Origin of the sequence: Pseudoalteromonas holothuriae (assembly GCF_945859825.1) — a bacterium.
Taxonomy (GTDB): domain Bacteria; phylum Pseudomonadota; class Gammaproteobacteria; order Enterobacterales; family Alteromonadaceae; genus Pseudoalteromonas; species Pseudoalteromonas holothuriae.
This window is the reverse complement of record NZ_CAMAPC010000012.1, coordinates 1-115,343: the sequence shown is the minus strand read 5'-3', so window position 1 is coordinate 115,343 and position 115,343 is coordinate 1. Positions and strand designations below refer to the sequence as shown.

General features: G+C 40.2%; 78 protein-coding genes, 2 tRNA genes and 3 pseudogenes (1 of these 83 running past the window's edge). 31 read left to right on the top strand and 52 right to left on the bottom strand.

Going from position 1 to position 115,343, the window contains the following annotated elements; all coding sequences use genetic code 11:
• The 6 genes from OCI93_RS14730 to OCI93_RS14705 all read right to left on the bottom strand — a co-directional run.
• On the bottom strand, window positions 1–990 hold the 5' portion of the coding sequence (locus tag OCI93_RS14730) for a GumC family protein (protein ID WP_261626722.1). 510 nt of this gene lie to the left of the window's left edge; 990 of the gene's 1,500 nt are visible here — the first part of the coding sequence; its start codon is at window positions 988–990; its stop codon lies beyond the left edge, outside the window.
• Window positions 991–1,127: 137 nt separating this feature from the next.
• Complete coding sequence (locus OCI93_RS14725) at window positions 1,128–2,267, bottom strand: glycosyltransferase (protein ID WP_261593836.1); 1,140 nt, start codon at window positions 2,265–2,267, stop codon at window positions 1,128–1,130.
• Between the two features lie 3 nt (window positions 2,268–2,270).
• Complete coding sequence (locus OCI93_RS14720) at window positions 2,271–2,978, bottom strand: acyltransferase (RefSeq protein ID WP_261593835.1); 708 nt, start codon at window positions 2,976–2,978, stop codon at window positions 2,271–2,273.
• Window positions 2,941–4,332 carry an O-antigen ligase family protein gene (locus OCI93_RS14715; RefSeq protein ID WP_261626721.1) on the bottom strand — a complete coding sequence of 464 codons (1,392 nt, stop codon included), beginning with the start codon at window positions 4,330–4,332 and terminating at the stop codon, window positions 2,941–2,943. Before OCI93_RS14715 ends, OCI93_RS14720 begins: the two co-directional genes overlap by 38 nt.
• Window positions 4,325–5,743, bottom strand: a complete 1,419-nt coding sequence (locus OCI93_RS14710) for a lipopolysaccharide biosynthesis protein (RefSeq protein WP_261626720.1) — start codon at window positions 5,741–5,743, stop codon at window positions 4,325–4,327. Before OCI93_RS14710 ends, OCI93_RS14715 begins: the two co-directional genes overlap by 8 nt.
• A 7-nt stretch (window positions 5,744–5,750) precedes the next feature.
• Complete coding sequence (locus OCI93_RS14705; RefSeq protein WP_261593829.1) at window positions 5,751–6,902, bottom strand: glycosyltransferase; 1,152 nt, start codon at window positions 6,900–6,902, stop codon at window positions 5,751–5,753.
• A gap of 215 nt (window positions 6,903–7,117) precedes the next feature.
• On the opposite strand from OCI93_RS14705, the gene OCI93_RS14700 reads away from it, so the two are divergent.
• The gene (locus OCI93_RS14700) at window positions 7,118–8,041 is read left to right on the top strand and encodes a glycosyltransferase family 2 protein (RefSeq protein WP_261626719.1); all 924 of its coding nucleotides are present in this window, start codon (window positions 7,118–7,120) and stop codon (window positions 8,039–8,041) included.
• Window positions 8,042–8,049: 8 nt separating this feature from the next.
• Complete coding sequence (locus OCI93_RS14695) at window positions 8,050–8,460, top strand: response regulator (RefSeq protein WP_261593827.1); 411 nt, start codon at window positions 8,050–8,052, stop codon at window positions 8,458–8,460.
• Here the strand turns inward: OCI93_RS14695 and OCI93_RS14690 are convergent.
• From OCI93_RS14690 to OCI93_RS14675, 4 genes are all read right to left on the bottom strand, one after another.
• A complete protein-coding gene (locus tag OCI93_RS14690) occupies window positions 8,434–9,345 on the bottom strand; it encodes an endonuclease/exonuclease/phosphatase family protein (RefSeq protein WP_261593825.1) in 912 nt (303 codons plus the stop codon). The genes OCI93_RS14695 and OCI93_RS14690 overlap by 27 nt on opposite strands.
• 228 nt (window positions 9,346–9,573) lie before the next feature.
• Entirely contained in the window at window positions 9,574–10,005 is a 432-nt protein-coding gene (locus OCI93_RS14685; protein ID WP_261593822.1) for an acyl-CoA thioesterase, read from the bottom strand.
• Window positions 10,002–10,826, bottom strand: a complete 825-nt coding sequence (locus tag OCI93_RS14680) for a M23 family metallopeptidase (protein WP_261626718.1) — start codon at window positions 10,824–10,826, stop codon at window positions 10,002–10,004. Before OCI93_RS14680 ends, OCI93_RS14685 begins: the two co-directional genes overlap by 4 nt.
• Window positions 10,819–11,676 carry a 6-carboxytetrahydropterin synthase gene (locus tag OCI93_RS14675; protein WP_261626717.1) on the bottom strand — a complete coding sequence of 286 codons (858 nt, stop codon included), beginning with the start codon at window positions 11,674–11,676 and terminating at the stop codon, window positions 10,819–10,821. Before OCI93_RS14675 ends, OCI93_RS14680 begins: the two co-directional genes overlap by 8 nt.
• 195 nt (window positions 11,677–11,871) lie before the next feature.
• Between OCI93_RS14675 and fabA the strand changes: the two genes are divergently transcribed.
• The gene (fabA, locus tag OCI93_RS14670) at window positions 11,872–12,387 is read left to right on the top strand and encodes a 3-hydroxyacyl-[acyl-carrier-protein] dehydratase FabA (RefSeq protein ID WP_261593816.1); all 516 of its coding nucleotides are present in this window, start codon (window positions 11,872–11,874) and stop codon (window positions 12,385–12,387) included.
• A 64-nt stretch (window positions 12,388–12,451) separates the two neighbouring features.
• On the opposite strand, the gene rmf is transcribed toward fabA, so the two are convergent.
• The 3 genes from rmf to OCI93_RS14655 form a co-directional block, all read right to left on the bottom strand.
• Entirely contained in the window at window positions 12,452–12,622 is a 171-nt protein-coding gene (gene rmf / locus OCI93_RS14665) for a ribosome modulation factor (protein ID WP_152086001.1), read from the bottom strand.
• A 659-nt stretch (window positions 12,623–13,281) separates the two neighbouring features.
• On the bottom strand, window positions 13,282–14,571 hold the full coding sequence (locus tag OCI93_RS14660) for a metallophosphoesterase (RefSeq protein WP_261593814.1): 1,290 nt from the start codon (window positions 14,569–14,571) through the stop codon (window positions 13,282–13,284).
• A 38-nt stretch (window positions 14,572–14,609) separates the two neighbouring features.
• Window positions 14,610–17,390 carry a TonB-dependent receptor gene (locus OCI93_RS14655; protein WP_261626716.1) on the bottom strand — a complete coding sequence of 927 codons (2,781 nt, stop codon included), beginning with the start codon at window positions 17,388–17,390 and terminating at the stop codon, window positions 14,610–14,612.
• Window positions 17,391–17,713: 323 nt separating this feature from the next.
• Between OCI93_RS14655 and OCI93_RS14650 the strand changes: the two genes are divergently transcribed.
• Both OCI93_RS14650 and OCI93_RS14645 read left to right on the top strand, forming a co-directional pair.
• Entirely contained in the window at window positions 17,714–18,622 is a 909-nt protein-coding gene (locus tag OCI93_RS14650; protein WP_261593812.1) for a GGDEF domain-containing protein, read from the top strand.
• Window positions 18,622–19,671 carry a helix-turn-helix domain-containing protein gene (locus OCI93_RS14645; RefSeq protein WP_261626715.1) on the top strand — a complete coding sequence of 350 codons (1,050 nt, stop codon included), beginning with the start codon at window positions 18,622–18,624 and terminating at the stop codon, window positions 19,669–19,671. The genes OCI93_RS14650 and OCI93_RS14645 overlap by 1 nt, the downstream gene beginning before the upstream one ends.
• A gap of 48 nt (window positions 19,672–19,719) precedes the next feature.
• Here OCI93_RS14645 and OCI93_RS14640 read toward each other — a convergent pair whose 3' ends face one another.
• The 10 genes from OCI93_RS14640 to OCI93_RS14595 all read right to left on the bottom strand — a co-directional run bounded on the left by OCI93_RS14640 (window position 19,720) and on the right by OCI93_RS14595 (window position 28,168).
• Window positions 19,720–20,799, bottom strand: a complete 1,080-nt coding sequence (locus OCI93_RS14640; RefSeq protein WP_261593810.1) for an MBL fold metallo-hydrolase — start codon at window positions 20,797–20,799, stop codon at window positions 19,720–19,722.
• Between the two features lie 128 nt (window positions 20,800–20,927).
• Window positions 20,928–21,479: a YbhB/YbcL family Raf kinase inhibitor-like protein gene (locus tag OCI93_RS14635; RefSeq protein ID WP_261626714.1), complete on the bottom strand. Its 552-nt coding sequence runs from the start codon at window positions 21,477–21,479 to the stop codon at window positions 20,928–20,930.
• 96 nt (window positions 21,480–21,575) lie between these two features.
• Window positions 21,576–22,403, bottom strand: a complete 828-nt coding sequence (locus tag OCI93_RS14630; protein WP_261626734.1) for a helix-turn-helix transcriptional regulator — start codon at window positions 22,401–22,403, stop codon at window positions 21,576–21,578.
• A gap of 23 nt (window positions 22,404–22,426) precedes the next feature.
• Window positions 22,427–23,041, bottom strand: coding sequence for a LysE family translocator (locus tag OCI93_RS14625; RefSeq protein WP_261593808.1), 615 nt, complete (start codon window positions 23,039–23,041; stop codon window positions 22,427–22,429).
• A gap of 53 nt (window positions 23,042–23,094) precedes the next feature.
• Window positions 23,095–23,910: a hypothetical protein gene (locus OCI93_RS14620; protein WP_261626713.1), complete on the bottom strand. Its 816-nt coding sequence runs from the start codon at window positions 23,908–23,910 to the stop codon at window positions 23,095–23,097.
• Window positions 23,911–24,108: 198 nt separating this feature from the next.
• Window positions 24,109–24,345, bottom strand: coding sequence for a hypothetical protein (locus OCI93_RS14615; protein ID WP_261593805.1), 237 nt, complete (start codon window positions 24,343–24,345; stop codon window positions 24,109–24,111).
• Window positions 24,346–24,734: 389 nt separating this feature from the next.
• The gene (locus OCI93_RS14610) at window positions 24,735–25,223 is read right to left on the bottom strand and encodes a hypothetical protein (RefSeq protein ID WP_261626712.1); all 489 of its coding nucleotides are present in this window, start codon (window positions 25,221–25,223) and stop codon (window positions 24,735–24,737) included.
• 223 nt (window positions 25,224–25,446) lie between these two features.
• The gene (locus OCI93_RS14605; protein ID WP_261626711.1) at window positions 25,447–25,974 is read right to left on the bottom strand and encodes a hypothetical protein; all 528 of its coding nucleotides are present in this window, start codon (window positions 25,972–25,974) and stop codon (window positions 25,447–25,449) included.
• A gap of 518 nt (window positions 25,975–26,492) precedes the next feature.
• Window positions 26,493–27,419 (bottom strand): electron transfer flavoprotein subunit alpha/FixB family protein, encoded by a 927-nt coding sequence (locus OCI93_RS14600; RefSeq protein ID WP_261593800.1) that lies wholly within the window; start codon window positions 27,417–27,419, stop codon window positions 26,493–26,495.
• On the bottom strand, window positions 27,416–28,168 hold the full coding sequence (locus OCI93_RS14595; protein WP_261626710.1) for an electron transfer flavoprotein subunit beta/FixA family protein: 753 nt from the start codon (window positions 28,166–28,168) through the stop codon (window positions 27,416–27,418). Before OCI93_RS14595 ends, OCI93_RS14600 begins: the two co-directional genes overlap by 4 nt.
• Window positions 28,169–28,343: 175 nt before the next feature.
• Between OCI93_RS14595 and OCI93_RS14590 the strand changes: the two genes are divergently transcribed.
• The 6 genes from OCI93_RS14590 (at window position 28,344) to OCI93_RS14565 (ending at window position 36,639) form a co-directional block, all read left to right on the top strand.
• A complete protein-coding gene (locus OCI93_RS14590) occupies window positions 28,344–29,993 on the top strand; it encodes an electron transfer flavoprotein-ubiquinone oxidoreductase (RefSeq protein ID WP_261626709.1) in 1,650 nt (549 codons plus the stop codon).
• Between the two features lie 136 nt (window positions 29,994–30,129).
• Window positions 30,130–30,606: an acyl-CoA thioesterase gene (locus OCI93_RS14585; protein WP_261593796.1), complete on the top strand. Its 477-nt coding sequence runs from the start codon at window positions 30,130–30,132 to the stop codon at window positions 30,604–30,606.
• 116 nt (window positions 30,607–30,722) lie between these two features.
• Window positions 30,723–31,427, top strand: a complete 705-nt coding sequence (tsaA, locus tag OCI93_RS14580) for a tRNA (N6-threonylcarbamoyladenosine(37)-N6)-methyltransferase TrmO (protein WP_261593794.1) — start codon at window positions 30,723–30,725, stop codon at window positions 31,425–31,427.
• Window positions 31,428–31,506: 79 nt separating this feature from the next.
• A complete protein-coding gene (locus OCI93_RS14575) occupies window positions 31,507–33,231 on the top strand; it encodes a proline--tRNA ligase (RefSeq protein WP_261626708.1) in 1,725 nt (574 codons plus the stop codon).
• A 271-nt stretch (window positions 33,232–33,502) separates the two neighbouring features.
• Window positions 33,503–35,536, top strand: coding sequence for a S9 family peptidase (locus OCI93_RS14570; RefSeq protein ID WP_261626707.1), 2,034 nt, complete (start codon window positions 33,503–33,505; stop codon window positions 35,534–35,536).
• Between the two features lie 302 nt (window positions 35,537–35,838).
• Window positions 35,839–36,639, top strand: coding sequence for a UDP-2,3-diacylglucosamine diphosphatase (locus tag OCI93_RS14565; RefSeq protein WP_261593791.1), 801 nt, complete (start codon window positions 35,839–35,841; stop codon window positions 36,637–36,639).
• A gap of 133 nt (window positions 36,640–36,772) precedes the next feature.
• On the opposite strand, the gene OCI93_RS14560 is transcribed toward OCI93_RS14565, so the two are convergent.
• Genes OCI93_RS14560 through OCI93_RS14550 form a run of 3 tightly spaced genes read right to left on the bottom strand, consistent with a single transcriptional unit; the run spans window position 36,773 to window position 39,567 of the window.
• Window positions 36,773–37,981 carry an ABC transporter permease gene (locus tag OCI93_RS14560; RefSeq protein WP_261593790.1) on the bottom strand — a complete coding sequence of 403 codons (1,209 nt, stop codon included), beginning with the start codon at window positions 37,979–37,981 and terminating at the stop codon, window positions 36,773–36,775.
• The gene (locus OCI93_RS14555; protein ID WP_261593788.1) at window positions 37,974–38,759 is read right to left on the bottom strand and encodes an ABC transporter ATP-binding protein; all 786 of its coding nucleotides are present in this window, start codon (window positions 38,757–38,759) and stop codon (window positions 37,974–37,976) included. The genes OCI93_RS14560 and OCI93_RS14555 overlap by 8 nt, the downstream gene beginning before the upstream one ends.
• Window positions 38,725–39,567, bottom strand: coding sequence for a DUF3025 domain-containing protein (locus OCI93_RS14550; protein WP_261593787.1), 843 nt, complete (start codon window positions 39,565–39,567; stop codon window positions 38,725–38,727). The genes OCI93_RS14555 and OCI93_RS14550 overlap by 35 nt, the downstream gene beginning before the upstream one ends.
• Window positions 39,568–39,714: 147 nt before the next feature.
• Between OCI93_RS14550 and OCI93_RS14545 the strand changes: the two genes are divergently transcribed.
• A complete protein-coding gene (locus OCI93_RS14545; RefSeq protein WP_261626706.1) occupies window positions 39,715–41,343 on the top strand; it encodes a M28 family metallopeptidase in 1,629 nt (542 codons plus the stop codon).
• A gap of 72 nt (window positions 41,344–41,415) precedes the next feature.
• The gene (locus tag OCI93_RS14540) at window positions 41,416–42,588 is read left to right on the top strand and encodes a putative manganese transporter (RefSeq protein ID WP_261626705.1); all 1,173 of its coding nucleotides are present in this window, start codon (window positions 41,416–41,418) and stop codon (window positions 42,586–42,588) included.
• Window positions 42,589–42,609: 21 nt separating this feature from the next.
• Here the strand turns inward: OCI93_RS14540 and OCI93_RS14535 are convergent, their stop codons facing one another.
• Window positions 42,610–43,044 (bottom strand): ATP-binding protein, encoded by a 435-nt coding sequence (locus OCI93_RS14535; RefSeq protein WP_261626704.1) that lies wholly within the window; start codon window positions 43,042–43,044, stop codon window positions 42,610–42,612.
• A 319-nt stretch (window positions 43,045–43,363) separates the two neighbouring features.
• Here OCI93_RS14535 and asnS point away from each other — a divergent pair, with 319 nt between their 5' ends.
• Window positions 43,364–44,761 (top strand): asparagine--tRNA ligase, encoded by a 1,398-nt coding sequence (gene asnS, locus OCI93_RS14530; protein WP_261626703.1) that lies wholly within the window; start codon window positions 43,364–43,366, stop codon window positions 44,759–44,761.
• 79 nt (window positions 44,762–44,840) lie between these two features.
• Here the strand turns inward: asnS and OCI93_RS14525 are convergent, their stop codons facing one another.
• The 5 genes and pseudogenes from OCI93_RS14525 to OCI93_RS14510 all read right to left on the bottom strand — a co-directional run bounded on the left by OCI93_RS14525 (window position 44,841) and on the right by OCI93_RS14510 (window position 50,561).
• Entirely contained in the window at window positions 44,841–47,699 is a 2,859-nt protein-coding gene (locus tag OCI93_RS14525) for a TonB-dependent receptor plug domain-containing protein (protein WP_261626702.1), read from the bottom strand.
• Window positions 47,700–48,062: 363 nt separating this feature from the next.
• The gene (locus OCI93_RS21115; protein ID WP_410007638.1) at window positions 48,063–48,329 is read right to left on the bottom strand and encodes a 2-thiouracil desulfurase family protein; all 267 of its coding nucleotides are present in this window, start codon (window positions 48,327–48,329) and stop codon (window positions 48,063–48,065) included.
• A gap of 521 nt (window positions 48,330–48,850) precedes the next feature.
• A complete protein-coding gene (locus OCI93_RS14520) occupies window positions 48,851–49,360 on the bottom strand; it encodes a GrpB family protein (RefSeq protein WP_261593779.1) in 510 nt (169 codons plus the stop codon).
• 199 nt (window positions 49,361–49,559) lie between these two features.
• Window positions 49,560–50,003, bottom strand: a pseudogene (locus tag OCI93_RS14515) (GrpB family protein).
• Window positions 50,004–50,183: 180 nt separating this feature from the next.
• Window positions 50,184–50,561, bottom strand: coding sequence for a hypothetical protein (locus tag OCI93_RS14510; protein ID WP_261593778.1), 378 nt, complete (start codon window positions 50,559–50,561; stop codon window positions 50,184–50,186).
• A 258-nt stretch (window positions 50,562–50,819) separates the two neighbouring features.
• On the opposite strand from OCI93_RS14510, the gene OCI93_RS14505 reads away from it, so the two are divergent.
• Entirely contained in the window at window positions 50,820–50,996 is a 177-nt protein-coding gene (locus tag OCI93_RS14505) for a DUF6435 family protein (protein ID WP_261593777.1), read from the top strand.
• A gap of 428 nt (window positions 50,997–51,424) precedes the next feature.
• On the opposite strand, the gene OCI93_RS14500 is transcribed toward OCI93_RS14505, so the two are convergent.
• The 3 genes from OCI93_RS14500 to OCI93_RS14490 all read right to left on the bottom strand — a co-directional run bounded on the left by OCI93_RS14500 (window position 51,425) and on the right by OCI93_RS14490 (window position 54,976).
• The gene (locus tag OCI93_RS14500) at window positions 51,425–52,666 is read right to left on the bottom strand and encodes an amidohydrolase family protein (RefSeq protein ID WP_261593776.1); all 1,242 of its coding nucleotides are present in this window, start codon (window positions 52,664–52,666) and stop codon (window positions 51,425–51,427) included.
• Between the two features lie 12 nt (window positions 52,667–52,678).
• Window positions 52,679–54,061 (bottom strand): amidohydrolase, encoded by a 1,383-nt coding sequence (locus tag OCI93_RS14495; RefSeq protein ID WP_261626701.1) that lies wholly within the window; start codon window positions 54,059–54,061, stop codon window positions 52,679–52,681.
• Window positions 54,062–54,187: 126 nt separating this feature from the next.
• Window positions 54,188–54,976, bottom strand: a complete 789-nt coding sequence (locus OCI93_RS14490) for a hypothetical protein (protein ID WP_261626700.1) — start codon at window positions 54,974–54,976, stop codon at window positions 54,188–54,190.
• Between the two features lie 277 nt (window positions 54,977–55,253).
• Here OCI93_RS14490 and OCI93_RS14485 point away from each other — a divergent pair, with 277 nt between their 5' ends.
• Complete coding sequence (locus OCI93_RS14485; protein ID WP_261593773.1) at window positions 55,254–55,610, top strand: DUF3718 domain-containing protein; 357 nt, start codon at window positions 55,254–55,256, stop codon at window positions 55,608–55,610.
• 59 nt (window positions 55,611–55,669) lie between these two features.
• On the opposite strand, the gene OCI93_RS14480 is transcribed toward OCI93_RS14485, so the two are convergent.
• The gene (locus tag OCI93_RS14480) at window positions 55,670–56,365 is read right to left on the bottom strand and encodes a DUF445 domain-containing protein (RefSeq protein ID WP_261593772.1); all 696 of its coding nucleotides are present in this window, start codon (window positions 56,363–56,365) and stop codon (window positions 55,670–55,672) included.
• A gap of 175 nt (window positions 56,366–56,540) precedes the next feature.
• Here OCI93_RS14480 and OCI93_RS14475 point away from each other — a divergent pair, with 175 nt between their 5' ends.
• Window positions 56,541–57,395: a fructosamine kinase family protein gene (locus OCI93_RS14475; protein ID WP_261593771.1), complete on the top strand. Its 855-nt coding sequence runs from the start codon at window positions 56,541–56,543 to the stop codon at window positions 57,393–57,395.
• Between the two features lie 85 nt (window positions 57,396–57,480).
• Window positions 57,481–57,684 carry a CPXCG motif-containing cysteine-rich protein gene (locus OCI93_RS14470; RefSeq protein WP_261593770.1) on the top strand — a complete coding sequence of 68 codons (204 nt, stop codon included), beginning with the start codon at window positions 57,481–57,483 and terminating at the stop codon, window positions 57,682–57,684.
• Between the two features lie 43 nt (window positions 57,685–57,727).
• On the opposite strand, the gene OCI93_RS14465 is transcribed toward OCI93_RS14470, so the two are convergent.
• Complete coding sequence (locus tag OCI93_RS14465) at window positions 57,728–58,363, bottom strand: riboflavin synthase subunit alpha (RefSeq protein WP_261626699.1); 636 nt, start codon at window positions 58,361–58,363, stop codon at window positions 57,728–57,730.
• Window positions 58,364–58,525: 162 nt separating this feature from the next.
• On the opposite strand from OCI93_RS14465, the gene OCI93_RS14460 reads away from it, so the two are divergent.
• From OCI93_RS14460 to OCI93_RS14445, 4 genes are all read left to right on the top strand, one after another.
• A complete protein-coding gene (locus tag OCI93_RS14460) occupies window positions 58,526–59,878 on the top strand; it encodes an MATE family efflux transporter (RefSeq protein ID WP_261626698.1) in 1,353 nt (450 codons plus the stop codon).
• Entirely contained in the window at window positions 59,853–60,866 is a 1,014-nt protein-coding gene (locus OCI93_RS14455; protein ID WP_261626697.1) for a DUF3080 domain-containing protein, read from the top strand. The genes OCI93_RS14460 and OCI93_RS14455 overlap by 26 nt, the downstream gene beginning before the upstream one ends.
• A gap of 97 nt (window positions 60,867–60,963) precedes the next feature.
• Window positions 60,964–61,040 (top strand) — tRNA-Val (locus OCI93_RS14450).
• 26 nt (window positions 61,041–61,066) lie between these two features.
• Window positions 61,067–61,143: transfer RNA gene (locus OCI93_RS14445), tRNA-Val, on the top strand.
• Between the two features lie 624 nt (window positions 61,144–61,767).
• Here the strand turns inward: OCI93_RS14445 and OCI93_RS14440 are convergent.
• Together OCI93_RS14440 and OCI93_RS14435 are read right to left on the bottom strand one after the other, a co-directional pair.
• On the bottom strand, window positions 61,768–62,970 hold the full coding sequence (locus tag OCI93_RS14440) for a PepSY-associated TM helix domain-containing protein (protein WP_261595243.1): 1,203 nt from the start codon (window positions 62,968–62,970) through the stop codon (window positions 61,768–61,770).
• Between the two features lie 71 nt (window positions 62,971–63,041).
• Entirely contained in the window at window positions 63,042–65,261 is a 2,220-nt protein-coding gene (locus tag OCI93_RS14435) for a TonB-dependent siderophore receptor (RefSeq protein ID WP_261626696.1), read from the bottom strand.
• 540 nt (window positions 65,262–65,801) lie between these two features.
• Here OCI93_RS14435 and OCI93_RS14430 point away from each other — a divergent pair.
• From OCI93_RS14430 to OCI93_RS14400, 7 genes are read left to right on the top strand one after another with little or no spacing between them, the layout of a single operon-like run.
• Window positions 65,802–66,788, top strand: a complete 987-nt coding sequence (locus tag OCI93_RS14430) for a TauD/TfdA family dioxygenase (protein WP_261595245.1) — start codon at window positions 65,802–65,804, stop codon at window positions 66,786–66,788.
• A gap of 59 nt (window positions 66,789–66,847) precedes the next feature.
• Entirely contained in the window at window positions 66,848–68,875 is a 2,028-nt protein-coding gene (locus tag OCI93_RS14425; RefSeq protein WP_261626695.1) for an AMP-binding protein, read from the top strand.
• A complete protein-coding gene (locus OCI93_RS14420) occupies window positions 68,876–73,801 on the top strand; it encodes a non-ribosomal peptide synthetase (RefSeq protein ID WP_261626694.1) in 4,926 nt (1,641 codons plus the stop codon).
• Between the two features lie 12 nt (window positions 73,802–73,813).
• Window positions 73,814–82,198, top strand: coding sequence for a non-ribosomal peptide synthetase (locus tag OCI93_RS14415; protein WP_261626693.1), 8,385 nt, complete (start codon window positions 73,814–73,816; stop codon window positions 82,196–82,198).
• Window positions 82,199–82,202: 4 nt separating this feature from the next.
• The gene (locus OCI93_RS14410) at window positions 82,203–91,421 is read left to right on the top strand and encodes a non-ribosomal peptide synthetase (protein ID WP_261626692.1); all 9,219 of its coding nucleotides are present in this window, start codon (window positions 82,203–82,205) and stop codon (window positions 91,419–91,421) included.
• On the top strand, window positions 91,421–95,326 hold the full coding sequence (locus tag OCI93_RS14405) for an AMP-binding protein (protein WP_261626691.1): 3,906 nt from the start codon (window positions 91,421–91,423) through the stop codon (window positions 95,324–95,326). The genes OCI93_RS14410 and OCI93_RS14405 overlap by 1 nt, the downstream gene beginning before the upstream one ends.
• Window positions 95,326–96,966, top strand: a complete 1,641-nt coding sequence (locus OCI93_RS14400) for a cyclic peptide export ABC transporter (RefSeq protein WP_261626690.1) — start codon at window positions 95,326–95,328, stop codon at window positions 96,964–96,966. Before OCI93_RS14405 ends, OCI93_RS14400 begins: the two co-directional genes overlap by 1 nt.
• 220 nt (window positions 96,967–97,186) lie before the next feature.
• On the opposite strand, the gene OCI93_RS14395 is transcribed toward OCI93_RS14400, so the two are convergent.
• The 7 genes and pseudogenes from OCI93_RS14395 to OCI93_RS14370 form a co-directional block, all read right to left on the bottom strand.
• Entirely contained in the window at window positions 97,187–99,058 is a 1,872-nt protein-coding gene (locus OCI93_RS14395; protein ID WP_261595252.1) for a M6 family metalloprotease domain-containing protein, read from the bottom strand.
• A gap of 252 nt (window positions 99,059–99,310) precedes the next feature.
• Window positions 99,311–101,587, bottom strand: coding sequence for a S8 family serine peptidase (locus OCI93_RS14390; protein WP_261626689.1), 2,277 nt, complete (start codon window positions 101,585–101,587; stop codon window positions 99,311–99,313).
• Between the two features lie 533 nt (window positions 101,588–102,120).
• On the bottom strand, window positions 102,121–102,873 hold the full coding sequence (locus OCI93_RS14385) for a substrate-binding periplasmic protein (protein WP_261626688.1): 753 nt from the start codon (window positions 102,871–102,873) through the stop codon (window positions 102,121–102,123).
• Between the two features lie 436 nt (window positions 102,874–103,309).
• The gene (locus OCI93_RS14380) at window positions 103,310–105,493 is read right to left on the bottom strand and encodes an OsmC domain/YcaO domain-containing protein (protein ID WP_261595255.1); all 2,184 of its coding nucleotides are present in this window, start codon (window positions 105,491–105,493) and stop codon (window positions 103,310–103,312) included.
• Window positions 105,494–105,675: 182 nt separating this feature from the next.
• Window positions 105,676–105,756: pseudogene (locus tag OCI93_RS21165) on the bottom strand (transposase); the annotation flags it as partial.
• A 257-nt stretch (window positions 105,757–106,013) separates the two neighbouring features.
• Window positions 106,014–106,367 carry a GFA family protein gene (locus OCI93_RS14375; RefSeq protein WP_261626687.1) on the bottom strand — a complete coding sequence of 118 codons (354 nt, stop codon included), beginning with the start codon at window positions 106,365–106,367 and terminating at the stop codon, window positions 106,014–106,016.
• Window positions 106,368–106,417: 50 nt separating this feature from the next.
• On the bottom strand, window positions 106,418–107,023 hold the full coding sequence (locus OCI93_RS14370; RefSeq protein WP_261626686.1) for a DUF998 domain-containing protein: 606 nt from the start codon (window positions 107,021–107,023) through the stop codon (window positions 106,418–106,420).
• A 566-nt stretch (window positions 107,024–107,589) separates the two neighbouring features.
• On the opposite strand from OCI93_RS14370, the gene OCI93_RS14365 reads away from it, so the two are divergent.
• Entirely contained in the window at window positions 107,590–108,546 is a 957-nt protein-coding gene (locus tag OCI93_RS14365; RefSeq protein ID WP_261626685.1) for an IS110 family RNA-guided transposase, read from the top strand.
• A gap of 34 nt (window positions 108,547–108,580) precedes the next feature.
• On the opposite strand, the gene OCI93_RS14360 is transcribed toward OCI93_RS14365, so the two are convergent.
• Entirely contained in the window at window positions 108,581–109,630 is a 1,050-nt protein-coding gene (locus tag OCI93_RS14360; protein WP_261626684.1) for an alpha/beta hydrolase, read from the bottom strand.
• 140 nt (window positions 109,631–109,770) lie between these two features.
• On the opposite strand from OCI93_RS14360, the pseudogene OCI93_RS14355 reads away from it, so the two are divergent.
• Window positions 109,771–110,926, top strand: a pseudogene (locus tag OCI93_RS14355) (IS110 family RNA-guided transposase).
• A 381-nt stretch (window positions 110,927–111,307) separates the two neighbouring features.
• On the opposite strand, the gene OCI93_RS14350 reads toward OCI93_RS14355, so the two are convergent.
• From OCI93_RS14350 to OCI93_RS14330, 5 genes are all read right to left on the bottom strand, one after another.
• The gene (locus OCI93_RS14350) at window positions 111,308–111,808 is read right to left on the bottom strand and encodes a hypothetical protein (RefSeq protein ID WP_261626683.1); all 501 of its coding nucleotides are present in this window, start codon (window positions 111,806–111,808) and stop codon (window positions 111,308–111,310) included.
• A 126-nt stretch (window positions 111,809–111,934) separates the two neighbouring features.
• Window positions 111,935–112,285 carry a hypothetical protein gene (locus OCI93_RS14345; protein ID WP_261626682.1) on the bottom strand — a complete coding sequence of 117 codons (351 nt, stop codon included), beginning with the start codon at window positions 112,283–112,285 and terminating at the stop codon, window positions 111,935–111,937.
• 249 nt (window positions 112,286–112,534) lie between these two features.
• Window positions 112,535–113,509 (bottom strand): transposase, encoded by a 975-nt coding sequence (locus tag OCI93_RS14340; RefSeq protein WP_261626681.1) that lies wholly within the window; start codon window positions 113,507–113,509, stop codon window positions 112,535–112,537.
• Between the two features lie 154 nt (window positions 113,510–113,663).
• A complete protein-coding gene (locus tag OCI93_RS14335; RefSeq protein ID WP_261626680.1) occupies window positions 113,664–114,167 on the bottom strand; it encodes a hypothetical protein in 504 nt (167 codons plus the stop codon).
• A 339-nt stretch (window positions 114,168–114,506) separates the two neighbouring features.
• Window positions 114,507–115,343, bottom strand: an 837-nt coding sequence (locus tag OCI93_RS14330) for a transposase (RefSeq protein ID WP_261626679.1), incomplete at its 5' end; no start/stop codon positions are given.

Genomic DNA, 115,343 nt, shown 5'->3' with positions numbered 1-115,343 from the left:
TATTTGAGATACTAATACACTGCTATCACCATTTTTAGACGTTGGCATGGTGTTCGCCATTTGCCAAAGCTGCTGCATATCAACCTGTTGTAGCTCCTCGCCTTTACTTAATAACACTTTCTGGCGGTTCAGCAGACTCTCTAATTTGCGTGATTTAGCTATTACCTTACTGTGCTTGTCTGTATAACGCGTTTTTAGCAAGCTCAATTCAGAGCTTACAGCGATTATCCGCTGCTCCAAATTGCCTAGCACAGGGTTGGCTTGGGCCATTTTATTGGTGAGATTCTTTAATTTTGCCTTCGCACCAGATAGCTCAATGAATTTATTTTGCTTGTCGCTTAAAATTCTATCTAAGGTTTGACGATTACTATTAAGTACCTCAGGTAATGTGTCGCTGTATTTAACTTTAAATTTTGCCAGTTCATTTTCTGAAAATTCAAGCTCTTGTCTAAGCGTATCAAGTTGCTTAAAAAAGAACTGCTCAGAAGTATCTAACGAGGCTTTAGTTGGAGCAAGCAACCTTTCAATGAACTTTTCGACTACCTTTTCTAAAATTACTTTCATTTTTCCAGGTTCATGCCATTTTAGGTGGATGCGCACTAATTCATCTCCTACTAGAGATAAAGATAATGCTCCAGCCAGCTGCTGGTGGATTGCTTCAATGTCTTCATGACTTGCACTGTCACTGATTAATTTTGTCTCTTTTGCGACCGAAATGAGTACCTTACGGCTAATAACAAGTGTTCTTAGTGCATCGATACGATTCGATAACTCAAATGAAAACGACAAGTCATCAAGAAATGGATTTAGCAATGATGACTCTTCAATTAAAATGGTTGCATGAGTCATGTATTGTTTTTGTGCGGTTGCGGATAATAGAAACACGACAACGGGTACAATACACACAGGCACAATAAACAGTTTGAAGCGACTGTATAACGCATACAGCGACAAATAAGCTAATCGTCTAATTTGTTCTTTAACTAGCATGTTTCAACCTTAGCTTTGCATTTTGCAATTGAAACTCTCGTCTTCATTTGCATTTTGAGAAAAGCGCTCATATTTAAGCGTTATAGGGAAGAAGTTGCAGATTGTGGGCCAATAGCTTGGCCCACAATTAAAAAAGCTTAAGAATTGAAAAGAAGTGATTTAATAACTTGCTGTGCTTTAGCTTGCCAACTATGAGCAAACACTAATTGTGCCTGATATTGCTCCCAACTTAGTAAGGGTTGTTCACCAATTGCTATCGCCATATCCACTCGATAGATAAAACCAGCTATGTCATCCGCTACCAATATTACTTGGTTAAACTGCTGAGCTGCTGGAAAGTTAGTTGCAACAACAGGCGTACCCGCCGCAAGATATTCCTTTAACTTTAAAGGGTTACATGCTCTAATTTGAGCATTATCTAAAAATGGCATCAATGATACCTGCCAGTGCTGTGAAAATTCAGGTAAGGTACTGTGCGCAACAGCATTTATATGTGTTACATTTTTTAATGCTAAAAGCGCTTCGACTTCTTTTGAGTAGTGCGTAACCGAGCCAATTAAAACTAACTCATACTGAGGTCGTTGTATTGCAAGTTCACTCAGTAATTGAATATCTAACCATTCATTAATAGAACCATAAAACCCGATGGTTGCTTTGTGTGACTTCAAATAATTACTTGCTACTTTACGTTCGCTAAAAAGCCTATGATCAACGCCATGCGTAAGCAGATATGTTTTATGCACTGGCATTTTATGCATTAAATTTTCACTCACAACGTAAATAAAATCAGCTCGGTCAATCAACTGGCGCTCTAAAGGTTCGACCATTTTATGATCTACCCCTGCCAGCGCATTAAAATCATCACCGCAATAATAGACAACTCTATCTTGTGCTCTGGGCTGAATAAGAGAAATTGCCGTAGGAACACTTATCCAATAAGTAATGGGCTGTTCATTATCAAAACAGCGAACTTGCAACGCAAACAAAATACGATTAATAGCTTGCGCAAATGAATTATCATGCCATGGCAGTAAAAATAAATTACTTACCTTATCTAAGTGATGCTTTTCGTTAACTTTAGAAGTACTGAGTGACTTGCCAAACAATGCAAGCGCTTTACGCAAAAGTCTAATAAAGTCATTCTTATTGGCGCTTGGCTTGCGCATTCCAACTGAATTTATCCAATGTACTTTGCAGTGTTTAGAAATACATTTGAATAAATGCTGCGTGCTACTTGGGTGTGCACCCCAGTCTTCACCAAATACAATAAATCGCATGTTCTACTCCTTATTGATTTGTTTAACAACTTTGGCTGGGTTACCCGCAGCAATACAGTAATCGGGTACGTCTTTGCACACCACACTACCAGCGCCTATGATTGCTCCTTCACCAATTGTTACTCCTGCCAAAACTGTCACGCCAGTACCAAGCCACGCCCCTTGTTTAATCACAATATCTGCAGCCTGATGGTCTTCATCAGGTAAACCTAGAGCACGTGCTTTATTGTCTATCGGGTGCCCTGCAAATCCGGCAAGAAAAATTCGTCCAGCTAACCTCACATCATCTTCAAGTACAATTTTAGTTCCTACAGAAAAAGCATTTTGCCAACCCACATCAACATTATTACCAATGATCAATTGCGCTGTGTTATGTGTACAGCTGCGTCCACAAAATGTACTAATACCGGACAAGCGAACATTATCCCCTAAGGTTACCTTTAAGCTCCCCAATATTTGTGGCATACCACTATACAAACACAAGTTATTTTTACTGCCTTGGACTTGGCTTTTAAACACCGGGGTGTAATAAAATATTCTGAGCAATTGTGACACTACTGTAGCAACTGTTCGGTGCAACACATAAATACTTTGATGAACAAGGGGTATTACAATGCATTGCGGATTGCGAATTCGCTTTGCAAATTTAAACAAACTTGCGGCTAGAGTACTATCACTGGCTTTTAGCCACTTCTTCATTGCTATGTACATAATTTTCCCCTGCATTGTCTTGAGCAAGCTTTTCTAAAGCTATGGTCAAAGACAAAATAATATATAAAGGCCAAGTAAATGCTTGCGTTAAAAAGGTGCCAGACACCATAAACCCTATCATTCCTGCTTTGAGCGCATAGGTATTAACATTAAGATTTGTATTGCTACTCACTGCATTTAGCAGTGCTGTTCGTTCAAGGCTTTTAAAAATTCCAACGATCAACATGGCAAAGACCAACAAGCCAACAAACCCTGTTTCTCCTAAAATCTGAAACCACGTACTATGTACTGCATGATTCTTGCCATCCCAATGAGGACTATAAAAATAATAATTAACAAAAAAATTGTTAATTCCCACCCCTGTTAAAGGATTCGCTACAGCCATATTAATAGCAGCTTGCCACGCATATATCCGACCCATAGCAGACGCATCGACGCCTTCTTCAGCTGCGCCGCCACTTTGCCTATCTGAAATACCCGCAAACAACACCATTAGGAGCGTGCCAACAAACCCTATAGCGCCAACAAGCACTGGGTTCTTAACTTTTTGATAAATGAAAAAGCTCAAAACAGCTGCAATACCTAATAACCCTCCACGGCTTTGCGTAGCAATAACTCCACTTATCAGAAGAGTTAAACCTACTCCTGAGGCTATTCTTCGCCATTTGTCATTATTTTTGTCAAAAATTTCAGCTGCTAAAAACGACACGGGGAACATTAAAACAAGAGATAGGTCATTGGGGTCGCCTAATTGTGAGCGCAAATCGCGAGATATGGTCACTCTGGTCCCCTCGACGAGACCAATTCCATTCATTTTATTACTAATGGCAACGAGTGCAATTGACACACCTGATAGCATGATCCCAATACGTACCCAATTAAAGTGTTTTGCGCTTTTAACCCACCAACTAATTGCAAACACCATGATGAAGACTTTACTGAGTACGCCACTGAAATATTCTATTGCTACAGCGCGGTTACTTGCCATAAACACACAAACAGTTAGCCACACAAATAACACAATAAATAACACGTGGCAGGAGTTCCAATGCGGTTGTAATTGCTTAGAAATAAATAAATGCCAGACAATACCCAATAATGATGCAAGGGCCAAAAGTTTTGGAATTTTAAATGGCATTAGCACAGGAAAAGCTTCGTGTAGACGAAAATAACTAAACAAAATAAACAGAATAATAAAAGCAATACTGACTCGAATGGCTGTAAATGCAGCAAAAGGAAGTATCACTAGCGCAAATGCGCCAACGGGTCCAACACCTTGGTATGCACCAAGCACAGCCAGTGTGATTAATAAACTTGCGATGATAAACCTATTTTGATAAACAAGTTCACGCATATCGATGCTCCAAAGCATAACGAGCGCGCTCTACAATGTTTATACACTCTTTGAAATAACATCGAGTTAAAAAGCCAACATACAATGCCAAAACACCAAGCCTCTTGACGATTATAAACTCGCTGTTTAAAAAGCCGAGCCCAACAAGCACGATGATAAATAGCCAAGCAACAAGCATATTACTGAGTTTGTATGGAACATATTCAAGCGCTTGGCTAGTTTGGTAAAAAGCCACAGCACGTATGCCTTGTACAAGCAGTAAACAGAAAACAGCCCCCTTTACTGAATAAATAGGGACAAGCCAATACATCATCCCTAACATTACTATCGCTGACACCGCATTAATAATTAGAACTGATTGCGCGCAGCGCTTCATATAACAACCTATATTGAGTAAGTCAGCATGATGACGTAACACCACAACCAATATCAAAAATGTGACCCACTGTGCACTTTGCGCATAAACACTTGGTAACAACAAAACAATTAATTGCTGGCAAAAAATAAGCATTATCATGCTGATCAATATGCCTATGTGCAGGCATCTTAGTGTTTCATAAGCGTACAATGCTTTATTGTTAGCAAGTTTTTGAAAGCGCTTAGCAAACCACCACATTCTCACCGGTTCAAATGCAAACGAGGTCATTAGAGCAAACTGTGCGGCTACAAAATAAATCGCTAAAGTTTGTGTATTAGTGTTTGCAACAATGAACCAATTCTCAGCGCCGTTACAGGCATATAAGCAAACAGCAGAGAATATAATAGAGACTAAGAAGTAAATGTCTGACCTTGATATTTGTCGTGGATAGGATGAAAAACTCACAAAAAGCGCAGCGCGTGTTTTGAGCAATGCAACAACTAAAACAAGTGCCGATGCTAGCGCGCCAGATAACATAACTCCGGTCACAGAGAGACCTTGATATAAAAACGCCAACGTTAAAGCGCATTGAATAAGGCCATGAGAGGTTGTTACAGTACAGTACTGCTTTGCTTTACCTTGAATCCGCCAATAACTGTATGGTACAGCTAACATAGCCGAGCACATTAGATTTATGACCAGTAAATATAAATCGATTGCTTTCACCTGAGCGGGCAGCAATAACATGATGTCATCCATCAAACATAAAGCAACTACAGCCAGTGCAAGCGAGCTTAATAGCGAGATAAGTAAACAATCTCTTAGCAATGACTGTTGTTTTATACTGCTGGCGCTTTTACTTCTGAATAACAGTTCAGGTAAACCAAGGCTAAGTATCAGTGAACAAGCCGCACATGCAGTGACTAAAAAGTTTAAATATCCGTACTGCGATTGTGTCAACAATCGTGTCATGACCGGCATCATTAAAAAACCGAGCCCTTTGAGTACTAACACCGACATACCGTAATACGCGATTTGCTTTAATCCGCTCATACTGCACCTATAGCATTTGTACCCAGTTAGATAACTTTTTCGCCTGTAACTTGGCATTAAAATATCGCGAAACTAACTTATAAGCATTGAGCCCCATAGCATAACGTACATAAGGGTTTAGTTCACAAAACGCGCGTAGCATCGTAACTAGCTCGTCTTCATCGCCCGGCTCACATAACATGCCTACTTTGTTCACTACAATTTCTTTTACGCCCATCAATCTAGTTGATAAAACGGGAATGCCGCATGCCATCGCCTCTTTTAGTACCAGTGGGCCTGTATCTTTATCACCATTACTAGCCACACAAAACGGTGCTACGAGAGCGGTATAATGCTTACAATTTTGTGCTATCCATTGTGGTGACTTTCTACCTATGAACTTAATCTGTCGATTTATTCCTAGCTCGTAGCTTAGGTCCTCTAACGCTTTATACATCGGACCGTCTCCTACTATATCGAGCGAAATGTAATAGTGTTTTTGCAAGCGCTTGATAGCGGGGAACAGAAATTGTAAACCCTTCTTTTCTACTAAGCGGCCAATAAATATCAGTTTTACGTCTGAGTTGATAGCATGAACTCTGTGGCAAAATAAGTTTAAATTCACCCCACAGTGCAAAAGTTTAGTTTGAGTATGAGACATACCCTCAAATTGCGATTTCATATCTTTGCATACCGCAACAACGAAGTTGCATTCATTAAGTTTGTGCTCAATGTCTGCACCATTAACGTAAACGTCATGTCCATGTCCAATAGAAGATACCGTAATACCAGCAAGCTGTGCGGCTATGATCCCGTATGCTAAAGGCCCATGCATAAAATGACAATGTAAGTGTTCAATATTGAGTTTGTTCAATAACTTAGCTAGTGATGAACCATATCCCAACAGGGAAATAGTAGAAATCGATTTGAATTTAAATGATGTTTTTACAGCTTTAAAAAATTGCGAACTCATTAGCGACGCAACACTAAAGTCGCTTATTGTCGGTTTAGGTATATTGAAAACTTCTACATTAGCAGACAAGTTAGAAGTAAATCGATGCGTAGTAAATGCAAGCACAGTCACTTTGTGGCCTGCTGATACCAGTGCATTAATCTCTGTGATGACAAAGGTTTCTGATGCAATGGGAAAGCTAGGCACTAAAATAGCAATATGTTTCATAAATAGCACTCCAATGTGTAGTGCTGTTATGGTGGCAAGTATCGTACCGCCCCTAAACACCCTATTTTTCGTCATAAGTTGGCAATTTGGCATTCGTTATTTGCATTTTGCAATGCGTTTTATTAATCCATACTCCCAATGCCTTTAATTCTGGCATTTTAATATTGGCGTTGTTATTGCGTTGCTCTTTATTAGATTAATTAGGAGAGCACATAATGAAATATGATGTAAGCGTTATTATTCCAAACTATAACTGTAAACAATATTTACCAATTGCGTTTTCAAGTATTTTGAAGCAAACAGGCTTACGTATTGAAATAATTGTCGTCGATGATGGTTCAACGGATGGGAGTGTAGAGTGGCTGACATTAGCTCAAAAAAACTTACCAAATTTAGTGATAATAAAGCAGCATCGCTCTGGTGTGGTTGCAGCCAGAAATTATGCAATAGAAGTAGCATCTGCACACTATATTGCTTTTTTGGATGCTGATGACTATTGGAGTGAAGATAAACTAAATATGCAACTGCAATATATGAAATCAAATACAGCATGTGTGCTCACATTCACAAACTATATTCATGTAAATGAACAATACCAACCTATTATTGATTGCTTTTCATATTGGCCAGAATTTTATCAACCTAAGCTTAATAGTACTAACGAGTACATCGCACTTAGCGAACCGCTAGATTTGTTACTCTATGCCAATGTAATTGGTACATCTTCAGTTATGGTTAAACGCTCAGCAATTATAAGTGTAAATAAATTTAATCCTATGTTAAAGAGCGCAAGTGATTGGGATTGCTGGCTAAATCTCGCTTCAATAGGAGACATCGCCTACACTTACCAAAATGCCATGGGTTATTTAATGCGCCCAAACTCTATCACTGCTAATAGGTTAAGTAGGCTTGAGGCAATAGAAAACATCGTTTCACGAATATATAACAACAATAATGTACGATTTAGTACTAAGGTTAAAACTCAGGCTAGAATTCATGAGTGCTATGGTGAGTATCAACGTGAGCAAGGTAAAAAAATTTATGCTCTGTTAAACACAATGTGTGCTTTTGGCATGAATCCACACATAAGAAATGCCAAGCATTTATTGCATGATGTAAAGCAACTCATTCGGTTTTAGGATTATATATGCAAAAAGTTTTAATAGTTGATGATGAAAGCCCTGTTCTTAGAGCGTTCAACCGTTTATTTGCTAAAGAATATGCATTAACGCTGGTAAATGATCCGCTCAAAGCTGTGGAAAGTTTCGCTGATAACCACTATGACTTGATTTTATCTGATATTAAAATGCCCAATATGGATGGCTTTGAATTACTACAAGCATTTGCAGCCCACTACCCTGATTCTGGTCGCATGCTTGTCAGCGGCTATACAGATTTAGATGAATGTCAGGGCGCAGTAGAAAAAGGAATAGCTGATATTATTGTTTCCAAACCATGGGATAACTTTGAGCTTACCTCTATCGTCAAATTATTGCTAGAAAACGGCAAACTCAAAAGCGAGATTGCTCATCTAAAAGCGCAGTTGGAAACTAAGTAATTTATGGTCGCTCCCTTTAAATAACTCAACGCTGACATTGGTAATATTTTGATGTTCACTCACAACGCAATTATCAATTGGTAAACCCGCAACAATGCTTGGTAACCAGTTTAAGTATTGCCAACTGCGATTATTAACCAAAGAGTGTGAGCATAAGGGCATATTAGTAAAAGGAAAGTGTTTGGACCAAGGAACGATATTGAAGTCACCACTAATCAGCCAATGTCCCTCCAATTTTTTCACAGCCTCATACACGACTAAAAGCAATTCGTTTCGATTGAGCCAATCTTTCTTGCTCCTTGGAGACGGGGGATGCACGGCAAACACAGTGATAATGCTATTACCAACCAATATATCAACTTCTAAATAGCCAACTTTTTGCATCTGTGTGTAAACGACTTTTTTACTTATCAACGGGTAGCGCGAAATAATCCCTAGCCCCATTGGAAAACCAATATGTTCATCAGAGCCAAATTTGTAATATTCAGGTTTAAGCTTGTCGAAGAGCGCAGTGTTATTATCGTTAAACTCTTGCAGGATAAGTAGATCCCATGTTTGTTCATTAAGTTTAGCAAGCTCGTTAATAACAGACTGGTTATAGTACCGCAGATTTATTTGCTTAATGGTTAGTTGATTATGATAATTTTTCTCTGACTGCTCCTGCACAACAACACGAAGGTGAAATACGAGTAAGCAACATGAAATAGCAAACAGTGACAAAAATAAAAGTCGACTATAAAGCAGACCTAAAATGCAAGTAAATACACCCAGCATTAACCATTGAGCGCGCAAACTATCGACTATGTCACCAATGTATCCAAAACTAGATACAAAAAAAGCCGATATCATAAGAATTGTATAAATCCCAATTAGTAAATATCGCATTTAAATTACCAAAACTCTTAGTATTGTGTCGTACTATCAATATTAGAGCCAAAGTATAGTTTTTATTTATGTATGCACTTTAAAATATGCATACTCGCCACGTTATTTTTGTAAGACGATACCTTAGTTTTATCGAAGTTGCTGATTTGTACTTCTAGCATAAATTGTATGATGTGTTCTTATGTTGATTATTAATAAGCCACTCTGCGTGGCTTATTAATAATTGCGTTATTTAAATCCGTTAAGCATCTTGTCGCATATTACAGGGGTTGGCCTGTGATTGTCATCAACGGCTACAAAAGTAAAGCTGCCTGATATTGCCAGGTGCTTATCATCTTTATGCATACGCTCTAGATATATGTCGACTTCAACCTTTAAACTTGTGTTGCCAACATGCACAATTTTAGAAACAAGCTCTGCAAATGTGCCCGCTGGAATCGCTTCTTTGAAATCAACGCGATCAGATGAAATCGTTACTAATGGTTTTCTACAAAAACGCGTGGCAGCAATAAAAGCAACCTCATCCATCCAAGCCAAAGCATCGCCACCAAACAATGTATTATGGTGGTTAGTACGACCAGGGAATACCGTTTTCGTAACTGAAGTGATTGAGTCTTCAATACGTTTTGCAATAATTGTTTCTTTATCTATCTCTGTCATTTGTTACTACTTTTACTCGCCAATGTGTCTTGCATTAATAATTGTGGATCTAGTCGTTCATTGAACCAATTAAAACGCCAATCCAAATGAGGGCCAGTTACCCTGCCCGTTGCACCAATGTCAGCAAAGTGGTCACCTGTTTCTAGTTTATCACCCACTTTGACATGAAGTTTGTTCAAATGAATATAGGTGGAGCTAATTCCATAACCATGGTCAACAATCACTGTACCGCCACTATAATATAAATCTGGATTAGCAAACGTAACAACGCCTGGCAAAGGAGCCAAAACGGGTGTGCCTGTCTTATTGGCAATGTCTAAACCGTAATGTGGATTGCGCGCCTTTCCGTTAAAAAACCGTTGACTGCCATAGACCCCAGAAATACGCCCAGGTGCTGGTCGAAGCACAGGCTCTTTAAAATATTCAAAGTTCGAGTCTGTAGTGCGTGCTTGTCGTACCGCTTTTGCTTCAGAACGAATTCTTTCAAGCACTGATTTAGGAGGTGATACATACTTTTTTTCAACTCCCGTAATACGATCTATTTTAAATTCTCGTACAGTGATTAGCATATCATGCTCATGCTTAACTTCGTCTGCATCTACCCAAGTTAAGGTATGTGTTGAATCTGCATCTCTTCCAAAACCAAATACAAACTCGCCTGCAGGAGTAAGCTTCAAAGGTTTACCGTTAAAGCTGACGGTTTTTGCGTTATCAATCTTACCTATAACCATACCACCTTGGGTTAGATTGCCTTTTAACTGTAAAGCCTGAGTTTGTAACGCTGATAATAACGCTATCAACAACAGTCCTTTTCTAAGCATAAGCAATCGCTCCTTTACCAACACCTTCGTATGCTTTTACGGTTATCGTGTTATCAGGCATAGTATCTTTAATTTGTTTTGCTAAGTACTCTGCGATGCACTCTACTGTTGTGTCACATGGCAATATGTCACAACGCGCTTTGCTCATTGCAAGCTCAAAGTAGCCCTGAGTGGCTTCGTAAGCAAAGCACACATCGTTTGTACTAGCAGTTACATATTTAAGGTTGCTGGCATCAATAACATCTTCTTCAGTACCAAGATATATATCTTGCCACTTAGTCGCCCATTCTTTTTGTAGCCTTGGGTGTTTCATACCATCGACAAACACACCTAACTGCGAGCGATGGCCATGAATGATACGCTGGCAATTACCATCATGCTTTTTTAATCCATGGCTATAGTGATAATAAAAGCTCTCACTTTGCTCAGCGCGAAGTTCTATACCAATATCTTTTACGTTACTTGGCATCTTAGGCATGATCACCGATTTTAAAAATGAGATAACGCTTTGCTCGTTAACTTCTTCGCCTTCAAGCAAACACACAGCTTGCTCAGGCGCATTCATCGCTAAGTGGTGGCCATCACCAAATTGACAGTCTAAATCGACCCTGTTGTCAGCAACCGTTACTTTTCCATCAAGCCCTTTTGCCACAGCAAGTTTATGGTCAATGGTATCGTCTATGATGCGCTTAATTTGTTTTTTTACTAATGCAAAGTCTAAAACCATAGACTCATCATTAAGTTGGCCATGTAGGGTTAAATCGACTATCCAGCTCTCACCTATTGCGCCACGCTTATTACATAGGTAAGAAAAATCAATGACTGTCAGTGCATCTACAAAAAGGATCATAAACTTCCGATAAATTAGTTTAATACTGGGGCTATTATAAAGTTTTTTAAGACAAAGATCGCCCCATAAGCGTAGGAGAATTCAATTTTAATGAGAATTATTCTTACATAACTAGATTTTTTAACTGTTCAGAGTTGTTTAGCGTACATCTGTACGCTAAAGTAGCTCGGAAATTTTCAGCAAAGATTGTGGACTATGGAACCAAAAAATAGCTATACAAAAGAAGAATTAATCATATGTGGTCGTGGTGAAATGTTTGGCGAAGGCAACTGTCGCCTTCCAAGCGACAACATGTTAATGATGGACCGCATCGTTGAAATAAATGATGACGGCGGTCAACATGGTAAAGGACTGATCGTTGCTGAGCTTGATATTGATCCAAGCCTTTGGTTCTTTGATTGCCACTTTAAAGGTGATCCAGTTATGCCAGGCTGCCTTGGTTTAGACGCAATGTGGCAACTTGTTGGTTTTTTCTTAGGCTGGTCTGGTGGCCCCGGCCTTGGACGAGCTTTAGGTGTGGGTGAAGTTAAATTTACAGGCCAAATTCTACCTACCGCCAAAAAAGTTACTTATCGTATCGAAATGAAGCGCGTCATTAAGCGTAGACTTTTTATGGGTATGGCTGATGGCACCGTTGAAGTTGATGGACGTGTAATTTATGAAGCTAAAGACCTTAAAGTGGGTTTATTTCAAGATACCAGTGCATTTTAATTAAACACGCCCAAACAATAAAGCCCCTTGGTGGGGCTTTATTGTATTTAATCAGTTTAAATTATTACGTTTTGAAGGTATTTCGATTTTCGATAGCTTCTCGCCATCCACCTAACCATTCTGACCTTGGTTCAACTTGTTGGTATGGACACAACTCTTTTGATCTACCTGCTAACCCTGCTTTAAATCCTTGTGAATGTGCTCTTTCTAAGCGATCTCTTTTCTGTCTCTTCATAGGTAAAATCCTCACCTTCTCTTTCAACGATGTTGTGACTGCACTCGGTGTGACTGCAACCGTCATCAACATTTAATAATTAGTTAATAAAATCGTCGTTATCAAGCTGTACCACATTTTATTTGTGACCCATTTGACGAGTTAAAGTTCACCTCTTTGATAACGTAGAAATTGTTTTTTAACTGGTGTGTATCCAGCGCACACCACGCATAATTGAATTATTGAGAATAACTGATAAAAACAATGGGCGTCACTTCAATAAATAAAATGACTCACTCACGTTAAGATCAGTACAGAATAGGGTTGGCCAAACCTTCAGCTTCAATAAATCACATTCGTCTAACGCATGCAATAATATTTACACGGCAATTTGTAAACAAGCTTGACCTTTGAATTTAAATTCCAACCAAAACAAAATAAATGGATAATAAAAACAACAAAATTAAAAAAAATAGATAAAATACACCTTTTTATAATTAAAAAAACATTCATAATTTTGACATAAAAACTTTTCTTTTCAATTCAACATCAAACAAATTTGCAGGTATAAAGGGGACTTTAAATTCTAACATTTGTCCCCATATCATCGCTGACTCTGATTGGTTATTTGTATTTCAGATTGATTTTTATTTTGCTTTAAACAACAAAAACTGAAATCGTTAATTACTGCGGTGAGAAAAAGTAAAACTGCGCTCTTGAACAAGCTTTCCTTTACCATCGTTAGGTGTACTATAAAAATTGACTGTCATTGCATCGTTTAAATTATTTAACTGAATATGTGCAAAGCCCCAAGTAAAGCTTTTAGACCAAACCAGATCATACTCTGGATATTGCATCTGTTGGTATTTTGCAAAAGGCGTATGTGTTCCTCGCATCTTTGAAGCTGCACCGCTAATAATAAGAGGTAGCTTAGGCATTGAATGATTTGACGGCATTACTCTTGAACAATCATCGGTCAATAATTCTAAGTCATGTTCATGACCTGCAATATACGCATCTGCATACTGGCACAATTCAGGTAATATGAGCCGACGTAACACATGAGCTTCATCATACTTTGTACCGCCAATAGACCATAAAACGTGATGCCCATATACTATTTTCCACTTTGCAGAAGAGTGCTTTAATCCATTGGCAAGCCATGCAAGTTGCTTATGATCTTCACCATTGATAGGGGTTTCATGGCGTTCGATATCTTCCACCTCTGCTTGTCCGCTGGCCAAAGCACTGGCAAGCCCCTGCTCAGAACCATCTTCTCGCAATGGAATTTCATAATAATGCTGACCAGCAAGTAACATATTGGTGTCAATGACAAAAAACTCCACATCATTGCCGGGCTCCCCTTGTTTAAAGCTATAATACCCTTTTTTATCCATGTGAAAATTAGCTTGCTTTGACATCCATGCCGTTTGTAGTGCCACCCCTTTTCTTGATGTTTTCCAATCGTGATTGCCAAGCGCCGAGTAAACCACCAGCGAGTTTTTTTCTTCAAACAGCGGTTTAAGTGGCGTTAAAATGAGGTCGCCCATGCGTTGTTCATCGTCTTTGCCATCATTTGCATCAGCACCATCTGGGTATATGTTATCACCGAGCTGAATAGCAAATTCACAATTAGCGGTTTTGCATAAAGTAGCCATCGCCTGTCCGACTGCTTTAGCACCGCTTTGCTCAGTCGCAATATTTGTATTTGGGTAAACAAAAATTGGCGCATGGTTAAACTCAGCTAATGGTCGATTGTCATCTAGCCAATCTTGCTTCTCAGCTGCAATAAATTCGCGCTTGTTTTTTGGATTTTCAATATGTTTTTGTTTTGGGTATTCCGGGCTGTAGCCGCCATCACCAAATGCCAAAAAGCTGATTGTTGAAGTATCGTTGCTTTGCTCTTGTGAATAGCTGGCAGCTGAGTATAAAACAAAAGTAAGCGTTGCTATTATTATACATTTTTTCATAAAAATGCAGCCAGCTTGCACTGGCTGTCTCCATCATTCTACAGCGAATTAAAACTCACACCAAACTCAAAAGAGCGGCCATAAGTTTCATATTGATAGTTGTAATCACGTGTACCATGAAACAAGTAGTACGCTTCATCGGTTAGATTTATTGCATTAAAATACAATTGATACTGCTCTGTCATATGGTACTTAGCACTAATATCTAGCTGCATGTGGGCATCTTGATAAACACGACGATCATTGTCTACAAACTGAAAGTTTTTGCTTTTATAACTTACGCTCAAACGGGTGCTGAATACGTTATTTTCATAGCCCAACATCACATTACCAACCGTATCTGACTGATTTTGAAGCTTATCATCGGCATCAATGAATGTACTATTGGCACTAAACATAATCCCATTGGTAAAGTTTTTACTATACGCAAGCTCTACCCCGCTTAAGCTTGCCGAACCACCATTGCGTGCTTGCATCACTTCCTTATACCCAGCCCACTGATTTTGAGCCTGCACTTGCTCTATCGCGATAAAATTAGCAATATCTTTGTAAAATAAGCCTGCTGAGATAATACCAATACCTGATGGGTAGTACTCAATTGAAAAGTCAAGGTTATCTGATTCATACGGGTTTAACTGTGGATTACCAACTTCCGCTTTACGTTCAATCTCTACCACACCGTCATCTAATGTAGTTTCAGTCTCAATCAGTGCAAAAGCAGCTGAATCAGAGAATTTTGGCCGCGCAATAGTATTTGTATAAGCAAAGCGAGTAACTAAATTGTCGCGGTGGTCATATCGCAAAGTAAGGTTAGGTAACAAATGATTGTAATCTTTGTTGGCTTGCCAAGTGTTTATTTCTGTGTGCAGTGAATCAGTCACTTCATTTTTTATTAACTCAACTTTATTACCTTGAGTATTAAATTCAGTTGCTTCGAAGCGCACACCAGTAATTACCTGCCATTGTCCAATATCAAGTGTTAGCATGGCATAAGCTGAGCTGATTTGTTCCTCAGAGCGATAACTCCGCCCTTGGCTTTCAATATCACTTTCTAGCTGGTTTAAATCAAATCCACTGCGATTTTGTAATACATAGCTTTTCAACGCGTTTTGACTAAGTCCTGGACCAAACTTACCCAAACTATAATCAGGCTCTACTGCTGCAAATTGCACAGCGGTTATATCGTCAAATCCCCCATCGAAAACCAATGCATTAACATCGTTATACTTTTCGCGCTTATTATATTTTGCGCCAAACTTAAGTTGACCATTGTAATTAGCAAGCACTAAGTCTTTGCTGATGTCTAGTCTAAAGCTTTTCGATTCATCATCGCTAAAGTTATTTTCGTAAACCACTTCATCTAGCGAAAAGTTATTCAATTCATATGCATTATTACTAGCACTGAGTATGGGTTCTTCACCTAAGCTTGCATAACCAAGCCATAAATCATCCGCCTCAAAACTCGTATCGAGACGATTAGGTTCTTTTTCTTCAGACTTCGAGTAGCCAAGACTATATTCAATTAGCCAGTCTTTAAATTGCTGCTCAGATCCTGCAACAATAGACAAAACCTGCTGCTCCTCAAACCTATCTTTGGTATCCCTATCCATTGCTGCAGAGGAAAATGCCGCAGAGTTTGACGAATACATACCTGCAGCTAAGTCTCCTTTATCAAACTTATATTCATTTCTGAGGCGAAATTCATCATCAGAAAACTCGCTATAAAGTGCACGCAGGTAATAACTGTTAGCGTTATCGTCGCGTAAATCAAAATTGATGGCACCACCGAGTCGTTCACGAGTGATTGTATAGTGACGCTGCTCAACTTCCTCAGCAGAGAGCATAGTTACTTCTTCGCCACTGGTGTCTTCTAAGGTCATACTCTGCCAACCACCATCGGTTTCCATGTTATGAGAACCAAACTTTCGCTCAGACCAAGAAATCGCTGAGGCAATCCCTAAGTCGTAATCTTGAGTTAGTTCAAAAATATCACTAAAACTTGCCGACAATTTGGGACTATTTTTTTCTACTTGTTCGTTATAGGTTGCCTGTATATTTGCACTATAACTGCGTCCATCTCGGTCAAACGCACTGAGGCTTTTCACTTCAATACTGCCACCGATTGCAGAAGCATCCATGTCTGGTGTAACTGTTTTGCTTACCTCTAAGCTTTGGATCAGTTCGCTAGGTATCACATCCATTGCAACACTTCGAACGCCTTCTTCTGGTGAAGGAACATTAGCACCGTTAATGGTGACATTATTGAGGTTTGGGTCAATACCTCGAATACCAACAAAACGCCCTTCGCCTTGGTCACGCTGAATAAACATGCCAGGTAAACGTTGTAGTGCTTCCGCAGCATTTTGATCCGGTAACTGACCAATAGAGTCGCTGCTTACAATCGACTTTATTCCTAAGGCATTTTTTTGACGATTAAGTGCGCCAGCTTGGCCGGCTCGATGGCCAATAACAATCACATCTTCAAGCATTAAATCATCTTGCGATTGCAACACGATATCTGCCTTGACGATGCCAGTATTAGTGACAACCACTTTTTGCTCTGTTGCTTGTGCACCAATATAGTCAACCACTAATGTATAAGTGCCTGATGGCAAATTAGATAATTTAAACGACCCATCTCTTGCACTTACGGTACTTCTACGTAATTCTTTAACGGTAATTTTTGCACCTTGAAAATAAACATCATGCGCTTGGCTTGCTACTGTGCCTTCAATAGTATTAGCTAAACTTGATGAGGCGAATAATGCACAGGCAAGGCTCAGTGCTATTTTGGATTTTGAAAAATTTGACGGGTTCATTGTTACTCTCTAATTACAAGGTGATAAGCGCGAACTATCATTCGCTTTGTTGGCACCGCACAGTAGAGAATAGATATGTATAAAATATGTCACTACATTAGCAATTAACCTAAATTACACCAATAAAAACTAAAAGAGCGCTGTTTTGAGCCATTTTAACCCCCTTTATTAAGCGGTTATTTTATTTATTTGGTGCATTAGTGCATAAAGTCGACATGATTGTCATATTTTTACACTGTTGCATGAGCTATTCTAACCCTGTCGTCTAAAACAGCTTTTAAGTAATACTGTTGCCTCTATCTAGCTATGAAGCCATTAATTATATGCAATCAAACTTTTTAAAATTACATACCCAGCTATGGGGTATTTTATTGCTGTGTATCTTATTAACCACTTTTGCTGTTGCAGCATTGGCCCCCCTTAAGCCTATCGATCAAATCAAATGGCTCGATTGTTTAGGCGAAGGAGGCATCGCATTTATGACATTACTATGGTTAGTGGCAACGCTGCTTTCTAGGCCTAAAGGTAAGGTCACACAGCTTTTATTTAGTGGTTTAACAGCAATGCATATATCGATGTTGCTCGATTTTCTTGATGAATTTTATAACTTTGATCACGCCCCTTCGTGGCTCGGTGGATTAGAAGCTTTTCCTGCATTAATTGGTATGGTTTTAATGAGTATTGCGATGTATTTTTGGTATCAAGAACAGCAAATAATTAACTTTATGCTAAATAAAAAAGAGCGTTTTTATCGAGAGCATGGGTTAACAGACTTTATTAGCGGGCTGTATCGCGCGGACTATATGAAACAGCAAATAGACAAAGAGCTACTCACCCTAAAACACCACAACATCCAATTTTCTCTAGCATTAATTGATATTAAAAATTTTTCAAAATTTAATACCAAGTATGGCACGACCAAAGCAAACAGTTTACTGGCAGATATTGGACAGATTATTTTATTGAACTTACGTGATGGTGACTTGGCGTGTCGATACGCAAGTGATCGATTTATTATATTAATGCCTAACACCAATTTGCCCTCGGCCAACCAAGTTATCGCGCAGGTATCAAGTATGGTCTCACAACACACACCTTATTCTAAAGGCCATACAATTACAGGTTGTAGTAATGTGCATTGGTTATGTGTTCAAGCGCAAATAAATGAACAACAAGATAGTTTATTATCGCGCCTAAACAGCCAACTAAATGAACAAAAGTCGACACTCTGATGAGTCGTTTTTTTGAAATAAATGACTCGGTTTTTACTGCTCATTCACTTATTTTACCTATTGTTGAAATGGCATCGCAACGCGGTATCGCACCTGATAAAATATTAAAAGGCTCAAAACTATTTTACACAGACTTAAACAGTCATTATAAAAAAATAAGTTTTGCACAACTTCACACGGTTATATTCAATACGACCAAACTACTAAGCGCAGAAGGGATCAGTTTCTTGTTAAGTGAAAGATTATTTCACAGCATGCCAAGCAACGCTCTGCAAGCGCTATTGCATGCAGCTCATTTGCAGCAAATGTTTAGAGTGAGCCAACTACGTCAGTTTGAGCTATTTCCTTACATGTTTGCTACCAGCTATCGCAGCCCAAATCAGGTGCATTTTGTGATCAACTTTGCTATTTCGGAGCCAGTTTTAGAAGTACGATGCTTTTTTTATGAATTGCTTGCTGGGTTAATCGAATGCTTACTCAAGTGGCGTTTTAATACTCAACCAAAAACCGCTGTAAAACAGCACAAACTCCATATAAGATTTCCTATGGAACAACCTGCCTACATAGAACAGTTTCACAGCCATTTGAACAGCGACTATTGCTTTTCACAACCCGCATTTATGATATCGCTGGAATCTATAATGTTACGGCAAAAGCATGCGGATTCATTACCTGCAATGACCCGGTTTTATCTTAAACAGCCGATACTTTCGCAGCCAATGATAGGGTTTAAACAACACATAAGCCAACTCATTACGCAAATGCCCAAAGCCACCAGCGAGCAAATCGCTCAGCAGTTAAACATCAGTAGCGCAACTTTAAAACGTAAGCTTAAACAACACAATACGACATTGAAAACACTCAAAGATGAATTACAAAAACAGCAATCATTGATATATATTACTGAACGGGGTTATTCAAACGAACAAGTGGCCACCGCACTGGCATTTAACGATATCACTAATTTTCGTCGTGCATTTAAGCGTTGGACAGGTAAAACCCCCAGTGAGCTTAGAGCCTGTATCAGCAAATCAATCACTCATTATTAAAGCTCTGCTTGTATTCTTCATAGCAATGAAACTCATGCCATAATCTGTTTATAACTCAATACGCTCGCCTTCATTTAAGATAATCAACGGGGTCTTACTGTGAATTTGCGGGTACTGACCTAGTAATCTAAACAACGGAGCATGGCTACTTTTATCCCCCATTTTCCAAGACGCATTACCATATCCCCATGGGATCATCACTTTACAATTTAGTTCTTGCGCAGCATAAAGAGCGTCTTCAGGTGTCATATGTACTTTTCGATACCACCGTCCCGCTGTTTTATGAAAGTACGAAGCTATTGGCATTAAACAGACATCAAAACCGTCAAATCGTTTTGCTATTTCAGCAATATGCTCTGAGTACCCCGTATCTCCGGCATAAAACAAGCGTTTGTTATTTGATTCAATCACCCACCCACCCCACAAGCTGGCGTCATTATCTTCTGTTATATATGGCACAATGATCCGGCTACTAAAATGATGCGCTGGCACAAAGTGCAGTGTTGATCCATTTATCTTCGCTGATGAGAACCAAGGCATTTGTGTAATTTGATAGCCATCATCAGGGAAGTATTCAGCAAAGCCAAGCGGAGTGAAAAAATGCACTTTATTACCAAGCGACTTTATTGTTTGCGTACTAAAATGATCGTAATGAATATGAGAGTAAACCACGCCATCAACCCCCGACTCTAGGTCACTTGGCCACGGCACTTCATTTCGATAAAAGCCGCCGGTTAATTTGAACCCCAAGTCTATTGGCCAATCAAATTGATGCTTTACTGGGTCTATCAAAATTGTTTCACCACTTGGTGTTTGAATTGAAAATGTCGCATGTCCTAACCATTGCAACCGATATCCAGATTTACGCTCTAAAATAGGATTATTACCAATGTATTGGCACTGCTCCATACCCTGTTCACACTCAATAAGTGGTGTTTTTGGATAGCAATCTTTTATACAACTTACGGGATACTGCTTAGGCATTTTATAAAAGTTATCAAACCGATGCTGATAACCTGGATTACTATTATATACCGTTACCTGATCTGCAGATGTTACTGTTTTAACATGATTGGGAGTTGTACAAGCACTTAAAAAGATACTTGCCAAAAGAATCTGATATTTCATTTTTTCTAAACCTGATAAAATTTAACTTTCTCACATATGTCCGCATAGCGTTGCTTTGTTAAATTGGCTTAGCCAGTGCTTTTAAAACAAGCTGGGCAGTCAAACTGCCCATATGTAACCCGCTGGCATTAATCCTTTTTATACAGTGCTTCAATTGTTTTTGACGCCAAGCTGTTCGCATTAATCATATACCCTACGAGCGCTGAAGACGGTGCATCAGGTAAAGGCAGTTTAGCGACACCTAATGCATGAATTGTAAACTGATAGCGATGTACACCATGACCTTTTGGTGGACAGGCTCCCCCAAAACTGGTATTCCCATAGTCATTTTTAATTTGTTTCGCCCCCTCTGGCAAGCCTGTATTTTTTGCAGTGCCGACACCTGAACCTAATGACTCTACTGTACTTGGAATATCAACAACCTGCCAGTGCCACCAACCACTGCCTGTTGGAGCATCAGGGTCATAAGCTGTAATGGCAAAGCTCTTTGTTTGTTTAGGTGCATCCTGCCATCGTAAATGTGGTGAAAGGTTATCACCATCGCAGCCGAACCCCTTAAACTCCTGCTGCTTGCTCATAAACTGGCCATCTTTAATGTCATGGCTAGATAACTCAAATGCATGAACACTCATTGTAAGTGCAAGGGTTAATAATAGAGCGGCATTAATTCTGTTTTTCATGGAATTTCCTTTTTATTTATTGGCTAATTATTTGTTGATTTAAAGCATAACGACCATTCATTACTAACGTTACCCATAATCAACCAACTATTAGCCCTAATCTTTCATTTTGGTTCGCAATAGCGCTGATGGTGTCAATCCAAAGTGCTTTTTAAATTTTTCGGTAAATTTAGACTGCGAATCAAAGCCACAAAGTGATGCAACATGCCCTATCGTATATTGTTTAGTCTGTAGAAGATGAAGACCTTGTGCCATTCTGGTTCGGTCTTTTATTATTTGAATACTCGTGCCTTCAAACTTAAGTTTTCTGCGCAATGAGGATTCACTCATCGCCAAAGTACGACACAGCTGTGAGACACTCATATGTAGCTGTGGACTTTGCTGAAATAGCTCATGCACTTTATGGCCCAAAGAAGTATGTGGCTTTATTGATAACACATCATTAAAACCCAGCTCCTTTAAAAACCATAAAACCTCACGCTTTCTCATTGTAAATATGTCATTTGATGCCCATAACGAGCTTTGTATAAACTGAGTCAAGCAAGACTCGAAACGAGCACACACCTGACCACTAAAGTGTGAAACCTCTTTGGTTACGCTCTGATACCCTGTAAAAACATCAAAATCAGATGGTTCGAACTCTATTAATAACGCATGATACGCGTCATTATCAGGTATATTTCGCATATCTATATTTAAGCTGTTAGCAAGAAAAATAAATTGTTGTTGGCAATACATCTGTTGAGTGTGACCCAAGGCCTTGCTACCTTGTAAAATAATGATCAGTAATGGCTTGGTAATTGGAACGTCTAACAACTTTTGTTCAAAATATGAATGATAAACACTAAACGGTTGAGGCCTGTCCGCGCTCTTTATTTGCTCAAGCAACGCTTGCAATGTTTGCAATGTTTGCAATGTTTGCATCACGATAACCTCCTACCTCAGTATTAATATAACAGTTGTTGCTTAATCTCTAATATGACCGGGATAACTGACAACACCAACAACAATGCCATAGTATTGTTAAACACGCTTCGGTATTTATTGTTAGACAAAGCGCGTTTAAGCAATGAACCAAAAAACAGCCATAGTCCAACACAAGGAAAAGATACCAATAAAAATATCGCTGCAATCACTATATTTTGCTCTATATTACTTGCGCCTACCGTTGTAAATGCAGCCACCGCACCCGAAGCAACTACCCATGCTTTTGCATTTACCCATTGATACAGTGCGCCATTGAAAAACGACAAAGGCAATGGTTTTATGTCAGCTGAAATGGGAAGTGATGAACGACTGATCACCCAAGCCAAATATAACAAATAACTAACGCCGATTATTTTTATGATTAGATGAAGGTTTGGGTAAAGTATAAAGACTTGCATAAAGCCAAAGCTCACTACCAGCAACATGATGGCAAAACCGATGCAGATACCACAAAGAAGGGGAATACTCTTTTTAACACCAAAATTAACACCTGAGGTCATAATAAGTACGTTATTGGGCCCTGGCGTAACTGATGCAGATACAGCAAAAAGAAAAACAGCAAGTATATATTCCATGTAATACGCCTTCCCTTATTAACTTGTTATAGATGGGTAATTTAAACAACAAATTAGCCTTTACATAGTTTTTGATGATTGATACTTGCTGATCTTTCATCAACAGGCAAGATGCGAGGAATATGAACAATAATACTTTGCGAAGCAATGTAAACAATCCAATTTATCTCACGTGCTAATGGGAATATTCCCTTGCCGTTATTTCCAAATAGCCAAAACTGGCCAATGATTGCATCTGCAATACTCGCCAAAACTAAACCTAAAGAAATAACCCATATACATATTGGCGCTTTATTAAAGCCATAAGCTAATAGTAATAAAACCCCACACAGTGCCGGCAACGAGATGACTAAGCTGTAAAAAAAAGCCATACTAATAATGTATACACCACTGCCTAAAATAACCATATTAGTGTAACTTAACGTTGCTAACAGCAGTGAACCGATTACACATACTAATAATACTTTTGGTTGGTAAAATTGCAATAAGATTTGCATTAAAGCCACAACAATAAGTAAGTACCCTGGGCCAAAAAACCATATAGAGTCAATTAAGTAATCATGCTTTATAACATCTCCTTTGCCGTAATACTCGCCACCTAAATTAAAGTTAACGATATCGCCTAGCACACAAAAAACCAAAGCAATGAAACACAAAACTGCTAATCTAAATTGTGTTTTACTGGTCCGTAAATAGTGCGCAATGAGAAAGCTGTTGACTACCAACAAGCATAAAGTTAACAGCTCAAAACCAAAAATATAATAGCGAGACTGACTATTCGATACTGACCAATAACCCAGCATACCACCTATTGCGTCTATTACTGCACACATAAACGCAATCAACGAAATAATAATATGCTTGCTCAAAATCAACTTTCCTTAGACTTTTAGTTATAACTGATAGCGAAATAAATTACCGATAATTACTTTATATCTGCATAAAGTGATTATATAGAAACATTACTAAAACTGCTTAAACCCTATATCATTGTACCCGAAGAGTACATAGATAGAGTTTAGGTTCATCTTTGTTAGATCTTATGTGCTGGCACACTATTTAGTCGTTTATTTATTATTTGGGGAGGCACAATACAGCCAACCAAAAAACTTATTAAATGGATAAAACAATATACTAAAGACAATAAAGCTGATTGATATAGAAACAACATCAAGCGAGCCAATAAAGAAACTATAATTTACTTCAAAGCCATCCAAAGAAGATGTAGCAAAGCCACTCGCAAATGCTGCGGACATTAAACCAGCAAAGTTTGACCCACCTTCTTTAACTTTAGATTCAGACATAAATACCTCCGTGTAAATTTAAAAGTGCTAACGAGCCTGTATAATTTCCCATTTTTAAAAATTGTTCTAAATTAAACCTCAAAACACAATTCTATGGGTTATAAAATAAAACTGAAAACTTTTTTAGAAGCACTCAAGCAATTATATAAGGATTACCGTGAATGCTTGTAGCTCATTAGCAATTGTGGGGATCCCTCAGAACTTGACCCCTTTATATCTTTCATATATGACCTGTTTAGCTATACCATAGCCTTAAACTAAAGCTTAAGAAAACGACTCAAATATTAGATTGTGAAAAGTACCAGTGATTTTGGTCTGATAAGTTTTAAATGAATGACGGCATCTACTTTCATAAGATGCCGATTATCGAACATATCAATTAACTTTGATTATGGCTCCATTCCACATCGCCAAACTCGAACAACCTTATTCTCATATCGACAATTTGTCTCTACAACACGTTCGTGTGTTTCGGTAATTAACTGATCGCGAGTATTTGCAATGGTGCCAGTATAATCATACCAGCCGATGGTTCTAAATCCATCTGGTTTGGTATACCAATAAGTGCCACTCTCATGCATATATTTTGAACTTGGACATGCGCTACTTTCACTCACCTGAGTATAAAAGCTTGTGTATCTAATAGGAGATAATGGAATATCTGGAGTGTTCCATAAATGCCCAAGATAAATATGACCATAATAATCGCAGTCACGGTGTGTAGTAGTGTATGTTTCCGTTTCTCTATCACACACTTTGACTCGTTGTGTTTCATACGACCAGTGGCCACCGCCTCCTGGGCAATGTGGCAGCGCGTTTACACTTACACTACCTAGTACAATCATAGAAGCGAGAGAGGTTAGTATTATTGTTTTCATATATTTCCTTCATATTTTATAGTTGTTTGCAACTTCATAGGTTCAACCCTTTTAGCTGCTCGTTAGTAAAAATATTCTTTATTTAAGTTAGCTTATCCGTATTACGATAACGTTTGGAAATGCATATGGGCTTACTGAAATACTCAAACTTGTATCTGTAGCATATTTTTTTATCTGTTTATCATCGAGCTGCTCTAACATACTTGTTTTATAGTTCGGTGTATTAATAAATAAAAACGTCATTGTATTCCTGTATTAAAGTCGATGAATTATTAAGAGGCTGCAGGTTAAATTTCTGTAGTTGTTGCCAATAATCGAAGTCTTTTTGAGCTTTATCAAAGAGCAAAGCGTCACTTTTAGTATGCTTATCTTTACTTAGAACGAAGCGGTTAGCCAACTGAATAACCGCTGGTTTGACAGAGTAATTTGCGAACTGTATTTCAACATCTTCTCTCGTGTATTGCAAAGCTAGCTCTTTATGCAGGTCTAAAGTGGACGGTATTAAGTCGTTGTTATTATTTAGTAATGCTTTAGATGGCGTCGTGAGTGAAACTTGTTTATGCTGTTCAAGTTGCAGATTCATATTATTATTTTGTTTCTTAAGTTCAAATAGTGCTTGTGTAAGCACCTGCACCTTTGCGCTATTATCGGAAGTAGTGGCATTAGGTTTGTTATTTTTCAGTAACAGCAAACTTAAAATACTACCTACGACTGCTCCTACAGCAAACGTAAGGGTATATTTTTGGAACACCCTTATCTCAACTCTAATAAATTATGCATTGAATTTATCTAAACTTACAAACTATTGACATTTAATTGTTTAGTAAGTAAACAGTGTTGAGATATATAATCATTTTAATAAGCAAAATGCTAGCACTTTGTGGTTTTTTTGATGTATTTTTGTTAGTAATTTACCGTACTTCATTATCGCTATCCATGACTTGTTGTTAAGGACGCAAAATTGCGAAAAGACAGTAATAAATTAACTATAAATTAACTAGACAGCCATTATTAAATTATCAAACAATGGACACGCAAATCCAGTACCTTTGATATTTCTATGCCAAAAGTACATCTTTACTACTATTTTTAGTTTTATCCGAGGGCTTAGGAGGTAATTGCAAAAAGTTAGGTGCGGTTTTACCTACTTTGTCAGCATAGTTTTAGCTGCCTACCTTTTGGCCAGATAGATAAAAGATAGACAACGAACACAAAAAAAGCCGCGGCCTTACGGCACTGCGGCTTTACAACCAGAATTATTATTGTTTTTTATAAAGCGGCTTCAAGCTCTGGTAACACCTCAAATAAATCAGCGACTAAACCATAATCTGCCACTTGAAAGATAGGTGCATCAGGGTCTTTGTTAATGGCTACAATCACTTTAGAGTCTTTCATACCCGCTAGGTGCTGAATAGCACCACTAATACCCACAGCTATATATAAATCAGGTGCAACGATTTTACCCGTTTGCCCTACCTGCATATCGTTTGGCACAAAGCCCGCATCTACAGCGGCACGAGATGCACCAATTGCAGCGCCCAACTTATCTGCTATGCCATTAAGTAACGCAAAATTTTCACCATTTTGCATACCACGACCACCTGATATAACCACTGGTGCGGCATTTAACTCAGGCCGTTCTGACTCTGTTTGCTCAATGCCAACAAATTCACTTAAGGTATTACTTATGTTCATTGATAGAGGTTCTATGTTACATGCCCCCTGCTCGCCTTGTGTATCAAAAGCACTGGCACGCACAGTAATAATTTTTTGTGCCTCGTTCGATTTTACCGTCGCAATGGCGTTACCTGCATAAATTGGCCGCTTAAACGTATCTGCATCAACAACACTGATAATCTCTGAAATTTGCGACTTATCAAGTAATGCACTTACTCGTGGTAAGGTGTTTTTACCCGTCGTTGAAGCACTGGCTAAAATATGTGTATAACTGGGTGCAAGTTCAACAATAAGACCTGCTGTGTTTTCAGCCAATTGATGCTCAAAAGCGGTGTTATCTGCAACGCGTACATTATTTACACCTGCAATTTGTGCTGCACTGTTTGCAACATCAGCAACGTTAGTACCTGCAACTAAAACATCAATATCACCACCAATAGCAACAGCCGCATTAACTACTTTTGCTGTTTCAGGCTTTAGTTGACCATTTTCATGTTCTGCAATAACTAATACACTCATGAGATCACCTTCGCTTCAGTCTTTAGTTTTGTTACTAGTTGTTCAACACTCTCTACAATCATACCTGCTTCTCGTTTAGCGGGTTCTTCAACTTGTAGTAGCTCAACCCGTGGGGCAAGGTCAACACCTAGGCTATCTGCCGCCATAACATCAAGTGGCTTACGTTTGGCCTTCATAATGTTAGGGAGTGAAGCGTAACGTGGTTCATTTAAACGTAAATCTGTGGTTACAATGGCTGGCAACGATAAAGAAACCGTTTGCAACCCGCCATCAACCTCACGAGTTACTTGCGCCTTATTGCCTTCAAGCACGACTTTAGAAGCAAACGTGCCTTGGCTGCGACCCGTTAATGCAGCAAGCATTTGACCTGTTTGATTATTATCAGAATCAATTGATTGTTTACCAAGAATAACCAGCTCTGGTTGCTCTTGTTCAACCAGTTTGGCAAGTAGCTTTGCTACATGTAATGACTCAAGCTTAATGTCAGTTTCGATGTGAATCGCCTTGTCAGCACCTAATGCCAAAGCGGTACGAAGCTGCTCTTGACATGCTTTATCACCGATTGAGACGGCAATAACTTCATTAGCCGTACCTGCTTCTTTTAAGCGAATAGCCTCTTCTACTGCAATTTCACAAAATGGGTTCATCGCCATTTTAACATTGGTTAAATCAACATCGCTGTTGTCTGGCTTAACTCTTGCCTTGACGTTGTAGTCAATCACTCGTTTGATTGGCACAAGTACTTTCATGGTTGCTCCATCATCTGGTTATTCTTACAGCTGACGCATACGTCAACATAATTATTTTATGGAATCAGACTACTTCCTGTTGACGTAAACGTCAACCTAAAATAACCTTACTTTAACGTAATAAAAACTAAAGCCTCTTTTTAGTTAATACACCGTCAAATATAGTGAGGTTAAAATGGTTGAACGTGAAACCATGGAATTCGATGTTGTGGTTGTCGGCGCAGGCCCTGCAGGTTTGTCATGCGCAATTCGATTGGCACAACAGGCACAGCAACAAGAAAAAGAACTGATGATCTGTGTCGTAGAAAAAGGCTCAGAAGTGGGCGCGCATATTTTGTCAGGTGCGGTTTTTGAGACCAAAGCACTAGATGAGCTGCTACCTAACTGGAAAGAAAAAGGGGCACCAATCAGTACACAAGTTACGCAAGATGATACTTATTTGTTTAAAGATAAAGATAGCGCCATAAATATTCCCCATCTCGCAGTACCAAAAACGTTTAAAAATCGCGGTAACTATATTGTCTCTATGGGTAATGTTTGTCGCTGGCTTGCTGAGCAAGCAGAACAGTTGGGCGTTGAAATATTTCCTGGATTTAGCGCGCATTCCTTAATTGTTGAAGACGATGAAGTTAAAGGTATTATCACAGGTGATATGGGTGTTGATAAAGACGGGCAACCAAAAGACAGTTATATGCCGGGTATGGAGCTGCGTGCTAAATACACGGTATTTGCTGAGGGGTGTCGTGGTCACTTAGGAAAGCAATTAATCAGCCAATTTGCACTTGATAAAAATGCAACACCGCAACACTACGGGATTGGCTTTAAAGAGATTTGGCAAATTGACCCAGCCAAACATAAAGAAGGTACTGTAGTACATGGTACAGGTTGGCCACTTGATAACAACACCCATGGCGGTGCATTTATGTATCATGCTGAAAATAATCAGGTTGTAGTAGGTCTAATTATTGACCTCAATTACAGCAATACCTATTTAAGCCCTTTCGATGAATTTCAACGCATGAAACACCATCCTGTATTCGCCAAAGTATTAGAAGGTGGAGAACGTATTTCTTATGGGGCCCGCGCGATTGCCAAAGGGGGATTAAATTCTCTGCCAAAAATGCATTTTGCAGGTGGTTTGTTAGTCGGCTGTGACGCTGGCACCTTAAACTTTGCCAAAATTAAAGGCAATCATACTGCTATGAAATCTGGCATGTTAGCGGCTGATTGCATTTTAGAAGCATTAAATACTGAGCAACCACAGGCTGATTTAGAAAACTTTGCTGATAAGTTTAAATCTAGCTGGTTATATGATGAACTTTATCAATCTCGTAATTTTGGCCCTGTTTTACATAAATTTGGTAGAATTTTAGGCGGCGCTTATAACACGCTCGATCAAAATATTTTCTCTGGTGCTTTGCCGTTTACCTTTAAAGACGAGCAACCTGATCATAGTGTGTTAAAGCCAGCGTCTGAATGCGAGCAAATAAGCTACCCTAAACCTGATGGCAAATTAAGCTTTGATAAACTGTCTTCAGTATTTTTATCAAATACAAATCACGAAGAATCTCAACCGTGCCATTTACAACTAGCTGATACCAGTATTCCAATCACCGTTAATTTTGCAAAATTTGCTGAGCCTGCACAGCGTTATTGTCCAGCGGGTGTTTACGAAATAAACGAGAACGAACAAGGTGAAAAGCTATTTGTGATCAACGCGCAAAACTGTGTGCATTGTAAAACCTGCGACATCAAAGATCCTAGCCAAAACATCACTTGGGTCACGCCTGAAGGCGCTGGGGGTCCAAATTACCCAAATATGTAGTTAAATTAATTCAATTGTATCAAACCCAAATTGCGAAGGGCTTTACAGCCCTTTTTTGTACTTTGCCAACCCTACCAGCAAAAATCTAAATATTGCATATACTTAATCAAAATGATGCAACCTTGAGTAATACACTATGAGCGGAAATTCCGAAGTCGTTTTTAGATTTTTAGCAGAGCCTACTGATGTGAACTTTGGTGGTAAAGTACACGGCGGTATTGTTATGAAGTGGATAGATCAAGCAGGATATGCCTGTGCAGCAGGTTGGAGCGGCAGTTATTGTGTTACCGTATCCGTTGCTGGTGTGCGCTTTAAACGCCCTATTCTCGTTGGTCAAATTGTTGAGGTAACAGCACAAATTGCCCATACGGGTAAAACTAGCATGCAAATATTTATTCGCGTACGCTGTGGTGATCCACAAAAACAATCATTAGTTGAAAGTAACCATTGTATCATTAGCTTTATCGCAATGGATAAAGCTGGTTATTCTGTGCCTGTTCCGCACTTTGAAGCAACAACGCCAGAACAAAAAAAACTTGAAGTATATGCAATTAAAATGAAAGAAATAGCCATTGAAACTGAGTCACTGTTACATCGCACCATTGATGAATAAAAGCATTAGCTTTTAGCATGACCACAGGGTTCAATGGTATGAGAGCATAGATAAACCAGTACATACGCGCTACAATCTCGGCCGCCTATATTTTCAAACATAACGAAAGAGACACAGTGCAAAGCTATCAAATTCAGCCTATTGGACATATTCAATCACCTTATAAACAAAAATTTGCTATTCCGCGCCAACCTAGATTGGTGCCACAAGCGCAAGCAAAGTTGATATTTTGTGACGACTTTAACCGTGAAGAGTTTGTGCGTGGTATTGATGAGTTTAGTCATTTATGGCTCTTGTTCCGTTTTCACGAAACGGCAGACAAAGGCTACTCAGCACTGGTACGTCCACCACGTTTAGGTGGTAATGAGCGCAAAGGTGTATTTGCAACTCGAGCAACCTTTCGCCCAAATGGCATAGGCATGAGTGCAGTTAAGCTCGAAGGTGTAGAATACAAAAATGGTCAATTGGCACTCCTGCTCTCGGGTATTGATTTGCTAGATGGTACGCCTATCGTTGATATCAAGCCCTATTTGCCCTACTCGGATGCAATGACAGACGCCAGCGCAGGATTTGCCGACACACGCCCAGAAACACATATGACTGTCAGCTTTAGTGAACAGGCAGAGCAATTTATAGCCAAGCAAACCCAGTATCCTCAGCTACGAGCGTTTATCGCCAATGTGCTTAAACAAGACCCTCGCCCAGCCTATAAAAAACAAAAACAACAAACCCAGTTTTATGGCATGAGCCTATACAATTTCAACATTCGCTGGCAAGTAGACGGTGAGCACAATCAAGTGATTGAGATAACCCAAGAATAAACACTTTGTGTAGCGACGTGGCGCTGATAAACTACGCGCTATTATTACCAAAAACAATTACATTACGAGCGGAACCATCATGCGTACCAGTCAATATATTTTGGCAACTTTAAAAGAAACGCCATCAGATGCTGAAATTATCAGCCACCAGTTAATGCTACGTGCGGGTATGATCCGCAAACTTGCTTCGGGTTTATACACTTGGCTGCCATCAGGCTTAAAAGTACTACGCAAAGTAGAGCAAGTTGTACGTGAAGAAATGGATAAAGCTGGCGCCATTGAAATGTTAATGCCAGTGATCCAGCCTGCTGATCTGTGGCAAGAGTCTGGTCGCTGGGAGCAGTTTGGTCCAGAACTGTTACGTATCAACGACAGACATAACCGTCCATTTGCACTAGGTCCTACACACGAAGAGGTGATCACTGACTTTGTGCGTAAAGAGATCAACAGCTACAAGCAACTACCTATTACTTTATATCAAGTGCAAACTAAAGTTCGTGACGAAGTGCGTCCTCGTTTTGGTGTTATGCGTGCTCGCGAATTTACCATGAAAGATGCTTACTCTTTTCACTTAACAGAGGAATGTTTGGCGCAAACATATCAGCGTATGCATCAAGCATACTGTAATATATTTGAACGCTTAGGTCTTGACTACCGTCCTGTTATCGCTGATACCGGGTCAATTGGTGGAAGCGTTTCGCATGAATTTCATGTTTTGGCTGAATCTGGCGAAGATGCTATCGCGTTTAGCTCAGAAAGTGACTATGCGGCAAATATCGAAAAAGCCGAAGCACTAGCCCCTACTGAAGCCCGCCCAGAGGCAAGTAAAGAACTAAACACGTTTGCCACACCTGAAGCAAAAACAATTGCTGATTTAAAAGCAAAGCATGGTGTAAAGCCACACCGTGGCGTTAAAACTTTAATTGTTTATGGTACACCTGATGAAAATGAACAACGCGGATTAGTTGCACTGGTTGTGCGTGGCGATCATGAACTAAATGAGCTAAAAGCAGAAAAACATACATTAGTTGATTCACCGCTTGAAATGGCCAAAGAAGAAGATATTTTTGCTGCTATTGGCGCACACCCGGGCTCACTTGGCCCTGTTGGGCTTAACATGCCAATTATTGTTGACCGAAGCGCTGCTGTGATGGCTGACTTTGTGGCAGGTGCGAACAACAATGGCGAGCACCATAGTGGTATCAACTGGGATAGAGACGTCACTGACTACCAAGTATTCGATTTACGTAATGTTGTTGAAGGCGACCCAAGCCCATGTGGTAACGGTATACTGCAAATTAAACGCGGTGTTGAAGTGGGCCATATATTCCAACTTGGTACGAAGTACTCAGAAGCTATGAACGCGGGTGTGTTAGGCGAAAATGGTAAAAACCAAGTCATGACTATGGGCTGTTATGGTATTGGTGTATCACGTATCGTTGCCGCAGCTATTGAACAAAATAATGATGACTACGGTATTAAATGGACCAAAGCATTAGCACCATTTGAGCTTGCAATTGTACCTATGAACATGCATAAATCACATCGTATTCCTGATATCGCAGAACGCTTATACAGTGAGTTTAAACAAGCAGGTCTAGAAGTGTTATTCGACGACCGTAAAGAGCGCCCGGGCGTTATGTTCAACGATATGGAACTACTCGGTGTACCTTACACATTAGTAATTGGTGAGCGCAACTTGGATAACAATCAAGTTGAGCTTAAAAACCGTCGTACAGGCGAAAAACTCATGCTAGATATCAACGAAGCTGTTGCCGCAATTACAGCACAAATTCGTAGTTAGCGAGTATATTTAGTTTAAAATGCATTTTTAAAAGCAGCAGCTCCATGCTGCTTTTTTGTTATACTACCAACGCGCTCAATAAAGGGCATTTAGAATTAACTCACATATGCTCATCAATAGTAATACGATATAGCTCATTCAAGATCATCAATACTGCCAAATACATCTGATTTTTATCTCATTCTATCGTGTATAGAGTGACTTCGGTATTCAAGTAACTAATTATAAGCGTTAATAAAAACTCAGGTTAAATACATATCGGAGAACAAATATGTCTTTTTGGCTTAAACGCACATTGCATTGCTCTTTACTGGCTTTTTCGGCACTACCTTTATTCACTCAAGCAAGCACGGGGTTGCAAGCAAGTGACATTTTTGAATTGGAATACGCAAGTGATCCGCAAATATCGCCAAATGGTAAAAAAATCATCTATGTGCGAAATAGCAATGATGTTATGAATGATTCAAAAAGGCAAAACTTGTGGCTCGTTGATACACAGTCGGGTGAACAAACTCCGCTTTTTTCAGACCAAAATAGTTATTATCAACCGCGTTGGTCTGCTGATGGCCGTAAAATTGCTTTTGTAAGTAATGTATCAGGCTCGACTCAAGTTCACGTGCATTACTTAGACCAAAACCGAACAGCCTTACTAACTCAGCTCAATACGGGGATCAGTAACCTGACTTGGTCACCAGACAGCAAATGGCTCGCTTTTAGTCAAAAAGTATCACAAAAACCAGCTGTCATTGCTAATATGCCTAGTAAGCCAAACGGGGCTAAATGGTCTGAACCTGCGATTGTAATTGATAGCGCTTACTACCAAGCTGATGGACAAGGTTTAGTTAAGCCCGGTTACCGACACATTTTTGTACTACCGAGTGAAGGCGGAACCCCGCGCCAACTCACTTCAGGTAATTACCATCACAGCGGCAAGTTGGCTTGGCGCCCAGATTCAAGAGGAATCGTATTTTCGGCAAATCGAATTGCTGATTGGGAGTATAAAGCGCTTGAAGGTGATCTCTTTGAAGTAGATTTTGCACGTAACATAAAACAGCTTACCTCATTTGCAGGTAAAGAGCACTCGCCAAGTTTTTCTGAAAATGGCAAACAATTGGCCTATTTAAGCGCATCAGGAGAGCTTAACCCTTATCGTAATCACAAACTAAATATTATGAACTGGCAAAGTAAAACCACGAATATGATCGCAAAAGACTTTGACCGCTCAATTCAAAACCCAGTTTGGGTAAGTAGCTCAAAGCTGGCTATCTCCTATGATGATCATGGTAAACGAAAGCTAGCAACGATCACGACAAAGGGTAAAATCAATGATTTATCTGACAGTTTATCAGGCACCACGTTAGGGCGTCCTTATTTGAGTGGTCACTTCAGCGCCAATTATGATGGTGAAATCACATTTACCAAAGGAAATAGCCAACGTCCTGCGGATGTCGCCTTAACTAGTATAAAAGGTAAAGTCTCACAGCTTACCAGCTTAAATGAAGATCTACTGGCGCATAAATCACTGGGTAAAGTTCATGAACTAACCTATAACTCCTCTTTTGATGGTGAGCAAATTCAAGGTTGGTATATCACCCCTCCCAATTTTGATCCTAAAAAGAAATATCCTTTGTTGCTCGAAATACATGGTGGTCCACACTTAGCCTATGGCCCACATTTCTCCGCTGAATTACAACGTTATGCTGCTCAGGGCTATGTGGTGTTTTATGATAATCATCGTGGCAGTAGCTCTTATGGTGAACGTTTTGCTATGTTATTGAAATATAAATACAGCTCAAAAGAAGATTTCGCGGATCATAATTCAGGGGTGGATGCGATGTTAAAAACTGGGTTCATTGATGAAAAAAACCTATTTATTGCCGGTGGTTCGGCAGGCGGCATTGCTACTGCCTATGCAATTGGCTTAACTGATCGCTTTAATGCGGCAGTGGTTGTAAAGCCAGTAATCAACTGGTTAAGCAAGGTACTTACTGCTGATAGCGGTTTAATACAGATCCCCACTCAATTTCCTGGGATGCCTTGGGATCATGTTGATCATTACTGGCAGCGCTCACCATTGTCTTTGGTTGGCAACGTTACGACACCTACCATGCTCATGACTGGTGAAGAAGATTTGCGAACCCCTATGGCCGAAACGGAGCAATTTTATCAAGCACTGAAACACCGTAAAATAGACTCAGTATTGGTCAAGATCCCCGGTGCACCGCATGGCATTGCAGGGCGACCTTCTCGAATGATCAGTAAAATAGAACACACGCTAGCATGGTTTGAAAAATATAAAAAATAACAACATACTGTTTAAGTTTCGTATTAAGTCGTATCATGCGGCTTAATACGCATTTATTTAATACAATTGATATTATATCCGCAGTGCACAATATCTAATTTACTTCTTTATCAGCAAACATTAATAAATGTATTTGTTGCTCAGATCAAACCACACTCTAGAAGTTCTATGACTTTGAAAACAATACCTACTTGTCAAGTTCTCCTGCAAATAACAACTTTCGTTAACTTGTCGCATTACTGTCATTGCTTGTTCACGTTAGCGCATTAATTTAAATATTATTACGCTTGAGGCCACGGACAATGACTACAACGTACTACCCCAGCATCTGGATTTCAGATGTACATTTAGGCTATAAGGATTGTAAAGCCGATTACTTGTTAGACTTTTTAAATAGCACTCGTTGTGATGTGCTCTATTTAGTGGGTGACATTGTTGACTTGTGGTCAATGAAACGACAATTTTATTGGCAAGCGTCACATTACAAAGTACTTGAATGCATTCAAGCAAAAGCAGAGTCTGGTACTCGGGTTGTTTACATTCCTGGGAATCATGATGAAACTTTCCGAAGCTATGTTGGCAAAAGCTTATTTAACATTGAAGTACATAGAACTTTTATTCATACCACCTCATTGGGTAAAAAGTTTTTGCTCTTACATGGTGATGATTTTGACTCTGCAACTCGCTATAACAAACTTATTAGTATTGCCGGTGACACCGCTTATGACTTTTTATTATTTTTAAACCGCTGGACTAATCGAGTACGCCGACTGTATGGCGGTCACTACTGGTCGTTAGCCTCGTGGCTTAAAAACCGTGTTCACAAGGCACGTGAAGCGATCAGCGCGTTTGAATCTGCTGCAATTCATGAAGCGAAAAAACAAGGTGTAGATGGCATTATTTGTGGCCATATTCATCAACCAGCAATTAAAGTCCAAGATGGCATTGTTTATTGTAATGACGGTGATTGGATTGAAAACTGTACTGCATTGGTTGAAGGGCAAAATGGCCGCATTGAGTTACTGCATTGGTCTGATATTCAGCATGTTGTGAATGTGGTTGAGCTAGATAAAGTCAAAGCCCATGATGCAAAAGCTGCATAATACCAATTTTATTAAGCCATTTACCTGTCGCAATACTGGGTCATTTATTTAATGTAATTAGTATAAATCCAACACGACAAAACCTATAAAAGCGCGGTTTATAACCGCGCTTTTATGCTCTTTTACTTATTTGCTACCTAAACAATACCGTTTCTTTTGAAAACCATCTAACACAACATGCTAACAATAGCGCAGCTAAACCGGCGGAGGTGATCACTATCATGCTCAATAATCCGTAATCGACGGTTCCTTTAACTATTTCTTTTATTGCCAGTGCCACATTAGTAACGGGGATCAAAGCCGTTTTTGCATTAAGCACCATATTAGGCATCAACGACACAACGATAGGTAAAAATACGCCCATGCTCAGCGGTGCCATATAATTTTGCGCTTCTTTAAAAGTTCTGGCATAAATAGAGATGGCTAAAACCAGTGACGAAAAAATAGCTGCAATAGGTACCAACAAGGCAAAGATTAATACAAAGTCCATACCTGTTATACTGGAAAAGGCATTTTTTATGGTATCTAACTCTACAAAACTGACTGCAACCGACACCCAAATAGCCATACTTAGTACAGTAACAGTTGCACATGCTAACGAGCTCAATAACACAGTTAAAAACTTACCTAGTACTAATTGCGTACGAGTGACAGGTGTGAGCAGTAAGGTCTCTAATGTACCTCGCTCTTTTTCACCGGCCCCTAAATCAATGGCTGGATAACTGGCTCCCATTAAAACTAATGGGATCAATAAATAAGGAATGAATGCCCCTATTTTTTCACCTATATTTTCACGTTTATCTGCGGTGTCTACTTTACTTACAACAATCGGCTGTAAAATAGCCTGCTGTTTGTCTTTACTTACACCCAAAGACACTAATGCCTGTTCTCGTAATAACTCGGAAAATTCATTAGCAAGTGATTGCAGTCGATTATAAATAAAGTTGATACTTTGCGCGTCGTTAAATACCATTTGCCATTTGGCTTGTTTGCCTTGTTTAAGGGCATCAGCGGGGTCAGCCTCCAGATAAATACCCACATCGATACTGCCACTGCGCACAGCCTCTTTTAGTGCATCTATGGTATCAAACTGCTCAGCGCCACTGTATTGTTTAAAGCTTTTGTGATAAAAAACCCGCTCGGCAAACTGCTTACTATGCTGCGCGTTTATGATGTAATAGGTATGTACTTTTTGCTCTGCCTTTAAAGCTGCTTGAGAACCTAAAAAGCCGACTAAGCCCATAATGACTGGGAATATAAGCATAGGTAACGCCAAAACAAAAAATAGCGTTTTTCTATCTCTTAGCAGCTCTAACAGTTCCTTTTTAAATACTTCAAACATGCCCAGCTCCTTGCAATAAGTTCATAAACGCTTGATTTAGCTCTTCACTGTTACCTTGGGCTTTAAACTGCGCAATACTGTCGTCAAAAAAGCTAACCCCTTTGTCTATAACACATATCCGGTCACACAGTAGCGCCACTTCATCAAGGTGATGAGTCGAAAAAATAACTGGTGTACCATTATTTTTAAGGCCGCGAATAAAGTTTATGACTGTTTGTGTGGTCATGATATCAAGCCCAGTTGTTGGCTCATCCAATACAACTACATCTGGTTGATGAACCACCGCACGAGCAATACTTGCTTTTTGCTTCATACCCGTTGATAAGTGCTCAGCACGTTTATCTAAAAACGATGTCATATCAAGCATGTCAAATAATGCTTCGCAGCGTAATTTAAGTGTTTTGCCTTTTAATCCATGCAATTTAGCAAAATACTCAACATTTTCTCTTGCGCTTAAACGACCATACAAACCTGTTGACCCAGACAAAAAGCCAATTGATTTTCGACCAATGAGCGGTTTTTTAACGATATTTTGACCATTTATATGAATATGACCGCTATCTGGCGTAAGCGCCGTTGACAACATACGCAGTGTGGTTGTTTTACCGGCACCATTGGGCCCTAGTAAACCAAGTACCTCACCTTGAGAGCATGAAAAACTGACATTTTGCACAGAGTGAAAATAGCCGTCATGCTCACGAACATCTTTAGACTTTCCCTTTTGTTGATGTTCTTTGGTCAATTTAAAGCGTTTTTTTAACGCCTTGACTTCTATCATGTGTATTCCTTCGTTTCGGTCTGAAATAATCGGTATTATTGTAAAATTCAGGATCAGTATTTTTATCGCACCAATTTGGCACACCCAACAATGGTAACGGAGAGAGTGCAGAGTTATCGTTCAATACACCTTGGTGTTCTATCATATCAACGAGTTGCTCATCTAACTTTTGATATTGCGCTGTCAAGCTCAACTCAAAAAAAGCATTATCAACAATCACGCATAGCACTTTACCCGTTAAACCTATAAATGGCTGCGTTAGCATTTCATAATTAGCATGGCCAAATATAAAAGGCTTAATATCTTTCCCCCAACGCTGACGTTGCTCTACAAAAACATCATGCCATTGATGGGCTTTTAGCTTTGTTGCAAAATGTTCATCTGTCATCGCAAGAAGTACACCACACTCATCAAATAGTGTTAACGCATTCCTATGACGGCTACGTTGTTTTAAACCATGTAGATTAATTTCATGTATATGACGCTTGTTTAATAACGTCTTACTGTTTGGAAATAAGCTCCAAATCATTGCGCCGAACAAGTCATGCCAATTTTTCTCTCTTGTCGGAACACAGGCTGTCTCAAAGATGATTTGCTCATAGTACCGTGCTTCTTCTTTAAATTGCGCATCTGGCACGAATACAATCGGCTTTGCAAGGTGATTTTGTGCGGTTACAAAGCTGTTAAGCCATTCAAATGAAGGCCAGTCGGTTTGATTATGCAATTGAAAGGCTTGAGTTAAATGCTCAAACGCACCGCCATTGAGTAATTGCGGATTAAATGCCTCTGGTGGCGTAAACTTTTTCATGGCTTACTATACAAAAATTATTTGCGCCAGTTTACCCCAAGTTGCGCCAAGCGCCAATGCCACAGACTGTTAACCAACGCAGTTGCTCGAATATTTTGAGTTTTTATGTTTATACTAACGCATCCAATTAATAACAAAAGAACAGCTATGAAACTAAAAATGACTCTTAGCGCGTTGACGATTGCAGTACTGAGCGGATGTGTAAGTACTACACCAAACACAAACGCTGATGTACAAACGGCTTATAACAGTATTAACGCAGCACAGCTGGCGCAACATATTAAAACTTTAGCGTCAGACGAATTCGGTGGCCGAGCACCCTCATCCAAAGGTGAAGAATTAACTTTGGCTTACTTAAGTGATCAGTTTAAAGCACTTGGCTATCAACCTGGCAACGGTGATAGCTTCTTTCAAGAAGTGCCATTGGTATCTATTGAAGCTGATGCCAATATGACGCTCGATATTGGTGGCAAAGCCTACCAATACAAAAAAGAGATGGTAATGGGCACCAGCCGTATTAGCGCACTTGAGTCGATTAACGAGTCAGAATTAGTATTTGTAGGGTATGGTGTAAATGCCCCTGAATATAACTGGAATGACTACGAAGGTATTGATGTTACTGGTAAAACAGTGGTTATGCTAGTCAATGATCCTGGCTTTGCAACCAAAGACGAAAGTATGTTCACTGGTGAAGCAATGACCTACTATGGCCGCTGGACATACAAATTTGAAGAAGCCAGCCGTCAAGGCGCTGCAGGCGCAATCATTGTTCACGAAACAGCACCTGCTTCTTACCCTTGGAGTGTGGTTGAAAACTCATGGAGCGGTGAACAATTCGGTTTTCAAAAAGCCAATAACAACATGGACCGCGTTGCTGTTGAAGGCTGGGTGACCGTTAATGTGGCCAAAGAGCTTTTTGAAAAAGCGGGACTTAACTTTGATAATGCTAAAACAAATGCAGCCAAAGGTGCATACAACGTTGATATGGGTGACTTAACTGCTTCTGTAACGGTTAAGAGCAAAATCAAAACATCTATCTCTTATAATTTTATCGCTACATTACCTGGCAGTACACAACCTGATGAGCATGTAATCTACTCTGCACACTGGGATCATCTCGGTACGGATAAAAATCGCAAAGGCGACCAAATTTATAATGGTGCCCATGATAATGCAACCGGCACAGGCGGCATGATTGAAGTCGCTGAAGCCTTTGTTAAATTACCAACGCGCCCTAATCGCTCAATGACATTTTTAGCAGTAACCGCTGAAGAGCAAGGTTTATTAGGCTCTAAATTTTACGCCGCTAACCCTGTTATACCAGCCAATAAAACGGTTGCGAACATTAATATGGACAGCTTAAATTTATTAGGCAAAGTCAAAGATATTAGTGTAGTCGGCATTGGTAAATCATCTCTTGATAATATGCTACAAAGCGCAGCAAAACAGCAAGGTCGTGTTGTGTCTGGCGATCCAAAACCGGCATCTGGAGGTTATTACCGCTCTGATCACTTTGCCTTTGCCAACATGGGCGTTCCAGCCATGTATGCAGGCGGCGGTACACAAGCACTGGATGAAGCAACCGCAAACTACCGCAAGCGTATGAGTTTAGTGCTACGTGGTTGCTATCACCAACCTTGCGATCGTTACCGTGATGAGTGGGACTTAAGCGGCGCGGTACAAGACCTGCAACTATTCTATCAAGTCGGTTATGATATTTCTCAACAGCAAGATTGGCCAACTTGGAATAAAACAGCCGAATTTCAACGCAAATAAAATACAAATGATATTGATTATCATTTGCAAATAGAATAAGGTGTGATCAGTCACAGATTCTGGTCACGCCCTATGTTTTTTTATTCTCTCAAAGATGCTGTAAATTTCGCCGTTCTTCAAGGTAAGTTTACAAGCAATAAACGCCTGTTATTGCCTATTTTACTGGCTTTGGCTATCGCTTATCCGCCACTTAGGTCGGTGACAATAACAACTTTGGCCGATGCGTTTTTTCAAGTGACCGTATTTGTTGCTTCTACGCTTTACCTCTACCGCCACCTTGTTGATAAACTTCCTCACTTGCAATTGAACGCGCTATATACTCGTTCACCAATTTTGGAAGTTGCATTTGCTGCTTTTCTTGGCGCCTTGCCAGGCTGTGGCGGCGCTATCGTGGTCGTAACACAATTTACTCAACGCCAAGCCAGTTTTGGCGCCCTAGTTGCGGTGTTAACGGCAACAATGGGCGATGCCGCCTTTTTATTGTTAGCGCAAAAGCCATTAGAAGGATTGCTAATATTGCTACTTGGCATATCGGTAGGCTTTTTAAGTGGTATAGCTGTTAATCGGTTTTGTAACCCTTTGCCTGCCAGTGCTATTACAAAGCCAAAAATGCAAATATCTGCAAAACCAATCAGTTATGTTGATCAAATTAGTATCATCTATTGGCAAATAATTATGCTGCCGTGTCTTATTATTGCCCTACTAATGGCATTTAACATTGATTTTGGCCTATTTACTCATGCTATCGAACTGTTTGGCTGCACGATGGCAGTTTTGATTGCAGTCGCTTGGTCACTAAGCCCAATAACTTCTACATATAATATGGAGAGTTCCTCTACCAAGAAGCCAAACATGAAAGAAAAACAAGCTGCTCGTTATTTGCAAATTATTGAAGATACACATTTTGTCAGTGCTTGGGTAATTGTTAGTTTTATGCTCTACGAAATACTGGTGAATGTAGGCGGGTTAGACGTAGCTTCTTGGTTTAGCGAATTTGCAATGTTTACGCCGTTAATGGCTGTTTTGGTTGGCTTGCTACCCGGGTGTGGTCCGCAAATTGTTGTAACGACACTATACATTCAAGGTGTTATACCTTTTAGCGCACTTGCAGGTAATGCTATTTCAAACGATGGCGATGCCTTGTTTCCGGCCATCGCGCTGGCGCCAAAAGCAGCGCTACTCGCTACTTTATACTCAACCGTTCCTGCGCTTATCGTTGCATACACATTATATGGGTGGTCTTAAAAGTAATACACAAGCGGTGTATTACCATTCAAACAAATAGGCCATTTTGCTTATCGTTTTCAGTGCTACACCATGTGTATTACGTTTGGCATAAAGGTGCTGTAATGATTTGTCTTTAACTTCCCCAACAATCACTTCTTTCACTTGATAACCCAGTGCCGTTGCCGCTGCACTGTACGCCACAAACTCCCACTTTTTGATATTGGTGTTATCAACGATAACCAGAGGAATACCCTCTTTTAGGCCATTAATAAAACGAGCTAAGTTTAGGTTATGGTATTCGGGAAGTTTAAACTTTTCAAAATAATACTCTCGATCATCATTATAAAAATAATCATCCGTTGCACAGATTAAATATTGACCTTCATCACCTGCAACTAAATCATCTGCAAGTGTTTGCGCGTAATAGCTCTTACCGCATCCGGGTAAGCCCCTTAAAATAAAAACTTGTTTCATCGCCAATAGCAACACCTAAAATTTGAACAATTCGATTCTGGAAGTAGGCGCATATCATGCCACAACTTTTCAATTTAATCATGAATTACCTGTACCCCTATTTTATTAGAGTACCACAATTTATTCGCCTGCTTTAACGCAGTTTAAAAAGCGTACAAAACAACGCTAAAATTGTTTGTATACCTCATTAACTTGTAAAAGAGTTGCGATTGAGTGTTTTTTTATTGCCTTATCAAAGGTAAGATACGGGTTACGTGCCTGAAATGTATATCAGGTACAATCGAATAATTATTAGGTAACTTATATCATTGGAGTGAAGATGAGCCACATAGCGATAACGGAGCTACTCAAGGGCACCGTTGCGGTCGACAACCAAGTAATAATAAAAGGTTGGATCCGTACACGCCGCGATTCAAAAGCAGGTATTTCTTTCTTAGCCGTTCATGACGGTTCTTGTTTTGACCCTATCCAAGCAGTTGTTCCTAATTCGCTCAATAATTATGATGAAGTTACCCGCTTAACAGCAGGTTGCTCAGTTAAAGTAACTGGCGTGTTAGTAAAATCTGAAGGCCAAGGTCAAGCATTTGAAATTCAAGCTAACTCAGTTGAAGTATTAGGCTGGGTAGAAAATCCAGACTCATATCCTATGGCTGCAAAGCGCCATAGTATTGAATATTTACGTGAACACGCACACCTTCGTCCACGCACCAACGTAATTGGTGCAGTAACTCGCGTGCGAAACTGTTTATCACAAGCACTACATCGTTTTTTCCACGAGCAAGGTTACATGTGGATCAGCACCCCAATCGTCACAGCCAGTGACTGTGAAGGTGCAGGCGAAATGTTCCGTGTCTCAACGCTTGATATGAACAATCTGCCACGCACAGACAAAGGCGATGTTGATTACAGTGAAGATTTTTTTGGTAAAGAAGCATTTCTAACTGTATCTGGTCAGCTAAATGGTGAGACTTATGCCAGTGCCATGTCAAAGGTTTATACTTTTGGCCCAACTTTCCGTGCTGAAAACTCAAATACTTCAAGACACCTTGCTGAGTTTTGGATGGTTGAACCAGAAGTTGCATTTGCTGATTTAGACGACATTGCAAAATTAGCCGAAAACATGCTCAAGTATGTGTTTAATGCAGTGTTAACAGAACGTCGTGATGATATGGAGTTTTTCGCGCAGCGTATTGAAAAAAATGCTATTTCGCGTTTAGAGGAATTTGTAGATAAAGACTTTGCCCAAGTAGATTACACTGATGCAGTAGAAATTCTAAAAGACTGTGGTAAAAAGTTTGAATTCCCTGTTGAATGGGGTGTTGATTTACAGTCTGAGCATGAACGTTACTTAGCAGAAGAGCACTTTAAAGCACCAGTAGTTATCAAAAACTACCCACGCGATATCAAAGCTTTTTATATGCGCCAAAACGAAGATGGAAAAACCGTAGCAGCAATGGACGTTGTAGCCCCAGGTATTGGTGAAATAATCGGTGGCTCTCAACGTGAAGAACGTTTAGATGTACTCGATGCACGTTTAGAAGAAATGGGCTTAAACAAAGAAGATTACAGCTGGTACCGTGACTTGCGTAAATACGGCACTGTACCTCACTCTGGATTTGGCCTTGGCTTTGAACGTTTGGTAGCCTATGTTACAGGCATGGGTAACGTGCGTGATGTGATTGCCTTCCCTCGCACCAAAGGCAGTGCAACGTACTAAAATAGATTACAAAATATAAAATACCCAGCAAATGCTGGGTATTTTTATATCTCTAAAGCTCGCTATCCCAAACAACCAGTTAAAACTTCCCAACCCATTCAAGCGAGAAAGTACGACCCATTACGGCCGTTGTTACAGGGTATCTGCCACGGTTAAACCAAGGGTCATCTCCCGTGTAACTTTTATCATTTCGAGCGCGAGAATCACGCAGGTTATTAACCCCTAACTTAATATTATGGTTATCGTTTAGTATATAAGTCACGCCTAAATTATAGATTAACCAAGGCTTCATGCGTGCCGCCAAGGCTCGCTTTTCGTCTGAAGGGTTGCGTATTTTATCAGGGTCTTCATAGTTCCAACTAGATCCAAAGCGGGTTTGTTGTAATTGCACAAGCCAATCATTTATGCGCCAGCCAAATTTATTATCCCATCGTGAGCGAAAGTCGTTATTCAAGTAATTATCTCTATACTCTTTATCAATTGCATCACCCGGGAACTGTTGATTTACTACTTCAAGCACATGTGTAAATTTAAGGTCCATATCAAACTCACCATACGTGCCAAAGTCAAAGCCAGCCTTAAGGTTAATATCAAAACCGGTTTGCTCTTTTAATGACTGATTTATATAAGTTGTATGGGCCGTATTCACTTTAAGACCAACATCGGGTTGTGCAGCATCAAAACGCTTTATACGGTTGAGTACATCGTCACATAGCGCTTGATTTGGTTCTTGCCCATTACGGCATTTTGCTTCTGTGGTGAAGAAATGATCGGTATCCCAGCTTTCCACCTGATCTTTAATACGGATGCGATATAAATCAGCAATTAGGTCAATCTCTTCTGTAACACTCCACACAAACCCTAAGGTGGCTGAGTAGCCTGTTTCTTCTTTAAGGTCTTTGTTACCAGTACGTGTTCCTTGATAGCGCTGCCCTTCACGTAATTTACCTGCACTATCCATATCACAATGATAGCTCACTGCATCATTCTCAACAGCAGATAATCCCGTGCTTTGTTGGTTAACAATTTGTACGCATTTACTCTCTAACCAATAGTCGGTAAAAGACTCATAGAAGCCTGAAGGGCCAGCAAATACTTGGTGAATGTCTGGTGCTCTAAAGGTAGTCCCGTAGTTTGCACGCATTAATAATGTGTCTATCGGGCGATACTCTAAGCCCAGTTGATAGGTAAATGCACCATCTACTGCGGTTTCATCGTCGTAATAGTCATAACGACCTGCAATACTGGCTAGCAGTTGCTCTGTTACAGGCAGTCTAAATTCCAGTGCGGCACCGTAACGATCACGTTCACCTTTACCTTCAGTACCGGTGAGCCCATTACCCCAGCCAGTTGTTTTATCCAATGTTCTTGGGTCTACTCTAATAGCATAGTCTTCTGTTGACCATTCTAACGCTAAAGCAAAATCAACTGCGCCCGCTGGCAATTCAAACAAAGCACCGGTAATTGAACCATTTACGGTAGTAACAGACGCATCAGCGGATGAATCATTGACTTCGACGATTGCATCTCTACCAGCTTGGTCTAATGGTCGCCAAAAACGCGCAAAGTTTGGGTTAAATTCATTAACTGTGCCCGCAATTGGTTGACCAAGGAAGTAATCTAGTGCCTTATCTGAGGCGATTAGATTTTCATACTCAAAACTATCTGAAGCACTATGAGAAAGCGACACTTCATAGTTCCAATCATCAAAAATAAGCCCTTTGAAGCCCGCAGCACTGTAGAGCATTTCATCTTCAAAGTGCGCCCTAACATCACCGACTTCTGCGGGGCTAAATGTACGTGTTAGGTATAAATAGCGCTCATTCGTTGCATCCCAAAGCCATTGGTCGCCAATAGCAATGCCTTCAGGCAGTCTATCTGTTCCCCAGCCAATACCATAGCCCCCTCTGTTTTTTGCTTCACTGTCCCAATAAAGTGCTTCAGCAAAAAACTCATGATTATTGCTCAACTGGTATGTTAGGTTGGTATATAGCGATAGCTGCTCTCTGTCGTTGATATAAGAACTATCACCTGTGGTGTCTTTACCACAATAAAAACCTCGCGAGGGGCGCTCTGACAATGCGTATTCATCCCATTGGTCGCAAACATTATTACCAAACTCATTCGGGTGCAAATATTTAAAGCCACCGTCAAAGGTAGCTGCCATGATATTGCGCTGGTTAACCCTCTGATATTCAGGTTCTTTCTCAGTATTAGGGCCATCGTAATTATCATCGAGCCAATCGCGCTCACTACCTAGCAGCATGTCTTGTTTGGAGTACTCAAGTGCATAAGAGACATTTAAATCGCCTTGGCTAAGGCCACCTGCGATTGAGAACTTACTATTATCACCGCCGCCTTGATCTGATGTGCTGTGCCTTAATCTGACAGTGACATCATCCATCTCTGTTTTGGTAATAATATTAACCACACCCGCAATAGCATCGGAGCCATATACCGCAGAGCTTCCGCCTGTGAGTATCTCTATTCGAGAGATAGATGCCGCACTGATACTTGATAAATTAAATACATTATTTTGGCCGTTAAATGCGCGTGGGTAGTTGGCAACTCGGCGACCATTAAGCAAAACTAGGGTTCTATTTGCGCCCATTCCTCGCAAATTTACTGTCTCAGCATTGGGAGTAAAACTATTCGTATAACCCTGCCCTTGGGTTGATCCCGTCGCAGACGACAGCGATTGAATAGCTTCAAAAACATTATTGAAACCTTTGGCATCAATATCTTCAGCAGTCATTACAACCACTGGCGACGGGCCCTCAATATCAGCACGGCTGATCCGTGAGCCTGTTGTGACAATCCGCTCAATTTCTTTGTCGGCACCTTTTTGGTCATTATTTGCAATGGCACTTTGACTTGAAAACACCATGCTCCCGAATAGAGCCGTTTTAATAGCAAGACTTAACTTAGAATTTAACATTTTTCCCCCGATACTCATGTAGTGCAATCAACAATGAGTAATTTAGTTAGTTTTATTGTTTTCGGAGCGCATATAGAAACACAAGGTAAATACTATGTAAATTAAAATTAATTAAATAATTCATTTTTTACATTGCGTTCATAAGTGGCATGTAGATTCTGCGTTCATAAAAAGGGACTAATAGCAATCGAGAAGTAAAAATATCGGATATTTTTAAACCCCATGATTAATTACCAACTGCTTAGTATTGAAAAATTGCTTCACTTTGTGCCGAACTAGCCAGTTTAAGAATAAAAAAGACGGTACTTTTATTAGATGACACATATTAGAACAATACTGTGAAATAACCCCTAACAAGCCAAATCAAACATCGAAGTGTGTTAGCAACGCCTTAAGATCAACTATATTATGTTGACCAACCACTTGAATACCATGCTGGTTGAGAAGCTGCGTGGTTACACCATTACAAGCTACTTTTTGACCTGTGAAATGACCATCGTAAGCTGTGCTACTGCAACAACTAGGGCTCGATTGTGCTAAAACAGCATATTTGATGCTATATTTTTGACATAATGAAAGCGCTAGCCGTGCACCATTGACTGTATCAGCAAAAGTGCCAGTAAGTCCTATCGCTGTTTGTGCATTTACTTCGCTACTAACTATATGATATCAAAGTATTACGCTGAGCTTATCCGTATCTTGCAACAACGTATCTACCGTATCTTGGCCTATTACAGCGAAAGCCTAATCAGTAGGTTCAAAAACAGTAAACTTATTACTTGTATCACAAAGTGTACTATCAAGGCCTGTGGCCTCAAGCGCAGTAATCAAAGTAGAACCCCCCTCTTGCAGCATCAGCAATCGTTGTGGTTGAAACTTGTGGGCTTGGCGTAGTATTAACATGGTTATCATTGTCATTGCAGGCAGATAAAAATATGCTAGACACTATCAATAACGATGTTGTATGAGTGCTTTCAATGTTGTATTCCTTCTGTCATTTAATAAGAACTAAAGGCACTTTACGCTGCACGCTTTGTGATCGATCTAAAAATTTGTTACGCGAGAGTTTTACAATTAAGTGAGAATATTAACCTATGATGGTTTGAGGTGTTAATAAAGAGCGAGACGGTACTTTCTGACTGGTACATCAATTAGCTTTGAAAGCGACTCAGCATAGACTTGATAAATGGCCATTTTTTCTGAGTATATGCTTCACGGTCATCAATATGACGGTTAGCTAAATCTACTTTTAGGTCAGCATATTGTAATGCCACATCTGGGTTGTTGCGCAAAATGTTTCTAAATGCGATTCGCTCGTACCATAGAGTGCTCAAATATGGTACTAAATGTAAATGGTGCGTTCTTACCTCTGGTGATGGTTTACAGAACCAATGCATTACATCAGCTTTATATGGGTAGTAACAATATGAATTATTCGAGAGAATATTTATCGCTCCTTGAGCATCATGCAAAGACTTAACCCCGACCATAATATCGATTATTGGTTTGGCAATCATGCCTTTAACAGCGGTACTACCTACATGCTCGATAGAACCAACCACATACTGCGATATATGCAAATGCAAAAAATTACGCTCCACATTAAACATGTCTACCCATTTTGCATTGTAATTAACAAGTTTAATCACATCATCTGACACTTAATTTTCACCTCTAAGATTTAAGTTTATGGCTCATAAAACTCACATGGCAAGAGCAAAGCTCATTTTCACAGCTCGATTTGATACTAAGCGAGCAACAAAACTAAAAGCAGTACTAAAGCACTAGACTTCATCATGGTTACCTTTTATTTAACCTGATAAAAAACATAATTTTCAAAAACTTATTTTACTCAGGCGGTTATTTACTTAACGTTTTACAGTGTAATGCTTCAGCTTCATGTTCTTTTATAAAACTATCTTTGTGATCGCAATACACATTAATATTGTTTGCACACACCCTAGCCCCTTCTTGCTTTAATAAACCATATTGTTGAGCAATTTCAGGAAAAGCAATTAAATAATCTCTAAATGCAAGGTGCCTTATTACATCAAACGAACCAAACTCAAAAGCATGTACTTGGTGACTTCTCTCATGCTTTCCTTTTTGAAAATAACGCCTACCTGCAATACCGTACTCTCCTTTTGCTAGGTATCCAATTAATGCCATCTGTTGATTGTGACTATCTAGCATTGTCGGTTTTTAACTTCAAACAAGCATATCAATTACGGGCTTTGCACAAAGCCCTTTAACAGATGTACTACCTATATGATGTATACCAACTAAATTGTCACTTGCTAACACAGACTCAAGTAAAGCTTTTTCATCTGTGAACGCTTGGTGCCAATATGTTCTGAATAATTGGCAACTTTTATGACTCGTTTACTCATTTATTCTCACTCAACTGCCATAAACGCGGCCAATATTAAAACATTTTGTGGTAGCACACTTTAGTACATAGCTTACTGAAATTTATGACTTAATTTATATAGCACCAATCAAACCCAGTACACCAATTGGCAATAATAACACCCACTGAGGTAACTTAAAAAACGTTTTATAACCAAAGAAAAACCAACCGACGGCCAAAAAAACCAATGAAAAAGCAACAAAGGTTATTGATAAACCTAAAACTACATTTTGTAGTTCAATGCGGTTAAACCAACCAATATACGTTAGTGTTACACCCGAAATAACTAATACTAAAGATACTATATGCCAGCACCCTAAAAGGGTTGCCTTTGGTATATCGGGAAGCTCTGAGTTAAGGAAGGGTTTAATAGGATCTATCTGCCCTGCAAATATATGTATTAAAGAAGTAATTAAAGCAGTTATTCCCGAAAGTAATATCCAAACATTCATCGTACTTTCCTTGTTTTTATGTAATATTTAAAATATAGATTAATCGCTCTATACTAGACTTAAGTAAACTTGGTTAACAATAAAGCAAAATACCTGCTTTTAAGCTACATTTTTTACCGAGCAAACACCAAATTTAATACAAAAAATGTGTTTCCATCCTACAACATTACAGATATTCATTTGCCTTAGCCATATGAGTTGAACTATTTTTACCTGCCTTTCGTATAAAAGAGACACAAGATATTATTGGAGTAATTAATGTTTTCATTTTTTAAGCGCAACCCAACTAAAAAGCTTGAGAAACAGCTCGCAATGCTGCAAGAGCAAGCCATGCATGCACAAAGACGTGGTGATATTAGAACATACTCTACCCTGACAGCTGAAGCAGATGATGTATATAAAAAAATACAGGATATTGAAACATCAACAAAGTAACTTTTTAAACTACATGAGGGCTAAATAGTTCACATGTAGTGAAAACGTTGAAAACGGTCAATTATAAGCTCACCAAATTAAGTATTTAATTATACTTATCAAGCACATGCTGAAAATATTCAATTCACTGTATAAACCCATTTAATACCAATATAGCAGGTAGATATCGTAAGGTATAGCAACAGGAAAAATTCATTATTGGTCAGGTGCATAAAGTAGATATGATTTAAAAATAAAAACCTGCGTTTCAACCCCTCAAAATATCACTACACATATTAGTTTAAACATGATGAAATTGTTTTACCCAGTGAAATTTTCAACAAACCATTTACTTACATTAATATCTGACCATTTATTTAATGTAATGAGTAAAAATAAAAAAGCCTAGTTGAGAACTAGGCATTATAGACTATTTAAAATTAATAATTTTATTTAGTATAAGCATGAGGCAATGCAGAATCTGTTGTGTAACGATCACGCAATTTATCATGACGTGACTGCGTAGAAACTTCCTCACCGTTGATCCACACTTTTTCAACGTGCGTACTTAACTCAAATGGGTCTGCACTCCAAAGTACTAAATCTGCACGTTGTCCAACGGCAATTTTACCACCATCAATAGCGAATGCATCAGCTACATTGCTAGTTACAGCTTTAATTGCATTGTCAAAACTCATTCCGTTCGATACCGCGATACCAGCATCATATCGCAATTGATACAAGTTATGACTGCCATCACCAAACACTGACAACAATACTTTTACGCCTGCTTTTTCTAATTTACCTGCATTTTCTAAACTTGCATGCATTGCATCAAAGTCTGACGGCAAGTTTGAAACACCGCTGACAATAACCGGTATTTTTGCTTGCGCAATTTTATCCGCGATTAATACAGCATCTGAGCCGCCACGAATAATCACATCTAAAGAGAACTGTGTTTTAAGCTTAATAACCTGCAAAATATCTGCGGCACGGTTAACATCAATTACTAATGGCAGTTTTGCCTCTAATAGTTGCGTCAAAACACGCTCTTCGCCACTTGGTTTATCCGCTTTTTTGTCTTCTTTTTTATCTTCGCTTTTTTTAAGCTTAGCTGTCTGACCTTCTAACTTGTCTACAAGTTGCTGAAAAGACAGTGCACGTGAACCTTTACTTCTAGCACCAAGATCAATCACTAATGCAGTATGTTTATCAGTAATGCTCTCAAAATCACCACTTAAATCCGCAGTAAATGCAAGGCCAGAGTAAACACCGTCCCAATTTATCGGCGCAACAACATTTTGTGTTATGCCACCTTTTCGCGCATATGGAATAAGTGAAGAGCGTGGGTTGAACGCATAACTTGGGTCAAAGTCCAACCCTGCTTTTTCGTCAGATGCATCACGCGAGCGAGCAACTGCACCTACTTCGACAAGGCCCAATTGGTTCATTGAACCAATAAATCCTGGGGTTAACACAAGCCCTTGTGCAGGTACTGTGATGTCAGCAGCCATGTTTTGAGGATTAATTGCTTTAATTTTTCCATCTTCGATAACGACAGTCGCATTAGTGATAGTACCCTGCTCAGTTGCAGTATGCACCGTTGCTCCAGTAATTGCTGTAACTTGAGCAAATGCCGCTGAACTTGCCAGTAAAGCGCCGGTGATCATAGATAACTTAAATTTAGTCATAGTGTGCGCTCCTTATTTTTGGCCTAACATAAAATCACTAACGGCATGATATTTTTCATCATTTCGATCGTATACTTTAGCACCGTCGATATATACATGCTCAGCTTTTGCATAAACACTAAATGGGCTTTTATCCCAAATGACAACGTCAGCTTGCTTGCCCTTTTCAATAGAACCTGTTTTATCAGCAATACCTAAAGATTTGGCCGCATTGTAGGTGATCCATTGGATGGCATGCTCTTCTGAAATATCAAAACCGTTCTTATTCGCACTATACATTACCTTACCCGCTTCTTGGTTTAAGCGCTGAATAGTGGTGTCAGAGTCAGAGTGAACAACAGCACATGAATTTTTAACCGCATCAACAATCGCTACGTTTTCTTGTACCATGTCATAGGCTTCCATTTTAAAGCCCCACCAATCTGGCCAAAGTGCCGCACAGTTACCATTTTCAGCAAGAAGATCTGCCACTTTGTACGCTTCTATACCATGATGGAATGTACCAGAGTGATAATTAAACTCTTTTCCTAAATCTACCATCATCGCCATTTCTTCAGCTTTGTAGCAATGGTTATGAATTAAGATTTCACCATCTAATACGCCACGTAATGTATCAAGTTTAATATCACGCTTTGGTGCATCTGGATTCATGCCGGCAGCGTATTCTTGCTCATAACGCTCCCAAGCACGTTTATACTCTGACGCTTCAACCCATGCTTCACGGTAACCTGCCATATTACCCATACGTGTTGAAGGCGCGACCCCTTTTCCGCCATAAACACGCTTAGGGTTTTCACCACATGCCATTTTTAAACCATATGGTGCTGCTGGAAATTTCATTGCTTGCATAGTATGTGCAGGTACATTTTTTAGCGTGACGCTACGTCCACCAAACAAGTTTGCAGAGCCAGGTAGTATTTGTAGCGTTGTAATACCCCCTTCACGCGCACGGTTAAAGCCAGGATCTTGCGGCCATACTGAGTGCTCTACCCACACTTGTGCTGTGTTAGGGTTAATCATTTCATTACCGTCTTGGTGAGACTCCACCGCAGGACTAGGGTAAGCCCCTAGATGCGAATGCACATCAATAATCCCAGGCGTGACCCATTTACCTTGCGCATCAATGGTGTTGTCAGCATTGACAGCTAAATCAATGCCAACTTGACTAATTTTACCATCAACAAGGTAAACATCGGCGTTATCTAAGCGCTCACCTGTGCCTGTTAGTACCGTTGCATTAGTAATTAACGTTGTACTGGCAGGAAGCGCTTTATAAGTACTTGGGTAAGGGTTTTTTTCAATGGTTACTTTTTCTTTTTGCGGGCCTGTATCTTGGCAACCCGCTAGTGCTGCAGTCAATGCTAGCACCAAAACGGAGGGAGCAAATTTTTGCATTGTTTTATCTCTATTGTTTTTATTTCTCAATAACTGTAACGAAACTCAAGCAAAAATGCGAAATAAATACCTCAAATTACATTTAAATGCGATGAATTTCACGTACTCTTTAGCTATTACGCGCGTTTAACGCGCAATATAGTCTTGATAGAGCTTAGCAAGTGCTCCGTCTATGTCTAACTTTGTGTCTTTTTTCATAAATTGCTCTGTTGCTCTAGCAACAAAGTCTGAGTTTTGCTTATGTTGTTTAGCAAATTGCTTAATTTTATTTTTTGCTAAATCGACCGTTTGCGGTTTGCTATAGCGGTGTAAGTATTGACTTAGAGCCCTATCAAAATCTCCTGCATACTCTTTTACAAGTAAATCATAAAACTTACTTTTATTTACATCATATTGTTCACAGCAAAACGTCATTGCCTCATTAAAACTTGAAAATGTGTTCTGCGCCACAGCAAAACTTTGCCTTGGCATTGGCTTTATAGAGCCTGCATCGTCAGTCTCAAGTGAAAATGGTCTAAACTCAATACGCTGTGAAGCTTCATGTCCCAAAGCCATCCCAGCAGTAATGCTGTGACTAAATTCTGGGCTCATATCTTCAAGCTCTGATTCATGCCACATATTATATACCTTAAGCGCTTTGCTATATTTATTTGCTAGTTTCGCTTTTAACTTTTTAACTCGTTCATCTAAATACAGTACACGCTCATTGTGCAACAACGCAAAGCACTCATAGCAGGCCGGTACGCAAATAAAGTCGGCACTTTCTGAAAATTGAATCACAAGCTCTGCATGTTGCAATGGAGGACAATAATCTCGCTCAGTTGCTTCGCAGCCGCAATAATAGCAAAACCTTGCATTTTCAACTTGCTTGGCAGCACCTTGTTTATAATATTTTTTAAGTAATTTTATTTGCATCTTCTATCTGCATCTTATGATGACGTTATTTTTAATAATGTAATTGAAAACCAACTTTTATGATGGTGAAAACAAAATGTAAAACGTATAAATACCAGAAAAAAAATTTAGAAAAGTGTGTCAATACCAAACTTATTTTATCAATTATTTCATCAGGTTAATAATTTAGAGTTACATTATAATACTTGCTTACATTCTCACATCGTTACTTTACAACATCTTTTTTTAACTAGGTCATAATTAGTTTGAACCCAGACAAAACCCGTGGAGAAACATTATGAAAAAGCTAACTACTTTTTGTGCATCAGCAACACTATTAGCAAGCCTATTAACAGCAACCGCACATGCAGAACAGTTTGTCGCAGCAGACAATACCATTGAAACAAATCTATGCATGGCAATCACTGAAAATGACTCTTATAACCTACGCAGAACAATGAGAGAGTATCGTATCGGCCTTAGGGTTGTTCAAAATGAACTAAGTTGTAATAATATGTCAACTGACCAATTTATTAGCAAGCATGGCCTTGATAATTCTGCGCATTCATTGAGATTTGATATGAATACTGAAACGCACATTAAAGATTTGAGTGCCAGTGCAAACAATCTAACTATTTTAGTATCAGGCTCTTAAGCTATGAATCAAAGGATCAAGCCAAAAGAAGTGTGCTATAAATTAACGTAGCGCACTTTTCATCCAACTATAGCAGCAAGCAGGCCAAATAAGCCCCCAAACACGCCACCCCAAACAACTAACCAGCCCAAATGAGTTTTAATCATATTCTGAACAATATCTTTTACCATATCAGGCGTTAGCTCCTCCAGACGCTGCTCAACAGCATTTTCTATTGTTGTAAAAACCATCTCTGCACTATGGCCCCGACTTAATTCATCACTCATTAACTTTTTAAATTTTTCTTCTTCTGTAATTTCTATTAAAGCGTCTTGCATTTTATCAACAAACGACCCTTTCATCGGTTGTAATGCTTCATTACCACCAAACATATTTAGCATAGCGCCAAACTGCGATGCTTCTATTACCTGTACCAATTTATCGAATGCGGGTGACAGATCGACTTTTTTTATAACCGGTGTTAGGTCTATCGCGTTTTGTTGTTTTTCAAGTAGCATAGAGACTTTTTCCTGACTAAAAAACTCCTCCAAGACAAGCTCACGAATCGACGCTTTAAACTCCTTAAACTTGAGCTTAATAACACCTGAACCATATAAAAATGGCACTTTTTCAAACAGCATATGAATTGCAAGTAAGTTTGTCATAGCACCTGATAGCGCAAATATACCTATTGAAAACAACAATGGCTGTGCTGAGAAATAACCAACGAGAACAGCAGATACTGCCAATGTATTAGTAACATAGCTTTTATTCACTCAAACCTCCAGATTTACAAACCGAGGCATTTTATACCCTATTTTCATCAAAATATAGCATCCAAAAAGTTATTGTTTTTATCCATTGAGCGCATATATTTTATAGAATGCTTCCCGAACGCCTGAGATCCGCTATATTTAAACCACTAGGTAGTCTATACCCAAGGTGACTGTAATGTGGAATGCCGTTAATCAGCACATATCTGATGCTTTGCATAAGCCCTTCGTGTTAACCCATAAAACACAACTTGCTAGCTTCGCAAATGAAAAACAATTTCATATTTCAAACGGCGAACAGCACTATATCGTCAAAGTCGATTTGCTCAGTGCACTTGAGCGTTTTGAGGCACAAAGCAAAGCGCGTGATTTACTAATAAGAGACAGTGATTTTTTAGTTGCAGATACCATTACCATAGGAACAACCTTAGAGTTCAGTTTTATGGTTATTGAGATGCTGCCACGCAATCACACTCAAGAAAACTGGCAAGAATGCGGTATTTTACTGGCTAAAATGCACACTCGCTCTGAGCAAGAAATGTATGGTTTAGAAGAAGACTCTTTTATACAACAATTGGTTCAACCAAACCAATGGCATCGAAAGTGGGAAACATTTTATGCTGAAGAGCGGATCGCCTGGCAACTACAGCTATTGAAAGAAAAAGGTATCACTCTGGTCGATATTGATGAGTTTGTGATCACTGTAAAATCTTTACTTGCGCACAACACCAAGCCGTCACTACTTCATGGAAATTTAAGTACAAGTAACATTTTTTTTGTTGATGGTAAGCCATGTCTCGATAGCCCTGCTTGCTATTATGGTGACCGAGAAGTTGATTTGGCAATGAGTGAGTTATTTACGCCTCTGCCAAGTTCATTTTATAGCGCATATCGTGATGTATTAGAATTACCTTCTGGATACGAACTACGCAAATCCGTTTACCAATTATATCCTCTATTAATACATGCAAATTTGTATACAGGAAATTACCTTGAGCAGGCTAGAAATAGAATTAACGAGATTTTAAAATAAGTGTAATAAAGCTTTCATAGTTGCATTTACTGCTATAATTATATAAGTGCAATGGCTATAGGCATCTGCCTTTTTGGAGAGCTAAATGAAAGCGCTGTATGATCAAAGAATAACGTGTCCACATTGTGGTCACCATGTGTACGTCAGCCTTGATGCAAGTGATGGAGATCAAGAGTTTTATGAAGACTGTGCTGCATGTTGCAATCCTATTCATTGCAATATGCACATAGACCAATCAAACAATAAACTTGAATTACATATTGACAGTGATGACGAGCAAATATTTTAATCTAGAAGCTTTGCCTAAAATTGGCAAAGCTTCTTTTTTATAGTCATTCACTCAAACTTTGCTTACGTAAATAATTCTCTACCGTGTTCACTATCGTGTAAGTTTGTTGGTCTACCTCAATATTAACCCAGCCACCTTCAGTCAACCGACCTATATTAGTGATACTGAGTGTTTCTGGAATAAGATGTAACCAAAAGCCGTTTTCATCTACTTCACCAACGGTCAAGCTTGCTCCATTGACACAAATAAACCCTTTATACTGAATAAATTTCAACCACTTCGTTGGCAGTGCTAAATATATTTTGCAATTGTCTCCTTCATGAGAAATATGCTGTGCTTGCGCTGAACAATGAATATGACCAGATACAATATGCCCACCTATTTCAGTACCAAAACTAACCGAGCGTTCATAATTTACTTGTGTACCTTTAGATAAGGCTCCTAGATTGGTCAAACCTAATGTTTCGTCAATGACATCAAAATATACTTGCCCTACAACATCATGCCGATTTAGTTCATATTCGACCACTGTTAAGCAACAGCCATTTATTGCAATGCTGGCACCAATATCTAAATGACCTAAGTACTCGACCCCGACTGATATACCGAGTTTAAGTACACCATCCTTTTGGCTAGTACTTATTACTGTGGCTTGCGTTTGTACAATACCTGTAAACATACATACCCTTGCAAAACTAAATTTTGCTCATCATACAACATTAAAGTGAGCGTCTAAAGCTTGCTTGATCTGTGGTTTAAGCAAAAGTTATTTCATTCAACGCCTTTTCTCGCTATACGCAATAACAAAAGGTTATAATGAATTTTTTATACGGCAATTATAATGAAGTTTAGTCTCTGGGAAAGTAAGCGGCTGTTACAACTTGCAACCCCTGTCTTTTTTGCTCAAATTACACTCGTGTTAATGTCAGTAGTCGATACGATGATGGCAGGTCAGGTCAGCGCTAACGACTTAGCTGCGCTATCGATTGCAACGGGGTTTTGGAACCCATTAATCTTTTCTTTACAAGGTATCTTATTAGCATTGACAGGTATTGTCGCTCACTGCCACGGCTCAAAAGATTTAACGAGTATTAAATTTCACTTTCAACAAAGTATTTACCTCGCTTTAATATTAGCTGTTGCAAGTTTAATATTCGCTCAATTTACCCCCTCAGTATTCTCTAAGCTGGGCACCAGTAATGATATAACGGAGCTATCTCAGCAATATATCGATTTTGTTAAGTGGGGCGTACTAGGCTTTTTACTGTTTTCAATTTATCGCAATGTCACTGAAGGTGTTGGCCTAACTAAACCCGCGTTTTATATTAGTTTAATAGGTCTTGGTGTTAACGTGGTAGCTAACTACATTTTCATCTATGGCAAACTAGGGGTGCCGGCGTACGGCAGCGCTGGGTGTGGATTAGCAACCGCGTTAGTTTTTTGGGCGATGGCCATTGCGCAATGGCTATATTGTAAACGCAGTAAAACTATGCACGCTTTACAGTTGTTATCTTCATTTTCCAAGCCTAATCTATCTGGTATTGCTTATATTGCTAAACTTGGGTTGCCAATTTGTTTAGCAACACTTTTTGAAGTCACTTTGTTTGCCTGTATTCCCTTATTTATAGCCGACTTAGGGGCCATTGCAGTATCTGGTCATCAGATAGCAGCCAGTATTACTGCGGTCTTATTCATGATGCCACTAAGCCTTTCAATGGCTATTGCTATTAGAATCGGTAACCTATCAGGTCAAAAGGCTTATGGTCAATTAAAGACCGCAATTTTTACTAGCTTTTGCTTAGCCACCTTTACAGCCATATTTGTGGCATTGTTAACCTTTCTTGTTAGGAACAGTATTGTTTGGCTTTATACTAGCAATGAGCAAGTTGCTCTACTCGCATCAAGTATTATCGTACTTGCCTGTATCTATCAACTCCCTGATGCGCTACAAGTTGCTGCTAATGGTGTGTTACGTGGTTTAAAATACACCAAGCCCATTTCGTATATTACTTTTGTGTCATACTGGTTAATAGGCTTTACTTTAGGTTACGTATTAGCCAAAACCAATTTACTAATGCCTGCTATGGGTCCAACGGGTTTTTGGATAGGTATTATTGTAGGTTTAACGGTAGCAGCTATTTTCTTACTATTGAGTGTGAGGTCTCGACTTGCGTTTATTTTGTCTAATAATTAGCTTGGTAACATTTATTGCGGGCTGTTCGCCCGCACCAAGTGACACATATATTGAATATCAACAACGTCTTGCCAACGTAATGGAAAAAAGAGCGGCAACTTCCACTGCTCTAACCCCCTTTAACGCAAAACATATAGCACGACCAAGTTCAAAAATTACATTATCCATGTTAGAGCTTGCAAGTTTGGATCATTGCACATTAATGAACACAATTGCCTCAAACAATAATCAACTTGGAAAGGTACGTGTGCCTAGTGAGCAGCTTAAATATGCTCTGCGCTTTATTAAACATGTTGAAATTTGCTTAAACAACAGCGCAACCAAAGACGCAGAAATCAAAAATAAGCTCACAACCGCCCTTAACGAAAAAAAGCGCCAGCTACCAAGCTATTTTGAACAAATGGTTTATAACGAACGAGAACTTGCAAAAATGTCTTTACTCACCAGTCAGGAGATTGACTTTGAAGATCATAAGGTGCCGCTCAGCAAGGCCCTAGAAGCACTCTCAACACTATCTAAACTACAACAACTGATAAGCCAACCAAATTTAAATTATTGGCAACACACTGATCCTAACTTAATAACCGATGCGCTCGCTAAGCTTAATAATAACCATGCAATTTCACGCCTAATTACATCAGCTCGAACACAAATAATGCTCAATAGAGTAACAACCGAGTGGTTAAACACCATTAATCCATCAGAACAAATATGCCAATCGAACAAAAATAAACAAAAAGCACAAATACTGAGCAATGTATTCAATCGCTTTTATTTATCGCAACTACAAGGCTATCAATCTAAGCTCACTAATATGTTGCAAAATGCTTCTCCTGCTCTTGTAATTTTATGGCAATCAGATGATGCCTTCAGTAAATTATTTGATATCGAACATTCAGGCTCTTATTATCAACAACTTAAAATAAGTGCAGTAGAGCATGTAACTTGGTGGCAAAAGTTCTATAAAGCGTGCAAAATTCAGCCTTGATGTGCAAAAAACCTGCAAACAAACAAAAATTTACCAATCTGGCTTGATCCAACAGACAAGTCGCTATATATTAGCCGCCGTTGCCTTGCAATACAGTACGACCGTAGCTCAGTTGGTTAGAGCACTACCTTGACATGGTAGGGGTCGGTGGTTCGAATCCACTCGGTCGTACCAAATCAATACCAGTTTAAACCTAAAATACAACCGTAGCTCAGTTGGTTAGAGCACTACCTTGACATGGTAGGGGTCGGTGGTTCGAATCCACTCGGTTGTACCAATATTTCGTTTTATTCCATAAATTACTAACAAACACTGCTGATTATATAATCTGTAACCAATATATTGCCTTGTGTGCCAATTCTGTGGCAAAACAATCGGCACAAATATAATATCCTCAAAATCGATGAGCACGACCTGAGTTTGTTGTGCAATATTTGGTAACGACAAGTGAGAAAATAAAATCAGTATTCAAAATACTGAATAACATCTTCAACCTTACAATCAAAATAACTGTATCAGGGCACGAGCACATTTAGTAAAACTATGCTCTAAAATGATCGTCAAAACTAGCAGTAACAAGCGTGCTGCAGATTGAGTCTTTGCTTCTAGTGTGTTGCTAACATAGAGTTTTATCACTTAAAACTAATAGATATATTAGAGAACACTTGTCTAACAGACCGACCCAGATCAGCATTGCAAAGCGAAGGAGAATAATACCTAAAGAATATTGCACTGAAAATATTGTGTAATTTTTAATAACACCAAGGCCACTACTTATTGCTTAAAAGTGTCTAGATTTTGCTTATTTATTCTTTTAAACACATTCACTACTACAACAGAAGAACGATGTTAATACCGCGCCGAAACACCTTTGAACTCTAAATATTCCCAAAGCATATCTTTACAAGATTACAATATTGGTAAAAACAATCACGGTCAAAATAAAGCAAAGGGTTATTAAAAAGATGCTTAACCAACGCCCATAATGCATGCCCTGCCAAGATAGATACCAAACTTTCGCACGCTGTATGGGAACGTCGCGGTGCTGCCTAACAAGCTTTAAACCATACATATAAGTACCCGAAACGGCCAACGCACTTAAAATACAGCCGAAAATAAAGTAAACAATCTTACTCGAAATACCGTAAAAAGTACCAAAATGCAATGGATCAGCAGCCTCTGAAATACGCACATGCAAAGACTGTTCTTGCGCGAAGCGTCGTGATAAATAATCCCCATTTAATGGATTAAAGATCACATTATTAGCCCTGTCTCTCACTAACAATGTATCGTTCTGCCCTTGGAAAATAAGTGTACTCCACCTATTTGATGGCATTAAAATGGCCTTAATTTGCATATCATGGTAATCCCTAACACGCTCTAATGCTTTATTAAATACGGCCTGACTGGGTATAATCGGTTTTTTCTGGGTCGTTATTATTTGATCTTGTTGCTCTGAGAAGTCTGCATCTAAGCCCCAAAGTTCCGCCAGATACCAAACACCTGTTACGCACACCATGAGCAACAACCAACTGGACCATAAGCCGAACAATCTATGGCAGTCATTCCAAAAAACTTTGCGATTTTGTGTACGAGGTTTTCTAAAAAAGTTCTTCCACCACTTAGGGAACATAAAAAAACCAGACACAAGCGAAAAGAACATTATTACACCCATGATACCGACAATCGATGTACCGTATATAGTCGGCATCATTAAATGCCGATGCGACATTCTAAAAAACCGTTGCCAATTATACCAGCGCCCATCCCCTTGATACTGGCCAGTAATAGGATGGTAATACTCTCTGTGCCGCATGCCCTGCTCGTTTTGAGTGATCACTTCGACTGCGAACCAATTATCTATGGGTGAATGAATACTTTGAATAGTATATTTGCTTTGTCTTTGTCTGGCTTCTTTATAAACCGCAGACCAATTCACTTGGGATGAGTCAACAGCAGGCAAGACACGTTTACTCGGGTTAGCCAGCCAATCTATTTCATGGGAAATTACAGCTAACGTACCTGTGATCAAGATAAAACAAATTAAAATCGAGAGCTTAATGCCCGCAAAGCTATGCCATTTGTACCAGGTTTTCTTATTCATCGTATAATTTCATCTGCATGTTAAACGCAAAGACCCCAATTAATGGGGTCTCGAAATTTTGCAAGGACTGATTACAGCGCGTAGCTGACCTGCAGCACAACACTTCTTGGTTCACCAGGGAAGTGCCCGTTGCGCTTGTTAAAGCCGCTTGTTGCGTATTCTTTGTCAAAGATATTCTTTAAGTTAAGCTGAATTTCAAAGTTATCAATTTGAGTCTGCCAGCTTGCATCCCAAGTGACATATGAGCGCACCGTTTGGCCACTTAAACTCACACGTTCATCAACATAATCAAAACCTAGCGAGATTGATGAGTTAAGAGTTGGTAGGGCATAACGCGCCCACATGCCCAATGTGTGATCCGGCGCATTGGCAAATTCTTTACCTACCGTATTAGATATATCTTTGGGGTTACCACCGGTAATAGTCGCATCGTTATAGGCATAACTAATAGTACCAGTTAGATCATCTGCAATATCACCAATTATATCAAGCTCAACACCTTTACTCGTTACTTCACCAATTTGTAATTGCTCGGGTAAGCCATTGCCTTCGACGTAATTAGGGTTACTTACTGCCACATCATTTTTAACAATATGATAGGTAGTAAACGTTGTTGTTAAGTTACCGTCTAACCAAATATTTCTTAATCCAAATTCATGTTGTGTGCTTGTTTCTGGACCAAATATTTCGCCTGATTCAGGTTGTTGACTTAATGATTGTGGACTAAAGCCTTCAGAGCGATTGACAAACAGCGACATATTTTCGTTAGGTTGATAAATCGCGCCAATACGAGGACTCAGTTTGTTATCGTTAACTACTTTTATTCCCTCTTGGTCTTCAAAGCGGTCATAGCGAAGGCCTGCAATTGCAAGCCACTGTTCAGTTAAACGAATTTGGTCTTGCAAATATAAACCTTGGCGTTGACTTTTTGATTTACGAACCGCCGCATTGATGCGCTTGTACTTGCTGGTATCTGCATTGTACAAAGGATTGATTATATCAAGTGTCGGTACATGGTTCTCAGGGTTAAATATTTCTCGCGGATCTGCATAGTTTGCTGGGTTAAGTGTTCTGGTTAAGTCACTCACTTTATTTTCAAATTCTTGTTCAACCTCAGCGTAGTCAGCACCAAATAAAATCATATGCTCAGTGCCTGCAAATGTTCCTTCGTAGACAAAATCAGTTGTAACACTCCATTCCTCATTCTCACGATTCTGATCGCGGAATTGACGCATCATCGCCGTATCCTGTGTTGCCATTCCCAACATATCTAATACGGGTAAATACTGTTCTTTTTGCCCTTCAGATAAATCAGCGATCAATCCCAGATTTTCGTGGTATTGCTGTGCCCGTTCATTACTAAAACCACGAATAACAGTGGTGTTGCTAAGGTTGTTGGCTATGTCAAAATTTGCAGTCAGCTGAAACACATCCGCTTTTAAGTTTTGAAAGTCAGACTTTTCATTTGCGTTATAACTTATGTTTGTCAAAAAGTGGCCGTTATCATCAACTGGCACGCCACGTAAACGGTGACCGTCTAGGGCTTGATCAATATGATCATATTGAAAAATCAGCTCAGTTTTATCATTGGCATACCAAGTTATGCCTGCAGATAACAGCGTGTTCGCTTCTTCTACATTATTACGATAGCTGTTTTTATTTTGATGGAAACCAGCTACGCGATAAGCAAGTACATCCTCGCTTAAAGTACCCGTTGTTTCGAGATGACCACCTAGTAAATCGTCATTGCCTGCAAAAAGTGCCATTTGTGTCGTTTGCTCAAACTTCGGCTTTTTAGAAACATAATTTAGTAGTCCACCAGGTTGGCCTGCACCATAAAGCATACCCGTTGGGCCTTTTAGCACTTCAACGCGTTCAACATTGAATAGCTGTGGGATCGAAAAGCCTGAATACGGGTCACCCTGTACACCGTCATATCTTACTTGATCTTGTCTAAAACCGCGGGCCGTTATACCTGAATAACTAAACTGCGTAACACCAGAAATAGAGCGATATAGATCGGTCGTTTGACGTGCAGCTTGGTCTTGGATTAATTGCTTGCTCAACACCTGCACCGATTGTGGTAGATCCATATAATCTGTTGGTGTCTTGGTTGCCATCGTTGCTTGTTCAACGAAGTAAAACTGTGCAGCACGACCCTTTACTGTAATTACTTCGATATCACTATCTTGTGACGTTTGAGCAACAGATAAAGTAGGTGACAACGCCGAAGCGACAGCCATAACGATAAACGACTTTTTAAACAAAGCAGTTGTATAAGGTTGTTTCACAAAGCACTCCTAATGCGGCTAAAGAGACAATAAAAATTTATAAACGATACATTGTTACCAATAGGCCCAGATTTGGTCTCATTTTATAAGAGCACATAACCAAGAAAGGAACGCATTTAGTAATGATATATATTCGTATTTATTATTTAGTTTTTGCGCATGTTAATGAAAACAGTTTTCATTTGCAAATGATTTTGACGCACTTCGCGGATATTAATTTATTTATAACCGTACCGAGAGATTAGTCCTACCAATCAGCATAGTAACTTGAGTTTACTCTCCTGCTTATTATTTACTTTTTTCAATCAAAATCGGCGCAAAATACCATCAAATAAAAAACAAACTATTTTCTTCAGAGATTTAACTGCTCTTTAGAGTGAAGTATAAAGGGTACTGACACACAAAGATTAATAAAAACTATTATCATTAAGATTGTTGATATGTTGTTTCTTTGCCTTTATCATACGCACTTTTATCTCGCTGGTATTGTTTTAAATAGCCAACAGCGCTTTGCCATAGTTTCTTTTGAGGGAATACGCCATGCCAATTAACCCATTGACTTATATGTCAATTTCTATAGACCATCATTTTCATTCAGCAGGTTTACCAGTGCTAGTTCAACCTATAAACAGTCCTGTGTGGCGAGATTGTATAGACGACATAAAGCAACTTGTTGAACAGCAATTGCATATCCACGGTGGATTATTGTTCAGAGGTTTTGCTATTGATGGAGCTGAAGACTTCAATGCATTTGCACGTATATTTGGCCACGATTTGCTAACTTATGATTATGCTTCAACCCCACGTAATGAAGTGTCTAGTGGGGTTTATACCTCTACAGAGTACCCTGCTCATCAAGTTATTCCATTACATAATGAGCAAGCTTACACCTTAAATTGGCCACTAAAAATCTGGTTTCACTGCGAAATTGCTCCCGAGCAAAATGGCGAAACGCCTATTGCAGATAGCCGACTTATATATAAAAAAATTGACCCAGCTATTCGCGACCGTTTTGTAAACCATGGGCTGTTATATATTCGTAACTACGGTAATGGCTTAGACCTGTCTTGGCAGCAAGCGTTTGGTACATCTGACAAGGCACAAGTTGAGAGTTTTTGCGCTCAGCACCATATTGAGTGCATTTGGAAAGAAGATGGCGAGCTGCAAACAAAGCAAATATGCCAAGCAATATCAACACATCCGCATACACATGAAAAAGTGTGGTTTAACCAAGCTCACTTGTTTCATATTTCTAACCTAGATGAACATATTAAAGACACGCTTATCTCGATTGTAGGCGAAGAAAACCTGCCAAGAAATGTGTATTACGGCGATGGCAGCCCAATTAAAGATGACGATCTTCAACATATTCGAGATGTACTTGAGCAATGCCAAGTTAGCTTTCCGTGGCAGCAAGGCGACATCATGATGCTCGATAACATGCTTGCTGCACATGGTCGCAGTACTTTCAGCGGTGATAGAAAAGTCATTGTCGCAATGGCACAAGGCTATAGCGAACAACCCTAAAGCAGTGTTCGTACATTAAAAACACCTTTTTACAACCAGACTAAAAAAGAGTAAATAACATGAAAGGTCAATTTAGTAACTGGCAACAAGTACTCGAACACCAAGCGCACACAAATTCCAACCATATTGCACTGTCAGTATACCACGGTAGTGATAGCCAAGCCCTTACCTATTCGCAACTTGCACAACGTGCCAAAGCGCTTGCTAATACACTCTCACAACACAACAAATTTGGCGACAGAGTAATGCTCCTTATGCCAAACGGCATTGACTATGTGGTCGCATTTTTTGCCTGTATTTACGCCGGCGTAGTTGCCGTTCCTATTTACCCTGCACGTCGTAAAGCACGTGATTGGCGTAGGCTCAATAGCATAGTACAAGACTGCCAACCAAACACGCTTGTGTGCTTAAGCCAAGACAGCAACGCTACTGAAGATTGGTGTAAAGCGCACAATTTAAAAATCAATACCGTGTTTGCTGACAAGCTCAATATCAACGATGCAACACTTTGGCAAACTGCCAATATCGATACTCATGATATTGCATATTTACAGTACAGCTCAGGCTCAACAGGACAACCAAAAGGCGTGATGCTGTCTCACTACAATTTACTTTCAAATACTGGGCTGATCATTGATACATATGACATGTGTCAGTCGGATATCATGATTAATTGGCTGCCGCTGTATCACGATATGGGATGTGTTGGCGGGATCCTTTCACCAATTAGAGCGGGTGCGACTATACACATTTTGGCATCAGCTAAAGTAGCACAAAACCCCTATGTACTTTTGCAAGCAATCACTGCTCTAAAAGCCACCGTAACCGCAGCGCCTAACTTCATATTCGATTTAGCGGTAGAAAAAGTGACTGCAACACAAAGGTCAACGCTTGATCTTTCCTCTCTACGCATTTTAATCAATGGTGCTGAGCCTGTTAATGCGCATACGCTTGATAATTTTTATGATTATTTTCATTACAATGGTCTTGCAAAAAACGCTGTAAAGCCTAGTTATGGCATGGCTGAAGCGTGTTTACTTGTGACAGCAACACCTATAAATAAGCCTTATAAGCTGCTTAGTGTCGATAGCCAAGCTTTTAGCATCGACAAAGTCAAAGTAGACCCTGCTTCTGCAAAACACATCGCAAGTTCTGGACAACTTATAGAGCAAATACCTCTGCGCATCGTCGATGTAAATACCCGCATGCCACTTCCTGACGGGCAAATCGGCGAAATTATGTATAAGGGAGACAGTGTAACTCGCGGATATTGGCAAAAACCAGAGCTCAATGAACAGACATTTAACTTAAACATTGAGGGTGATCCCGGCTTTATGGCAACAGGAGATCTAGGCTTTGTTGAGCAACAACAACTATATGTTACTGGCCGTAAAAAAGAGATGCTCATTTTGCATGGCTGTAATTATTATCCTCAAGATATTGAGCATTCATTAACGTCATTAAGCAAACAACTTACTCCTCATGGCGCTGCCATCTTTGAAGTAGCGCATGACAACAATACTAAAGAGTTAGTATTAGTGCAGGAGCTTACTAGAGAATCGATGAGGTATGACGATTATGTGCCCTTATTTAAACAAATTAGAGCCATCATAGCTCAAGAACACGAGCTAAGAGTGACGGCAATCGTGCTCATCAAGCCAGCCACTTTAAGCAAAACTAGCTCGGGTAAAATTCAACGGTTAGCCTGTAAGCAAGCTTATATAAATAATGAACTTGAAGCTGTCGCCAAATGGCAACAAGCGCCGATTAGCAATGCAGCTATTGCACCGATAAAGGCATTTGACCCCCCCCATATTGCCAGCTGGATAATGCAATGGATAAGTAATCGATTAGGTCAAGCTGTTAACACTTTGTCCTCGTCACAACAGCTCATGCAAATTGGTCTTGACTCCATTGACGCGATGTCTTTGGTACATGAGTTATCTAGACAATTAGACCTAAGCATTAGAGTAGAAATTGTATTGAATCACCCAAGTATCGAACAACTGTCAATTTACTTAGCTCAGCAATATGCACAAAAAAGTCAAGCCCCTGCTAACGAAATGCCAACAGAAGGAATGCTTTAAATGGCGATGACATTACTTCAAGAGTGTTGGAAAAAAGGCATCAAGCTGAGCGAAGTCAATGGCAACTTGAGCTTTAAAGCACAAGAAGGTGTTATGACACCACAACTTATTGAACAATTAAAAGCGAACAAGCCACAATTGCTCGCACTATTAAAAGCTCAGCCAGATTATTATGATGCGCGTGCGCTAAGTGCAAATGAGCGAGCCTTATGGTTTTTATATCGTTTGCGCCCCCAGAGCACTGCCTACAACATGGTTTATGCCATTGAAACAAAGGAGCTTTATACTCAAGAGCAAGTCAATACTGCGTTTGCGAAATTATGTGATATTCACTCTGTTTTAGCATTAAACTATGGTGAACGAGATGGCGAGCCGGTGCAATGGCTCAATGATTTTAAGCCCGTAAAAACGCAATTTCATGAGTTCAAAAACATGAGCAAAGCACAATTAGACACTTGGCTTGCGCAACAAGCCGATATTCTACTTGCGCCAGATCAGCACAAAACTTGTCATATTGCACTGGCGCACAATCATATTTTAGCAACCGCCAATAAAATACAAAGTTTTCTTAGCATAACAATCCACCATATTGCAGCTGATTTTATATCTTTTGATTTTATTCGTAGGGATTTCATTCGCTTGTTAGGTGGTGAAACGGCGACTAAAAAAATCTATCCGGATCATTCTTACCAAAAGTGGAGTGAACGCCAAGCCAATGCACTCGATAAAGCGAATAAGCAATTTTGGTTAGACTCATTAGCATCGATCACACCTTTAAATTTGCCTACAGATTTTGCCTACCAAGCAAATATGAACTCTGCTGGTAAAGAGCTACACAACACTCTGTCAAAGGAGTTTACCAGTCAACTCAGAACATTTTGCCGCATGCAAAACATTACACCATACATCTGGTGGTTAGCTGCCTTTGAGTGGTTTATGGCGCGTTTGTCGGGGCAAACTCAGTTTGTTATCGGCACGCCTAGTGCTGGACGCTTAGCGCCAGAAGATGCGGAAATTGTTGGCTATACCGTAAACCCTTTGGCACTCAACTGTCAGATAGACCCTGCTGAAAGTTTTTCACAATTTCTTATCCGAGTTAAAGAGCAAAGTACAAATGCACTAAAGCATCAAGAATATCCATTTGCAAAGCTGGTTGATCAATTAGATATCGACAGAGACTCGCAACGTAGTCCCGTTTTTCAACACATGTTCACCCTTAACAGCGTCCCTGAAGACAATTGGGTGAATGAGCAAATAAGCCAAGAATTGTTGGCTGAGCAACGCGGTGCAGCCCATGAACTTAACCTCGTTGTTGTTGATCACAACGAGACATTCACATGTAAATGGCGTTTCAACAACAGCTTATATAAACAGCAAACAGTTGCAACCTTTCAAGTTATGTTCACGCATTGGACTGAGCAACTGCTAAATGATGCAACCATCCCCTACTTTGAACTACACAGCTGTCCGCTCTCACTTGAGGCAAAATTAACCGCAACAAAAAGTAATGTAAATAACAGCAGCGCATGGCATGCTTTTGCAACCCAAGTAGAGAAGCATCCGCAACATATAGCACTGCGTGAACAAGAAAAATACTATACCTACGCACAACTAAACGAATTAGTAGAGCGCGCCGCTATCCAACTTGCTGAGCAAGGTTTCAGCCAAGGCGACAGACTTGGTATTACGCTCCAAAGGAGCGGCACTCAAGTTATTGCCATGTTGGCCTGCTGGCAGCTGGGCGGCTCCTTTTTGGTGTTAGACCCTGACTGGCCCAAAGCACGCATTGAATATATTGTGCAAGATGCCAACCTTTCACTACTCATTGGTGATGGCGATGGCGAGTGCAGTAAATACGATGCACAGGTTGCCTATCTAACTGGTGAGCAATTAACAAGTACTGCGACAACTGCGAGTAAGCCACTTTGTCCGTCTCAGCTGAGCCCACAAGATGAAGCCTATTTGATTTACACCTCTGGCTCAACCGGACAGCCCAAAGCAGTTCAGCTCACACACAGTAATCTAGTTCATTATGTGGATGCGCTTGTTCAAACAATACCCTTAAGTCAAACAGCCAGCATGACCAGCTTATCAAAGCACAGTGCCGATTTAGGTTATACCGCTCTTTTTGGTGCATTGCTAACTGGCCGCGAATATCGCGTCCTAAATGAGCAATTGGCACTCGATAGCCAAGCACTGTTAGCTGAGCTAAAGCACGCTCCAGTAGATTGTTTGAAAATTGTACCTTCACACTTTTACGGTTTGCTACAAGCTGAAGCCAATGTCGCTCTGCTGCCTTTACAAGCACTGATATTCGGCGGTGAAGCACTGACTAGCCAAGTTATCGAAGCGGTTAAAAGTTATGCACCCAAAGTCAAAATATTCAATCACTATGGTCCGACTGAAGCAACCATTGGCGCGCTCGTACACAAAGTCTGCGAGCATAATGCTACCATTACTCAACCTATCGGCACGCCCCTGCCAAACTACGAAATTAAGATCGTCGACGCTTGTGGTCAAGTGCAGGCGCAAGGACTTGCAGGCGAATTGCATATTGCAAGTTCAGCGCTTGCAAAAGGTTATTTAAATCAACATAAACTAACCGATGAAAAATTTTATGTGCAACAAGGTCAGCGATGGTATCGCAGTGGTGATAACGTTGTAATGAATAACGGCCTAGTTTACTTCCTCGGCCGCAACGATGAGCAAATTAAAATACGCGGTTATCGGGTTGAACTAGGTGAAGTAGAAGCCGCGCTTAAACAATATATTTCACAAGCAGCGGTTGTTGTTTACAACAACGCTGAAAGTCAAACTCAACTGCTGGCATATGTGGTCGCTGACAAACTACAAATCAACGAATTAAAATCCGCAATATCTGAACGACTGCCTCCTTATATGGTGCCAACCCAGTGGTATAGCATTGAGCAATTACCACGACTTGCAAATGGTAAAATTGATCGTAAATCATTGGCTCAAGACGCAGCGCAGCGCAGCACCCAAACAACACTTACAGCCAATGAACCAGCAGTAACATGGCCTGATGAGCACCTACAGCTTGAACAGCAGCTACTTGAAATATGGCAGTCATTACTGAACCGCCCTCATATTAGCGTTGAAGACGATTTTTTCAGTGTTGGCGGTGACTCAATATTGGGCCTACAGGTCATTGCTCAAGCGCGTAAAAAAGACATTAACCTCAAACCACAACAGTTGTTTGAATATAAAACTGTACGCAAACTAGCCCAACAACTTGTGCAAGCCAGCGTACCAAAAGAGCAGCAAAAACTGTTAGCGATTGTACGAGAGCTGCTAAATAACCCAAATATTCAAGCGCATGATGATTTTTTTGCGGTAGGTGGAGATTCTATTTTGAGTCTGCAACTGGTTGCCAAAGCTAGAAAAGAAGGCATTCAATTGCTGCCTAAAGATATTTTCAGCCATAAATCCATCGCCAAGATCAGCGCTAATTTACCGCTTGCTAGTCAACCGTCAACAGGTCAGACAAAAGGCAAAGTACAACTCGACCAAAAGCCTTTCCCTTTGACCCCAATTCAGCATTGGTTTTTTGAGCAGCCGCTTACAAATCCGAACTATTGGAACCAGTCATTGCTATTAAACGTGCCAAGCCAACTTGACTTTGCCGCGTTGCAACAGGCATGTGCAGACGTGTTGCAAACACATGCGGCACTGCGTTTATCTTTTAACAACCAAGATGGAACATGGCAGCAACAGTACAATTCATATCAAAAAGCTTGGCTCTGTGATGTTGTACAGCAAACCGAACAAGCAGCATGTGAGAATACATTCAAAACTTATCAAAGCCAATTTAACTTATCCAATGCGCCTTTAGTTCGCTTCGTGCACTTTAAAGCTGATAACCTGTTGCTCTGTACTGCACACCACCTCGTTGTAGATGCCGTATCATGGCAAGTGATCATTAACGATTTACTCACGAGCTATGGCGCTATCAGGCAAGGGAAGCCGAGCTCATTAGCAGATGTTAATTATGAGTTTCAGCAGTGGCAAGGCTACTTAGCTGAGCTTGCAAACACTCCATCTATCCACGCGCAACAGGCATATTGGCAATCTCAATTAGCCCTGTCCCCAGTATTTGATGAACCAGTAGACAACTTATATCAAGACGCGCAAACCATCGTTACGTCTTTAGATAACGTCATGACAGAGCAACTGCTAAACCGTGCAAACTTGGCTTACCACACCAATACACAAGAGTTACTGCTATGCGCGCTAACACAGACACTCACAGCTCACTGGCAATTACCAGAACTCACCATTGAGCTTGAAGGTCATGGCCGAGAAGCTAATTTACTGGCACCGGGCGAAGAGCAAGATGTGTCTAGAACCGTTGCTTGGTTTACCACGCGCTTTGCACAAAAGTTTGTCGTAACCGACTGCCTTGAAAAAAATATAATTACCACTAAAGAGCAACTGCGCTTTATACCAAACAAAGGCATTGGCTATGGTTTATTGCGCTATATGCAGACACAAAATAGTGCTCTAAATACAGGCTACTCAAACCTTGTATCGTTTAACTTTTTAGGTAGTCGTAACAACAATATCAACGAGCAATTTAGCCTCAAAACGGGGCTTGTACCGACAACAAGAGACCCTAGAAACCGCCGCGCTCATTTACTTGATATCAATATTCTAGTAGAAAACAACCAGCTTCATATTCATTGGAGTTTCCCAAAACCCCATAGCGCATTTAGCAATATGAACAACTTGACCCAAGCGTTTCAAACTAATTTAGCGGTGATTATTGCGCACTGCCTCGATAGCAACAATGGGCGAGTTACAGGTGCAGACTTTACGCTTGCCAACATAGACGATAAGGCATTTATTCGTTTACTCAATGAGCTGGCGCTCCCTAGCGACCACAGCACGCAACCAACACAGCATTAAATGAGCAATATCATGACGACGATTACAACCAAGTCACTTAAGGCTTTAGCCGATAATATAGAGACAATTTACCCGCTTACCCCTGTACAACACGGCATGCTATTTCATACTTTAATGCAACCTAACAGTGGTATCTATTTACAGCAATACCGCTACATCATGACCATGGATAATTTAAATGTCGCTGCATTTGAAAAAGCATGGCAAGCCGTCGTTGGTCGCCACCAAGTGTTGCGCAGTGCATTCGTACATGAAACCCAAGATGAGCCTTTGCAAGTAGTATTTAAAAATGTGCATATGCCTTTTGAGTTTCTTGATTGGCGTCATTTAAGCGCTGAACAGCAAGAAGCACAAACTGAACTGTTACTTGCGCAACAGCGCAAACAGGGATTGAATTTCAATCAGGCTCCGCTGATGAATGTCACTTTGGCGCAACTTGATGAAAACCGCTATCAGTTTATCCGCAGTTACCACCATATTTTGATGGATGCATGGTGCTTTTCGCTGATTATGGTGGAGTTTTTACAGCTTTACCGCCACTTTAACGACAACACATCGATAAACTTGCAAAAAGCGCCTAAGTATCAAGACTACATCTCTTGGTTACATAGCAACAAAGATGAGCAGGCCGAGCAAGCATTTTGGCAACAGCAACTGGCTGGTTTTAGTACGCCAACAGACTTAGGGATTATGCAAAAAAACCGCTTTGCCAGTGAAGCGCACACGGCTCTGAGTAAAGATGTAATTTGCCATTTAGATAAGCACACCTCAGAGCAACTGCGCGCAATTGCCAGCGAATATAAAGTCACCCTCAATACTTTATTACAAGGCGCCTGGGCACAAACTTTGGCACGTTATGCGCAAAATAGCGACGTGGTTTTTGGCATAACCGTTGCTGGACGCTCTATCGACTTACCCAATATTGAAAGTATGGTGGGATTGTTCATCAACACACTCCCCCTGAGAGTCAATATTGATGAGCGACAAAACCTTAAGCAGTGGCTGCAACAATTACAACACAATAACCTAGCATTGCGAGAGTATGAGCAAACAGCTCTGACTGATATTCAAAAATACAGCGAGTTAGGCGATCAACCTTTGTTTAATAGTATTTTTGTCTATGAAAATGCGCCAATTGATAAAGCGCTGAACTTTGACAATCTAGAATTTGAAATCTGTGAAATACAAAACCGTTCAGATTTAAATTATCCCCTCACGGTTACTGTACTTCCACAAGATTCACTGCATTTTGAACTCACCTATCGCTGTGCAGACTTTGAACCTCTGGCCGTGCAAGCCATGCTTGAGCATTTCAAGCAGTTATTGGTGAACTTAGTTGAGTTATCAGAGCCGCAAAACGCACAACTACAAGATATTGAACCGGCTCAAATTCCAAAACAAACCAGCGTACCTGAGCACACATCCCCTATACAATATGACGCTCTGACGCTCTTTGCTGAGCAGGTAAACACGCAACCCAATGCGCCAGCGGTTCAATGCACGGATAAAGTACTCAGCTACCGTGAACTTGACCTGCAAAGTACTCAGCTGGCTCAGTATTTAATGGCAAATGTGCAAATAAAGTCGAATACTTTAATTGGCGTAAGCTTTTCGCCAAGTGCAGACATGGTTGTCGCAATTATGGCCATTTTAAAAGCTGGTGCCGCCTATGTGCCGCTCGATCCTAATTACCCAAAAGACAGAATCGAGTACATGATAGAAGATGCAGGGCTTGAGGTTATCTTGACACAACAAGCGCTGCTCTCAAATGATGCTTTTACCAATATAAATAGCAAACTGTTAGCAATAGATGATGCTGAGTTTATTCAACAATTAAAGCTAAGCACCCAGCTTTGCCCTTTACCTGCAATTACATTGCAAAATCTTGCGTATGTCATGTACACCTCCGGTACGACGGGTAAGCCAAAAGGTGTCATGATTGAACACCTGCAACTGGCTAACTTCTTGCTTAATATTGAACATAGATATCAAATTACCCCGCAAGATACGTTTTTACAATTTTCAACGATCAACTTCGATATCTCAATCGAAGAAATATTTGGCTCACTATGCTTCGGTGCACAATTGGTAATCAGAGATCAAGACTGCGTCAGTGATCCTGTGCAGTTTTTCAACTTTTGCTCAAAACACAATATTTCTGTTGTGAGCCTACCCACGGCATTTTGGCATCAACTTGTCAGTTACCCACATGAGACAATTGCCCAAACACTACGTTTGGTCATAGTTGGGGGAGAAGCGTTACAAGTTGCAAAAGTAAACCGTTGGTTTAAAGAGTTCTGTGGCCCAACGCTTATCAACACTTACGGCCCAACTGAAACCACTGTAACTGCGACTGGTTTTAACCTAACTGAGCAGTACCTTAGCGGTGGTGAGATCCCAATTGGGCAGCCAAACATTAATACCACTGTTTATATTCTTGATGCGCAGCATCGCCCCGTTCCACAAGGTGTGATTGGTGAGCTGTATATTGGTGGCCCTTCACTTGCTAGAGGATATCTCAATAAGCCAGAGCAAACGGAACAAGCATTTGTTACACCTATGTGCGTACAATCCGAGCGTCTGTATCGCACCGGCGACCTAGTAAGCTTGAACCAAAACCTACACATTGAGTTTCATGGTCGTAAAGATGATCAAGTTAAGATCCGCGGCTATCGCATCGAAGTGGCCGAAATTGAAACCGTTATGCAACAGCAACATAATATCACCCAATGTATTGTAATACCTTGGCAAAAGCCGCAAGGTGATAAAGCGTTAGCGGCGTACATAACCGCATCGCAAAAGCAAAACATTAACCAACTACGTTCAAAGTTAGCAGAACAGTTAGCCGAATATATGATCCCTGCGGTTATTATTGAGCTAGACGCACTGCCACTGACCAGTAACGGTAAAATAGATAAAAAAGCGCTACCGAACCCTGCTGATATGCCTGAAGTTGTTGAGTTAGCTAATGAGCATCAAGCACCAGCTAATCAAACCGAGCAGCTGATCATCAACTGCTGGAAAGCGGTATTGGACGTGCAAAAAATTGCCTTAGATGACAACTTCTTTGCCCTCGGTGGACATTCATTGCTTGTTATTCAAGTACTCTCCGCCTTAAAACAGCAAGGTTTAACCATCACTGCTGCGCAACTATTTCAAACGCCAACACCTCGCTTACTTGCCCAAGCGATTACACCTGATGAGCAAACTGTATTAACCACAGAACAGTCTATTGGTGGGCTAATTCCAGAAGGTTGCCAACAGATCACCCCCGACATGCTGCCATTGATTAATTTATCGCAACAGCAAATTGATGCCATTGTAGAAAAAGTACCTGCTGGTGCTGTTGGTATTCAAGAGATATACCCACTGGCTCCCCTACAAGAAGGTATTTTATTCCACCATATGTTATCGCCTCAAAACGACCCATATATTGTTAGGGCGCTACTTGAGGTGGAAAACCTTGCTGTATTCAACAAACTCGTTGCAAGCTTAAACTTTATGATCCAACGGCATGAAGTATTGCGCACCAGCATCATGTGGCGGCAACTAGAAAAGCCGGTGCAATTGGTACACCGAGAGGCTAGGCTGAGTGTTGAATGGGTGAAGCTTGATGCACAAGGCAAAGATAACTCGGCGTCTATTTGTCAGGCATTATTATCTAACGAACACAACAACTCACGTCATAATGAAGTTGAAATTGATTTAGAAGCATGCCCATTAATCAAGCTACGAGTCGCCAAAGACAGTGTAACTGACAAGCTTGCGGTGATGTTTATCGAGCACCACATCGTCTCCGATCACATCAGCGTCGAAATCATTCTTAACGAGATAAGCGCGTACCTCATGGGGCAATCTGAGACCTTACCAGCCGCTGTGCAATACAAAGAATTTGTTGCACGTGCTATCGAGCATGATCACAGTGCTGCGCAACAGTACTTTACACAATTGCTAGGGGACGTTGATTTTGCAACTTTGCCGTATCAACTTAACAATACTCAAGGCCACGCTGGTGACATCACTCAGCACAAATATGAGCTTGATCAGTCTAGCAGCATAACAATCAGACAATTAGCACGCCAGTTCAATGTATCCCCCGCTAGCTTCTTTCATAGCGCTTGGGCGCTCGTGGTTGCCAGAGCAAGCGCACACAGTGATATTGTGTTTGGTACAGTATTATCGGGTCGCATGCACAGCGCTGAACAAACAAATGCGATGCTGGGTATGTTTATCAACACATTACCTGTGAGGCTAAACCTTACAAACTTAACAGCTGAACAATTAATAACTCGCACACGCGAACAACTTGAAGCGCTTATTCCTCATGAGCAAAGTGCCTTGGCATTGGCACAGCGAGCCAGTCAACTCTCTGGTGAGCAGCCGCTATTTAGTGCCATGTTGAATTACCGCCATTCGCATAAAAATGATGACCATACCGACGAGCAACAGACACTAAATGGTGTTCGACTTGTAAATGTAGACGAGCCAAGCAACTACCCTTTTACGCTATCTGTAGATGACTTCTCTAATTCAGAGCTATTCTCACTTACCTTAGAACTTAATAAAGGTTTGCATGTACAGCAGATTGAACAAGAGCTCAATACCGCCATCACAGGGCTGTGTCAGCAACTGACAACGAATAGCGCAGAGTCAATTCTTGAGCATTATCTTCAACGGTGCCACCAGCTGCACCAACCAATTTGGCAACAACCACAAGCGCTAGTCTTTATAGAACAGCAAAAATACCAGCCTAAAGCCACCGCTGTACAGTCAAATAAACAGCATATTAGCGATACAGACGTGACGTTTCAAAGCACGCAAGAACAATTACTAGCCAAAATATGGCAGCCTATCCTTGGTGTTGGCCCTATCACCCGACAGAGCCACTTTTTTGAATTAGGCGGACACTCTCTGTTGGTCATGCAGGTGATCACCGCATTACAAAAAGCAGGTTATCAACTCAATGCCAGTGAAGTATTTAAATCACCGGTGTTAAAAGAGCTGGCGACTAAACTCAAACTGAGCAGCTTACAGCATGGCGAAGATAACGCTTTTGCAAGCAAATCACTGCCACAAGGACTATCTCAATTAACGCCAGATATGTTGCCACTAATCGCGCTTTCTCAACAAGAGATTGAGCACATTATTGCGCGCGTACCCGGTGGTTTAGCAAATCTCAAAGATATCTATCCTCTTGCGCCATTACAAGAAGGCATCTTGTTTCACCATAGGCTCAGTCAAGACAATGACCCTTATGTCATGCCAGCTTATTTAAAGATAAAGGGAACAGCACGATTTGAGCAGTTTATTGCTGGTATTAATCATATTATTGAGCGCCACGATACACTCAGAACCGCCATTTTATGGGATCACTTATCACAACCTGTACAAGTCGTTTATCATCATGCGCAGCTGCCAGTTGAATGGCTAGAGCTTGACCAAACAAAAGACTATCTGGAGCAGATGCAACATAGAGATGCTCAGCAAACTCTGAGCTTGGATCTACGAACAGCACCTTTGCTGAAAGTCAGTGCGTCGCATGATAAGAATAAAGATGAATTTGTAATTCGACTGCTAGATCACCATATTATTTCTGATCATGTCAGCATGGCTATTGTGCAACAAGAATTAGAAATACTTTTTAATGAGCAACCAAAAGACTTGCCAAAACCTGTTCAGTACCGAGGATTTATCTCGCAGCTACAACAACACCAAGCAACAAGCTCTGACGATACAAAAACCTTTTTTAGCAAGCAACTAAAAGGATTTACAGAACCGAGTACACCATTTGCCCTCGCGCTAAAACAAAGCCAAGACAACCCAGTTAATGAACTAGACTCTTTGCTCGATGAGTCGCTCAGTCAGCAGATTCGAAATACGGCAAAGCATTTAAAGCTAAACCCAGCAACTTTGTTCCATAGTGCTTTTGCCATGGTCATTGCAGCATGCAGCAATAAAGAAGACGTGGTGTTTGGCACGGTGATGTCGGGACGTTTACAAGGCACTAAAGGTAGCGAAAGCATGCTGGGTATGTTCATTAATACACTGCCTCTGCGCTTAATATTAACGGATTTAACGCCACTACAATTAGTCATGCAAACTCAGCAAAATTTAATGGCGTTACTCCCCTATGAGCAATCCCCGTTGGCGCAAATCCAGCAACATAGTGAACTAACTGGTGAAACTGCGTTATTCACTAGCCTACTTAACTACCGACATACACAAAAAAAGGCTCGTGATGAGCAAAATAGTCTTATTGGCTTGGAGTTTATTGACCCCAAAGAGCGGACCAATTATCCATTTGCCATTGCAGTAGACGATTATGGTGATGACTTCTTATTGAACATCCAAGTACAGCCCCCCTTAAGTGCACACCGGGTCGCGCAGTACATGGTAAGTGCTTTAGCTCAACTGACACAAGCACTTACTGATGAGCAAAACCAACCGATTATGCATTACTCGGTGGTGCCGCAGAGCGAACAAGTCGCACTATTGACAAACCATGTCGAAACCGTTGCTTACGCTGATAATATCTGTGTTTACGAATTGTTAGAACAACAACTTGCTAATATGGCAGACCGAACTCATAACGCATTAATTTTTCAAGACCAGTCAATGAGTTATCAAGAGTTTGACGAAAAAACTAATCAGTTAGCTCGCTTTTTGATAGAGCAAGGTGTGCAGCACAATGACTATGTTGCAATTGCCATAGAGCGATCTTTTGACATGGTGATAGCGATTTGGGCAATTTTAAAGTCAGGCGCAGCATATTTACCCCTTGATGTTAACTTACCAACTGCACGCATAGACACTATTTTAACCGATAGCAATGTACAAATGTTGTTAACACAGCAAAGCTTTGAAGCGCAGTTTAGCCGCAGTTACTGCCAAGCATTTGCACTCGATGGTGCACCATTTGACAAAAAGATCACCTCATACAGCAAATCAGCACTAGTACGCGAGCAGAGACAACCAGCACAGTCCAATGCATACCTCTTTTACACATCGGGCTCTACAGGCAAACCAAAAGGCGTGGTATGTAACCATCAAGGGTTAGTCAATCTTGTCCAGTGGCTCGAAAAGCAATATCCACTACAACCATCCGACAGAGTGTTACAAAAAACACCTTATAACTTTGATGTATCAGTATGGGAATTCATTTGGCCAATGATCTGCGGGGCAACATTAGTTATTGCTAAGCCTGAAGGCCATAAAGATGCCCGCTATCTCACACAAATAATTGAACAACAGCAAATTAGTCACTTGCACTTTGTTCCTTCCATGTTGAGCTTAATGCTTAGTGATGGCGATTGGCGTCGCTGTCAGTCTGTAAAGCAAGTGTTTTGTATTGGCGAAGCTTTAAACTACGAGCTACAGCAAAACTTCTTTGCGCAACCGGGCCAAAAAGCTCAGTTGCACAACTTGTACGGACCTACTGAAGCATCTGTTGTGGTCAGTCATTGGCAGTGTCAACCTGAGCCAGAACGTAAGTTAGTGCCTATTGGTAAACCATTACAAAATACCCAACTGCTCGTGCTTGATAGGAACCATAAACTAGCGCCTATGGGCGCTGAAGGTGAGTTATATATTGGCGGTGTGTGCCTTGCTCTAGGCTATCTGAATCGTCCAGATCTCAATGCAACACAGTTTATTAAGCACCCGTTTGCAACACAGCAAAACGAGCGTTTATACCGTACGGGCGACCTGGTTCGTATCTTAGAAGATGGCAACTTTGATTACATCAGTCGCTTAGATGATCAAGTAAAAATACGTGGCTTACGTATTGAGCTTGGCGAAATAGAGTCTGTTTTGAACCAACATCAGGCTATTAACACAGCCCAAGTTGCGGTGAAAATGAATACGCGTAGTGAGCCTAACCTCGTAGCCTATGTGATGCTACAACAACAAAGCAAAGCCAATACTGATATAAGACTTCTGCGGGCGAAGCTTAAAGAGCACTTAAACGCACTACTACCAAGCTATATGGTGCCAGAACACTATGTGGTGATTGAGCAATGGCCACTGACGAGTAATGGCAAAATAAATAAATCTCTGCTCCCTGAACCGAATTTTATTGATCACAAAAAGCATACGCTAATGGCGACAACCGACACTGAACATAAGCTCGTTGAAATTTGGTCGCAATTACTGAACTTGCCCTCTAAGCAGGTAGGTATTGATAGCAACTTTTTTGAACTCGGCGGACATTCGATTTTAGCGATGAAGCTCATCAGTGTGATAGAAGCACAATTCAATTTATCGCTGTCTTTAAACAGTCTATTTAACTCCCCGACTATCCAAAGCATTGCACAACAAATTGAAGATATTCAAGGACTCCAAAGCAATGAGCTGGACTTTATGGAACAACTATTAAACGAATTTGAGGATCAAGAGTAATACCATGCAGCAATCTCAATTTTTATCAATCGCGCAGCGACTAAATAAACTCGACCCGAAACAGCAGCAGCTGTTTCGCCAAAAGCTTGCACAGCAAGGGATTAATAGTTGGAAACTACCCATAGTAGAGACAAAGCTCTCAACCTACGCACTTTCAGTTGCTCAACAGCGATTTTTAGTGGCAGAAAAGATGGCGGACCGCGCTCTTTACAACCTCTGTACAGTGGTTAAATTCGATTTACAGCTAAACCCGCATGCACTCGCACAAGCGTTAACGCAATTAGTTAAACGTCACCAAGTGATGAGGACGTGCTTTAAACAAAATGAGCAAGGAAATTGGTACAGCTATCAGCAAGACAATATCCAACTAAACTTAACGCCGGTGCCATTAAGCGAAGAGCAAAACCGCAATCAGGACGCATGGCTAAGCTCATGTTTTGCACAGCAACAAAACTATCAGTTTGATTTAAGTGCTGAAGTTCCTTTTCGAGTGTCATTATATCAAGGCCAAACGGCATATTGGTTATTTGTAAATATTCATCATGTGGCTTTTGATGCTTGGTCGTTTGATATCTTTAATCAAGAATTAGTGCAGCTTTACAATGCTATTGTAAATGACCAAAACGTCACACTGCCACCATTGAGTATTCAGTATCAAGACTATGCTACGTGGCAAAATCAATGGTTAAAAAGTGAAGACTATCAAACTCAGCAAGACTATTGGCAGCAACAACTTGAAAATTTACCGCCTACACTTAACTTGCCGTTTGACTTTTCTCCTGTAAATCAGCTGCGTACTTTTGAAGGACAAATTGAGCAGTTAATCTTAGATGCAGATACCAGTGTCGTGCTGCGACGCGCAATTACACAGCAAAACTCTACATTATACGTCTATCTGCAAACTATCTTTGCGTGGGTTTTAGCTCACTATAGCGATCAACACGATTTTTGCTTTGGTAGTTCTATCGCAAATAGAACCCGAGCTGAGCTTAGCCATTTAGTGGGACCTTTACTGAATACTCTGGTGCTTCGTCATTCTATTGACCCTTGTGAAAGCTTTAAAGATGCACTGAAGCATTGTTTAAAAACATCAACAGAAGCCTTTGACAATCAAGACTTTCCTTTTGAGCACTTAGCAAGTTTACTTAATCACGATAGTAGCTCTGGCGCTCTGGCGCTATTCAACGTCATGTTTATTCATGTTGGCTTAGCAAATCAAGCAGCAGTTAAACTAGGTAATAGTCATGGCTCTGTGCTCAGTATGGAGCAAAATAGTGCACGCTTTGATCTGACTTTAAGAGTGGTTGAACAAAACGATCAAACAATTTGTTTAGATTTAGAGTACAGCACAGAGCGATTCTTGCCATCGACTGTGAAGCAATTATTGACTGACTTTCAAGCAATACTCTACGGTTGTTTGAGCAACCCAAATTGCAGCTTTGCTGACATAGCTTCACAAATCAGTAAGAGCAAAATAGATGGCCCTGCATTAGTCGAAACGCCAGAGCTGTTAACAGAGCGCATACGTCAATTTGCCACATGCAATGACCACGGCGAAACTAAGGTTGCGTTATTTGACGCGCAGCAATGCATTCATTACCCGCAATTAGTTCAAGATATCGAATACGCGGCATTGTGGTTACAACAACAAGGTATTAAAGCGCATAACCATGTGGCGATGGTCATGCCACGCACCTCACTACAAGTAACCTTAATGCTTGCTAGTTGGCAATTAGGAGCTGTCTGCGTGATGCTCGATCCTAAACAACCTGTTGCCCGCCTTGCACAAATTTGTCACGATGCTGACGTTAAGCTTATTCTCAGTGACAAGCATTATGACATCCCATCGATTGCTCAAGTTGCACAGGTTTCACGTGAGCAATTTATCTGTGTGCAACACAACGAACAACGCCCACATTGTGCATATCAAGTTGCGCCACAAGACCCCGCTTATATTCTTTACACCTCAGGCTCGACAGGCAAGCCAAAAGGTGTTGTGGTATCACACCAAGCGATAAGTCACTACAGCGCAGCTATCGCACAGCAATTCCCACAACCAGCAGGTAGCCGCTGGCTCACTCTGGCAACCGTTGCAGCAGATCTCGGTTTAACTTCGGTGTTTGGCGCACTTTATCAAGGTCAGTGTTTAGTATTACCTTGCGCAGACACCATTGCCGACCCCAATGCCCTATCTAGATTTTTAGTCAACCACCCAGTGGATTGTTTAAAAATCACCCCATCTCATTTAAACGCGCTGTTGAGTGTTAAAAATCCAGCGCACATTTTACCCAAGCGAACGCTATTTTTAGGCGGTGAAGGGCTAAACCAAGGTGTGCTCGCTCGGATTAAGGCGTTATCACCTAAACTCAACGTCGTAAATCACTATGGCCCAAGTGAGAGTACTGTAGGTATTTGTGCCACCTTATTAGACAACACATTACATTCTACCTTGAGTTCAGTCGCGGCGCTTGGCAACCCCTTACCTGGTAATTCAATAACAGTGAGAAATGCCCAAGGAAAGCTTTTGCCGCGCGGTACAGTGGGTGAGTTATGTGTCAGTGGCAATCAACTGGCACTGGGATATTGGCAAAATCCAACGCAAACGGCACAGTTATTTGTGCAACCACAAAAATACCCGCGTTATTACAAAACAGGCGATCTAGTGCGCATTAATCATCAAGGTTTGCTTGAGTTTATGGGTCGCAGTGACGATCAAGTAAAACGTCGTGGATACCGAATCGAATTAAACGAAATTAGCCAATGGATATGTCAACAACCACACGTCAGTGAAGCCATCGTTTTACTGCAAAAAGCGCCTGAGTCTGGCAAAGCGCTACTGCTGTCGTGGTTAACACTTGAGCAATCAGCTTCCAATGAGCAACAAGTGATTGATACATTAAAACAAGCGATTAGCAGCGCTTTACCTGATTATATGCACCCCGATCATTGGCTTGTTCTAGAGTCACTGCCGTTAAATAACAACGGCAAGGTTGACCGTAAATCGCTACCATTACCTAACTTAAAATCAGCGCCAAATTTACAACCTAACCGCGCACTATCGGATGTGGAGCAAGTCCTTGCTAAAATTTGGCAAACATTGTTAAAAATAGAGCAAATTAAACCAACTGATGATTTTTTTGCCCTAGGCGGCGACTCAATAATGAGCCTGCAGATGATAGGCTTAGCTGCCAATCAAGGGGTGAAATTAATGCCAAAAGACATCGTAACGCATCGTCAATTGGCTAACATCGCCGCTGTCGCGAATACAACATTAAGCAAAGAGATTACAACGCATCAAAATGATGCCGTGCAATTAAGCGAGCAAGCAATAGCCTATCAAGAAAAAGTGCTCGATTTATTTAAGCATATCTTGCGCGATAACTCACTCAGTGCTGCTGATAACTTTTACACTCGAGGGGGCGACTCGATATTAAGCCTGCAATTCATCGCACTGGCCAAGCAAGAAGGCATATCGGTGATGCCAAAGCAACTGCAGCAAAATCCAACCGCACAGTCATTGGCTCTGTCGGCTTGCCCAATAAGTGATAATGGTATAACCAATGAGTCGCTTGATAACCCAGCGCAGCAAGAGCAGTTCTGCGTAGATTTAACAAAAGCTCAACCTTTATCGGCTGCACAAAAACGTATTTGGTTCTTGCAACAACTTGAACCTGAGAATACTGCCTACAACCTCCCTGCGGCTTTTAAAGTAACAGGCAACATTGACCTTGATAGGTTAACTTCTGCTTGTCAACTTTTGGTCGATAAGCACTGGATGCTACGCACCAAATATATAACAGATAAAGAGCGTGACGATGTATTACAAAAATTAGTCGACACATATCAGCCACTCACCGTGCATGCTGCTATGGATGAAATCGCTGCAAAGCATTATGCATCACAACTTGTGCATCAGCCACTTGATCTAGGCACAGGTAAGGTGCTTAGTATCGGTCTATTACCAATCGCCAATAATGCCAACAGCCATATTCTGGTGTTTAATATTCACCATATCGCAACCGATGGCTGGTCAATGGGTATACTCATTCAAGACTTATTAAAGCTATATCAATCCGATAATGTGCCAGCACCACAGTTGCAAGAGCAAACCAGTTATTTTGATTGGTGTATTCGCCAACAATCTCAAAGCGTAGATGACTCGGTATCTGATTATTGGCTATCACGCTTAGCGAATATGCCTCACCAACTTGCACTGACGTACGATAAACCAATGCCTAGCCAACAAAATTATGCCGGTGCAACGCAAGAGTGGACCATCCCCCCAGCAATTGTCAGGCAATTAGATGAGTACGCCAACACACTTAATGGCACACCATTTAGTTTATTGCTCGCAGGTTTTCAGCTGCTGATGTGGCGCTATACACAACAAAATGATTTTGCTGTAGGTATCCCAGTCAGCGGCAGAGAAAATGTGCAAAGTCAGCATATTGTGGGTGTATTTATTAATACTCTGATTAATCGCGCGCAAATTAAGCCCAACCTTGCAACAGTTGATTGGTTGACGCAACATATCGAGGCACTACAAGCTGACTTAGCACACCAAAGCATGCCACTAGAGACATTGATTAATGAGCTCAAACCAGCTAGAAACCTAGCCAGACCGCCAGTTTTTCAGGTGTTATTTAACTATCAGAATGACCAATTAAAACAGCGCAGTTTGTCATTGCCTGAACTTGATTTTGAAGCGCTTGAGCATAATGAGGTTAGCACCAAATTTGAACTGAGCTTTAACCTGCTACGCCGTGATAATTTAGTGGTACAAATTGAATATAATCAAGACTTGTTTGCTGCACAAACCATTGCACAGCTGTTTGAAGATTACCTCAGTATCCTAAGTTGGTTACCAACAGCAAAACAAACGCCATTATCCGCTTTGACACTAAGCTCAGTAGATAAAGCGTTAAACGCTGCCAGCAAAACTCATTGCGATGCTAGTCTCAATCGAGAAGCGGATGCAAAAGACGACTTTATCGCGCGTTTTGAGCGCCAAGTGATACAACAAGCGCAAAAAACGGCTGTGATTGCCGATAACAAACATTACAGCTATGTACAATTAAATACTGATGCCAACCGACTCGCATACTTTTTGCAAAGTAACGGCATTGGTGCAGAAAAGCTTGTTGCCCTTTGCTTACCTCGTGGCTATCAGATGCTGGTAGCGCTTTTGGCGATTCAAAAAGCTGGCGGCGCGTATTTACCATTAGATAGTACCCAACCCAAAGCGCGTTTATCATATATTATCGAACACGCACAACCGCAAATGCTATTGTCGCAAACATCTATAAGCCGGATATTTGAATTAAACATACAGATTATCAACCTTGATGTTTTGAGCACTCAGCTAAGCACCCTTGCTGGCGATAATTTACAATTATCCTACGACTCAACACAGCTCGCTTATACCTTGTATACATCCGGCTCGACAGGAAGGCCTAAGGGCGTTGAAATTGAGCGAGGCAATTTTGCTTGCTTCTTAACAGCAATTGAACAAACTCTACCACGCTTTGAGCGCACGCTTGCTCTAACAACAATCACCTTTGATATTGCGGGCTTAGAGCTATACTTGCCGTTAACGACAGGTGCCAGCGTTGTGATTGCAAATGAAGATCAGCAAAAAGATACGCAACAACTGTTCTGGCTTATCAATACATACCGCATTGACTTAGTACAAGCGACACCCGCCACTTGGACTATGTTGACTCAAGATGAGCAGAGCCTCACAGCACAACAATCACTGGCACATGTCCATGCGGTATGTGGCGGCGAGGCACTATCAAGTCAGTTGGCCGTACTATTGAAACAACACAGTAAAAGTGTCACTAACGTGTATGGCCCAACAGAAACCACCATATGGTCGTCAGCCTATCAAATACAACAAGTGAGCAAAAACCAGCCTCCAATCGGCAACCCGATTGCCTACAATCATTTTTATATCCTTGACTCGCAAAGGAACCTAACGCCTTTTGGGGTACCTGGGGAGCTTTATATTGGTGGCCCAACCGTTGCTAGAGGATATCGGCACGATACTGAGTTAACACACGCTGCGTTTATCAAGCACCCTGATTTCGGTCGCCTATATAAAACGGGTGATAAAGTACAATGGATACAAGAACAGGCATCGCCAGTATTAGCATTTGTTGGGCGCGTAGACTTTCAACTAAAGCATCGTGGTTATCGGATTGAGTCCGGTGAAATCGAACATGTATTGACGCAGCATAGCGCCATTAATCAAGCCGTTGTGGTTATTAAAGAGCAACAACTGGTTGCCTATTACGTGACACACCCTGATAGCAGTGTGCCTGATAGTGCCTTATTAAAGCAGTACTTAAGCAAAGCACTGCCAGATTATATGGTGCCACAGCATTTGCAAAAGCTTGATGAGTTACCAGTTAACAGTAATGGCAAAGTTGACCGCGCAGCATTACCCGTGATCACACGGGAACAAGCCTCAGTTCAACGCACTGACAGAACACTTACGCCACAAGAAGAAACGCTTGCGAGTATCTGGAAAAGCCTTTTAAAAGTTGAGCGCCTGCACAGTTACGATGATTTTTTCTTACTGGGTGGCCATTCATTGTTAGCAGCGCAACTTCGATCACACCTAAATAAAATCGGCTTAAATATTCCACTTAAAAGCTTATTTGAACAGCCAACCTTGGCCGAACAAGCCAAACTAATCAGCGCATCAAAGTATCAAAATATTGCCTTGCTCTGCGATCTCAATCCCAAACCTGCGTATTTACCGCTATCTAATGCACAACAACGCGTATGGTTTATGCAGCAGCTTAACCCCGCCAGTGCTGGGTTTAATATGCAAACGGCTGTGCGTATCAGAGGTGACTTATCAATACCTCAGTTAAAACAAGCCATTTTATTTGTCACACAAAAACATCCGATTTTACAGGTAACGTACCACCAACATGGTGAGCAAGCGGTACAAAAATTTAATCCAGCGCTTGCAGTGGCAGTCAAAACAATCAATTTAAGCAATAATTCGCTCCAACTTGAGCAACATTTAGCAAACGCTGCGAATCAAAACTTTAACCTAGAGCATGAATCTGCGCTTCGTGTATTTATTTATCAGTTGGGTAACGATCATTTTGTTTGTCAGATAATTCAACACCATATTGCATCCGATGCTTGGTCAATGACGCTATTGCTTGATGACTTAATGGATGCTTACCAACAGCTTAATAGTGTAAGTTTAGATGCCCTGAGTGGCGACATAACCGAAAAGCCGAGTTATCTCGATTATGCCTACTGGCAAAACACGCCCATGGTCGTGAGGCAGCAGCAAGAGTCTGTTAACTATTGGCGACAAACACTTGCAGGTGTAAAAGACGTACTAGCCTTGCCGTTTGACCGCCCCCGCGATGCTGTTGCACAGACAATGGGCAGCAGTGTTGAAGTCACAATAGATAAGTCATTATTAGCTGAGCTAAAAAATCTTGCTCATCAACAGCAAAGTTCGCTCTTTATGCTGCTTATTAGTGCATATAGCAGTCTTATTTTTCAACAAACCAAGTGCCAAGATATGATTATTGGCACCGATGTGGCAAACAGAGAGCACGCACAAACTCATGATATGTTGGGCTTTTTCGTTAACCTACTGCCTCTTAGGTTCAAGCCTAAGGCAACGCTAAGGTTTAACGACTTTTTACAACAGGTAAAACAACAATGTTTAGATGGGTTTGAACACCAATCAGTACCGTTTGAGCAAATTGTTGAAACCATCAAGCCAACGCGTCTTGCCGGTATGCACCCGCTCATTCAAACACTATTTGTGATGCAAAACACACCAGATAACCAACTCAACATCAGTAACTTGCACATTGAGCCAATTAGCACAGAACAGCAACACGCAAAATTTGATTGCGCATTGTTTGCCAATGAAGATAAACACGCAGAGTCACTGTTATTAAGCTGGGTTTTCAATACGCAACTTTTTGATAAATCGACCATTGAACTATTGAGCCAACAGTACACACAACTACTGCGCACAATTTGTAAAACCCCGAATGCGCCACTGAACAATTTACTTACGCACATCCATGTACATAAGGAAGTAAGCGACATGCCTACCACCAGCCGCCCTACAAAGTTAAATAAACTAAATAAGTTTAACAAGTTAAAAAAGCTCAAAAACACAGAGTCTGATAAGGAGTTAGTCAAGGCTGCAGCACTTCATGAAGACCGTCCATTTCCACTATTAGTGCAATGTCAGAGCAATACGCTAGACCCTCTCACTTGGGCAAGACAAAACCAAGTACAAATTATGGATTGGTTACAAGTGCATGGCGGCATAGTGTTTAGAGGATTTAATTTACCAACGGCATTAGAATTTGAGCAGTTTTGTTTAGCCATTTACCCACAATTATACGCCATGTATGGAGATCTACCGAAAAATGATATTGGCAACAAAATTTATAAGTCTACGCCTTATCCAAATGAGCAGATGATCATGTATCACAATGAAAGCTCGCACCAAAACCAATGGCCAAGAAGGCAGTGGTTTTACTGTAGTCAAAATGCTGCAGTAGGTGGTGCTACGCCGATTGTGGATTGTCGTGAAATGTACTTGCGACTGCCTGAGCAAGTCAGAGAAAAGCTTGAAACAAAACAGCTGTGTTATATACGCAATTTTTCTTCTCTTGATGTCAGTTGGCAACACTTCTTTAAAACCCATAGCAAGCAACAAGTGGAGTCTATTTGTAACCAAAATGGTATTGACTTTCAATGGTATGGCGATGATAACTTGCGTATTAGTCAAGTCTGCCCAGCAGTGATCACCCATCCAATCACCAACGAGAAGAGCTTTTTCAACCAAATTCAGCTGCACCATTACAGCTTCCTAGAGGAAGACGTTAAACAGCACTTCTTAGAGACTGGCGGCATAGATAATCTCCCCCGCAATGTGTGCTATGGCGACCAAGAACCATTAGAGCAAGAAGTTATTGATGTGATCAGCCAGTTATATGAAGCCTGTGCGGTTAGATTTGCTTGGCAAAAGACAGACGTTGTTATGCTCGATAACATGTTGGCTGCGCACGCTAGAGACCCATTTGAAGGAGAAAGAAAAATTGCTGTCGCGATGGGCGATATTTATGAAATCGGTGCATCAAATACGCAAATACCTGAGTCTGTCAAACATAACGATGTCGTCAATAACAGCCAACTTTCTGTCAATGAGGAGCAAGCATAATGAACTCATGGAAAAACACTACGCAAGATTTAGGCTTACCTCTTGCTCGCCAACAACAGTTAGTAGCGAAATATAATAGCGACACTTTACGTAGTTATTGGTTTGAATTTGCAAACAACATAACAGCAGAACAATTACAGCAAAACCTCAATAGCTTGATGCATTCAAATCAAGCTCTGTCGAGTTTTGTCGCAAAACCAGAAGGATTCGATGTTCTTAGACAACAAGTGCAAACACCTAGATTGCACTTTTTAGTCAAAGATCAGTATGAGCTGGTTGGCAATGACGGTGAAACACTCGCACAAAAAAAAGCCAAAATGGAACAGCAAGCCCAGCTGGAACATGCACAATCACAGCCACACCTTTTGGTGTGGTGCTGGCCCCACCAATCGGGTTTGACCGTGCAGCTAGTAGCATCAACGTTACTGATTGATCATTATAGTGCCTACCTTTTATACCAAACACTCAGCGGTGAGATGCAATTGGAAGAAACCATTCAGTATCCAGAGTACATTGAGTGGCTAACTGAGTTGGTGGCTGATGAAGATGCTCAAATTGGTAAAAACTACTGGCAAAACCTAGCAGTGTCACAGTTATCTGAAGCTGAGTTAATCGAAAAAGCGCCTGATCTTAAAGTGCAAAGTACGCTACCAAACGTGGTATCTAGCGCTATTTCGCCTCAATTACAAGCGCGACTAAACCAGCTTGCTACGCAACTACAATGCGACTGCGCAAACATCGTGATTAATGTATGGACCAATATACTCAGTAGGCTGACGAATCAAAACGAGTTAAAACTTGATTATTATCACGACAGCCGTCTTGATTATGAAGAGTTCAGTCAAGCTTTTGGTCTATTTACTCAACCTTTGGTTGTGCCTTTTTATGAACTCAATAATGCCGACCTTGTGGGGGCAACGCAGGGTTTTAGTCAATTATTTACAGAAATTAAAGACTATCAAGAGTACCTTGTAACCGATCCAAACTTAGCAAGTACCCGCTCTCACGCTGGATTCTTTTGGCACAAGCAAAATAGCCTAATTGAAATGCAAACGGCTATGCCCATTGCCAGCAACCCACTATTACTGGAGTATCACTTTGTAGAGCAAGGTGAAGGAAAATTTTCACTGTTCTATAATCATCAATACTATAGTCATGAGGTAATAACTCGAGCATTAGCTCACTTTGAGCAACTTTTAGCGGTAGCACTTGAACAACCTGAAATAAAATTTAGTCAGCTCGATGTATTGCTAAACGATGAGCGTGCAGGACTGTTTGTATGTCAAAACGATAAGCTGGCATTACTTGATAAACAAGGTGACTTGCATATAGATAACAATAAAACTCTAGTCACGTTATTCCGTGAGCAAGCGCAACAATACCCAAAACAAATAGCAATTCAAGACGGTGCTTTCACACTAACTTATCAAGAACTTGATGCTTTAAGTGACCAATATGCTGCAAGCTTACAAGCTCATGGTGCATCTACCGACAATATTATCGCTTTATGCTTATCGAGACACTATGAGTTATTGGTCTGCATATTGGCGGTGATGAAATCAGGTGCCGCCTATTTACCACTGGACCCTGAGCAACCGATTGCAAGATTGCAGCAAATTATTAATGATGCTAAGCCAGTCATCGTGGTGAGTGAATTGAATACACTGAGCACTGAAAACAAAATATCACTGCACGATCTTAAACAGCATAAACACCTGCTTCAATCGGTTGAAATATTACCCCACCACCTGTGTTATGTTTTATATACTTCGGGTTCTACAGGCACACCTAAAGGTGTCATGGTTGAACACCAACAGATCAGTCATTATAGCCAAGCCATTACGCAGCAGCTCGCTTTGCCAAAGCAAAGTCAATATGGCTTAATTTCGACCTTAGTAGCTGACTTGGGAAATACCATGTTATTTCCAGCTTGGCTGACGGCAAGCTGTGTACACTTACTCGGTAAAAATGAAGCCAGCGATGGCCTAGCGCTCGCAGAGTATTATAAAAACGTTAACCACAGCCATCAATCACTAGAGTGTTTAAAAATCGTCCCTTCCCATTTGGAAGCATTACTGGCCTGTGGAGAAAATATTTTACCCTCGCAAGTACTCGTACTCGGTGGCGAACCTATTCAACCTAGTTTGATCGAGCGATTACAATCTCTTGCTGTGAAATGCCGCATTTACAACCACTATGGACCAACAGAAACAACGGTTGGCGTACTCATTGGTAAAGTTAACCTAGCACACGGTCAAAGTCACCTTTGCACTACCATTGGAGACAATGAAATACACTTACTTGATGAACAGTTGAACCCTGTCATCAGTGGCCAAAGCGCTGATTTATATGTCTCAGGAAAAAATGTTACCCGTGGGTATCTAAATGACGTAAGCAAAACCGCGCAAGCTTATATTTACCAACCTAAAACTGACAAAAAGCTATATAGAACTGGTGATTTAGCTTTTGCAGCTGCAAATGGAGCAATCCGTATTTTAGGCAGAAGTGACCAACAAATAAAAATTCGTGGTTTTCGTCTGGACCTATCAGAAATTCAAGCCCTGTTATTACAACAAAATGGTGTTGCGCAAGCTACGCTGCAAGCTTTTGGTGAAGGTGAAAACAAACAATTACTCGCCTTTGTTATCATGCATCAGGGCTATCAACTTAACGACTCTCAAGTACGAGATTTTTTGGCGCAGCAACTACCAAATTATATGGTCCCTGCGCATATCTACGCTATCAATGAGTTTCCACTCAATGCCAATGGTAAGATAGACCAAGCTCAGTTACGAGTACTCGCAAAAGCACAGCAAAATCAGGTTATCGTTGCAGCCAAAAATGCGATCGAACAAGCAATATTGGCAATATGGCAAAGTGTATTGCAACAACAGAATATTTGCGTCACAGCCGACTTTTTTGATATTGGTGGTCACTCTTTGGCTGCGATTAAAGTCGTTGCCAAGATCCGTAAAGAAATGAATGTTGACCTGCCAACAGATTTATTGTTTAAGCACAAATCTATCTTAGCAATCGCGGCATACATTAACGCGCAGCATTCAATTGCCACAGATAAAACTGAACGCCTCATTGCGCTAAATGATAAAGCTGATGCGCTTGATGAATCAACAAAACCCATTATGGTCTTAATGCATTCTTTGGCTGGCCACTTTAATTACCACAAGCAGTTCATTCATAATTTAGCAAATGAAGTGCCACTATTTGGATTAACCCCTAACCGTGAGTTAATCAACACTGGCAACCACGATGATCACGCTATCATCACCGATGATTACATCGAGCAGCTGCTTGAGCTGAAATCCCGTCCTTTAGTATTGGTAGGCTGGAGCCTTGGTGGTAAGCAAATGATGCTTATGGCAAAAAGAATGTTATCACTTGGTTTTAATATAAAAGCTATCAGTGTAATTGACTTTGACCCCACACAGCAACTTGACTTAGCCGATAACACACAGCAGTTAATAAGTGATTTTCACGATTATTTAGCCGCTGAAAATATACCGCTCAGTGCTGAGCAAATTTCTCTGTGTACACAAGATCTTAATGGTGACTATCAAAGCGCAATGACACAGCTACTTAATCACCCTTTACTGCAACAGCAGATGTTTGATGATGTAGATACAAGCATTTTATATCAAAGGTTTATGTTACGTTGGCACAGTAAACATGTGCTATATCAAGCAACAATGCCCAAACTAGACCTGCCTATTTGGCTATGGCATGGTTACGGTTATCAATCAAGCCCACAGATATGGCAACAATACAGCAACCAAGCTCTTTGGTGTCGTTATATTGATGCCGATCACTATGGCATTCTAAATACCCCTACTTTAGCCAAAACACTATTAAGCAATCTAGATAAAACACACAATGTGGTGGACGCATAATGAGTATCACAAAACAACTTCTTAAAGACGCCAAGTCAAATATCATCTTTGCCATGCTAGCCAGTATGGTCAGCGCGTCTGCAGGCATTGCTATCATAGCAGGAATTAATTATGTCATTGAGCAAGGCATAACAAACCTGCCAAGTGCTATTGGTTTATACATCGCCCTATTGGCCTTATTACTCGCAAGTAGTGTGTGGTCTCAAGTGCTATTGGTTAATATTGGCTATAGCATGGTTTTTAAACTCCGCAAAAACTTAGTCAATCGCATCTTAAATACCTCAATCGAACGCCAAGAGCAGCTTGGCAGTACCGATATCTATAACGTGCTAACGCGTGATGTCACTATGGTTTCTAACGCCACTCGTCAATTACCCGTTGCTATGTACAACAGCTTTTTAGTGCTAGCTGGTTTACTCTATCTACTTTGGCTTTCTCCTTTGTTGTTTTTATTTGTATGCGTAGTAGTAGTTTTTGGTGTGTGGACAGACGCCAAACTCACCAATTCGTTACAACACATGCTAACTAAAGTGAGACGTTTAGACGACACACTATTTCAGCACTACGAAGCAGTAGTTGAGGGCCGAAATGAGTTAGCATTAAACCAAAAACGCCGTCACGTATTATTTGATGAGCAGTTTTTGCCAACCGCAGAAGAGTCCCGTGCACAAGCTGCAAAAGCTGAAGTAGTTTGGGCAGTTAATCTAAATTGGACCACGTTACTGATCTTCTTCATTATAGGTGTGGTCTTTTTTGCAGGCCTTAAGATTGAATCCGTTGGTCAAGATGTGGTTATTGCTTATATTCTCGCAATTATGTTCTTGCGCACTCCTTTGTCTATGATTCTTGATAGTATTCCAACGGTTATTAAAGGTAATGTTGCCTTACAAGCCATCAATCGTTTGGATCTCAATGAAGACGACTCAGCAGCCGATACCAAACAGTCAACATCCATTGACTTTAACACTTTACAACTGAAGCAAGTTCAATATCAGTACCCAACACATAATGGCGAAGCAGGCTTTACGCTTGGCCCTATCGACTTTGAGGTGCACAAAGGAGAGCTTATCTTCTTAATCGGTGGTAATGGTAGCGGTAAGTCAACGCTTGCCAAACTATTAACTGGACTTTATAAAGAAAGCTCTGGCCAGCTGTTACTCAACGGTACACAGATTAATGATAGTAATAGGTCACAGTTAAAAAATTGCTTCTCTGCAATTTTCCCAAGTTTTTACCTATTTAGTGATGTTGTTGATACCCATGGTAGTAGTCAAGATGATGAAAAAATTACCCATTACCTTGAGCGCTTGGCAATAAACAGCAAAGTTTCGGTGCAGCAAGGTAAGCTGTCAACAACGGCATTATCTCAAGGGCAAAGAAAGCGTTTGGCTTTAGTGCTACTTTATATGGAAAACCGCCAAGTTTTATTACTAGATGAATGGGCTGCCGATCAAGACCCAGTATTTAGAGAGGTGTTCTACCGTGAGATACTGCCTCAATTACAGCGTGATGGAAAAACGGTGATAGCCATAAGTCATGATGATCATTACTTTGATGTGGCAGATAGAATCTACAAACTTGATTATGGACAATTAATACAGTTTGATGTCCATCAACATAAGTTATTTTCTGCAGGTTAGTTTCTACCAAAAAACTGAAGACGCTGGAGACTTTAAATCTCCAGCAACCAAAGTTTTTACCATAATTTTTTTGCATAAAACGATTGTATTTTGATCGGTAAGAATGTGATCGATAAGTACGTTCACTGTAGATTTAAAGCATGCGCAAGTCTAGTCCTGAGCATGCAATAACTCACAGTTACCTTATATCAATCAGCTTCAATATTTATCTCGATTGACATTACTTACTTAATGTAAGGCTAAAATTACCAGCACCAGAGTACGAATATACAGTAATGCGATAATAGCCACTATTGGCCTGATATGTAATCACTTCATTAGATGTTGGTGTTTGTGAAATAGCGGCCTGTGTCCAACGCCCTCCTTGCCATACTTCAAGCTTTAGGTCGAAATCAGCATTGCTAGGCCCTTGTAAAGCCATATCAAGTGTACCACCGGCATATTGAAACCATGACCCATTGGGCACAATTGCCTGCTCTTGATTAGCTAAATAACCCGTGTAGATATCACCTGATGGTGGCGTTGCATCAGTATCTATAGTAAAAGAGATTGACTGTGCAGCATCGCTAATATCCCGAATAATCAAACCAGAATCACGACCGTCCCACCACTGTGCATTAGTCCCTTTCGAGCTTAGCGCATTAGGAAGTGTTGCTGAAAACTCCCCTGCTAAATCGTATAAATCAGAATTATCACCTCTGTTAATATTATTTTCTGGTTCGCGATTGCCATCAGCATGTTCCATTTGAATATATGGATACCATTCATTTGAATTGTTACCTCGACTATCCACATGCCAAATAGCGAGGCCTTGATCTACTTGTTCTGAATTCTGACCTGAACGGTGAATTGCTTCAATATAAAAAGCTTCATTTTGGTTACTGGGATTTGTCCATTTATAGGATGTATTTGAACCTGAGATATGATTAAGTGCGCCGCTCGGTGCATTATTATTTATTGCAGGGTTGAGTTCTGTTACGGTATCCCACCCGGCCAAGTTTCTAAAATGCGCAACGGGTGGGGTTGGTTTAAAGCGATTCGTTTCGCCAATTGCACCATAGCCCATCACACCAAAACTCGCGACCGACCCTTCGGAGCTGCCATCATAATCATATAAATCTGGCCAATTTGTAATTAAATGACCTGATTCATGTACAAAAGTACCAATCGCAAGGCTGTCGCGCATATCAGTAATTTGGTAGCGATCCGTACATACACCATCGGCACAAAACTGTGGACTCAACCAAGCCATATGCGGCCATAACCCTTTAGACCAACTACTATCAGAATTGCCTGCATAAAAAATATTTAAGCCTTTAATTTGACCATTGCCATTTACAGAAAGAGTCGAAAAATCAAAATTTTGTGTAAACTCTAGCCAATTTAGTGCCTCTTTTATCAGTTCTTGAGAGCGAACTGTAGAGCCATATCTACTATCTGCGTAGTAGGACTTATTCTTTATTGCGGTATAATAAGCCGTCACGGTATTGGTATAATCTAATTGCCCACCTGAGACACTTCTAAAATAACCACGCACTGATTGTGCATTACCAAATTCTGAATAATTTAGATCATTTAAAAAAGACTCAACCTGTGTCTTATTAATCGTGCCCGGAAAATCAGGAAAATCAATAATTATTGTCAACCCTTTGATTTTCCCAGTACTTTGCACACTCACGTCATTATGGTTGGTAGTTTGACCATTATTTTTTAGCTGCTGCTGACCAAGCAGTTTGTTTTTCGCCTGTGCTATTTTCCTTTGTATTGCAGTTTGGCTTAAAGTACGTCTGTCATTTTGTTTTACATCTTGTGCTGACTTTTTACTCACCAACACACCCGTAGAAAGTAGGTTTTGACCATCTTCTGAAACTTGTGCGTAAGCTAAGCCATTTAGGTGCTCATCAAAAATAACTAAACGACCATCACGGGCGCGCTGATAGGCAAAATAATCATTACCCTCTACGCTAATACTGACTATTTCACCCGTTGGTTGAGTATAATTATAACGGTGATTTTGATAAGGAATGGCAGCTTGAGTTAAGCCTGAAATAATTGCTAGGGGCGCAATCGAAAGTTTGATGAATCGATACATGTTGTGTTCCAATGACTGTTACAATGAAACATATAGTTAACATCAAAAACAACTTTATTCAACATTACATCTGTGACGTTTCGATCTATGATCAGACTATGTGCAATAATAATTACACATTAGTTATCTTTTTAAAGAAACAAACATGATTACCCACTTGTTAAGTGGGGTTTGATACTTAATTTTTTTGAATAAATTGCCATAATAAAAAAGGCCGTAAAAACGGCCTTTGCTTTAAGGTTAATTAATCGTTTACTTTGGTGTCGCTGTTACATTAAGTGTAATACCACTTGACGCTCTGTAACCATATATATCAATGTACCAAGTACCTGCTTGAGGGTTTTGTAGTGAACAAGATTCATTATTGCTGCCACTCTCAGAGCTACAATCATTATTAGACGTTGTTGATTGCTTACCACGTGTTACAAACAAGTCAGCATCACCAGAGCCACCTGACGTTGTTACGTTCAAATCAGCGTATCCATTAGCTAACTCAAGTGTAAAGCGTGTCCAGTTACGACGAGCAACGCTAATACCGTTTTCTACAATTGCAATTGGCTGAGTACCTGGGTTTGTGGTTCCACCTTCCGTGAAACTTGCAACTAGAGATACACCCGAGAATGCACTATAGCCTTTAACCATCACATGATAAGTGCCACCAGATTGAGTTAAAGTACAACCTTCGTTATTACCACCTGCATAGGGACGACACTCAAAATTTGAATCACTTGGCTTAGAACCAAACTGTGTGTACAAATCTGCATCACCTGTACCGCCACTCATGTTCACTTTAACATCAGTCGCACCTGCAGGAACTTCAAAAGTAAATAATAACTCTTCACCTGCTGAGCCAGAAAGACCGGATTTAGCAACACCATTTTCTAGCTCATTACCTACTGGCGGTTGCACTGGACCACCAGTTCCATCACAACCATTTTGCGTGATAGAGTCAATTGCATCTTTAGTTTGTACTAAGCCATGGCCAAACTTAACATCGCGCCCTGTTGCACCTAAATCTTGTGCTGTTGCTGTTAATACCGCTCGAATTTGTTCAGCAGTACAACTTGGATGGTGGCTCCACACCAATGCTGCAACACCTGCCACATGAGGTGATGCCATTGAAGTACCACTCATCAAGCCATAGTTGCTTGCATCAAGGTTAACAGACGCCGTCATGCCAATATTATTTAACATTTGTGCGCCGTCAGTGTCACTTACAGTAACCGCAGGAATAGTCGTTTGATTAGTATCACCTAAAGTACCACCAAAAGAACCAGCAGCATTGTTATATAGAATAGCGCCAACACCACCACTGTCTTCGCAGTTTTTAACTTTATCGTGGAATGAAATATTACCACGTTCAATTAAGCAAACTTTGCCATTTGCGCCCGCATCAATTGCCTCACCTGTCGCAAAATTATATAGAGCTGCATTGGCATTACCTTGGTTTTCCATACCATTTGAGTCATATGATTGACCTGCAACGGATAAAGATACAATTGAGCCTAAGCCTTCTGGGTATGTTGAGTTTACATCAACGCCAGGACCTGAAATTTCAACTTGGCTATTTTTTTGTGAGAAATCAGCGAGATCTTTATTACTGTCAATTGCTGCAACTGACATCACTGAGTCATATGATGCTGGATAGCTTTCTACATCGGTTGTATTTGTAGGTACACCGTCGTTACCAGCAGCGGCTATTAATAACATTCCAGCATCAGCTGCTGCTTGAATACCATTACGTTCAGTTACGCTTGAACCTTCACCGCCCAAACTCATATTCACAACATCAGAGCCTGCTGCTTGACATTTATTAATAGCATCAACTAACTCAGAAGAGTAACCCCAGCCATCATCATTAAATACTTTAATAATATGCATTGATGGATCAGTGCCAATAACACCTCGCACACCAATACCATTGTTAAGTGCTGCGATGGTGCCAGCTACATGCGTTCCGTGAGGACCACCGTGATCATACCAATTACCAGTACCCGAGTCGTTAGTACCTGAGACAGTAGCACCACGTGTGCCCATATCTTCATGAGGTAAATCAAGGCCTGAATCAATAACACAGATTTTTTTACCGCCATTTGCAGCTGATGCTACAGAATCATCAACCAAGTCAGCTTGAACCATTGCAATACCATATGGTTGCGTTTGCGACATTAAGCGACGAGGTAAATCTTCTTCAACATATTCAATTTGACTGTCATTGCGAAGCGCTAAAAGTTGTGTATCGCTCAGTTGTGCAACCACCGCATTTAAACTTGCTTTGAATTGTGCATTTTGCACTCCTAATGTTGCCATACGATTCGCTGTCGCTTGTGGCATATTATTGCTGTTTTGAAATGCCATAACCATGTCAGCAGCATTATCGTTTTTATACTTAACAATGTAACGTTTTGGCAACGGAGATTCTGGTTTATCGGCAACTTGTTTAAATGTAGAGGCCTGTAATGATGCGGATACCGCAAGAGATAACATTGTGGTAGCGAAAAGTGCTTTATTTTTTGTTATTTTTTTCATTGGAATAATCCATGTTGTTATTATTTTCATAACAGAATGTATCAAAAAACAAAATAATTAACACCACTGTCTAAAAGTAATTGTAAAGAATTGTTAATCATACTGTCACAAAATATAGTAAACTTTATTATTAACAATAATTTAAAAAACTTAATTAATAGAACAAAAGCTCGATAAAATTCAAATCAAACGCCGACCGTCCCTTTTTTGTTAACATTAGAATTAACTAGGATCTCTATCAAAAACCATTGGGCTGGCAAAACAAACTGCAGATAAACTAAAATATTCAATGTATGAGAGATAGGATTAAATAGATGGTTTTGCGCGCTATCGGCGTTCAAGGTATTTACTTTAACAACCGCTTATTTAGCCGTTGGATCGCAACATATGAATTAATAATGCAAATCTAACCTTCTTGAAAAGCGCTTCAACCTATTATTTAGAAATGGCTGTGAGTATTTTATTGTTGTTGTTATGGGTGACACCCACTTGAAAAGAGCCAAAGTGCAGCGTTTACGTTTAATTCTAATTACTCATTGAATATAGGCGCTGTTTTTACACGCACTTGTTGTATTTAGCTTTAGCTTATTAATGTCTATTGCCGCTAACATCAACTTTGCAAGTAGTGTTTTATTTGTCTCTTTTTGCGCTGCCAAATACAGTCGAGCAGTCAGCTTTGGTACTTCAAGAACAAGCTCCCATTTATCTTCTGTTCCCATCGTCATGGCCATTTGCTCTACAAAGTTTTGAGCACCAAATAAAAAATCTACGCGACCTTTTTCTAACATACCACCGGCTTGGTTTAGGCTATTAAGTTTGACTAAGTTATTCTCTTCAAAGCTTTCTTCTTTAAGGTATTGTAATGACGGTTGACCTGCCGCCACACCGATAACATAATGCTTCAGAATATCAGCAGTGTAGTGTGGCAATTCAACCATACCATCTACCCGTTTATAAAATCCAATTTTCAGTTCACACAGCGGCATAACCCAATGATATTGATGTTCTCTGATTTTCGTGCGCGCGATTGAATATATCAGTGCATTTGGCGTATGTTCAAACTGCTGCTTGGCACGGTGCCACGGCAACATATAAATTTGGTATTCTAATTGCGCCTGCGCCATTAAAGCGCGCACCATCAGCGTTGCACGCCCAGACATTTCGCCCTCTGTATCTTCATATTGATACGGCGGGAAATGCTCAGTATAAATATCTATTTGACTGTACGCTAAAGCGCTCATACCTATCGACGCTATCCCTAACAAAGCCCTAATAAGAGATCTCATCGTCTAATACCACTGCTGTTTTTCACTAATTATAACGCATCTGCTTTAATGTACTAAGTTTCAAGAACGTCTCTAGTATTTACTTTAGATATTCATTCACTCACGTAAAATTCAAACTATTAGTAAACTAAAAATGTGTATGAATAATGGAAAGCTTATGTTGAAACGCACATTGTTTGTATTCTCTTGTGTGTTTTTGCAACAATGACATGCTGGGACAATGCTCGATAAAGGACAATTTACGCCTCCCACATCCCCCTAAAATACTCTATAGTAACCTGCATGGTTATACTCAACACCCCACAGTATTCGAACATCGCTTTTTGTGTGTTGCTGTTAACTTAATCACGCCCGTACAAAAAACAAGCAAGTTAATACAAAGAAGCCAGTAATCTTTATGCAAAACTGGCTTCTATCATACTTGTGTCAGCAATATCTAAAGCGCCGCTTTATCTGCACGAGCCTTATGAAGCTTTTTATAGCTATCAATCAAACGTTGGTGCTTGTCTAAACCGTCTAAATTCATATTGGTAGGCGTTAAACCATAGAACTTAACATCACCATTAATTGAACCAATCACGTTCGCCATTACTTCTTTACCAAACATACGTTCAAAATTAACGATATAATCTTCTATCTGTAGCGCTTCATCCAATGCAACTTCCAAAACAACCTGCATGGCTTGGTAAAATAGACCACGCTCGACGGTGTTATCGTTAAATTGTAAAAATGACTCTACTAATTCAATTGCTTCTTCAAGCTCGCCCAGTGCTAGGTAAATTAAAATTTTAAGCTCAAGAATTGTGAGCTGACCCCATACCGTATTTTCATCAAACTCAACACCAATCAATGTGATAATATCAATATAATTATCCAACTGACTCTGCTCTAAACGCTCAACCAAATTGACTAACTGCTCATCATCAAGTGCATGCAAATTCAAAATATCCTCACGATATTGCAATGCTTTGTTAGTGTTATCCCAAATTAGGTCTTCAACAGGGTAAACCTCGGAGTAATCTGGCACTAAAATACGACAGGCGGTGCCTAAATCTGAAAACTCAGCCACATAGCATTCTTTGCCTAAGTCTTTCAAAATTCCAAATAAGGTGTCGCACTCTTGATCATTAGTCCCAGAAAAATCCCATTCACAAAAGTCATAGTCATGTTTGGCACTGAAAAAACGCCAAGAAATAACACCCGTTGAATCAATAAAGTGCTCAACAAAATTTTCAGGTTCTGACACCGCTAAACTATTAAAAGTAGGCTTTGGCACATCGTTTAATCCCTCAAAACTGCGACCCTGTAATAACTCAGTCAAGCTGCGCTCAATAGCAACTTCAAAACTTGGATGTGCACCAAAAGAGGCAAATACTCCCCCTGTTTTAGGATTCATTAACGTTACACACATCACTGGAAATTGCCCGCCCAACGATGCATCTTTAACCATAATTGGGAACCCTTGTATTTCAAGGCCCTTAATACCAGCGACTATACTAGGATATTTATCTAGTACTGACTGTGGTACATCGGGTAATACGATTTCTTGTTCAATGATCTGGCGCTTAACTGCGCGTTCAAAGATTTCTGATAAACACTGAACTTTAGCTTCGTCAAAGTTGTTGCCTGCACTCATGCCATTACTTAAGAACAAGTTTTCAATTAAGTTAGATGGAAAATACACCGTTTCACCATCTGACTGGCGAACATAAGGAATAGAGCAAATTCCGCGTTGGGTATTACCTGAATTAGTATCAATTAAATGCGAGCCTCTAAGCTCACCTTCAGGGTCGTAAATTTCACGGCAGTACTCATCTAAAATACCTGCTGGCAACGCATCATCCGCATCTGGTTTAAACCATTTTTCATTTGGATAGTGCACAAAATCACTATTTGCGATTTCCTGACCTAAAAATTGGTCATTATAAAAGAAGTTACAGTTAAGACGCTCAATGAACTCACCTAACGCAGAACACAGCGCACTTTCTTTAGTCGACCCTTTACCATTGGTAAAACACATTGGTGACGCTGCATCGCGAATATGTAATGACCAAACATTAGGAACAATATTACGCCATGATGAAATTTCAATTTTCATGCCTAGCTCAGCCAAAATTCCTGTCATGTCCGCAATGGTTTGCTCAAGTGGCAAATCCTTCCCTTCAATAAAAGTACTTGATGAATCATTTGGCGAGGTCATTAACATCGCCTGCGCATCTTCGTCAAGGTTTTCAACAGTGTCTATTTTAAACTCAGGGCCAGTCTGTACCACTTTTTTAACTGTACAGCGGTCGATAGAACGTAAAATACCTTCTCGGTCTTTTTCTGAGATATTTTCTGGTAGCTCAACTTGAATTTGGAAAACTTGGTTATAGCGATTTTCTGGGTCAACGATATTATTTTGTGACAGACGAATACCGTCAGTTGAGATATCACGCGCATTGCAATATACCTTAACAAAGTATGCAGCACACAGCGCTGATGATGCTAAAAAGTAATCAAACGGGCTTGGTGCAGAGCCATCACCTTTATAACGGATTGGTTGGTCGGCTATCACCGAAAAGTCGTCAAATTTAGCTTCTATTCTCAAGTTATCGAGAAAATTAACTTTAATTTCCATTATTAAGGTCCTATTTGCTTGCTGGCGTACTCATCAACGCGCTGCGTGTGAGTCACAATAAATATTTAATAGCTAATTATCTTCTTTTTTAAGGCAATAGTCTTGAATTAATTACATCTGTTATGCAAATAGCGCGTCAATTCTTTTTATACTTCGTCGTCGTTTATGCTGCTGTCGTTCACTGTACTCGGCAATATTTTCTCAGAGAAGTTGATGGGAATAAATTTATTTTGGTAGTACAAATCAGGCTTGTAGTTAGCCATAGCAATTTACCAAGGGTGAATAAAAGTTATTAGTTCACAGTAACCCTTTGGATTCAGGTCAAATAACAATCAACACTAAGGGTGAAATTCATTCCTGGAAAGAGTAACTTTACAGCCTCAGCGCCCACATCGACAAACGAAGTAAACGAATCTGTTTATTGATTTAGAGTTGACCATCTCTGTATGAAAACGGCCAAAAAGAACACTGTTGCCTATTGACAGAGTCAATACTCATATGAGTTATGTGTACTTTGCTGCTATACATATTTAAAAGTGTTCGCGCCATCAAAATACTTAATATTAGCCGCTTTGAAATGCTCTGGCTTTACCATACGGGTATTCATAGCGACTCTATTTGAACCATCATCTCGTTTTTGCGTGTAATGAGTAGTACAGCCACAAATTGAACATGAGTGATACTCGCGTATTTTATTACCCCATTGATAAACACTAATATTAGAATTTTGTTTTATTACAACTTGATCCGATGTGTAATATGCCCAAAGTGCTCCAATACGGTAACACATTGAACAATTACAGCTTGTCACTGAATCAATTATCTTTTCAGTCGTTATAGTTATATTCCCGCAGTGGCATGCTGCTTCGATCATGTCGCCTCCTTGATTAGCTAACGCCCTGTCAACAACTTGTTAATTTACAATTACGCTAACACTAATGAAAAGGCACTTAGCCAAATCAGCTGACAGCCATAAGAAATACGTTGATGAATTCCGGGGTTACTTTGAGATTTTACGGCTTTAGCCATAGCCAATAGATAATAAACAGCAGCGAGAACAGAAACAACTGAAAAAATACGAAAATATAGTGGGATAATTTCTGTTGTTGGGCTTATAGCTACTAATATTGGCGCTACAACTAGCGACAGTAACATAATAAAACCAGCCCAAGAATGTACCTTACAATTAAAAGTTGGATTTTTAGTAAATGGATCTGCGTCCATAGGAAAGTAACCTGCTACCCATGTACCAATGCCATGAGCTATTACTAACCAACCCGTAATATTTACTAAGATTGAAACGCTTGAAAGCTGCGCCAAATACCAACCGAAAAAGCAAAAGAGAAAGCCTAGAGGATAATTATTAATTAAGGGTGACAATTTTTCTGTTGGGCTGCCTGTTGCGCCTAATTCACTACAAAATTGTTTAGAGTGGCTATAACCATAATAAAATCGGCTCGCAACATAAACACCTATGAAGATCCAGATTGTTGCAATTAACCCTGAATAGATCGCAATACTTTCAAACACTACCAAAATCCTTTTTGTAATCTAACGCTGCCAAAAACGGTAGAGTGCGCTGGCGCGATTTTTTGCGTATCTTCACAAAAAACGCAACAGTGTACGGAATCCGCTTGATTGGCTTGATACTCATTGAGCCCTCTCCCCGAAGTTTAGCGAAAAGCTAAACTTCAAGACGACCAAACCAAAAGGAGAAAGCTCAATGAAATTTTATACTAATTTTCATCAAAGATCCGTGTGCACTTAAAGCTTTGCTAAGGGGCAATTGACTGTTGGCTATACTTGCGCGAAGCGCCAAGCCAACTGTTAATTGTCCCAGTGAGTATACGAACGAACTTGAGCAACTTGTATGGATAATAAACCCATCAAATTATTCTTTTAAACCGAGTTCGGGTAATGTGAGACCCAGGCTTTAGCTGCAACTAAAGCTCTCTTTTGTGGTAGTTCGATTGAGCGATGGCTCCTCTGTTGAGAGACCGATAACAAGAATGAACGCCACAAAAGACTCCAAGCATCACACTCGAATAGTCTACTGGGTCTCGAACCCGCATTATGCAAGCAAGAGTTAGCTTATTATGAAAACAAATACAGAGCAAAACATTAATGTCGGTGTCGATACCGGTAAATTCAAACTGGATATTTATATTCGCCCCTTAGGCCTCTATTTCACTGTTGATAATGACGAAAAAGGTATCAAAGAAGCCGTTAAAAAAATTAAGCTATACATTCCTAAACGGATTGTAATCGAAGCAACAGGTCGCCTTGAAATGCCCTTTATTATCGCATGTGCAAAGGCCAACTTACCCTTCGTCATTGCCAATCCAATACACATAAAACGCTTTGCTGGCGCCATTGGTCAACGCGCTAAAACTGATAAACTGGATGCACAATTAATCGCACATTATGGTGAAGCAATTAAACCCTCACTCTCCACCCTAAAGCCTGAAATAATGCAGGCTATGAGCGATTTGGTTGCCAGACGAAATCAGCTATTAGTCATGCAAACGATGGAGAAAAATCGCCTGCAAATCTTACCAAAAGAACTGATTTCAACCATTAAACCTATTTTAACGGCCTTCAAAAATCAAATTGAGAAAATTGAAAATAAAATTCTAAAACTCATTGAATCATGTCCTGAGTATTCAGCCAAAAACACGATCTTGCAAAGTATGAAAGGCATTGGCAAAATTGCTGCTGCATCCATCATCAGTAACTTACCTGAACTTGGCTATATGTCGAACAAAGAAGCTGGTTCTTTATTAGGTGTTGCACCAATGAATCGCGAAAGTGGACGGTATAAAGGGCTCCGTAAAATCCAAGGTGGTCGACACCAAGTGCGCACCGTTTTATACATGGCAATGATGTCAGCTATCCAATCTAACCCGGTTTTTAAATCAGCCTATCAGCGATTAGTTGCTGCTGGGAAACCAAAAAAAGTAGCGCTTATTGCGTGTGTCAGGAAGATGATTGTGATCCTAAATTCGATGCTCAGAGACGGGGTTATGTGGGAAGCGCCAAAAGTTTTAAATTAGCTATTGACGCCATAGTCTCTTGTTATATTCCGCTCTAGCCACTGCATCTTTGATTATTTTTAGACTGATTACATATTTCATTTAGAATAATTTCACCTGCCTCTTTATACCCATTACTAGACAAATAATCAGATATTTCAAAAAGTGAGTCTATACCTTCTGATGATTGATTAATTGTGAAAGCTATATGTTTATTAAGTTCTTCAGTTGCATTTTCAGAAATTGCATAATGAGCGGTTAGCTTTTGTAAGGTTTCTGTAGGGACAAGTACTTTAAATCCATACTTGTTAGATAAATCAGTATAGTGTTCTTTTAAGCCATCTAACCCTGAGATTTTTACTTCATAAGTCGGTTCCCAGCCAGCGAATGTTGATTGTAAAGCATACTGCATCGAAGGGTGTTTAGTAGTTCTGTGAGATTGGTCTGGGAATTTTTGGAATTCAAAAGAACCTTTTGATAGGTTACTTAGCTTCTTAGTTAATTCTGTAAAAGGATTTTGCATATGTTCACCTTCATTTGCGATGGTGATCGTAAGAGGTGCTTTTCTTTTTAAAACTTCAGAATTTGATTTAGATACTTTGTCTACGATGTAGCCATCATCAAGAGAGGGGCTAAAAGCAAAGTATTTCGAAAAAACTGGATTGTCACTTAACCAATAATCCAATACGAAGCGCCCTGAATTGGAGTGCCCAGACAAAATGCTATAAGTTGCAACTCGATAATTTTCATTAACATATGGAACAGCTTCTTTTTCTAGAAAGTTAGCAAAGGGTGTTGTTTTTCCATTTTCAGGACTAAGTTCTTTTCCTCTACTTTCGATACCGACAACTATAAAGTTTGGAATTTGATCTTCTAAAAGATCAAGAGTCGATAAAGTTGAAAGCATATCCCATTGGCCGTGAAGTACATATAGTACAGGGTATGATTTCTCTTCATTGTGATAGTTCTTTGGAAGTTTTATTAATAAATTCCTTTCTTCCCCAAGTGAATTGGACTGTAACTTAACTTCCTCAGCTAACATTAAACCTGATGCAAGTGAAAACTTTGAACAAAGTAAAACAAAACTAAAAAACAATACTCTCATTTATAACTCTCCTTGTTGATGAAACTCTAGGAATATAGACATAATGACTCCCACACGGTGCTAGCCTCCGCATTTTCGTGGGTTAGCTTAAAGCTAGAGCCATAATTAGTTTGTCAAATAACTAAATAGCAGAGGCTAGCATGACTAAACATAACATACTTTTCATTGGCTTAGATACTCATAAAGAGTTTAATGAAGTAGCTTATATTGAAGACCAACGCGGCGCTCAACCTATCCATCACGGCCGAATTCCTTCTGCTAAAGTCGCTATTAAAAAGCATATCAGGCAATTTGAATCTAAATACTCTAATGCAACTCTGCATTTCGTTTATGAGGCTGGCCCTTGTGGTTACTGGATTTACCGTTTAATTACTTCTCTTGGACATTGCTGTTACGTGGTTGCCCCCTCTTTAATACCTAAAAAGCCTGGTGAACGTATTAAAACTGACAAACGTGATGCACTAAAACTCGCAAAGCTTCTTAAATCTGAAGACTTAACCCCTATTTATGTCCCCGAGCCTGAAGATGAAGCTATTCGTGATTTATCTCGTGCTCGAGAAGTCGCCATGAAGGATTTAAAAGATGCCAAATACCAACTAAAAGCGCTGTTACTTCGTAATAATATTAACTATGCAGGCACAGCAAATTGGTCTCTCAAACACTTACGTTGGCTCACCGAACTGGTATTGCCACACCCTGCACAACAAATCGTTTTACAAGAGTTTATTCAAACTATAAACGAGCGAACTGCACGATTGGACCGACTCGACAACGAAACTATCTCATCATGTTTATCAATGGCGTTATTACCCCGTTGTGAAAGCCATTCAAGCCATGCGCGGCGTTCGTTTGCTTGTCGCCGCTGGCGTTGTGGCTGAGCTTGGCGATTTAACCCGCTTCGACCATCCGCGTAAACTCATGAGTTACCTTGGCCTTGTACCAAGTGAACACTCAAGCGGTGGTAAAAGGCATATTGGCGCAATTACTAAATGTGGCAATGGTCGTGCAAGACGGTTATTAGTCGAAGGCGCTCATAGTTATCGCCATGCAGCCAACATATCGACTGAACTACAAAAACGACAAGAGGGCTTGCCAAAGCAAATTGTTGATATCGCATGGAAAGCACAATTAAGACTCTGCAAACGTTATAAAAAGCTTATAAATAAAGGCAAGCATTACAACCTTGTTGTCACTGCTATTGCCAGAGAAATGATTGCGTATATCTGGGCAATTGCCAAAGAAGTAGTATTGATACCCATTAATCCAAGATTACGTTTAGCACGGGTACCAGCTTAAAATGAACGAATTAGAGTTAATGCATTGGGTCAAGCATCGGATGTGGCACAACCACCGACGGCGTTAGGATGGCAATACTGCAAACATAGTATTGAACCACGAACATAGACTGAAGACAGGTGCCACGTCGAACTAAGTAAGGTCTGCTCTGCTCACTAAAGTGAGCAACCAACGAATATCAGCATGAAAACCGATGAAATTACTTGCTTCATCTTATGTATTAACTCGCTCTAATTCGAATTGAGAGATTATGGCTTAAAGTTAAGCAGGGATCAGTGTGTTTAACTTGACAGTGGGAGTCATACCAACGCCGCGTTAAAGGGCTGCGCTTTTCGTCGTCCCAGCCGAAGGCGATTTAAACGCCTTGTTAGCAGGTATGTACTACCTGCGAATTTGAATTTGATCACCTGGTAGAAAATTAGAAGCTGCAGATACTAATGCAATAGCCTCGTCAATTAATAATGGTTTATCGCTATATTCTGCGTCTAAAATAAACCAGTGGTCATAAGTTACTGCCATGAAATTCATAATATTGACCACACCATCTTCTTCAATTGAATCTTTAGGCACTTCTGGTTTTATTGAATTAAAGTTTGAATGGCCAATATAATTTCCTCTATAGTCCATTAACATTTCATGCAACCACAAATATTCCTCAGGTACAACCTCATTTTTAAACAAATAAAATCTCTTTACAGGCTTATGTACTCCATTACTTTTTAAGAATGGTTTAGCATAAGTTACTATTCCCAGCTTTATGAGAGAGTCACGAATAAATTTGTCTTTTTCGGTTTTCGCTCTCACCAAACATTCTTTTGCTTCTTGAAAATCAAGTTTAAATAGAACTAATCTAGCTACGACTTCATCTTCAACATTTTTCATAACTAGACTCTATACTTGCCTGCTAACGCCGTTTTAAGCGGCTAATTACAGTTGGCTAAAATAAGTGAGGCACGAACAAAAAGCCAACTGTAATTTGTCCGACTTGAAAACCCTTGTTATATGTATTTACTCATACTGATGAATATTTAAATACCACTCTCTAAGCTCAGATAAACTTATATTTCTGGGTAAAGGATTATTCTCGATAAATTTAGCCATTAAATATTGATTAATATATGCCTCCCCAGTTCGTCTGGGGTGATTTGAAATCCAAGAGTTATAAAAATCACTTTCAACACGATAGTGATGAGAATGAATAAATTCAGACCACAGTGTTCGTAATTCATTTTCATTTCGAATATCTATTATCTCAAACTCTTCCATATTTCGGTCATCGATGTTTCCCCAGCCACTTTTGAACAATTCAATTGCACTAGCGTCGGATGTAGGAGCACCATACCCGAAAACGGTTACCATGAACGAAGCTTTTAAATAATGCCTAATAGCTTCCGACGAAATAAACACAATAAACAAGACAGCCATAATTAAATTGTCGAACTATTATAATGTAAAGCTAGTGTCTTTAATATTGTTAGGCCAAAAGTACCTTTTCACTGCTGTTTTCTAATTTAATCAGAAGGATTTGGTGGCAATTACCAAGTGTTACACGTAGCTTTACCTACCCTGCGGCATTATTGTGGTTTACTTTGTGGGTGGTAAATTAGCTTAGCCGAGTAGCTTTTCGCATTGACTGAAGCTGGTTCGCCGTTTTACCTCTAAATGTGTGTAGTAGTTATCAAGCTTATTAGGTCGCCCCACAGCACCTTTAAATACTATGGTAAATTGTGTTGTGAGCTTTAGCCAATTTTCGGGCGCTATGCTTAGTCGATCTAAGATAGGAAGTGTGTGCTGCTCTATGTGCCCGCGTTTACCTTCTCTCATGCAACGGCCTGTTAGTTCAACCAGCTCAAGGTATGACTTAAGTTCAAAGGGGAGACCTTTGGGCATGTGTTTTCTTGGGCTGCCTGCAAAACGGGCGAGCTGCTTGGATTGTTTAGCGTCTTTGGCTGATTTCATTCGCTTTTGAACGCTGGTGTGCTCAGAGTCTTCTGGTGTTTTTGCCATTTTAGCTCTGATGGGATTTAGGTCAACGTAGGCCATACATGCAGCCAGCGCCGCTTCATCAAGCAGAGCTTGCGATTTAAAACGCCCTTCCCAAAATCGGCCTGTGCAGTTATCTTCTTTATTAGCTTTTCTAGCGATATCTTCATTGAGTACGCGCATAAACCAACTAATATCCGCCAGCCGTTTTCGATAATCGGCAATGGTTCGATTTAAAAAGAATTGTTGCGCTTTATCTAGCTTATCGTCTTGTAGATATTTTTGTGTAAGCAGCGTACCTTTGAATAATTTGTGCCAGCGAATAAGTATGGCTTTATCATTCAACCGCTTGGCTTTTTTATCATCTACATACAACACAATATGCGTATGATTGCTCATCACCGCATAAGCACACACATCAATACAAAATACTTTGGCTAGCGCTAGCAGCTTATCTTCTACCCATTGTCTGCGGTGCTCATAACTTTTACCTGTTACCGTATCATCACCACACAAAAATGCACGGCGAACACACCGTGATATACAGTGATAGTATTTTGTATCAACAAGACTTACCTGTCTTTTGCGTGCCGTTGCCATGTTAGCTGCCTACCTTTTGACCAGATAGATAAAAGATAGGCAATGAACAAAAAACAAGCAGGAAAATAATATAAGAAAGGCACGAGGCGACTAAAAAGTCACCTCGATTGGTTAGTAGTGTTTGACAAAGGCTGAGCGTCCATACATGTCTTGGTTATTTACTTTCCCCCTTGTATTCAACTTTTATTATACGCTTTTCTCTATCAAAAATAATATAACTAATAGTGACAAATTGCCCTTCTTTTATAACTCCATCTTTATAATTTCGATTTGAAAAGAAGTAGCTATCTGTCACATAATCGTTATATTTAAAATCAACCCCCTGAACTTTAAATAACTCTGTCCGGCTAGTTAATTTTTCCACTCTCAGCTCACTAATTTCTCCGCTTACAGTATATATCTCTTGACTAGAAACTTTCTCCCTGAAATCACCCATCTCGGATAAATTGCTAATTTCTATAAAAAAAGAAACAAAACACACCGCTATAACTATATTTAAATCCAAGTGTAATACCGGTTGTATTTTACGCTTATACCAACCATATCGAGCTTTATTTATCCTCACTAAAAGTGAAAATATGAACGTAAAAGAAATCAAAATAATCGGGATCAATGAACGTTCGATATTACTTTCAAAGTACACTACATTTTCAAACATATTTGCTCCAAAAAAGTTCCTATATGATATAGATATTATATTACTAATTTGTAGTGTTAACCTTCATGCGACACACACCGCCACCTTGACCAATATCAAACCCAATAGTCGCCATTCTTGTAGTCCCAGAAACTGTTGAGATAATAAACCAGACAGCCAATATTAAATTATCAAACAATGGACACGCAAATCCAGCTCCTTTGATATTGTTTTATGCCAAAAGCACTTTTTCACTACTATTTTTAGTTTTATCCGAAGATTTGAATGGTAATTACAAAAAATTAGTCGCGGTTTTGCCTACTTTATCAGCATCATTGGTGTTTTCGGTTATAGAGTAATTTAAGCGAATAACTTTTCACATTGGCTGATGCTGGTTCGCCGTTTTACTTCTAAATGTGTGTAGTAGCCATCAAGCTTATTGGGTCGCCCTACCGCCCCTTTGAACACTTTGGTAAATTGTGTGGTGAGTTTTAACCAGTTTTCAGGTGCTATGTTTAATCGCTCTAAAATAGGAAGTGTGCGCTGCTCTATATGCCCGCGTTTGTCTTCTCGCATACAACGCCCTGTGAGTTCAACTAGCTCTAAATAAGACTTTAACTCGAAGGGTAGTCCTTTGGGCATGTGTTTTCTGGGGCTGCCTGCAAAGCGGGCAAGTTGATTGGGTTGTTTAGCGTCTTTGGCTGATTTAATTCGCTTTTGAACACTGGTGTGGTCAGAGTCTTCTGGTGTTTTTGCCATCTTCGCTCTGATGGGGTTTAAATCAACATACGCCATACAGGCTGCCAGAGCGGCTTCATCTAGAAGTGCTTGCGATTTAAAACGCCCTTCCCAAAACCGACCTGTGCAGTTATCTTCTTTATTAGCTTTTCTAGCTATATCTTCATTGAGTACGCGCATAAACCAGCTAATATCCGCCAGTCGTTTTCGATAATCGGCAATGGTTCGATTTAAAAAGAATTGTTGCGCTTTATCTAGCTTATCGTCTTGTAGATATTTTTGTGTAAGCAGCGTACCTTTGAATAATTTGTGCCAACGAATAAGTATGGCTTTATCATTCAACCGCTTGGCTTTTTTATCATCTACATACAACACAATATGCGTGTGATTGCTCATCACTGCATAAGCACACACATCAATACAAAATACTTTGGCTAGCGCTAGCAGCTTATCTTCTAC

Excerpts from the sequence above, each read along its gene's own strand:
- OCI93_RS14725 (WP_261593836.1), bottom strand. The coding sequence starts at position 2,267 with ATGCGATTTATTGTATTTGGTGAAGACTGGGGTGCACACCCAAGTAGC.
- OCI93_RS14720 (WP_261593835.1), bottom strand. The coding sequence starts at position 2,978 with ATGTACATAGCAATGAAGAAGTGGCTAAAAGCCAGTGATAGTACTCTA.
- OCI93_RS14715 (WP_261626721.1), bottom strand. The coding sequence starts at position 4,332 with ATGCGTGAACTTGTTTATCAAAATAGGTTTATCATCGCAAGTTTATTA.
- OCI93_RS14710 (WP_261626720.1), bottom strand. The coding sequence starts at position 5,743 with ATGAGCGGATTAAAGCAAATCGCGTATTACGGTATGTCGGTGTTAGTA.
- OCI93_RS14705 (WP_261593829.1), bottom strand. The coding sequence starts at position 6,902 with ATGAAACATATTGCTATTTTAGTGCCTAGCTTTCCCATTGCATCAGAA.
- OCI93_RS14700 (WP_261626719.1), top strand. The coding sequence starts at position 7,118 with ATGAAATATGATGTAAGCGTTATTATTCCAAACTATAACTGTAAACAA.
- OCI93_RS14695 (WP_261593827.1), top strand. The coding sequence starts at position 8,050 with ATGCAAAAAGTTTTAATAGTTGATGATGAAAGCCCTGTTCTTAGAGCG.
- OCI93_RS14690 (WP_261593825.1), bottom strand. The coding sequence starts at position 9,345 with ATGCGATATTTACTAATTGGGATTTATACAATTCTTATGATATCGGCT.
- OCI93_RS14685 (WP_261593822.1), bottom strand. The coding sequence starts at position 10,005 with ATGACAGAGATAGATAAAGAAACAATTATTGCAAAACGTATTGAAGAC.
- OCI93_RS14680 (WP_261626718.1), bottom strand. The coding sequence starts at position 10,826 with ATGCTTAGAAAAGGACTGTTGTTGATAGCGTTATTATCAGCGTTACAA.
- OCI93_RS14675 (WP_261626717.1), bottom strand. The coding sequence starts at position 11,676 with ATGATCCTTTTTGTAGATGCACTGACAGTCATTGATTTTTCTTACCTA.
- fabA (WP_261593816.1), top strand. The coding sequence starts at position 11,872 with ATGGAACCAAAAAATAGCTATACAAAAGAAGAATTAATCATATGTGGT.
- rmf (WP_152086001.1), bottom strand. The coding sequence starts at position 12,622 with ATGAAGAGACAGAAAAGAGATCGCTTAGAAAGAGCACATTCACAAGGA.
- OCI93_RS14660 (WP_261593814.1), bottom strand. The coding sequence starts at position 14,571 with ATGAAAAAATGTATAATAATAGCAACGCTTACTTTTGTTTTATACTCA.
- OCI93_RS14655 (WP_261626716.1), bottom strand. The coding sequence starts at position 17,390 with ATGAACCCGTCAAATTTTTCAAAATCCAAAATAGCACTGAGCCTTGCC.
- OCI93_RS14650 (WP_261593812.1), top strand. The coding sequence starts at position 17,714 with ATGCAATCAAACTTTTTAAAATTACATACCCAGCTATGGGGTATTTTA.
- OCI93_RS14645 (WP_261626715.1), top strand. The coding sequence starts at position 18,622 with ATGAGTCGTTTTTTTGAAATAAATGACTCGGTTTTTACTGCTCATTCA.
- OCI93_RS14640 (WP_261593810.1), bottom strand. The coding sequence starts at position 20,799 with ATGAAATATCAGATTCTTTTGGCAAGTATCTTTTTAAGTGCTTGTACA.
- OCI93_RS14635 (WP_261626714.1), bottom strand. The coding sequence starts at position 21,479 with ATGAAAAACAGAATTAATGCCGCTCTATTATTAACCCTTGCACTTACA.
- OCI93_RS14630 (WP_261626734.1), bottom strand. The coding sequence starts at position 22,403 with ATGCAAACATTGCAAACATTGCAAACATTGCAAGCGTTGCTTGAGCAA.
- OCI93_RS14625 (WP_261593808.1), bottom strand. The coding sequence starts at position 23,041 with ATGGAATATATACTTGCTGTTTTTCTTTTTGCTGTATCTGCATCAGTT.
- OCI93_RS14615 (WP_261593805.1), bottom strand. The coding sequence starts at position 24,345 with ATGTCTGAATCTAAAGTTAAAGAAGGTGGGTCAAACTTTGCTGGTTTA.
- OCI93_RS14610 (WP_261626712.1), bottom strand. The coding sequence starts at position 25,223 with ATGAAAACAATAATACTAACCTCTCTCGCTTCTATGATTGTACTAGGT.
- OCI93_RS14600 (WP_261593800.1), bottom strand. The coding sequence starts at position 27,419 with ATGAGTGTATTAGTTATTGCAGAACATGAAAATGGTCAACTAAAGCCT.
- OCI93_RS14595 (WP_261626710.1), bottom strand. The coding sequence starts at position 28,168 with ATGAAAGTACTTGTGCCAATCAAACGAGTGATTGACTACAACGTCAAG.
- OCI93_RS14590 (WP_261626709.1), top strand. The coding sequence starts at position 28,344 with ATGGTTGAACGTGAAACCATGGAATTCGATGTTGTGGTTGTCGGCGCA.
- OCI93_RS14585 (WP_261593796.1), top strand. The coding sequence starts at position 30,130 with ATGAGCGGAAATTCCGAAGTCGTTTTTAGATTTTTAGCAGAGCCTACT.
- OCI93_RS14575 (WP_261626708.1), top strand. The coding sequence starts at position 31,507 with ATGCGTACCAGTCAATATATTTTGGCAACTTTAAAAGAAACGCCATCA.
- OCI93_RS14570 (WP_261626707.1), top strand. The coding sequence starts at position 33,503 with ATGTCTTTTTGGCTTAAACGCACATTGCATTGCTCTTTACTGGCTTTT.
- OCI93_RS14565 (WP_261593791.1), top strand. The coding sequence starts at position 35,839 with ATGACTACAACGTACTACCCCAGCATCTGGATTTCAGATGTACATTTA.
- OCI93_RS14560 (WP_261593790.1), bottom strand. The coding sequence starts at position 37,981 with ATGTTTGAAGTATTTAAAAAGGAACTGTTAGAGCTGCTAAGAGATAGA.
- OCI93_RS14555 (WP_261593788.1), bottom strand. The coding sequence starts at position 38,759 with ATGATAGAAGTCAAGGCGTTAAAAAAACGCTTTAAATTGACCAAAGAA.
- OCI93_RS14550 (WP_261593787.1), bottom strand. The coding sequence starts at position 39,567 with ATGAAAAAGTTTACGCCACCAGAGGCATTTAATCCGCAATTACTCAAT.
- OCI93_RS14545 (WP_261626706.1), top strand. The coding sequence starts at position 39,715 with ATGAAACTAAAAATGACTCTTAGCGCGTTGACGATTGCAGTACTGAGC.
- OCI93_RS14540 (WP_261626705.1), top strand. The coding sequence starts at position 41,416 with ATGTTTTTTTATTCTCTCAAAGATGCTGTAAATTTCGCCGTTCTTCAA.
- OCI93_RS14535 (WP_261626704.1), bottom strand. The coding sequence starts at position 43,044 with ATGAAACAAGTTTTTATTTTAAGGGGCTTACCCGGATGCGGTAAGAGC.
- asnS (WP_261626703.1), top strand. The coding sequence starts at position 43,364 with ATGAGCCACATAGCGATAACGGAGCTACTCAAGGGCACCGTTGCGGTC.
- OCI93_RS14525 (WP_261626702.1), bottom strand. The coding sequence starts at position 47,699 with ATGTTAAATTCTAAGTTAAGTCTTGCTATTAAAACGGCTCTATTCGGG.
- OCI93_RS14510 (WP_261593778.1), bottom strand. The coding sequence starts at position 50,561 with ATGAATGTTTGGATATTACTTTCGGGAATAACTGCTTTAATTACTTCT.
- OCI93_RS14505 (WP_261593777.1), top strand. The coding sequence starts at position 50,820 with ATGTTTTCATTTTTTAAGCGCAACCCAACTAAAAAGCTTGAGAAACAG.
- OCI93_RS14500 (WP_261593776.1), bottom strand. The coding sequence starts at position 52,666 with ATGACTAAATTTAAGTTATCTATGATCACCGGCGCTTTACTGGCAAGT.
- OCI93_RS14495 (WP_261626701.1), bottom strand. The coding sequence starts at position 54,061 with ATGCAAAAATTTGCTCCCTCCGTTTTGGTGCTAGCATTGACTGCAGCA.
- OCI93_RS14490 (WP_261626700.1), bottom strand. The coding sequence starts at position 54,976 with ATGCAAATAAAATTACTTAAAAAATATTATAAACAAGGTGCTGCCAAG.
- OCI93_RS14485 (WP_261593773.1), top strand. The coding sequence starts at position 55,254 with ATGAAAAAGCTAACTACTTTTTGTGCATCAGCAACACTATTAGCAAGC.
- OCI93_RS14475 (WP_261593771.1), top strand. The coding sequence starts at position 56,541 with ATGTGGAATGCCGTTAATCAGCACATATCTGATGCTTTGCATAAGCCC.
- OCI93_RS14470 (WP_261593770.1), top strand. The coding sequence starts at position 57,481 with ATGAAAGCGCTGTATGATCAAAGAATAACGTGTCCACATTGTGGTCAC.
- OCI93_RS14465 (WP_261626699.1), bottom strand. The coding sequence starts at position 58,363 with ATGTTTACAGGTATTGTACAAACGCAAGCCACAGTAATAAGTACTAGC.
- OCI93_RS14460 (WP_261626698.1), top strand. The coding sequence starts at position 58,526 with ATGAAGTTTAGTCTCTGGGAAAGTAAGCGGCTGTTACAACTTGCAACC.
- OCI93_RS14440 (WP_261595243.1), bottom strand. The coding sequence starts at position 62,970 with ATGAATAAGAAAACCTGGTACAAATGGCATAGCTTTGCGGGCATTAAG.
- OCI93_RS14430 (WP_261595245.1), top strand. The coding sequence starts at position 65,802 with ATGCCAATTAACCCATTGACTTATATGTCAATTTCTATAGACCATCAT.
- OCI93_RS14425 (WP_261626695.1), top strand. The coding sequence starts at position 66,848 with ATGAAAGGTCAATTTAGTAACTGGCAACAAGTACTCGAACACCAAGCG.
- OCI93_RS14420 (WP_261626694.1), top strand. The coding sequence starts at position 68,876 with ATGGCGATGACATTACTTCAAGAGTGTTGGAAAAAAGGCATCAAGCTG.
- OCI93_RS14415 (WP_261626693.1), top strand. The coding sequence starts at position 73,814 with ATGACGACGATTACAACCAAGTCACTTAAGGCTTTAGCCGATAATATA.
- OCI93_RS14410 (WP_261626692.1), top strand. The coding sequence starts at position 82,203 with ATGCAGCAATCTCAATTTTTATCAATCGCGCAGCGACTAAATAAACTC.
- OCI93_RS14405 (WP_261626691.1), top strand. The coding sequence starts at position 91,421 with ATGAACTCATGGAAAAACACTACGCAAGATTTAGGCTTACCTCTTGCT.
- OCI93_RS14400 (WP_261626690.1), top strand. The coding sequence starts at position 95,326 with ATGAGTATCACAAAACAACTTCTTAAAGACGCCAAGTCAAATATCATC.
- OCI93_RS14395 (WP_261595252.1), bottom strand. The coding sequence starts at position 99,058 with ATGTATCGATTCATCAAACTTTCGATTGCGCCCCTAGCAATTATTTCA.
- OCI93_RS14390 (WP_261626689.1), bottom strand. The coding sequence starts at position 101,587 with ATGAAAAAAATAACAAAAAATAAAGCACTTTTCGCTACCACAATGTTA.
- OCI93_RS14385 (WP_261626688.1), bottom strand. The coding sequence starts at position 102,873 with ATGAGATCTCTTATTAGGGCTTTGTTAGGGATAGCGTCGATAGGTATG.
- OCI93_RS14380 (WP_261595255.1), bottom strand. The coding sequence starts at position 105,493 with ATGGAAATTAAAGTTAATTTTCTCGATAACTTGAGAATAGAAGCTAAA.
- OCI93_RS14375 (WP_261626687.1), bottom strand. The coding sequence starts at position 106,367 with ATGATCGAAGCAGCATGCCACTGCGGGAATATAACTATAACGACTGAA.
- OCI93_RS14365 (WP_261626685.1), top strand. The coding sequence starts at position 107,590 with ATGAAAACAAATACAGAGCAAAACATTAATGTCGGTGTCGATACCGGT.
- OCI93_RS14360 (WP_261626684.1), bottom strand. The coding sequence starts at position 109,630 with ATGAGAGTATTGTTTTTTAGTTTTGTTTTACTTTGTTCAAAGTTTTCA.
- OCI93_RS14350 (WP_261626683.1), bottom strand. The coding sequence starts at position 111,808 with ATGAAAAATGTTGAAGATGAAGTCGTAGCTAGATTAGTTCTATTTAAA.
- OCI93_RS14345 (WP_261626682.1), bottom strand. The coding sequence starts at position 112,285 with ATGGTAACCGTTTTCGGGTATGGTGCTCCTACATCCGACGCTAGTGCA.
- OCI93_RS14340 (WP_261626681.1), bottom strand. The coding sequence starts at position 113,509 with ATGGCAACGGCACGCAAAAGACAGGTAAGTCTTGTTGATACAAAATAC.
- OCI93_RS14335 (WP_261626680.1), bottom strand. The coding sequence starts at position 114,167 with ATGTTTGAAAATGTAGTGTACTTTGAAAGTAATATCGAACGTTCATTG.